Origin of the sequence: Jannaschia sp. R86511, from assembly GCF_042466345.1 — a bacterium.
Lineage (GTDB): Bacteria > Actinomycetota > Actinomycetes > Actinomycetales > JBBAYJ01 > Aquipuribacter.
Window position 1 is genome coordinate 1074386 of sequence record NZ_JAXHCD010000001.1, and the last position, 112881, is coordinate 1187266.

The following is a 112881-nucleotide window of genomic DNA, read 5'->3' on the forward strand; positions in this document are numbered from 1 at the left end:
CTCGACCTGTCCGGCTCGCCCACCACGGTGACGTTCGCCGACCCGGCCAAGAACACCTACGTCGCCGTGCAGGGCACCGCCCGGGTGATGGACGACCGGCACCGCATCGCCGAGCTGTGGAACCCCGGCGCCGCCGCCTACTTCGACGGGGCGGACGACCCGCAGGTGCGCCTGCTCGAGGTGTCGGTGGCCCACGGCGAGTACTGGGACGGCCCGCACGGCCGGGTCGGCGCGCTGCTCCAGCTGGCCGCCAAGGCGCTGGGCAAGGAGACGGGCGACCAGGGCGACGTCGTCGTCTGACAGGCCTCCACCCGCGCCGGGCCCTGGTCCGGTGCGGGAGGCTCAGCGCGGGTTGTACAGCAGCGCGAGGGTGGTGCCTGCGGCGAGCACCAGCAGCAGCACCCCGAGCCGGCCCGGCCGGGCCGGGCGGTGGCGCAGCGCGGCCGGGACCACCGACAGCCACAGCCCCAGCGGCACCAGCCACCAGCCCCAGAACCCGTGCTCCTCCCAGGGCCAGTGCGAGACCTCGCCGGTCTCGACCACCTGCGGCAGCAGCGCGAGGACGGACCCGACGGGCACGACCACGGCGAGCAGGACGACCCACGCGACCAGCAGGCGTCGTCGACCCGCCCCGACGGGGCCGGGGGACGGCTGTGCCGTCGTGCCTCGACGCTGGGTCACGCGGGCATCATCCCCCAGGTCGGGGGCTGGCACACTGTTCCGGCCGGGCTCCCCGGTACGGCTGGCGTGGCGCAATTGGTAGCGCACCCGACTTGTAATCGGGCGGTTGCGGGTTCGAGTCCCGCCGCCAGCTCCCCTCTGACCTGCAGGTTTGTCCCCGGCGGCCGCCGGCCCGCTCCGGGTGAGAGCACAAATTGACGGCAACGGTCCCTCGTCCGGGGCATGATCCCGCTCGTGTCCAGCAGCAGTGGGGCCTCGAGCTGGCGGCAGGACTTCGCCTTCGAACCCACGCAGGAGCCGCTGCACCCGCATGACGGCACCGTGGTCTGCCAGGCCATCCTGAACCGCCTGCGACCGCACCTGGTTCGAGCCGAGGTGGACGCGTACAGCGACTACACGCGAGACGCTCCGCCCGAGGTCCTCGACGTCGAGACGTGGCTCACCGACCTCGGCCGCACACAGACTCGGGGACGTCAGGACCCGGGGATGGCTGTGGTGCTCGACCTCCTGGACGTCGAGCACTGGCAGGCGCTCCTCGTCTACGGTGCCTGGTCGATCAACGCCGAGCTCTGGGGCCCCGACTCCCGCGACTTCGGCACGTTCCACGACGGCTCGGACTCGATCGTCGTGGCCCTCACCGACGCAGACGTCCGTGCCCTCGCCGAACCGCTGCAGACCCACGGCAGCTTCATCAGCATGAAGGAGCTCGACGCCAAGAGGCTCGTCGACAAGCAGGCACGACGCGCCAGCCGTAGAGCCCGAAGGGCGGCCATCGTGCGCGCCATGTTCCGCCGCCCCCGGGCCTAGCGGGCCCAGCGCCGTCCCGCACGTCGTCCAGGGAATCGTCCAGATGCCGGTGCGGCGTAGGCCTCTTCGAGCACCATGGCTTCCATGCGGTCGAGGCCACCTGTGGACGACACGGCGGGACACACCCGCGGGCCAGAGGCGGCGGCGCTCAGCGCAGCCTCACGGTCTACGGGTCCCCGCCCCTGCCTGGCTGCCCGGGATGGTGACGGTGCACCCTGACGACCCGGGAGCCGACCTCCGTCCTCAGCGGACGAGTCGGTACGTCCGTCCGTCACCGTCCCCGGCGCAGGTCCGGCGGCGCGATGCCTTCGCCACGGTCGTCATGGTCGGTGGTCTGCTGACGGGCCTGTTGGGCCTGGCATCCATCCCTCTGTTCTTCATGATGGCCAACTCGATGAGCAGCCCGGAGACAGGTTCTGTCATCGGGCTGACCGTCGATGAGGAGGGCCGGGTGACCGCTGCGGTGGCGGTGTGCGAAGGCGAAGCCGACATGCTCGATCTGGCGGAATGGTCGGAGAGCCAGAAGGTCGGCGACCGGACGGGCGAGTGGCCCATCAGTGCCGACGGAGGCCTGCGGCTGGTCCAGCTGTCGGAGGACGGGTCCGTCGGCCGAGCAGAGCAGCTCGGCATCGGCCTGGACCAGGGGGCCATCTTGAGCTCCTACTCGTCGACCCGGTGGGGGAGTGACGCCCTGGTCTTCTTCGGGGCCGACCTGCAGGCTCTCCGCGAGGGCCAGGTGTGGTTGAGGGGGACGCCTGGAAGTGAGCAGCAGAGGGAGGAGGAGCTGATCCCGGTCGACAGCTTCCGCATGGTCGCCTGCGAGCTGGGCGCGCCCTGACCGGAGACCCCGGCCGGGGGCGACAGAGAAGCTCCGCGGCCCAGGCTGCGTCGGTCGAGCTGGGGTGATGTCGAACCGCCCGGCTGAATGTGATGATCACGGGGCCACGGCTGCTGCTTCGCTGCCACGCTGGCTGGATGTCCTCAACCGGTGTCGACAGACGTCGTCGCCTCGCCGTGGGGACCGTGGCGGGCCCGCTCGATGGTCGTAGGACGGGGGCTGTTCATGCTGCGCCTGATCGCGGACTGACGAGGCTCCGGCCCCGGATGGCGTAGGAGGTCTCACGACGGCTCCTGGTCCTTGTCCCGGTAGTGGCACGGCCTGCTACCAACCCGTCCTGGTCCTAGTACGACCGGAGCACGAGTCCGTCGATGTGCGCGGGACGGTCCGACGCAGAGCGCACCGCGAACGTGCCGCTGCGGTGCGCGCGGCCAAGCGGGACGCGCACGACCTGCTGCGCCCGGGTCGAGGGTGAGCGCAGGTCGACGCGGGCCAGCACCACGCCGTCGTTCATGACCTCCACGACACCGCACGTGGGGCACCGCGTCGCCACGAGCCACACCGCGTCCGTACGGTTCGCCGACAGGCGGACATGACTGCCACGGCGGTCCAGGCGGGTCACCGTGCGCATCATGGCCGTCGAGGGCGTCTGACGAGCGTGGGTGCCGGCGGCGACGAGGTGCCGGTCGTCGACGGCTCGGGTCGTACAGCGCTCGACCGACCACGCCGAGCGGTTGCCGTCGAGGTCCTTCACCCGGACCTGGACGCACCGGGTCTCACCCTCGGCCAGCGCCACCGTGACGCCGGTGGCGGTGTGCGGCAGAGCGGCCCAGGGCGTCGGGTAGGTCCAGGCCCCCAGCGGCTGGCGTGCCCGCGCGCTGCGGACGCGCACCTGGAACCCCTCGAACCTCCAGCGGTCGTCGGCCCCGGTGAACGCGTAGCGCACCGACGTGCCGGTTGCTGCCGCCGGTAGGGACGTGCCGGTGACGCGGGGCGGGACCAGGTCCGGTCCCGGCAGCCGGGTCGTGGACGTGGGGGTGGATTCGGCCCAGTCGCCGAGCCGGGCGACGACCCGGACCCTGTACTGCCCCGCCGTGGGTGTGCTGATGGTGGTGATGTGCGAGGTGCGGTCGCTCCGGGTGTCGTAGACGGTGCTGGAGTAGGGGTACGTGGCTACGAGCTCGTCGTCGACCCACACCTCGTGGGCGGTCGGGGTCGGGCGCTCACCGGTCGCCTGGGTCCACAGGACCTGCGTGGTCCGGCCCGCCAGGCCCGGCCAGTCGACGTGGAAGTCGCTCGGTGGAGCCGGTCGGACGAGACGCGGCCGGACGGACGCGGTGGCCGCAGGTGCGCGTCCCGCAGGGCCCGCCGGCTCGACCTCGACCGTGTACTCGTCGAGGTGCACCCGGTCGACCCGCAGTGACCGAGCGTCCGGCGGCAGGAGCCTCAGGGGGCCGTACGTGGTCCCGTTCCGCGATCGCAGCCTGACGAAGTGGCCGAGGAGTCCCGTCGCGCCGGGGTGCTCCCACGTGACGGTCACCGCGCCGTCGTCGGGGTAGGACACTGCGACGTCGGTCGCGGGCGGGGGTGCCGTCGACGGCCCGGTCGGTGGAGTGGGATCGACGGCGGTGGCGGGCAGTGCCGCGTGGTGGACACGCCCCTCCGGGGTGATCCAGGCCGCGGCGACGTCCGGACCCCAGGAGGACACGGCCACCGTCTGCCACGCGACCTCACCCTCTCGCGTGGTGCGTACCGGGCCGAGGTCCTGCCACGACTCGGCGCCGGCGCCCAGCGCTCGCCACTGCAGCACCCGGCCCTCCTGGGACTCCACGGTCCGCAGCAACGCGCCGTTGCCCAGGCGGAAGTCGTCGTTCCACTCCACCGGCTGCGGTGGCACCTCGCCCATCACGTCGAGCACCTCGGCTCCCTGGCGGCAGGGCACGAGCAACCAGCGACCGGCCGCTTGCATGGCTCGTTGCCTCTCCACCTGACACCCCGCCGACGGCCTGAGCGTGCGTGTCGCGCCGTCGTCGAGGCTCCTGCCGACGAGCAGCCCGGGCAGCAGCTCCGGGTAGACGAAACGGCCCGCCAGCAGCTCGTCGGCGCGCCGCCAGAGGACTCCGTCGTGCAAGGCGGCCTCCGGGGCGGTCCGCAGGCCCGTTCCCGTGGCGAGGTCGTCCAGGTACCCGCCCGGGATGAGGATCCGGTCACCCGACAGGGTGCCGGTCGGTACGGGCACCCCCGCGATGCCTCCGGGGGCGGCGTGACCCGGCAGCGCCGCCGTCAACGACGACCCGAACCTGTCGCCGGAGACCAGCGCGCCGCCCCGGTGCACCCGTAGGTCGGTGCCGGCGGTGTCCGCGAGCACCCCGGACGGGGTCGGAGCCGGGGCCTCGAGGGCGTCGGGGTCCCACCACCGCACGTCGGCCGCCGCGACGAGGAGCCGTGCGCCGTCGAGGGCGACCGCCTGCGGCGCCAGCTGGTCGTGCGGTGCGGACCACACCGGCACCGAGTCGGCGCCCGGGTCCTGCGTCGTCGCCGGCAGGGCGACGACGTGGGCGCCGTCAGAGGTCAGCAAGCCCCCGGTCGGGCCCGCGAGGACGGGCTGCGTCTCGGCGACCGGCTCCACCGCCCCGTCGTCCGTCACCCTCTGGAGGGTGACGGGTGGCCGCAGCTGTAGCGTCCCCTTGGATCGCTCGGGCACGTAGGCCGACCCGCTGAGCAGGACCTCCCCGTCCGCCAGGACGATGGCCGGAAGGGCGTAGCCGTCGCGCGGGAACGCTTCGGAGTAGCGGATCTCACCCGGCACGCCGTCGGTGAGCGTGGTCACGCTGACGTGGAAGGTGTCGTCATCAGGTGCCTGCCAGCGGCCGTCGTCGTGCGACCACCACGCGAGCTGGTCCCCGTCCTGCACGACGCTGGTGGTGAGAACGCGCAGGTCGGTGTCGATCGTCACGGCGTGCGCCGTTCTCGTGTCGAGCAGGTGATATCGCCGGACACCTGCCGCGCGGTCCCACGACGAGGCGACGACCACGTCGTCGTGCGTCGGTCTTCCGCCCAGGTAGTCCACCCCGTACGAGAGGCCGGTGGCGGGCACGACACTGCCATCCGGACGCACGACCGACACCTCGACGCCGTCCGTGTGCTCGGAGCGTGAGCTGACGACGACGCCTGCCGTGCCGACGCTCACCCACTGCGTCCCCTCGGGCATGGTCCTGACCTCGGTCTCGCCCGTGAGGAGGTCGTGGGTCCGCAGGGTGTCTCCCTCGGACCCCATGACGAGCTTCGTCCCCAGCAGGTCGGTGCCGCCCACATGCGTCCATACAGGTTCACCGTCGGTCGGCAGCCACGCGAAGGGGCGCGCGGCAGGGTCGCGCGACTCGCGGACGACGAGCACCCCGGCCTCGCTGCTGGCCACGACTGCCACCCCCGACGGGGCGGCACGCGGCGGCACGGGGACGTCTGTCACGACCACCGACGCCGTACCTGCCGACGCGTGCACCGGCGTGAGGACAGCCAGCAGAAGGGCGGCGACGAGACCGAACGCCCCCGCGGAGAACCCTCCGACCGGTCGCCGTCCCTGTGGAGGGGGCTGCACGTCCGTCATCCTCGACGCCGGGCCCGACGGCGTCCACCGGTTCGGCGGAACTCAGCCCGAGTGGTGCAGGCCGACGCAGACCACCGCGCCCGCCCCTCACGCCCCCGGTCGACGGGGCCCGTCGTGCACCGCGGCGGTCGACCCGGCGGGCACCAGCACGTGCAGAGCGTTGCGGTCCACCTCGAAGGAGGTCGGGGTCAGGCCGACCACCTCGCCGTCCAGGTTGAGCGGGGTGGGTGGGGAGGTCACCAGGTGCAGCCGGCGCGTGGTGACGTGCTCCACGGCCGGGTGGGCCACGAACGAGCCGTCCTTCAGGGCCCGGGCGATCGCCAGGTGCTCGCGGACCCCGGCCACCCGGATCGCGTAGACGTCGAGCAGGTCGTCGTCGATGCTCGCGGTGGGCGAGACGGCGTTGCCGCCCCCGTGGTGCCGGCCGTTGCCGACGGCCACCTGCAGCAGGCCCTCCCAGCGCAGCGGGGCCCGGTCGCCGTCCGGGAACGCCAGGGTCGCCGCGAAGGGCTGGTGCCGTCGGTAGGCGCGCAGCAGCGCCACGGGGTAGGCGCCGCTGCCGAGCCGGCGCTTGAGGGCCGGGTCCAGGTGCTCGGTCACCCCGACCGAGAGCCCGGCGGAGGCCACGTTGACGAACGCCCGGCCGTCGGCCCGGCCCAGGTCCACGTCGACCACGTCGCCGTGGGCGACCACCTCGCAGGCCGCGTCCAGGCGACGGGGCAGGCCGAGGGTGCGGCTCAGGTCGTTGGCCGTGCCCAGCGGCAGCAGCCCCATGACGACGTCGGAGTGCGCGAGCAGGCCCGCGGCGTGAGCGGCCCGCACCGGGACCCCGCGCACCTCCAGCTCCCGCACCGCCCGCTCCAGCGCCCGGGCCCCCCGTCGTGCCCCCTCGTTGACGACGACCGCGACCGAGGACGCCCTGCTCGCCGACTGCACGCCGGGAGCATGCGGCACCAGGCTGGGCGTCCGCTGGGAGACCCCCGGGCCGGGCCCGTCCGTGCGACACCCGGTCGGCGTCCTGGCGCCGGGGCCCCTGACCGGTCAGACTCCCCGGGACGGAGGAGGTACCGGGTGGCGACGACGCAGCCGGTGAGCACGGACGGCGGGCCGCCGACCGGGACGCCGAGGGCACCGCGCACGCAGCGGGCGCTGCGGCGGCCGGCGGTGGCGGTCGTGGCCGTGCTCGGGCTGCTGGCGGGGGCGGGCTGGTGGCTGTCGCCCGACGCGTTCGAGCCCTGGCGTGGCGGGGAGTCGATGTCCCTGACCGCGCCCCTGACCTACGAGGACAGCGTGCTGCTGCCGCTGCCGCAGGTGCGGCGCCCGATCCACGTGCTGCAGGCCGAGGCGCGCGTCGTGGCCGACGGCGGCACCCGGGTCGAGGTCGTGGTCTGCGACGGGGGCAGCCCGTTCGCCGGCGTCACCAGGACCCGGGCTGGCCGCGTCGTCGAGGGGTGCGTGCGCGCCCGGCCCGCCGCGGGCGAGCTGGTCGAACCGCCGGACCAGCTGGCCGTGCTCGTCAACCACGGGGGCGCCGACGAGGTCCGGGTCGACGGTCTCGACGTGCTCTACCGGGACGGCGTCCGGCTGGGCTACCAGCACACCGGCGACGTGTTCCGTGCCTACTGGACCGGGACCGGCTGACCCGCTGACCGGCTGACCCGGGCTCCCTCAGCCGCCGCGGGACGCCGCCCCCGGGGCGGGGACGTCGGCGGCGGGCGGGCGGGTCCTCGTCGCGGTCCGCAGCTCCCAGTGCCACCGCCGCCACGGCCGCACACCACGGTGCCGGCGCCAGGCGGTGAACGAGCGCTGCAGCTCGGCGTCCGTCGCACGCCCGGCGTGGACCGGGCGCAGCGCACCCAGCAGGGTGGCGACGCCGTCGGTGCGCTCCCGCCCCTGCCCGTCGGGGTCGGGCCCCGCCCCGACGTGGGCGGCCACCCACGCGGCGAGCTCCTCCCGCCCCCGGACCAGCAGCTGCTCGCCCTGGGCCGCGGTCAGGCCCAGCGCGTCGAGCACCTCACGCCACGACCAGCCCTCGACGTCGCGCAGCCACAGCACCTCGCGGACCGCCAGCGGCTGGCTCGACATCACGCCCTCGAGCAGCCGCCAGTCGTCGTCGGCCCACAGCCCGGACCAGCCGAGGCTGCCCCAGGGCACCTCGACGTCCGTGCCGGGGTCGTCGCCCCGCGGCGCCGGCGGCGGAGCGGGCGCGACTGCCGGGACGGCGTCGGGCGCCGCCGTGCGCCAGGCCCGGCCGTAGGTGACGAAGATGCCGCTCACCCAGGCGCGCAGCGTCGTGTGCCAGGTGAACATGTCCAGCCCGGGCAGCGCCGTCGACCAGGTCTGGCGCACCAGCGGGCCGACCTGCTCCTCGGGCACGTAGAGCCGAGCGAGGCGCCGCATGGGCGGGTCGTACTCGTCGAGCAGCAGCGCGAAGGCCTGGGCGCTGCCGAGCCGCAGCCCCTCGAACAGGACCCCCTCGTCGGCCATCCGACCACGCTAGCCCCGGGCGGGCCCGTCGGTGGGGTCCTCCGCGGCGGAACCCGGGCGGGCGCCCTGCGGCTCGGACGGCACCGCCCCGGCCCGGTAGGTGTAGGCCGCCTCGCGGACGGCCTCGTCGCTCTCGAGCCCGGCCCCCAGCGCCCCCGCGACGGTGGACAGGATGGTGGTGAACCACGCGAGCCGGACCAGGTCGAGCGGTCCGACGTCGTGGCCGACGGCGTCGGCGAGCACGTCGGGGACCACCAGGGCGAACGCCCCCACCAGCGAGACCACGAGCAGGGCCAGGTGCAGGGCCGTGACCCCGATCAGCACCGTCAGGCTGGTGGCCAGGTTGAACAGCGCGACCTGGCGGCGCGAGCCGCGCCCGCCGTGCCGCTCCCACAGCCCGGCCCCCGCCACCAGCGCCACGGCGGTCACCACGACGGAGGCGACGGCCAGCAGCGCCAGCCGCACCGGGCCGTAGGCGTCGGCCAGCAGCCAGACGTCGGGGGTGATCAGCGCGAGCACCCCGGCCGCGGCCGCGGCCGACAGCGTCCGCGACAGCCGCAGCGCCAGCCGCCACGGCCGGTTGGCCCGCACCATGCCCAGCAGCAGGCGCAGGTTGCCGACGAGCACGCGGGCGGCCAGCGCCACCGTCCCGCCGGAGCGGGCCACGTCGTCGTCGCCCTGCAGCTCCCGTACCCGCTCGGCCAGGTCCTCGCGGTCGTCGTCCCCGCCCAGCAGGGCCTCGACCAGCCCCACCACGGCGTCCTGCGTCCGCCGGGCGACCTGGACGGCCCCCAGGGCGGGCACGCTCAGCAGCCCGACGCCGTGCAGCGGGCTCGCGTGGGCGGTGACCGGGCGACGGTCCAGGCGCAGCGGCAGGTCCGTGAGCACGACGGCCAGGTCCCAGTCGTGCTCCAGCAGCCGGGTCCGGCCCAGGTCGACCAGCGCCCGGGCGTCCGGGGCGGGGGAGACGGGCGGCTCGCGGACGACCGACACGTCCCAGCCGGTCACCCCGAAGCGGGCGGCGAGCACGTCCGGCAGCCGGTCGGCGAGCCGGGCCGCCCGCTCGGGGGCCAGGTCGTGGGCCAGCAGCAGCCCCAGCCGCAGCCGCCCCCCGTCCGTCACGGTCGGGCAGCCTAACCGCGTCGGCGTTTCGTCGCGGTCGGGCCCGGGTACCGCCGGGGCGATGACAGTCATCGGCCTCCACGCCTCCCACGAGCAGGTCCACCCCTCCGACCTGCTGCGCGCCGTGCAGCTCGCCGAGGAGGTGGGCTTCACCGGCGGCATGTCCAGCGACCACTTCTCGCCCTGGAGCGTGCGGCAGGGCCACTCCGGCTTCGCCTGGTCCTGGCTGGGCGCCGCGATGGCCAGCACGAGCCTGCCGTTCGGCGTCGTCAACGCCCCCGGGCAGCGCTACCACCCGGCGATCGTCGCCCAGGCGATGGCCACCCTGTCGGCCATGTTCCCGCAGCGGCTGTGGGTGGCGCTCGGCTCGGGGGAGAACTCCAACGAGCACATCACCGGCGACCGCTGGCCGGCCAAGAGCGTCCGCAACCAGCGGCTGCTGGAGTGCGTGCAGGTCATCCGCGCGCTGCTGGCCGGTGAGGAGGTCAGCCACGACGGGCTCGTCACCGTCGACCGGGCCCGGCTGTGGACCCGGCCCGAGGTGCCGCCCGCGCTCATCGGCCCCGCCGTGACGCCGGAGACCGCCGCCTGGGTCGCGTCGTGGGCCGACGGGCTGGTCACCACCAACGCCCCGCACGAGAAGCTCCGGACGATGGTCGACGCGTACCGCTCCCACGACGGCCCGGGCCCGCTGCGGCTGCAGGTCCACGTGTCGTGGGCGCCCACCGACGACGAGGCCATGGCGCTGGCGCACGACCAGTGGCGCGGCAACGTGTTCGCCCCGCCCGTGTGCTGGGACCTGGAGACCGTCGAGCACTTCGACGAGGTCGGCGACCAGGTCACGCCCGAGCAGGTGCGCGAGGTCGTCCTGGTCTCCAGCGACCTGGCCCAGCACGCGGCCTGGCTGGCCGGCTTCGCCGAGCTCGGCTTCGACGAGATCGCGGTGCACCACGTCGGCCGCGAGCAGGAGGCGTTCGTCCACGCCTACGGCGAGCACGTCCTGCCCCAGCTGGACGTGACCCGGGCCGAGCCGGTCACCCCCGCGCGCACCTCGGCCGGGACGGCCACCACCGACTCCCGGGAGCTGCTGACGTGAGCACCGCCGCCCGCGCCGACATGTGGTGGAAGAGCGCCGTCGTCTACTGCCTGGACGTCGAGACCTTCGCCGACTCCGACGGCGACGGCACGGGGGACTTCCACGGCCTCACCCGACGGCTGGACCACCTGGCCGACCTGGGCGTCACCTGCCTGTGGCTGATGCCGTTCTACCCGACGGCCGAGCGCGACGACGGCTACGACATCACCGACTTCTACGGCGTCGACCCGCGGCTGGGCAGCCTCGGCGACGTCGTGCCGCTGGTGCGCCTGGCCCGCGACCGGGGGATGCGCGTCATCGTCGACCTGGTCGTCAACCACACCTCGGCCGACCACCCGTGGTTCCGGTCGGCGCTGGCGGGCAAGGACTCGCCGTTCCGCGACTACTACGTCTGGCGCGACACCGAGCCGGAGGACACCTCGGCCGAGGTGGTGTTCCCGGACGAGGAGGGCGGCATCTGGACCCTCGACGAGCCCAGCGGCGAGTGGTACCTGCACCGGTTCTACGCCCACCAGCCCGACCTCAACGTGGCCAACCCCGCCGTCCGCGACGAGATCACCAAGATCATGGGGTTTCTGGCTCGAGCTCGGGATCAGCGGCTTCCGGGTCGACGCGGTGCCGTACCTGATCGAGACGGAGGGGATGGGCCCGGACGACGCCGAGGACTTCCCGGAGCCGCACGACTTCCTGCGCGACCTGCGGGAGTTCCTGGCCCTGCGCGACAGCGAGGCGATCATGCTGGGCGAGGTCAACCTGCCACGCTCGCAGCAGCTGGAGTTCTTCGGCGGCGCCGACGGCGACGAGCTCGACATGCAGTTCGACTTCGTCACGATGCAGCAGATGTACCTGTCCCTGGCCCGCTCCGACGCGCGGCCCCTGGCCCGCTCGCTGGCCGAGCGGCCGGCCACGGCGGTGCGCTCGCAGTGGGCGACGTTCGTCCGCAACCACGACGAGCTGACCCTCGACAAGCTGGACACCAACGAGCGGCAGGAGGTCTTCGACGCCTTCGGCCCGGAGCCCGAGCACCAGCTGTTCGGCCGCGGCCTGCGCCGCCGGCTGCCGCCGATGCTGGGCGAGGAGCCGGACGGCGACCAGCGCCGGACCCGCATGGTCTACAGCCTGCTGTTCAGCCTGCCCGGGACGCCGGTGCTGTTCTACGGCGAGGAGATCGGCATGGGCGAGAACCTCGCCGCCGACGACCGCCAGGCCGTGCGCACCCCCATGCAGTGGACCAGCGGTGGCAACGGCGGCTTCTCCACCGCGGACGCCGACGCCCTGCCCAACCCCGTGGTGACCGGGCCCTGGTCCCCGGAGCACGTCAACGTGGCCGACCAGGTCGACGACCCCGGGTCCCTGCTGACGTTCGTGTCCCACCTGGCCCGGCGCTACCGGCAGAGCCCGGAGCTCGGCTGGGGCGAGCTGGAGGTTCTCGACCAGCCCCACGCGCACGTGCTGGCCCACGTGGTCCGGTACCGCGGCGCGGTGCTGCTGGCGCTGCACTCCTTCGACGACGTCGAGGTCCAGGTCGAGGTGTCCTTCGCCGCCGACCGTCACGACGGCTCGATGGTGGACCTGCTGGGTGGTGGCGAGGTGGCGGTCGCCGACGACGGTTCGGCGACGGTGCCGCTGGCCGGGTACGGCTACCGCTGGCTGCGGCTGCGGACCCTCGAGGACGACCGGCTGCGCTGACCGGGGTCCACGCAGGGACGTGACCAGGCGCCCGACGCCGCTTATGGTCCGTCGGGGTCCTGCCGATGAGGGCGGAGACCTGAACTCCCTCATCACAGAGAGACCCTTCATGCTGACACCACAGCGACCGGCCGTCCCGCAGGCACGCGGGACCGGCTCCCGGGGGGATCGCGCCCGCCGTCCCGCGGTCATGGACGCGACGATCGGCTCGCTGCTGACCGTCGTGCTGGCGGCCTCGTTCCTGCTGCTGACCGGCTCCCCGGCCAGCGCCGCCCAGCCCGTGCCGCGACCGCCCAAGACGTTCACCACCGCCCCCGAGTCGCCCTCGCCGTACCTGGGCCAGGTCTCCTGCGACCCGGTCGAGAAGCCGGGCGCCACGGCGATGCGCAGCCTGCTCAAGGCGACCTACGGAAAGGCGAACTCCGGCGGCACCGCGCGCTCCTGCTCGGTCGGCGGCCGGAGCGAGCACAAGGAGGGACGCGCGTACGACTGGGCGCTGAACGCCTACAACTCCGCCGACAAGGCCAAGGGCGACGCGTTCGTCAACTGGGCGTCGGGCAAGGACGCCAAGGGCGTCGCGGGCGGCAACGCGCACCGGCTCGGCATCCAGTACCTGATCTGGAACAAGCGGATCTGGAACGCGGGCAGCGGCTGGAAGGCCTACACCGGTGCGAGCCCGCACACCGACCACGTGCACATCTCGCTGTCCTGGGACGGGGCGTTCAAGCGCACGTCCTGGTGGACCGGCAAGGCCGTCACCAAGCGCGACTACGGCCCGTGCCCGATGTTCGTCGGTGACCCGGCGCCCAAGTACACGTCACCGACCTACACCCCCTGCCGGCCGGTGGAGCGCCCCGACGGGGTCGTGACCGGGGACTTCGACGGCGACGGCAAGAGCGACCTGGGCATCTACTCCGACGGCCGGTTCACCATCCGGGTCAACGGCCGGGTCTCGTCGTTCGCGTTCGGCCAGGCGGGCGACCGCCCCGTCGCGGGCGACTGGGACGGCGACGGGGTCGACGGCATCGGCGTGTTCCGCGCCGGGCGCTTCTACCTGCGCCAGACGGCCACGGCCGGCGGGACCCAGCGCGCCGTGGGCTGGGGGGCCAGCGGGGACCGTCCCGTGGCCGGTGACTGGGACGGCGACGGGGTCGACGGCGTCGGCGTCTACCGGCGCGGCACCTGGTACCTGCGCGCCCACACCACCGCGGGATCGAGCAACCAGAAGATCGTCTGGGGCCGCTCGACCGACCTGCCCACCTCCGGCGACTGGGACGGCGACGGGCGGGACAGCGTCGGGCTGCTGCGCGGCCGGACCTGGTACCTCAAGTCGATGACCAAGCCGGGCTCCTCCGGCACCCTCACCTTCGGCCACCCGTCGGGCACGCCCGCGGTGGGTGACTGGTACGCCGACGGCCGCACGACGCTCGGCACTGTGTGGGGCCGCGAGTTCTGGTGGACCAACGACCCGCAGGCCCGCGACACCAAGAAGTCGCTGGCCCCTCCCTACTGACCGGGCGCGCCGCCCGGGTCACCCGGGGGCGCCTCGGCGCCGGCCAGCAGGTCGGCGACCGCACGGACCGACGCCGGGCTCGCCCCGCGGGTGCGCACGAGCGCACCCCGGGGCGGGACCGGCGTCGTCAGTGACGGCCACCCCAGGTCCACCAGCACGGTGTCGGGCCGCTCGGCGACGACCCGCTGCAGCCACGCCCGGACCGCGGGTGAGCGGTGGGTGTCGCGAGCGAGCACCACGAGGGCGCGGCCACCGGCTCGGGCCAGCACCGCCCCCGGGTCGGTCCCGGGGTCCGCGTCCACCCCCGTGGCCCCGGGCAGCGCGTCCGGGACGAGCTCCAGCAGGCCCCACGGGACCTCGCCCACCGCGGCGTTGGCCCGGTCGAGCAGGCGGACCACGACGGCCCCGGACACCGCGGGCACCCGGCCGCTCACCGACGTGGCCTCCCAGGCGGCCCGGGTCACCCGGGCCGCCGCGGCCGCTTGGGCCTGCGGGGTCACGGTGACCACGTGGGCCCGGCGCCGCCGCGCCGCGTCCCCGAGCCGGGCCACCCGGCTCGCGGCCTCGGCCAGGCGGGCCTGCGGCAGCGTCCCGTCACCGACCGCGGCCAGCACCGCCGCGAGCACGGCGTGGACCCGGTCCCGCGACCAGTCCGCGCCCAGGCAGAGCAGGTCGGCGCCCGCGACCAGGGCCGCCACGGCCGCGGCCTCGACCGAGCCGTGGGCCGCGGGACCGCTCACCCCCGCCATGTCGAGCGCGTCGGTGACGACGACCCCCTGGAAGCCGAGCTCCTCACGCAGCAGCCGGGTGAGCACCGCGCTGGTCGAGGCCGGCCGGTCGGGGTCCAGCGCCGGGACGCGGACGTGGGCCGTCATCACCGCCTCCGCCCCGGCCTCGACCGCGGCCCGGAACGGCAGCAGCTCCCGCTCGTGCAGCAGCCCGGCCGACGCGGTGACCACCGGGGCCGCCACGTGGGAGTCCGCGCTGGTGTCCCCGTGGCCGGGGAAGTGCTTGACGCAGGCGGCGAGGCCCGCGTCGGCGAGCCCGCGGACGGCGGCGGTGCCGTGCCGGGCCACGTGACGGGCGTCGGCCCCGAAGCTGCGGCTGCCGATGACGGGGTTGTCGGGGCTGCTGCTGACGTCCAGGACGGGGGCCAGGTCCAGGTCCACCCCCACGGCGGCCAGCCGCGCCCCCAGGTCGGCGTGGACCTGCCGGGTCAGGCTGACGTCGTCGGCCTCGCCCAGCACGGCCGCCCCCACGGTCCGGCTGCCGCGGTGCTGGTCCAGTCGCGTGACGTCGCCGCCCTCCTCGTCCAGGGCGACCAGGCAGCCCGGGGCCAGCTCGTGCACCCGCCGGACCAGACGGGTCGCCTGCGCGTCGTCACCGGTGAGGTTCGAGCCGAACAGGCACAGCGACCCCAGCCCGTCACGCAGGTCCTGCTCGACCCAGCCCGGCAGCGAGGGGCCCTCGAAGCAGCCCATCAGCACACCGAGCGCGAGACGTCGCACGGCCGCCCCGGCCTCGGGTCCACCGGGCACCTGGGCGTGAGCGTCGTCGTCCACGGGACCAGGATGCTACGTCCGAGGACTGTCGGGGGTCGGTGCCACCCTGCCGGTCGTGGCGCACCCGCGGATGTACGACGAGGACGACCCGTTGCTGGCCCGGGCCAGGCAGGTGTGCCTGGCGCTGCCCGAGGCGCAGGAGCGCGAGTCGCACGGGCGCCCCACCTTCTTCGCGGGCAGCCGCGTGTTCGCCCAGTTCGGCGTCGCGGGACCCGACGACACGCGGTTGCTGGTGCGTCCCGACGACAACGACCGCGAGGCGCTGCTGCACCACCCGCGGGCCACGGTGCCGCCCTACTACGGACCGAGCGGCTGGCTCGCCTTCGAGTGCCGGGACCTGCCGGGCGAGCCCGAGGTGGACTGGACCGAGCTGGCCGAGCTCGTCGAGGACTCCTACCGTCGGGTGGCCCTGGTGCGGATGCGGCGCGCCCTGGACGCCCGCGGCTGACGCCGGTCGCCCGCGGCTGACCCGGTACCCGTCGGGACAGCCGGACAACGCGGACCACCCGGACCACCCGGACCACCCGGACAACCGGACGCCGCGGCCGTCCGGCGGGCACGATGGGGCCGTGTCCGCCCTGCGCTCGCTCGCCGCCCTGCTCGCCGTCGTCGCCGTGCTGGTCGGGCTGGTCGCCGCGGCCGAGTGGTTCGCCCGCGGCCAGGTCGAGGCCGTGGTGGGCGACGTCGTCAGCCGTGAGCTGGGCCAGGTGGCCGACCCGGGCGAGGAGCTGCAGGACGTGACCGCCTCGGTGCGGGGCTCGGTCCTGCTGGGGCTGGCGCGGGGACGCTTCGAGGGCCTGGACGTGACGACGGGCGCCGGTCAGGTGCAGGGCGTGCCGGTGCGGGCGCTCGAGGTGAGGGCCGACGGGGTGGCCACCGACGGCTCGACCGCCGGCTCGCTGACGGCGACCGTGCGGGCGGAGGCGGGCGCGGCGCTGAGCACACAGCTGCAGGGCGAGGACCAGGCCGAGCTGGCGCAGGCCGTGCTGACGGGCACCACGGCCCTGCCGCCGGACCGGCTGCAGGTGCAGGCGCCGTTCGAGGTGCCCGTGCTGGGCTCGGTCCCGGTCGAGGTCGTGCTCCAGCTGCGGGTCGAGGAGGGGCGGCTGCTGGTGGAGCCGGTGGAGGCCCGGGCCGCGGGGCTCGACCTGGACCTGGACCGCACCGACACGCTGCGCGCGTTCGGGGTCGACGACGAGCTGCCGGACGGGGTGGACGTCTCGGCCGTGTCGGTCGTCGACGAGGGCGGCACGGCCGTGGTGGTCGCAGAGCTGGTCTGCGACGACGGCTGCCCGTTCGGGCGCTGAGCCCGGTCGGCGGCGAGGGTCCGGGGCCTCAGGTGCGGGCCGTCACCGAGGTCGACGGGGGGACCGGCGGCGGGCTGGTGTGCTCGGCGGCCTCGCTCAGGGTCGCGACCACGCGGCGGACCAGCCGCTCGCTGAAGCCGGAGATCACGGCCAGCACGGGCAGCCAGTCGGTCATACCCGGCAGCAGCTCGACCTCGGCCGCCATCACCGTGACCACGGCGGCGGCCGACCCGACCAGCACCCGGGCCACGGCCGTGGCCAGGAGCGGGGTGGACAGCTCGTAGACGCGCGGGGCCGACCCGTGGTCCATCGCCGTGATGGCGGCGCTGAGCATGGCCCCCAGCGCCCCCAGCAGGCAGACCTGGGCGTACCAGCCGGGCTCGCCCAGCACCCCGCGGTCGAGGAACACCGGCCGGTCCGGGCCCGGGCCGCCCCAGCCCGTGAGCACCAGCGCGGTCAGCACCGCCAGCACCAGCGCCAGCAGCGTCGTCGCCGTGGCCACCCGGCGGCCCAGCAGGCGCAGCCGCAGGTAGGTGTTCTGCGCGTCGTCGTCGAGCAGCTCACGCGCCGCGGCGACGCGGGGCAGCAGCGCCGCCCGGGTGTCGTCGGCCCCGTCCAGGCTGGTCACCGCGGCCGCCGCGCGCCAGCCGGTCAGCTTGGCCGCGCACTCCAGCCGCAGGCTCCCGGCCAGCACCCGCAGGTCGTCGTCGTCGAGGCGGGCCAGGCTGACCCGGTCGGCCGCGTTCAGGTACGCCCAGCCGTCGTCGACCCGGCCGTCGTCCGCGCACTCCTGGGCCAGGCCGATCAGCAGCCCCGCCCGGGCCCGGCGGCAGCGCAGGTCGTCGGTCGCCGGGGCCCAGTCCTGCACCTCGGGGCGCAGCCGGCCGATCGCGGTGACGAGCCGACCGAGCCGGGGCACCTCGCGCGCCCGGGCGCCGGGGCGCCCCGGGTCCGGGCGCCGGTCCGCGGCCGCCGTCGGGACCGGCGTGGGGGTGCCCGTCCCGGGGGCCGTCGTCGTGGTCACGGCAGCAGGAGGCGCGGGCCCGGGTCCTGATGCACCCGGGCCCGCGCCGGTTCGGGCCCGCCGGCCGGCTCAGGCTCCGACCCGCCGGGGCGGGCTCAGGCCAGGGCGGCCCGGACGGCCTGCTCCAGCGTCGCCGGCGTACGGCCCAGCAGCCGCGCCAGGTCGCCGGTGCGCGCGAGCAGGGCGTCGTCGCGGATGGCCAGGTCCATCCCGGCCAGCATTGTGGCCACGGGCTCGGGCAGACCGGCCTGCTGCAGCACCCCGGCCAGCTCGTCCACCGGCAGGTCCCGGTAGCCGACGGGGGTGCCGGACACCCGGGTCACGGTCTCGGCCAGCTCCGTCATCGTGAACGGCGTGTCCGCGCCCAGCTCGTACGTGGCGCCCTCGTGCCCGTCTTCGAGCAGGACGACCGCGGCGGCCTCGGCCAGCTCCGCCCGCAGCGCGCCGCTGACCCGGCCGTCGCCGGCTGCGCCCAGGACCGCGCCGGTCTGCAGGTACACCGGCAGCTGGGCGGTGTAGTTCTCGTAGTACCAGCCGTTGCGCAGGAACGTCGGGGCCACGTCCAGGTCGACGACGAACCGCTCGGTGGCCAGGTGCTCCGGGGCCAGGGACAGCGGGGAGACGTCCGCGTGCAGGACGCTGGTGTAGACCAGCCGGGACGCACCGGCCGTCGCGGCCGCTCGCGCCAGCGCCTCGTGCTGCGGCACCCGCCGGCCGACCTCCGGGCCCGACACGAGCAGGACGGTCCGGGCGCCCTCGAGCGGCCCGGGCATCGACTCCGGGTCGTCGAAGTCCAGCCGGGCGGTGCGGACGCCCCGCTCGGCCAGGTCGGCCAGGGTCTCGACGCGGCGCCCGGTGGCGAGCAGGTCGCCCGGCTCGGCGCCCCGGTCGAGCAGGCTGGTGACGACGTGCCGGCCGAACGGCCCGGTGGCGCCGGTGACGACGATGCTCATGCGGTCTCCTGTGGGTCGGGGCGCCCGCCGTGGGCGTCCGTCGACCGTGGGCAACCACGCCGGGCCCGGGCTGCTTCCTGCGCCTGCTCCGGGCCCGGCCGGTGCTCACATGGCCGGCACCGTGGCCAGCGCGTCGCGGAACCGCTCCGGGCTGACCTCCTCGTCGGTCATCCGCCCCGACAGGTAGCTGTCGTAGGCGGCCAGGTCGAAGTGCCCGTGCCCGCACAGCGCGGTGAGGATCACCTTCTCCTGCCCGGACTCCTTGCACTCCAGCGCCTCGCGGATGCACGCGGCCAGCGCGTGGGTCGGCTCGGGCGCGGGCAGGATGCCCTCGCTGCGGGCGAACTGCAGGCCCGCGGCGAACGCCTCGGTCTGCTGGACGCTGATCGCCTCCATCAGCCCGAGCTCGTACACGTGGCTGATCAGCGGGGCCATGCCGTGGTAGCGGAGCCCGCCGGAGTGGATCGGGTCCGGCACGAAGTCGTGGCCCAGGGTGTGCATCTTCATCAGCGGGGTCAGCCCGGCCGTGTCGCCGAAGTCGTAGGCGTACACGCCGCGGGTGAGCGACGGGCACGACGACGGCTCGACGGCCCGGATGACGGCGTCGTTGCGCCCGGCCAGCTTCTCGCGCAGGAACGGGAACGCCAGCCCGGCGAAGTTCGACCCGCCGCCGGTGCAGCCGACGATGACGTCCGGGGTGTCCCCGACCTTCGCGAGCTGCAGCAGCGCCTCCTCGCCGATGATCGTCTGGTGCAGCAGCACGTGGTTGAGCACGCTGCCCAGGGCGTAGCGGACCTCGGGGTCCGGGGCGGCGACCTCGACGGCCTCGCTGATCGCGATGCCGAGCGAGCCCGGGTGGTCGGGCCGGTCCGCGAGGATCGCGCGGCCGGCCTCGGTGAGCGCGCTGGGGGAGCGGTGCACGACGGCGCCGAACGCCTCGATCATCATCCGCCGGTACGGCTTCTGGTCGTAGCTCGCGCCGACCTGCCACACCTCGCACGTCAGGTCGAACAGCGCGCACGCGAACGCCAGCGCTGTGCCCCACTGCCCGGCGCCGGTCTCGGTGGTCAGCTTCTTCACGCCGGCCTGGGCGTTGTAGTACGCCTGCGGCACGGCCGTGTTGGGCTTGTGCGAGCCGGCCGGGCTGACGCCCTCGTACTTGTAGTAGATCTTCGCCGGGGTGCCGAGCGCCTTCTCCAGGTTGTGCGCCCGGTACAGCGGGCTCGGCCGCCAGAGCCTGTAGACGTCCAGGACGGCCTCGGGGATGTCGACCCAGCGCTCGGTCGTCACCTCCTGCTCGATGAGGGCCATCGGGAACAGCGCCTCGAACGCCTCCGGGCCGACCGGCTCGTGCGTGCCGGGGTGCAGCGGGGGCGGCGGGGGCGACGGGAGGTCGGCGACGAGGTTGTACCAGCGCGTCGGCATCTCGGACTCGTCGAGAAGGATCTTGTGCTGAGGCATGGCGGACGTTAACCCGGCGGCGCCGTGGCGGGAAGAGCGGGTGCGGGTCGTCACGACCTCGGGTCTCCACGGGATCTCCACGTCGCACCCGGGCGGTCCCCGCACGCCCGCCGATAGCGTCGTGGCCATGCAGAGCGGTGGGGCGACGGCACGTCGCGTGCTGGTGGTCGAGGACGACCCGGCGATCGCGGACGCCGTGCGACGGCGGCTGGTCAGCGAGGGGTACCAGGTCGAGGTCGTGCACGACGGGCGGGCCGCCGTGGCGGCGGCCGAGGCCGGCCCGCCCGACGTGGTGGTGCTCGACGTCATGCTGCCCGGCCTGGACGGGATCGAGGTGTGCGGGCGCATCCAGGCCCGACGCCCGGTGCCGGTGCTCATGCTCACCGCCCGCGCCGAGGAGACGGACCGCCTGATCGGCCTGGCGGTCGGCGCCGACGACTACCTGACCAAGCCGTTCAGCCCGCGGGAGCTGGTCGCCCGCGTGGCCGCCCTGCTGCGCCGGGTCGAGCGGGCGGCCGTCCTGGCCGCCGAGCAGCGGGCGCCGGCGGCGGCCCTGGAGGTCGGCGGGCTGCGGCTGGACCCCGCCAGCCGCCGCGTCACCGTCGACGGGGCCGCGGTGCACCTGACCCGCACGGAGTTCGACCTGGTGCTGGCCCTGGCCCGCCGGCCCGGCACCGTGGTCGAGCGGGAGCGGCTGCTGGTGGAGGTGTGGGACTGGCCGGACGACCGGTCCGGGGCCCGGGCCGGGGCGGCCCGCGCGGTCGACAGCCACGTCAAGGCGCTGCGTCGCAAGCTGGGCACCGACCGGTTCCGCACCGTCACCGGGGTCGGCTACGCGCTGGAGGTCGTCGCGTGAGGGGCGAGCTGGCCCACGCGGTCGACCTGCGCCCGCTCGACCCGGTCCGCTCCATCAAGGTCAAGCTCGGCCTGGTGGTGGCGGCCAGCCTGGCCGTGGGCCTGCTGGTGGCGCAGCTGGGGCAGCGGTCGCTGGGGGTGCCGGTGCTGTGGACGCTGGCCCTGGCCATGGCCGTCGCGCTGCTGCTGACCCACGTGCTGGCCCACGGGATGACGTCGCCGCTGCGGCAGATGACGGCCGCCGCTCGCGAGATGGCCGCCGGTCGGCCGGCGACGGAGGTGGCCACCAGCAGCCGGGACGAGGTGGGCGAGCTGGCCCGGGCGTTCACGGCGATGGCCCGCCAGATCGCGGAGGCCGACGCCCAGCGGCAGGCGCTGCTGGCCAACGTCGCCCACGAGCTGCGCACCCCGGTCGCGGCGCTGCGCGCGGAGCTGGAGAACCTGGTCGACGGGGTGCGCCCGGCCGACGACGAGGCCCTGCGGGACACCCTCGCCCAGGTCGAGCGGATGGGTCTGCTGCTGGACGACCTGCTCGACCTGGCCCGCACCGAGGGCGGGACGGGGCAGCTGGTCGCCGCCGACGTGGACCTGGCGGTGCTGGTCGGCGACGTGGCCGGCCAGGTGAGCAGCGCCCACCGAGGCCGCCCGGTCGACCTCGACGTGCCCCCGGGCACCCGGGCCTGGGCGGACGAGCAACGGCTGCGGCAGGTGCTCACCAACCTGCTCGACAACGCCTGCCGGCACGGTGGGACCGACGGTGCCGTGCGCGTGCTGGCCCGACCCGGGCCCGCGTCCGGAGCGGTCGTGATCGAGGTGCAGGACGACGGGCCGGGGGTGCCGGAGGCGATGCGCGCGGAGGTCTTCGAGCGGTTCCGCCGCGGCGGGGCCGGCCTGCCCGGGGACGGCGGGACGGGTCTGGGCCTGGCCATCGCCCGGTGGGCGGTGGCGCTGCACGGCGGCCGGATCGCCGTGGTGCCCAGCGAGGTCGGCTGCCGGGTGCGGGTCGAGCTGCCGGGGCAGGTGCAGCCGTGAGCGGGACGGTCGGGGCTGCGGCGGGCGGTGCGCCGGGTGCTGTGCCGGGTGCTGTGCCGGGCGGCCTGTCTGGCGCCGGGCCGGGCGGTTCGCCGACGACGTGGTGGCCGGCGCCGCAGCGCGCTGCCCCCCGGTCGCTGCTGCTGGCCTGCGCCGCCGGCGCGGCGGTCGCGGCCACCGCGCTGCTCGACCAGCGGGCCGGGCTGCCGCTGACGCTCCTGCTGCTGCTGGCGGTGGCCGTCGTCGTCGGGCTGCGGCGCGGTCGGACCCGGCTGCCGGGGGACACCGCGGCCCTGCTGCTGGCCGGGCTGCTGGCCCTGGTCCCGACCCTGCGGGCGGAGGGCCTGCTGGTCGCGCTGTGCACGCTGGCGAGCCTGGGCCTGCTCGTCGTGGTGTCGCTGGAACGCCGGCGCTGGCTCGGCCTGGCCCTGGCCCCCGTGCTGGCGGCCGCCGCGGCCCTGCGGGCGCCGGCGTGGCTGGCCCGACGGCCCCCGGTGCGCCTGGCCTCACCCGCCGACCCTGGGCGTGGGCCCGGGGCGTGGGGGCCGGTGCGGTGCTCGTCGTGGTCCTCGTGCAGCTGCTCGCCGCCGCCGACCCCGCCTTCGCCCGGCTGGTGGTCTGGCAGGTCCCCGACGGCCTCGCGCCGCGCCTGGTCCTCGCCGTGCTGGCCGCCCTCGTGCTCCTGGGCCTGGGCGTGGCGTCGCTCGCGCCGCCCCCGCCCGAGCAGGGCGTCGCGCGTCCCAGCCCCTCGCCCGCGGAGTGGGCCGTGCCCCTGCTGCTGGCCGACGCCGTGCTGCTGGTGTTCCTGCTGGTGCAGGGGGCCGTGCTGTTCGACCCGGCCACCGCGCTCGCCGGTACCGGTGTCACCCCGTCGCAGTGGGCCCGTGAGGGATTCGGCCAGCTGGTCGCGGTCACGGTCCTGCTGCTGCTCACGCTGGGCTGGGCCGTGCGCCGCGTCGACCGCGCCGAGGCCCGGCAGGCGCGGCTGCTGCTGGGCGGCGGCGGGGTGATGTCGCTGCTGGCCCTGGCCGTCGTGGCGAGCGCGCTGTCCCGGATGGCGTTCTACACCGACCAGTTCGGGGCCACGTCGCTGCGGCTGTACGTGGTGGTGTTCGAGGTCTGGCTGGCGGTCGTGGTGCTGCTGGTCGCCCTGACCTGGCTGCGCCGACGGGTGGCGCTGCTGCCGCGGGCCGTGGTGGTGACGGCCGGGGCGGCCGTCCTGCTGCTGGCCGCCGTCGGCCCCGACGGCGGCCGCGGCGTCCTGGAACGTCCAGCACCCCGCGCGCGGGCAGCTCGACCTGGCCTACCTGCAGACGCTGTCGGCCGACGCGGTGCCCGCCGTGTCCCGGCTGACGGAGCCCGACCGGTCGTGCGTGCTGGCAGGCATGGCCGCCGGTCAGGAGCCGGACGCCTGGTACGCGGTCAACCTGTCGCGGCTGCGGGCCGGGCCGGTGCTGGCCGACGCGGGGCCCGCCCCGGGGGCCGGCTGCGGCACGCGCTGAGCCGCGTGGGGTGGTCGGCCCGCCCGCCGGGGACCAGGCTGGGGCGCCGTCGAACGAGAGGCCCGCCGATGCCCGTCACCACCCGGCCCCTGCACGACGGCTGGACCCTGCGCCCGGCTGCCGGCCCCGTCCCCGACCACGTCCGGGCGGCAGGTGCGGTCCCGGCGGTCGTGCCGGGCACCGTCCACACGGACCTGCTCGCGGCCGGGCTGGTCCCGGACCCGTACCTGGACGACAACGAGGCGCTGCTGGCCTGGGTCGGGCTGACCGACTGGGTCTACTCCTGCGCGTTCGAGTGGCGGCCGGGTGCCGGGGACCGGCGCTCGCTGGTCTGGCACGGCCTCGACACCGTCGCGACGGTCGAGCTGAACGGCGTGCGGCTGCTCGAGGCCGCGAACCAGCACCGCACCCACGTGGCCGACGTCACCGACCGGCTCGTGGTGGGGGCCAACACCCTGACCGTGCGCTTCGCGAGCGCGGTCCGGTACGTCGACGCGCAGTCCCTGGCCATCGGCAGTCGCCCGCACGTCAACCACCACCCGTACAACGCCGTCCGCAAGACGGCCTGCAACTTCGGCTGGGACTGGGGCCCGGACCTGGTGACGGCCGGCATCTGGCGACCGGTCGAGCTGGTGGAGTGGTCGACGGTCCGGCTGGTCGGGGTGCGGCCGACGACGTCGCTCACGGCCGACGGCGGCCGGGTGGCCGTGGCGGTGGACCTGGAACGCGCGCCCGGCGACGAGGCGGAGCTGTCGGTCCGGGTGTCGGTGACCGGAGAAGGTGCGACCGCGACCGACCAGGTACCCGTCCCCGCCGGGGCCGGCACCGTGCACCTCGACCTCGACGTGCCCGGCGCGCAGCCCTGGTGGCCGCGCAGCCACGGCGCCCAGCCGTTGTCGGACCTCGTGGTCGAGGTCGTCGACGGCCGGGACGAGGTGCTCGCCGACCGGCACGTCCGGGTCGGGTTCCGCGACGTGGAGTGGCGCAGCACCCCCGACGAGGCCGGCACGGCGTTCACCCTGCTGGTCAACGGCGAGGCCGTCTTCGTGCGCGGCGTCAACTGGATCCCCGACGACGCGTTCCCGCACCGGGTCGACCGGGCCCGCTACGCGCGCCGCCTCGCCCAGGCCGTGGACGCGGGGGTCAACCTGGTCCGGGTGTGGGGCGGCGGCACCTACGAGGCCGACGCGTTCTACGACGAGTGCGACGAGCGCGGTCTGCTGGTGTGGCAGGACTTCCTGTTCGCCTGCGCCTGCTACGCCGAGGAGGAGCCGCTGCGCGGCGAGGTCGTGGCCGAGGTCCGCGACAACGTCACCCGGCTGGCACCGCACCCGAGCTTGGTGCTGCTCAACGGCGGCAACGAGAACCTGTGGGGGTTCGTGGACTGGGAGTGGGAGGTCCGCCTCGACGGCAGGACCTGGGGCGAGGGCTACTACCACCGGCTCCTGCCGGAGCTGCTGGCGGAGCTGGACCCGGGCCGGCCGTACGTGCCGGGAAGCCCGTTCTCGCCGGACGGCCCGGACGGCGAGGTGCGCCACCCCAACGACGACGCCCACGGCCTCACGCACGTCTGGGACGTGTGGAACCAGCGCGACCACGTGGACTACCGGGCGCACCGGCCGCGGTTCGCGAGCGAGTTCGGCTGGCAGGGCCCACCCACCTGGTCGACGCTGCGCCGCTCGGTGTCCGACGAGCCGCTGACGCCGGAGTCGCCCGGCATGCTCGTGCACCAGAAGGCCGTGGAGGGCCAGCGCAAGCTCGAGCGGGGCCTGGTCCGCCACCTGCCCGTCCCGGACGACATGCGCGACTGGCACTGGGCCATGTCGCTCAACCAGGCCTGGGCGGTGCGGACCGCGGTGGAGCACCTGCGGTCCCTGTCGCCCCACTGCTCGGGCAGCATCGTCTGGCAGCTCAACGACTGCTGGCCGGTGACGTCATGGTCGTGCGTCGACGGCGACGGCCGGGCCAAGCCGACCCTGTTCGCGCTGCGCCACGCCCACGCCGACCGGCTGCTCACCGTGCAGCCCCGCGGCGGCGGTCTGGCCGTGGTCGTGGTCAACGACCACCCCGAGGCGCTGGCGGCGGACCTGGTCGTGCGCCGTCTCGCGCTCGACGGCCGGCCGCTCGCCACGGTCACCGTCCCCGCGGGCACGCCGGCCCGTTCCACCCGCGAGGTGCCGCTCCCGGCCGAGGTGTCGACCCCCGCCGACCCGCACGGCGAGGTGCTGGTGGCCACGCTCCAGGACGCGGGGACGGACGACGCGACCGCCGTGCGCGGGCTGTGGTTCTTCGTCGAGGACCGCGACCTCGACCTGGTCGGCGACGCCGTGCGGGCCACGGTCGAGCGCACCGACGACGGCCACCGCGTCCACGTCGAGGCGACGGCGCTGGTCAAGGACCTCGCCCTGCTCGTCGACGGCCTCGACCCGGACGCCACCGTCGACGACATGCTGCTGACCCTGCTGCCGGGGGAGCGGGCGACGTTCACGGTCAGGGGAGCCGCGCGCACCGAGCCCCGGGCCCTGCTCGGTGCGCACGTGCTGCGGTCGGCCAACCAGCTCGTCAGCGGCGCGCCCCGAAGACGTCCTTCGGGATGTAGCCGGTGACGACCTGCGTCCGGTCCACCACCTCGGCGTTGTGGTAGTTCACCGCGATCGAGGCGAAGGAGTAGGCCTTGGGGACGGTCAGCCCCTGGGTGGTGACGAGGAAGTCGACGGTCTTCTCCACGGCCATCCGCATCGCCCGGTCCAGGTCCCAGTGGATCCCCATCATGATCCAGTGGGTGTCGTTCTCGGCCCACGGCAGCTCGGTCTCGGCGTCCTTGATCAGGGTGATGCGGAAGTTGCCGACCAGGGAGTGCTCCACGGCGGTGCCGCTGACCTCGCCGTCGCCCTGGCAGCTGTGGGGGTCGCCGATGAACACCTGGCCGCCGGGCTGGAAGACCGGCAGGTACAGCGTCGACCCGGAGCACAGGTCCCGGACGTCCATGTTCCCGCCGAACGTCCACGGCGGGGTCGAGCTCTGCACCCCGGTGGGCGGGGGCGGGGCGTCCTCGGTGTTGCCGATGAACACGCCGCTCTCCGGGGCCACCGCGACGATGCCCGGGAAGGGCTGGGCCGGGATCGTGAGGCCGTCGGCGAAGAAGACGACGTCCTGGCCGCGGCTCTTGCCGACCCGGTACATGTGGGTGCGCACGTCGGGCCACACCCCGGCCGGCTTGTCCGGCGGGATGTCGGCCGGGATGTCGAGGCCCTCGTCGCCGTCGCGCCACCCCGGGTAGAACGTCGCCATCACCCCGCTGGTCGGCGAGGTGTTGTTGAAGCCGAAGGGGGCCCGGGTCTGCACGTCCATGATGTCGATCGCGAGGGTGTCGCCCGGCTCGGCCCCCTCGACGTAGATCGGGCCCGTGAGCACGTGGCCGCCGTAGCGCCGACCCGTGGCCTCGCGCTCGGCCCGGGTCTCCCAGAAACCCGACCGCGTCGGGCAGCACCGCCTCGGGACCGGCGCCGAAGGCCGCGAAGTAGTCCACGGGATGGGTCGCCTGCGTGGCGCCCTGGTGGGAGAGCATGTCGACGCGGACGGTGCGGCCGGAGGCCATGACCAGGGCCGGGTCCATGTCGATCGGGAAGCCGCCCCAGTGCAGGTTCTCCGGCGTCGCCCGGACCTGGTGGTGCCACCGCCCCCGGGCCCGGCGGTCGACGTCCCGGCCACGGCCTCCCGGGGCCTGGGCCTGCGCCGGGGCGGCGAGACCCGCCGCGAGCGGTGCGGCCAGGGCCGCGGTCAGCACGCTGCGACGGCTGGCCGAGCTCCAGTGGTTGCTCGTCATGTCGACTCCTCGGTCTGGGGGCGGGGGTGTCCCGGGGCGGGAGGTCGCCGGTGGTGCGCCGCGACCGGTGACGGTCCTGACCCTTGCGGCGGGGTGTTTCGCCGGTGTCACAGCGGTGGAACCAGTCGGTCAACGCTCGTCATGGCGCGGGTGGACGCGCCCGGTCGCCCGGCGCCGCCGAGCGCCGGGCCCCGTCGGACGGCCCGGTCTGCGCGGGCGTCCCCGCTGGTGGACCCGCCGGGTCGGTCCTGACGCCTCGGGCGATACTGGGCCGTCCCGGACCGCCCGGCCCGGGGGAGCGCTGGAGGCCTGCCGTGACCGTTGTGGAGCCGAGCACGGCTGCGCGCACCCGTGACGCCGCCGGGGTCGTCGCCGAGCTGCGTCGCCGGCTCGGGGGCGTCGGTCCCGAGGTCGTCGACGACGGCGTCCGGGTCCGCGCCGAGTACTCCACCGACGCGTCCAACTACCGGGTCGTGCCCGCGGCCGTCGTCGTCGCCCGCGACGTCGACGACGTCCTGGCCGTCGCTGAGGTCTGCCGCGAGACCGGCACCCCGCTGACCATGCGCGGCGGCGGCACCTCGGTGGCCGGCAACGCCGTCGGCCCCGGCGTCGTGCTCGACGTGAGCCGCCACCTCACCCGGATCCACGAGATCGACCCCGAGGCCCGCACCGCCACGGTCGACCCCGGCGTCGTCCTCACCTCGCTGCAGGCGGCGGCCCGTCCGCACGGCCTGCGCTTCGGGCCCGACCCGTCGACCCAGGCCCGCTGCACCCTCGGCGGCATGATCGGCAACAACGCCTGCGGCCCGCACGCGGTGGCCTACGGCCGCACCGCCGACAACGTCGTGGCCCTGGACGTGCTGGACGGCACCGGTCGCCGGTTCACCGCCGGGCGCGGCGACGAGCCGGTGCCGGGCGTCCATGACCTGGTCGACGCCCACCTCGGCCTGGTCCGCACCGAGCTCGGCCGCTTCGGCCGGCAGGTGTCCGGCTACTCCCTGGAGCACCTGCTGCCCGAGAACGGCCGCGACCTGGCCAAGGCCCTGGTCGGCACCGAGGGCACCTGCGGCGTCGTGCTCGGCGCGACCGTCCGCCTGGTCGACCTGGCCCCGGCCACCGCGCTCGCCGTGCTCGGCTACCCCGACATGGCCGCGGCCGCCGACGCCGTCCCGGCCCTGCTGCCCCACGCCCCGCTGGCCGTCGAGGGCATCGACGCACGCCTGGTCGACGTCGTCCGCCGGCACAAGGGCGACGCCGCCGTGCCCGCGCTGCCCGACGGCGGCGGCTGGCTGTTCGTCGAGGTCGGCGGGGCCGACGAGGCCGAGGCGTTCGCCGCCGCCCGCCGGCTGTCCGCCGACGCCGGCACCAGCGCGGTCCGCGTCGTCCCGCCGGGGCCCGAGGCCCTGGCGCTGTGGCGGATCCGCGAGGACGGCGCCGGCCTGGCCGGTCGCACCGCCACCGGGGCGCAGGCCTGGCCCGGGTGGGAAGACGCCGCGGTCCCGCCCGAGCGCCTCGGCGACTACCTGCGCGGCTTCGAGCAGCTGATGAAGGCCCACGACGTCGACGGCCTGGCCTACGGGCACTTCGGCGACGGCTGCGTCCACGTCCGCATCGACCTGCCCCTGGCCGAGGCGCCGCAGCGGCTGCGGCCGTTCCTCGAGCAGGCCACCGACCTGGTCGTGTCCCACGGCGGCTCGCTGTCCGGGGAGCACGGCGACGGCCGGGCGCGCAGCGAGCTGCTCTCGCGGATGTACTCCGCCGAGGCGCTGCAGCTGTTCGCCGGGTTCAAGCACCTGTTCGACCCGGAGGACGTGCTCAACCCCGGGGTCCTGGTCCGTCCCGACGCCGTCGACGCCCACCTGCGCCGGCCGCAGGCGCACCCGACGATGCCGGCCGGCGGGTTCTCGCTGCTGCACGACTCCGGCGACCTGACCCGGGCCGTGCACCGCTGCGTCGGGGTGGGCAAGTGCCGCGCGGACACCGGCGCCGCGGGCGGGTTCATGTGCCCGTCGTTCCTGGCCACCGGGCAGGAGAAGGACTCCACCCGCGCCCGCGCCCGGGTCCTGCAGGAGGTCACCAACGGCACCCTGGTCGGCGGGGTCGAGCACCCGGCCGTGGCGGAGTCCCTGGACCTGTGCCTGTCGTGCAAGGCGTGCGCCAGCGACTGCCCGGCCGGGGTCGACATGGCGACCTACAAGTCCGAGGTGCTGCACCGGACCTGGAAGGGCCGGCTGCGCCCGGTCGCGCACTACTCCCTCGGCTGGCTGCCGCGGTGGTCGTCCCTGGTCGCCTCGGTGCCTGGGCTCGCGGCCGTGCTCAACGTCGTGCTGTCGGTGGGGCCGCTGCGCCGGCTGGTGCTGCGCCTCGGCGGGATGGACCCCCGGCGGTCGGTGCCGCGGTTCGCGACCCGGACGCTGCGGCAGCGGTGGGCGGCGGACCGGGAGGGCGGCCGGGGCCGTGGCACGGGCGCCGCGTCACCGCGCGAGGACGCCCCGGACGAGACCGCCGTGCGCGACCGCGTCGTGCTGTGGGCGGACTCGTTCACCGACGGGTTCAGCCCCGACGTCGGCGGCGCGGCCCGCCGGGTGCTGACCGACGCCGGCTACGACGTCGTGCTCGCCGGGCCGGGCGCCTGCTGCGGCCTGACCTGGATCTCGACCGGTCAGCTGGACGGCGCCCGGACCCGGCTGCGCGGCACCCTGGACGTGCTCAGCCCCTTCGTCGACGCCGGGCTGCCGGTCGTCGGGCTCGAGCCGTCCTGCACCGCCGCGCTGCGGGGCGACCTGCCCGAGCTGCTGCCCGACGACCCCCGCGCCGCCCGCGTCTCCGCCGCGGTCCGCACCCTGGCCGAGCTGCTCACCGACCGCGTCGCCGACGGCTGGAGCCCGCCCGACCTGACCGGCCTCGACGTCCTGGCCCAGCCGCACTGCCACCAGCACGCCGAGATGGGCTACCGCGCCGACCTGGCCCTGCTGCGCGGCGCCGGGGCCCAGGTCCGTGCGCTCGCCGGCTGCTGCGGCCTGGCCGGCAACTTCGGCATGGAGGCCGGGCACTACGACGTGTCGGCCGCGGTGGCCGAGCACGCCCTGCTGCCCGCCCTGCGCGAGGCCGCCCCCGGCACCGTGCTGCTGGCCGACGGCTTCAGCTGCCGCACCCAGGCCGACGACCTCGCCGGGGTCCGGGGCCGCCACCTGGCCCAGGTCCTGGCCGACCGCCTTCCCCGCTGAGCCACGCCGCCGCCGGGCGCCGGCCCGGCGCCCGCGCTGGATCCGGCGCCAGCGCTGCAGCCGCCGCCAGCTTGGCGTGGCACACGGTGTGGTCGTGATCGGGGCCGTCGGGGGCCGTCTGCACGACCACTGCGCGTGCCACCCGGCTCGGTCTGCTGCGGTCCCGCCCGGTCCAGGCCCGGCGCCCACCCGGAGCCCACCCGGAGCCCACCCGGCGCCGACCCGGCGCCGACCCGGCGCCCACCCGGCGCCCACCCGGCGCCGACCCGGCGCCGACCCGGCGCCGACCTGGCACCCGCCCTGTGACCGGGCCCGGCCTGGCCCCAGCCCGGGCGTCCGACCCTGGGGTGGCACACGGTGTGGTCGTGATCGGGGCTGTCTGGGGCCGTCTGCACGACCACTGCGCGTGCCACCCGGCTCGGTCTGCTGCGGTCCCCACCCGGTACCGGCCGGCTCCCGCCCTGTGACCAGGCCCGGCCCCCGCGTCCGACCCTGGGGTGGCACACGGTGTGTTGTGATCGGGGTCGTCGAGGGCCGTCCGCACGACCAATGCGCGTGCCACCCGGCTCGGGCTGCGGCGGCGCCCGCTCGGCGCCCGCTCGGCGCCCGCTCGGCGCCCGCTCGGCGCCCGCTCGGCGCCCGCTCGGCACCCGCCCGGGCGCGGCCGGCCCGGGCCCGTCCGGGCCCTCCGGGTCAGCGGTCGCGGAGCGCCTCGACCAGCTCGGCCTTGGTCATGGTGGAGCGACCCTCGACGTCCAGCTCGGCGGCGCGGTGACGGAGGTCGTCGACGGTCCACTCCTCGTACGGCGGCGCGTGACCACCCTTCGCGCCGACCTCGTCGCGGCCGCGGGCCGCGGCGGCGTTGGCGATGCGGGCGGCCTTCGGCTTGGACGCGCCGTCCTCGCGCAGGGCCTCGTAGGTCTCCCGGTCCTTGATGGGGTCAGCCACGTGCTCCTCCTCCTGGCCCCGGGCGGGGCCTCATGGGTGTCGTTCCTCGGTCAGCGCGCCGTCGTCGTCGACCGGCAGGTCGGCGCGGCCCTCGCCGCCCCGACCGCCGTGGACGCCCTGGTCCACGTCGTCGCCCTCGGCGGGGGTGGTGGACGAGGCGTGGTCGGCGTCCGTGCCCTGGGCCGCGGACGGCTGCTCGGGGGAGGGCGCCGGCCCGCCACCCGCGGGCGACGCCGCCGGCCCGCGCGGACCGGTCCGCTTGATCACCGTCCGCGCGATGATCTGCTGCTGGGTGACCGCGCGCTCCGAGCGGCCCCGGCCCAGGAACGTGATGGTCCACTTGAGCAGCGTGGTGACCCGGTTCTTGAAGCCGACCAGGTACAGCAGGTGCACCGCCAGCCACAGCACCCACGCGACGAACCCGGACAGGTTGACCCGGCCCACGCTGGCCACGGCGTGGAAGCGCGAGATGGTGGCCATCGAGCCCTTGTCCTTGTAGCGGAACGGCTCGCCGGTCGGCTCGCCCGCCACGGACCGGCGGATCTCGCGGGCGGTGTGCTGCCCGCCCTGGATGGCGACCTGCGCCACCCCGGGCAGCCGGTCCAGCGACGCCATGTCGCCCAGCACGTGCACCTCGGGGTGCCCGGGCAGGGTCAGGTCGGGCTCGACGCAGACCCGCCCGGCCCGGTCGAGCTCGGCGCCCGACTGCTCGGCCAGGGTGCGCCCCAGCTCGCTGCCCTGGACGCCCGCGGCCCACACCTTGCAGCGGGAGTCGATCCGCCGACGCGTGCCGTCACCGTCCTCGACGTCGATGCCGAACCGGTCGACCCCGACCACCTTGGAGCCGAGCTGGACCTCGACGCCCATCTTCTCCAGCCGGGCCCGGGCGCGTTCACCGAGGGTCTCGCCGAACCCGCCGGGCAGCACCCGCGGGGCGGCGTCCAGCAGGACCACGCGGGCCGACGTCGGGTCGATCCGGCGGAAGTCGCGGCGCAGGGTCTGGCTCGACAGCTCGGCGATCTGACCGGCCATCTCGACCCCGGTCGGTCCGGCCCCGACGACCACGAAGGTCAGGAGCTTCTCGACCTCGGCCTCGTCCCAGGCCAGCTCGGCCAGCTCGAAGGCGCCGAAGATGCGGCCACGCAGCTCGAGCGCGTCGTCGATGGACTTCATGCCCGGGGCGAACTCGGCGAACTCGTCGTTGCCGAAGTACGACTGCCCCGCCCCCGCGGCCACGACCAGGTGGTCGTAGCTGGTGACCGTGACCCCGTCGAGCACCTGCGAGGTCACGGTCCGGGCCGTCAGGTCGATGCCGGTCACGTCGCCCAGCAGGACCGTGGCGTTGGGCTGGCCGTTGAGCACCTCGCGGGTGGACGGGGCGATGTCGCCCTCGGACAGGATCCCGGTCGCCACCTGGTAGAGCAGCGGCTGGAACAGGTGGTGCGACGTCCGCGACACCAGCGTGATGTCGACGTCGGCCCGGCGCAGGCCCTGCGCGGCGAACAGCCCGCCGAAGCCTGAGCCGACCACCACCACGTGCGGTCGGCCGGTGCTGCGGACGGGGGCGACCCGGGTGGGCCTGGTCTGGCTCATGCTGTGTCCTCCGGACAGGTGGCTCGCTGGCGCGCGGACGCCCCCCAGCCTCGCAGCCGCCCGCGTCTCCGGCACCTGGGTGCCCCCGGCCGGCGACGAGCCGGTGAGCGACCCGGTCCGCACCACCTGCTGAGCCGGTGCCGCCCGGTGCGGCCCCGTGCCCCACCCTGTCCCGGTGACCCGCACCCCGCACCCGCCCGCCGTCACCGACCGCGACCTGCCGCTGCTGCTGGCCGTGTACGGGACGCTGCGACGCGGCTGCCGCAACCACCACGTCCTGGCCGGCAGCGAGCACGTCACGGACGGCGCGGTGTCCGGGGTGCTGCACGAGATGGTCGCCTCCCAGCGCCTGGACTACACCTACCCGCTGCTGGTCGTCCCGCCGCAGCCGTCCGTCGTGGGGCCACGGGTGGTGGTCGAGGTGTACCGGGTGAGCGACCCCCGGGTGCTGGCGCGGCTGGACGCGCTGGAGGACTTTGACCCGACGGACCCGGGCGGCTCGGAGTACGTGAGGACGAAGGTGCCCCTGCTGGGCTCCGGACCGGCCGCGGGGCCCGCGCCGACCGGGCCGGGGCGGCCCACGCCGAGCGAGGTGCAGGTCTACGCCTACGCCGGTTCGGTGGCCGTGGCCGAGCAGGGCCCCGTCCTGCCTGGTGGCGACTGGTGCACGCACAAGGGTGCCCTCGGGTAGACAATGCCAGCATGAGCGCAACTGCTGACGTCGGAGTTGTCGGGCTGGCCGTGATGGGCAGCAACCTCGCGAGGAACCTGGCTCGCAACGGCCACACGGTGGCGGTCTACAACCGCACCACGGCGCGGACCGACGAGCTCGTCGCGCAGCACGCGGCGGACGGGAACTTCGTCCCCAGCGCCGAGCTCGCCGACTTCGTCGCGTCGCTGACGACGCCGCGCTGCGTCATCGTCATGGTGCAGGCCGGTCGCGGCACCGACGCCGTGGTCGACGCCGTGGCGGAGCTGATGGAGCCGGGCGACATGGTCGTCGACGGTGGCAACGCCCTGTTCGGCGACACCATCCGCCGCACCGAGGCCCTGGCCGCCCGCGGTCTGCACTTCGTCGGCGCCGGCATCTCCGGTGGCGAGGAGGGCGCTCTCAACGGCCCGTCGATCATGGTCGGCGGCTCCGACGAGGCCTACGAGACCCTCGGCCCGATCGTCGAGAGCATCGCCGCGGTCGTGGACGGCACGCCCTGCGCGGCCCACCTCGGCACCGACGGCGCCGGGCACTTCGTCAAGATGGTCCACAACGGCATCGAGTACGCCGACATGCAGCTGATCGGCGAGGCCTACGACCTGCTGCGCAACGTGGCCGGCCTGGAGCCCGCCGCCATCGCCGACGTGTTCCGCGACTGGAACACCGGCGAGCTCGACAGCTTCCTCATCGAGATCACCGCCGAGGTCCTCGGTCACGTCGACGGCGCCACCGGCGCACCGTTCGTCGACGTCGTCCTCGACCAGGCCGGCATGAAGGGCACGGGCACCTGGACGGTGCAGAACGCGCTCAGCCTGGGCACCCCGGTCAGCGGCATCGCCGAGGCCGTGTTCGCCCGCGCGCTGTCCAGCCACCGCGAGACCCGCGACGCCGTCCAGGCCGCCTACGGCACCTCGTCCGGCTCGACCGTGCCGACCCCGGACGACGTTCCGGCGTTCGTCGAGGCGGTCCGCCGGGCGCTGTACGCGTCCAAGATCGTCAGCTACGCGCAGGGCTTCGACATGCTCGCGGCCGGCGCGGAGGAGCACGGCTGGGACCTGGACATGGGGACCATCGCGACCATCTGGCGCGGCGGCTGCATCATCCGCGCGCGCTTCCTGGACCGGATCACCGAGGCCTACGCCGAGACCCCCGGCCTGGTGAGCCTGCTGGCGGCGCCGGTGTTCGTCGAGGCGCTGACCGGCGCCGGCGAGGCGTGGCGCGAGGTCGTCGCCACCGCCGCACGCTCCGGCGTGCCCGCCCCCGGGTTCTCCGCCGCGCTGGCCGCCTTCGACGGCGCCCGCCGCGACCGGCTGCCCGCCGCGGTGATCCAGGGCCAGCGCGACCTGTTCGGCGCGCACACCTACCGCCGGGTGGACCGTGACGGCTCGTTCCACGTCATGTGGGGAGAGGACCGCCGCGAGGTGCCCGCCTGATGGCCCGCAACCTCGACCCCAAGTCCCGCGAGGCCAAGCTCGAGGCGATCCGGCGCCAGAACGCGGCCGACGCCAAGCGCGCCCGCACCCTGTCGATCGTGGCGGCGTTGGTCGTCGCCGTCCTGGTCCTCGTCGTCGTGGTGGTCATCGTGCTGACCTCGCGGGACGGGGGCGAGGACGAGGCGCTCGAGGTCGTCCCGCCCGAGGGGACGCGGCTGACGGTCGCCGAGGACGAGAACAGCGGCGGCTTCGTCATCGGCGAGGAGGGTCCCGTCGAGCTCGTCGTGTTCGAGGACTTCCAGTGCCCGGCCTGCAAGGTCTTCGAGGAGACCTCGGGGGAGCACCTCGCCGAGCTCGCCGCCGGCGGTGACGTGACGGTCGTCAAGCGCCCGATCAGCATCCTCGACCGGGTGAGCGACACGCAGTACTCCACCCGGGCCGCGGCCGCCGCGGCCTGCGTGGGCAGCACCGGGGACGACGAGGCGTACGAGGCCTTCGCGGCCACGCTGTTCGCCGAGCAGCCGGCCGAGGCCGACGCGGGCGCCGGGCTCAGCGACGAGCGGCTGACCGAGATCGCGGCCGACGCGGGCGCCGACGTCGGCGACTGCATCACCGCGGGCACCCACCTGGGCTGGGTGGGCGCCACGACGGAGTCCGCGAACGAGCAGCTCGAGCGGCTCAGCACGCCCACGGTCCTGGTCGACGGCGAGGTCGTCACCGGCGCCGACGGCCCGCCCGGGCCGGACGACCTGCAGGCCGCGGTCGACGCGGCCGGGCGCTGACGTGGCCACCGCGGGGTTCAGCGGGCCGCCGGTCGGCCAGGGCCGGGACGTGGCCCTGGTCGGGGGCCGGGTCGTGCCGGTCGAGGGAGCGGTGCTCGAGCGCGGCACCGTGCTGGTGCGCGACGGCCGCCTCGCCGCGGTGGGCCGGGTGGACGACGTGCCGGTGCCCGACGACGTGCCCGTGCACGACGTCACGGGCCGCTGGGTGCTGCCGGGCTTCGTCGAGGCCCACGGCCACCTGGGCATCTTCGAGGACGGCGAGGACTGGCCCGGCCGGGACCACAACGAGATGACCGACCCCGTCACGGCGCGGCTGCGGGCCATGGACGCGGTCAACCCCGCCGACATCGCGTTCGTCGACGCGCTGGGCGGTGGCGTGACGTCGGTCGTCGTCAAGCCGGGCTCGGGCAACGTCGTCGGCGGGCGGACGGTGGCGCTCAAGGCCTGGGGCCGGACCGTGGACGACATGTGCTTCCGGGAGCCCGCCAGCCTCAAGAGCGCGCTGGGCGAGAACCCCAAGCGGGTCCACGGCGACAAGGGGCGTCTGCCCAGCACCCGGATGGGTGTGGCCGCGGTCGTGCGGGACGCCCTGGACCGGGCGCTGTACCACCGCACGCAGAAGCTGCAGGCCGCCGAGCGCGGCGAGATCGGCCCGCCGCCGGACCCGACCAGCGACACCCTGCTGCTGGCCCTGGACGGCGAGGTGCCCTGGTGCCAGCACGCGCACCGGGCCGACGACATCGCCACGGCCCTGCGGCTGGCCCGGGAGTACGGCTACCGCCTGGTGCTCAACCACGCCACCGAGGGCCAGCTGCTGGCCGCCGAGCTCGCCGCCGCCGACATCCCCTGCCTGGTCGGGCCCACCCTGGGCTCACGGTCCAAGGTCGAGCTGCGCCACCGCACCCTGCGGACGCCGGCCCTGCTGCACGCCGCGGGCGTCCGGGTCGGCCTGAGCACCGACCACCCGGTGGTGCCCATCGCGTTCCTCGTCCACCAGGCGACGTTCGCCGTCAAGGAGGGGCTTCCGGCCGAGGAGGCGCTGCGGGCCATCACGGTCAACCCCGCCCGCTTCCTGGGCCTGGACGACCGTGTCGGCTCGCTGACCCCCGGCCTGGACGGTGACGTCGTGGTCTGGGACGGCGACCCGCTCGACGTCATGAGCCGGGCGCTGACCACCTACGTCGAGGGCCGCCGCGTCTACGACTTCGACGTGGCCGAGATGGTGGGCCGCGCCGCCGACCCGTGGGCCTGACGCCCGAGCCGCCCGTGCCGTCCGCGCCGCCCCAGGCGCGCGGGGCACGCGCGTGAGCGGGGCCGCGCCGGTGGCGGACGGCCCGCGACCGGGCCGGACCCTGCTGGCCGTCGCGGCGGGCGGCGCGCTCGGCGGCGCGGCCCGGGTGGCGGCGGGCGCGTCGTCCGCGGCGCTGGCCCCGGCGCTGCCGGCCTGGGCCGTGCTGGTCGCGGTCAACGTGCTGGGGTGCTTCGTCATGGGGCTGGTGGTGGCGCGCGGGCGCGGCCGGGTGGACCCGCTGGTCACGACCGGGGTGCTGGGCGGGTTCACGTCGTTCTCGGGCTGGGTGCTGGACGTCGTCCGGCTGGCCGAGCCCGCACCTGCACTCGCCCTGCTGCTCCTGCTGGCCGTGCCGCTCGCGTCGGTCGCGGCCTGCCTGGTCGGTCTCCTCGCCGGGGGTGAGCGGCCGTGAGCGACGCCGACCCGACCACCGGCCTGCTCCTGGCCGCAGCGCTGCTGGTCGTGCTGGTCCTGGGCGCCGGGGCCGGCACCGGGCTGCGGGCGGCCGCGCTGGCCCGGGTCGCGGCCTCGCGGTCGCCCCGGGTGCGGGCGCTGGGCTCGGCCTGGGTCAACCTGCCCGCCTCGGCGGTGGCCGGGCTGGCGCTGGTGCTCCAGCTGCGCCTGGACCTGGGGCCGGGACCCGGGACCCCGGGCAGCGACCTGGCCGGCACCGTGGCGGCCGTGGCCGTGCTCGCCGTGCTCGGGGTCTGCGGCGGCCTGTCGACGTGGTCGACGCTGGCCCTGGAGCTGTCCCGGTCGCTGCTGGCCGGTCGCCGCCGAGACCTGGCGCTGCAGCTGGGCGGGGTCGGCGCGGGGGTCGTGGCCGGGCTGTTCGGTGCCGGTCTCGGCACGGTCGTGCTCGCGCTGACCGGCTGAGCTCAGGCCTCCCCGGCCAGCCGCCAGTCCAGCGGGGCGCCGCCGAGCTCGACCAGGGCCGCGTCCACCCGGCTGAACGGCCGCGAGCCGAAGAAGCCGCGGTCGGCCGACATCGGGCTCGGGTGCGCGCTCTCGATCCGCGGGACGTCACCCAGCAACGGGGCGAGCGAGCGCGCGTCCCGGCCCCACAGCACGGCCACCAGGGGGCCGCCGCGCTCGACCAGGGCGCGGATGGCCGCCTCGGTGACCTGCTCCCAGCCCTTGCCGCGGTGGGAGCCGGGGTCGCCCGCCCGCACCGTCAGCACGCGGTTGAGCAGCATCACCCCCTGCTCGGCCCAGGGCGTCAGGTCGCCCGAGCGCGGAACGGGCAGGCCGAGGTCCGCCTCGCGCTCGACGAAGATGTTGCGCAGGCTGCGGGGCAGCGGTCTGACGTCGGGCGCCACCGAGAACGACAGGCCCACGGCGTGACCAGGGGTGGGGTACGGGTCCTGGCCCACCACCAGCACCCGGACCTGCTCCAGCGGGCGCTCGAAGACGCGCAGGACCGCCGGGCCCGGGGGCAGGTACCGGTGGCCCGCGGCGGCCTCCTCGCGCAGCAGCTCGCCCAGGGCGGCGACCGTCGCCTCGAGGGGTTGCAGGGCGGGCAGCCAGGACGGGTGGACGAGCTCGGACAGCGGACGGGCGCTCACGGACCCGATCCTGCACGATCACCCCATGGCGACGCTCGAGCAGGTCCGCTCCGACCTCACCCGGACCCTGGTGGGGTGGTCGCTCGCATCCGTGGCCGGCGGGGCGGCCCTGGGCGCCCGACAGCTCGGCCCGCGCGCGTCCGGGTTCGCGCGGCAGGCCGTGGCCTGGGGGGCGGTCGACCTGGCCATCGCCGCGGCCGGTGCGGTCGGGGGCCGCAAGCCGGTGCGCGACCGGTCGGGCGAGACCGCCTCGCTGCGGCGCCTGCTGCTGCTGAACGCCGCTCTGGACGTGGGCTACGTGGCTGCGGGGGCCGCCCTGGTGCGGGCCGGCACGGTGCGGGGCCGGGACAGCGTCGGTGACGGGGCCGGGGTCGTCGTGCAGGGGCTGTTCCTGCTGGTCCTGGACCTGGGCACGGCCGCCCGGCTGCGAACCACACGCGTGTAGTTCGTTGCTAGTCTGGCGGGCGCAGCGGTCCGCGCGCGTCGGGCCGGAGCGGGTGAGGTGGCAGGTGAGCCAGGACGTCGACACCCCGCGACCGCCCGAGGGGCTGAGCGAGCGGGACCTGGAGCTGCTCGACTTCGAGCGGCAGTGGTGGAAGCAGCCCGGGGCCAAGGAGCAGGCGGTCCGGGAGCGCTTCGGGGTCAGCTCGACCCGGTACTACCAGCTCGTCAACGCCCTCCTCGAGCGGGAGCCCGCGCTGCGCCACGACCCCGTGCTGGTCAAGCGGCTGCGGCGGGCTCGGGCCGCCCGGCTGCGCCCCCGGGGTGCGCGTCGCCTGGACGCAGGGTCCTGAGGTCACCGGACGGGGCGGTAGCCTCCGACCCGATGGACGACCTCGCCGCGCCGCAGCACCACCGTTCCGGCGCCCACCGTGCCCGTCGGCACCCGCTGCTCGTCGCCCTGCTGACCCTGGGGGCGGTCGCGATCGCCTCCGCCGTGCTGCTCTGGGGTCTGCTGACCTTCGACGTGCTGGGCGTCGGGGACGACCTGCGCCAGGCGGGCGGGGCGTCGTCCGTGGCACCGCCGGCGGCCACGACTCAGCCCTCGGACGAGGCGTCGGCCCCGGCGTCCGCCGTCGACCCGACCGGTGAGCCGACGGGCGACCCGACCGGTGAGCCGACCCAGGACCCGAGCGAGGAGCCGAGCGAGGACGCCGAGCCCGTCGTCGACCGCTCGCTGCCGGTGGACGTGCTCAACAGCACCTCCACCCCCGGGCTGGCGGCCGGCGCCGGGGAGTCGCTGGAGGACCTGGGCTGGACCGTCGGCGAGGTCGGCAACTTCGACGGCGACGAGATCCCCACGACGGTCCTGTACCCCGAGGAGGACCAGCAGGCCACGGCCGAGGCCGTCGCCGAGGACCTCGGGGTCGGTGCCACCGAGCTGTCGCAAGACGTCGACGTCATCACCCTCGTGCTCGGCCCCGACTACAGCGGCTGAGCGCCCCGGCCGCCGCGTCGCCGGACGCGTCGGCCGAGCCGTCGTGCGAGGCCCCGCCCCGGGAGCCCGCGCAGGGGACGGACCCGGTAGCCGCCGTCGGCCAGGCCCGCGGCCTGCTCGAACGCGTTGGCCGAGTGCGGGTCGCCGGTGCGCAGCCAGGACCACGCCGAGGCCAGCAGGTAGGCGGGCAGGAACCCGACGGGTCCGCCCCAGCGGGCCCACTGGTCCGCATGGCGGGACTCGTGGTCCAGCAGCAGCGGCTGCCGGTCCATCACGTCCACCCCGCCGCCGGTCGGGGCGCCGCGGCGCAGCAGGACGACGTCGCCCACGCAGACGGCGCCCGCGTGGGGGGCCGGGAAGCGGCGCGGGTACCCCGGTGCCAGCCACAGGCCGTGGGGTCCCGGGCGCAGCCGGACGCCGTGCCGGCGGGCCAGCCAGAGGCCGGCGGCCGTCGACCCGTTGAGCAGGTTGGCGCGGCGACGGCGGGCCCGTCGCCGCGCGAGCCGGTCGTCCGGGACACCCACCACGAGGACATGGTGCTCCAGCGGGCCCCGAGGCACTACGCTGGTACCTGGTTGAGCACGACGGCCCCTCCGGGGGCTCGAGGAATGAAGCACCGCTCCGGTAGCTGAAGACCGTTCGCGTGAGACCCGGTGTCCCGATCCCGGGACGCCGACGACCCGGGATCTCCGGGGCCGCGCAGCGGCACCATCAGCAACAGGAGCAACATGGCTCAGGGCACTGTCAAGTGGTTCAACGCCGAGAAGGGCTTCGGCTTCATCACGGTTGACGGCGGCGGCGCCGACGTCTTCGTCCACTGGTCCGCGATCCAGGCGCAGGGCTACAAGTCCCTCGACGAGGGTCAGCGCGTGGAGTTCGAGATCGGTCAGGGCCAGAAGGGCCCGCAGGCCGAGGCTGTCAACCCGATCTGATCCCGCCTCCGGCCCTGCGGGCCGGTCGCTCAGACAGGTACAGCACGCCGAAGGGCGGCACCCGCGAGGGTGCCGCCCTTTGTGCTGTGCGGCCGGTGCTGGTGGCGCCGACGGTGGGTCGTGCTGCCGGCTGTGCCCCCGGGCGGCCCGCGTCGTCCGGTACGCGGGCCGCGCCGGGTGGTCTCAGTCGGAGGTGGCGCTCGGCAGCGCCGCGACGAGCTCGCGGCAGAAGGCCGGCAGGTCGTCGGGGTTGCGGCTGGTGACCAGCGTCCCGGCCCCGAGCCGGTCGACGACGACCTCCTCGTCCACCCACTCCGCCCCGGCGTTGGCCAGGTCGGTCCGCAGGCTCGGCCACGACGTCAGGCGCCGGCCGGGCAGCAGACCCGTCTCGACCAGCGTCCACGGGGCGTGGCAGATCGCGGCCACGGGCCGCGAGGAGCGAAGGAACGCGGCGACGAACGCGACGGCGTCGGCGTCGGTCCGCAGCGCGTCGGGGTTGGCGACCCCGCCCGGCAGCACCAGACCGACGTAGTCGTCGGCGTCCGCCTCGCCCACCACGACGTCGACGGCGAAGGTGTCGCCCTTGTCCAGGTGCTCGAACGCCTGCACCTCGCCGGCCTCCGGGCTGAGCAGCACCGGCTGCAGGCCTGCGGCCGCCACGGCCTGCCACGGCTCCGTCAGCTCGACCTGCTCGATGCCCTCCCCGGCGACCAGGAAGGCGACCTTCGCTCCGGCGGCGCTCACAGCGCGGCCGTCCGGGCCGTCGCGGCGGCGCTGTCGCCACGGTGCCGGGCCGGGGCCCGCAGCAGGCTCTCCTCCAGCCGGGCCATGCCGAGCACGAGGCCGAGGGCGGTGGTCGGGACGACGATCAGGAGCAGGGTCGTGAGCATGCGGTGGGTCTCCGTGGGTCGGGCGAACGAGTGCGACGGCCACGCGGTACCCGCCCGGCCGCGCCGTGAAACCCCCCCGGGTCGTCCCGGGGCGGTCGGCGACCGGCGGGACCGGGCCCCGTGGTTTGCACTCTCGGTACCCGAGTGCCAATAATGGCGCTGGCACTCTCATGCCGGGAGTGACAACAGACCTAGGGTCCTGCACGGGCCCCGGGACCGGCCGTCGAGGCCAGCGGCAAGGCGGGACGTGACCGTCGGCCGCTGTCCGTCCGTCGCGGGCGACACCGGTCCATGCCACCCACCGTGTGCGGAGGGATCACCACCAGATGGCCAAGATCATCGCTTTCGACGAGGAAGCCCGGCGCGGCCTCGAGCGGGGAATGAACCAGCTCGCGGACGCCGTCAAGGTCACGCTCGGCCCCAAGGGCCGCAACGTCGTCCTGGAGAAGAAGTGGGGCGCCCCCACGATCACGAACGACGGCGTCTCCATCGCCAAGGAGATCGAGCTCGAGGACCCGTACGAGAAGATCGGGGCCGAGCTCGTCAAGGAGGTCGCCAAGAAGACGGACGACGTCGCCGGTGACGGCACCACCACCGCGACCGTCCTCGCCCAGGCGCTCGTCCGCGAGGGCCTGCGCAACGTGGCGGCCGGCGCCAACCCGATGGCCCTCAAGCGCGGCATCGAGAAGGCCGTCCAGGCCGTCTCCGCCCGCCTGCTCGAGACCGCCAAGGACGTCGAGACCAAGGAGCAGATCGCTTCGACCGCCTCGATCTCCGCCGCTGACACCCAGATCGGCGAGATGATCGCCGAGGCCATGGACAAGGTCGGCAAGGAAGGCGTCATCACCGTCGAGGAGTCGCAGACCTTCGGCCTGGAGCTCGAGCTCACCGAGGGCATGCGCTTCGACAAGGGCTACATCAGCCCCTACTTCGCCACCGACACCGAGCGCATGGAGGCCGTCCTGGAGGACGCCTACGTGCTCGTGGTCAACTCCAAGATCTCGACCGTCAAGGACCTGCTCCCGCTGCTGGAGAAGGTCATGCAGTCGGGCAAGCCGCTGTTCGTGATCTCCGAGGACGTCGAGGGCGAGGCCCTGGCCACGCTCGTCGTCAACAAGATCCGCGGCACCTTCAAGTCCGCGGCCGTCAAGGCCCCGGGCTTCGGCGACCGTCGCAAGGCCATGCTGCAGGACATCGCGATCCTGACCGGTGGCCAGGTCATCTCCGAGGAGGTCGGCCTCAAGCTCGAGTCCGCCTCCCTCGACCTGCTCGGCCACGCGCGCAAGGTCGTCATCACCAAGGACGAGACCACGATCGTCGAGGGCGGCGGCGACGCCGACGCCATCGCCGGCCGGGTCAACCAGATCCGCGCGGAGATCGAGAACAGCGACTCCGACTACGACCGCGAGAAGCTCCAGGAGCGCCTCGCCAAGCTCGCCGGCGGCGTGGCCGTCATCAAGGCGGGCGCGGCCACCGAGGTCGAGCTCAAGGAGCGCAAGCACCGCATCGAGGACGCCGTCCGCAACGCCAAGGCGGCCGTCGAGGAGGGCATCGTCCCCGGCGGCGGTGTCGCCCTGGTCAACGCGCTCCCCGCGCTGGACGACCTCGGCCTCACCGGTGACGAGGCGACCGGGGCAAACATCGTCCGCGTCGCGCTCGAGGCCCCCCTCAAGCAGATCGCCGTCAACGCCGGCCTCGAGGGTGGCGTCGTCGCGGAGAAGGTCAAGAACCTGCCCCTGGGCGAGGGCCTGAACGCCGCGACCGGCGAGTACGTCGACATGATGGCCACGGGCATCGTCGAGCCGGCCAAGGTGACGCGCTCCGCGCTGGAGAACGCCGCCAGCATCGCGGCGCTGTTCCTCACCACCGAGGCCGTCGTGGCCGACAAGCCGGAGAAGGCCCCGGCCGGCGGCGGGGGCGACCCCACGGGCGGCATGGGCGGCATGGACTTCTGAGTCCAGGCCCCACCAGCTCCACCTGAACCGCACGGCGAAGACCCCCGGGACCTCCCGGGGGTCTTCGTCGTAGGGGGGCGTCCGGCGCCTGCGTGTGGTCGGATGGTCACCATGAGCACCGACCCGCTGGCAGGACCCATCGAGCCGTTCCCCGAGGACTCCCTCGCGGCGACCCGCGACGACCACCACGACCACGTGGCGCACGCCGACCCGATCCACGAGGAGGTCGAGACCCACGTGGACCCGGCCGTGGCCGAGGCCGTCCACCAGGTGCGCGACCGGTTCGGCGCGCGCGGTCTGCGGGACCTGATCACCCTGGCCAGCTACGAGCTCGACGTGGCCGAGCAGGCCTTCGCCTCGCTCAACGCCCCGGCCTCGCCGGACGAGGCCCGGCTGGACGAGGCCTTCGCGGGTTACGTCCAGGCCGGTGGCGACGACGCGGGGCCGGTCGACGACGGGGAGCCCGGCCCGCGCCCCTGAGCCCCGGGCGGGCTGGGGGCCACGTGGTGGATGCCGCCCTGCGCGGTGCCCGCCCCGGCCGCGCGGGTGCGATGCTTCAGCCGTGAACGACACCGACGTCGCCCCGCATGCCCCGGGCCGAGGGCCCGGAGGCGGCCGTGCGTGAGGTCCTGACCGACCTGCTGCGCTGGTGGCGCGCGGGGGAGCCGGTCGGGGTCGCGACCGTGGTGGGCACCTGGCGCTCGGCCCCCCGGCAGCCCGGCGCCCTGATGCTCGTCGGGCCGGGCGGGCAGGTGGTGGGCAGCGTGTCCGGCGGCTGCGTCGAGGGGGCGGTGTACGAGCTGGCCGCCGAGGTGCTCGTCACCGGGGAGCCGGTGCTGCAGCGCTACGGCGTGAGCGACGACGACGCCTTCGCGGTGGGGCTGTCCTGCGGCGGCATCCTCGACGTCTTCGTCGAGCGGGTCGACCCGGCGGGCTTCCCGGAGCTGGACGACGTGGCGGCCGACGTGGCCGCGGGGCGACCGGTGGCCGTCTGCACCGTGGTCGCGCACCCGGACCGGTCCCGGGTGGGACGTCGGCTCGTGGTACGGCCCACCTCGACGGAGGGCTCCCTCGGCTCGACCCGGGCCGACGACGCCGTCGCCGCGGACGTGCGCGGCCTGCTGGCCGGGGGGCGCTCCGACGGGCTCACCTACGGTCCCGACGGCGAGCGGCGGGGCGAGGGCATGCGGGTGTTCGTCGCCGCGCACGCCCCCCGCCCCCGCATGGTCGTGTTCGGTGCCATCGACTTCGCGTCGGCGCTGGCCCGGATGGGGGCTTTCCTCGGCTTCCGGGTCACGGTGTGCGACGCGCGCGCCGTGTTCGCCACGGCCACCCGCTTCCCCGACGCGGACGAGGTGGTCGTCGAGTGGCCCCACCGCTACCTGGCGGCCGAGCGCGACGCCGGCCGCCTCGACGAGCGGACCGTGCTGGCGGTCCTGACCCACGACCCCAAGTTCGACGTGCCGGTCCTCGAGGTCGCCCTGCGCCTGCCCCAGGTGGGCTACGTGGGCGCGATGGGCAGCCGGCGCACCCACTCCGACCGGCTGCGGCGGCTGCGCGAGGCGGGTCTGGGCGAGGTGGAGCTGGCCCGGTTGTCCTCGCCCATCGGGCTGGACCTGGGCGCGCGCACGCCCGAGGAGACCGCGGTGTCGATCGCGGCCGAGGTGCTGCAGCTGCAGTGGGGCGGCACGGGGGCCCGGTTGGGTGACGTCGACGGACCCGTGCACCGCGGTCTGGTCCGGGAGGAGCCCGCGTCGCGCGCGACGAGTCCTTGACGCCTCGGCGTCGCGTGGTGACACACTCCGCCATGCGACCGACCTCGACGACGACGTCCAGGCACCCCCGACCCTCCGTGGCGCCCCTGCGCTCCGGCCACCCCGTCCGGAAGGGCTGACCCCATGGAGCTCCAGCACCGTTTCCACGTGCCGATCGGCATCGAGGAGGCGTGGACCACGTTCAACGACCTCGAGCGGATCGCCCCCTGCCTGCCCGGCGCCCAGCTGACCAGCCTCGACGGGGACGACTTCACCGGCAAGGCCAAGGTCAAGGTGGGCCCGGTCTCGATGCAGTTCGCCGGGTCGGGGCGGTTCCTCGAGCGCGACCGGGACGGCTACCGGGCGGTGCTGGAGGCCACGGGCAAGGACAGCCGGGGCAACGGCACCGCCGCCGCGACGGTGACGGCGCGGCTGGAGGCCGCCGGCGAGGGCACCGACGTCGTCGTGGACACCGACCTGAAGGTGTCGGGCAAGGTCGCGCAGTTCGGCAAGAGCATGATCAGCGAGATCGGCGGCAAGCTGCTCGACCAGTTCGCCTCCTGCCTGGCCGAGACCCTGGCCGCCGGTGACGCCGGCGCGGGCGAGGCCGCCCCGACGACCACCCCGGCCGACGTCGCCGCCTCGGCCGGCACCACCGCCTCGCAGGCCGGGGCCGGGGCGGGGGCCAGCGTGCAGGACGTCGCCCCGGCCGACCTGCGTCCGGCCGGGTCCGGACCGGTCGGTGCGCCCGACGCGGCCGTGCCGTCCGCCACGCCGCAGACCGGGCCGAGCGCCAGCACGACCGGCACGACCACGCCGATCCGGCCCCGGGGGGAGTTCACCCCCCAGCCGGAGCCCGAGGCGCTAGACCTCGGCTCGGTGCTCCTGCCCACGCTGCTGCGCCGCTTCGGCCCGCTCGTCGCGGCTGGTCTGACCGCCGGCCTGGTCGGCTGGTGGCTGGGGCGGCGCTCCGCCCGGGACTGACACCCGGCCCGGCCGTAGGCTCGCGGCCATGAGCACCCCGGGCTGCGCCGTCCTCCTCGCCGGCATCAGCGACGCGCCCATCGGCGTCGCGCACCTGCACGAGCTGGTCGCCGGGCCCGCGCACGGCGCCGTCGTCACCTTCGACGGGGTCGTGCGCGACCACGACACCCCGGGCCGGGGGGCCGTCACGCTGCTGGACTACGAGGCCCACCCCGACGCGGCCGCGGTCGTGCAGCGGGTCGCCGAGGAGGTCGCGGCGACCTCGGCGGCGGCGGCGCTGGCCGTGCTGCACCGGGTCGGCCCGCTCCGGGTGGGCGACTGCGCGCTGGCGGTGGCGGTGGCCGCGGCGCACCGCGGTGACGCGTTCGCCACGGCGGCCGCGCTGGTGGACGCGGTCAAGGAGCGGCTGCCGGTCTGGAAGCACCAGCACTTCGCCGACGGCAGCGACGAGTGGGTCGGGCTGGGGGAGCTCAGCCCCCGCTGAACGGCGGCAGCACGTCGAGCTCGGCCGCACCGGCCAGCGGCGCGTCGGAGCGGGCCGAGACCCCGTCCAGCAGGAACGAGCAGGCCGCCACGACCCGGACCAGCTCGGGACGGGCCTCGCCCAGCCGGCCCAGCACGTCAGCCACCCGGTCGCCGGCCAGCACCTCGACCGTGGTCTCGCGCTCGCCCGCCGCGGCCCGGGCCCCGGCGAAGAAGCGGACCCGCACCCGCCCTTCAGCCACCGATCGCGCTCATCGGCCGGTCCGGGCGGACGAAGCCCTCGTCGTCGGTGCCGTGGCCGGCCTTCTTGGCCCAGGCGTTGCCGCGCCACGCCACGGCCAGGGTCTCGTCGTCGGCCCCGGAGCGCATCAGACCCCGCAGGTCGGTCCCGCTGGTCGAGAACAGGCAGCTGCGGACCTGGCCGTCGGCGGTGAGCCGCATCCGGTCGCAGTCGCCGCAGAACGGCCGGGTGACCGAGGCGATGACGCCGACCGTGCCGAGGCGGACGCCGCCCTCGAGCACCTCCCAGCGCTCGGCGGGGGCGCTGCCCCGCTGCGCCATCGGCACCAGCTCGAACGCCGTCGACAGGGTGGCGAGCACCTCGGCCGCGGTGACCATGCTCGAGCGCTCCCAGCTCTCGTGGGCGTCCAGCGGCATGTGCTCGATGATCCGGAGCTCGACCCCGGTCGCGCAGGCCCAGCGGACCAGGTCGACCGGCTCGTCCTCGTTGACGCCCCGCACGACCAGTGTGTTGATCTTGAGCGGGGTGAGCCCCGCAGCCAACGCCGCGTCCACCCCGAGCAGCACGTCGTGGAGCCGGTCGCGCTGGGTGATGGCCTGGTAGCGGTCACGCTGCAGGGTGTCCAGGCTGATCGTCACCCGGTCCAGGCCCGCCGCGGCCAGGTCGCCCGCGCGGCGGTCCAGGCCGATGCCGTTCGTGGTGAGGGCGGTCTTCACGCGCCGCCCGTCCGGGGTGGTCAGCGACGCCGCGGCCTCGACCAGCGCGGGCAGGTCCTTGCGCAGCAGCGGCTCGCCGCCGGTGAAGCGGACCTCGTCGATGCCGAGGTCGCGCACCGCCAGCTCGACCAGACGGGTGATCTCGGCCGAGCTCAGCAGCTCCGGGCCGGGCAGCCACGGCAGCCCCTCGGGCGGCATGCAGTACGAGCAGCGCAGGTTGCAGCGGTCGGTCAACGACACCCGCAGGTCCCGGGCCCGGCGGCCGTAGGTGTCCAGCAGCCCCGTCTCGCCCGCCGGGCGGGGCGTGGTGGCCGTCACGGGGAGGGAGGGCATCCCCAGGCCGACGCTCGTCATCACACGAGGGTAAGCGCGACGGCGGACGGCCTGTTCCGACCGGGGGTACGAACCGGCTAAGGATTCACTTAGGTGGCTGTTGACAGACCAGGTGCCCGGGCGGGGATAGTCAGGCACCCGTCACCGACACCGACGTCTGGGGTCCACATGCAGGTTCCCGCACCGTTCGAGTACGAGAGAGCCACGAGCGTCGACCACGCCATCGGGCTGCTGGAGCGCTACGGCGACACGGCCCGGCTCATCGCGGGCGGGCACAGCCTGCTGCCGATGATGAAGCTGCGCCTGGCCAACCTCGAGTACGTCATCGACATCAACGGCCTGCACGAGGAGCTCGGCTACGTGCACGTCGGGGACGACGAGGTCCGGATCGGGGCGATGACCCGGCACCGCGAGCTGCTGGAGCACGACGGGCTGGCCGGGCTGTTCCCGATCATCCGCGACGCCGAGAAGGTCATCGCCGACCCCGTCGTCCGCAACCGCGGCACGCTCGGCGGCTCGCTGTGCCAGGCCGACCCGTCGGAGGACCTGTCGGCGGTCTGCACCACGCTGGACGCCAGCTGCGTCATCCGCAACGGCTCGGGCGAGCGGGTCGTCAGCATGGAGGACTTCCACCGCGGGCCCTACGAGACCGCCGTCGGCGACGCCGAGATGCTGGTCGAGGTCCGCATCCCGATCCGCCCCGGGGGCTCCAGCGCCTACGAGAAGGTCGAGCGCCGCGCCGGCGACTGGGCCGTGACGTCGGTCGGGGCCGCGGTCTGGCTGGCCGACGGGGCCATCACCGACGCCCGGGTGGGCATGGCCGCGGTCGGCCCGAACACCACCGGCATCCCCGCGGTCTCCGCGGCGCTGCGGGGCAAGGTCCCCAGCGAGGAGCTGTTCGCCGAGGCCGGCGCCATCGCGTCGGCCGCCTGCGAGCCCAGCACCGACAGCCGCGGCACCGAGGCGTACAAGCGCCACCTCGCCGACGAGCTCACCCGGCGCGCCCTGCGCCGGTCCGTCGCCCGCCTGATGAGCACCACGGGAGCCTCCGAATGATCGTCACCATGACCGTCAACGGCACCGAGGTCAGCGAGGAGATCGAGGCGCGCATGCTCCTCGTGCACTTCCTGCGCGACACCCTCGGGCTCACCGGCACCCACTGGGGCTGCGACACCAGCAACTGCGGTACCTGCGTGGTGTGGCTGGACGACGAGCCGGTCAAGGCGTGCTCGGTGCTGGCCGCGATGGCCGACGGGCACACCGTCCGCACGGTCGAGGGGCTGGAGACCGAGGCGGGCCTCGACCCGGTGCAGCAGGGCTTCATGCAGTGCCACGGCCTGCAGTGCGGCTTCTGCACGCCCGGCATGATGATGACCGCCCGCGCCCTGCTCGACCGGCAGCCCGACCCGGACGAGCACACCATCCGCGAGGCCATCTCCGGCCAGATCTGCCGGTGCACCGGCTACGCGACGATCGTCCGCTCCATCCAGTGGGCCGCGAAGCACGAGGCCGACGCGCGCGAGGCCGAGGCCACCCCGGTCGCCGCCACCGCGACCGAGGGGAGCAACGCATGACCACCGTCGAGGACCGTCCCGGCACCGCCGGCAGCACCACCACCGACCGCGCCGACGCCGGGGCCACCGACCCGCACGCCAGCAACGACCACAAGCCGGTCGGCTACGGCCGGATGCTGCGCAAGGAGGACCCGCGCTTCGTGCGCGGCATGGGCCGCTACGTCGACGACGTCGTGCTGCCCGGCATGCTGCACATGGCCATCCTGCGCTCACCCGTCGCCCACGCCCGGATCGTGTCGATCGACACCTCCGCCGCCAAGGCCCACCCGAAGGTCAAGGCCGTGCTCACGGGCGAGGACTTCGCCGGGCTCAAGCTGGCCTGGATGCCGACGCTGTCCAACGACGTGCAGGCGGTGCTCGCCACCGACAAGGTGCGGTTCCAGGGCCAGGAGGTCGCCGTCGTCGTCGCCGAGGACCGGTACGCGGCCCGCGACGCGCTCGAGCTCATCGACGTCGAGTACGACATCCTCGACCCGGTCGTCGACGTCCGGAAGGCGCTCGAGCCCGGTGCCCCCGTGATCCGCACCGACCTCGAGGGCAAGACCGACAACCACTGCTTCGACTGGGAGACCGGCGACAAGGACGCCACCGAGGTTGTCTTCGCCGACGCCGAGGTGCACGTCACCGAGGACATCGTCTACCCGCGCGTGCACCCGGCGCCCATGGAGACCTGCGGCTCGGTCGCGCACTTCGAGAAGGTCGAGGGCCGGCTCACGCTGTACTCGACCACCCAGGCCCCGCACGCCCACCGCACCGTCTACGCGCTGGTCGCAGGCCTGCCCGAGCACAAGATCCGGGTCATCAGCCCCGACATCGGCGGCGGCTTCGGCGGCAAGGTGCCGATCTACCCCGGCTACGTCTGCTCGATCGTCGCCTCCATCGTCACGGGCAAGCCCGTGAAGTGGATGGAGGACCGCTCGGAGAACCTGATGAGCACCGGGTTCGCCCGGGACTACATCATGCGCGGCGAGATCGCGGCGACGAAGGACGGCCGCATCCGCGCCATCCGCACCCACGTGCTGGCCGACCACGGCGCGTTCAACGGCGTGGCCAGCCCGGTCAAGTACCCGGCCGGCTTCTTCGGCGTCTTCACCGGCTCCTACGACATCGAGGCCGCGTACTGCTCGATGACCGCGGTGTTCACCAACAAGGCCCCGGGCGGCGTCGCCTACGCCTGCTCGTTCCGGATCACCGAGGCGGTGTACCTGGTCGAGCGGCTGGTGGACTGCCTGGCCTACGAGCTCGGCATGGACCCGGCGGAGCTGCGGCTCAAGAACTTCATCCGGCCCGAGCAGTTCCCGTACGAGTCCAAGACCGGCTGGACGTACGACTCCGGCGACTACGAGCCGACCATGCGCCTGGCCATGGACATGGTCGGCTACGACGACCTGCGCCGGGAGCAGGAGGAGAAGCGGTCCCGCGGCGAGCTGATGGGCATCGGCATCTCGTTCTTCACCGAGGCCGTCGGCGCCGGTCCCCGCAAGGACATGGACATCCTCGGCCTGGGCATGGCCGACGGCTGCGAGCTGCGGATCCACCCGACCGGCAAGGCCGTCGTGCGGCTGTCGGTGCAGTCGCAGGGCCAGGGCCACGAGACGACGTTCGCCCAGATCGTCGCCGAGGAGCTGGGCATCGCCCCGGACGACATCGACGTGGTCCACGGCGACACCGACAACACCCCGTTCGGCCTGGGCACCTACGGCAGCCGGTCCACCCCGGTGTCCGGCGCCGCGGCCGCTCTGGTGGCCCGCAAGGTCCGCGACAAGGCGCGCATCATCGCCTCCGGCATGCTCGAGGTGAACGTCACCGACCTGGAGTGGGACAAGGGCCGCTTCCACGTGGCCGGCGACGACTCCGCGTCGGTCACCATCCAGGAGATCGCCTTCCGCGCCCACGGCGCCGGCGACCTGCCCGAGGGGATCGAGGGTGGCCTCGAGGCGCAGATCTGCTACAACCCGTCGAACCTGACCTACCCGTTCGGCGCGTACATCTGCGTGGTCGACGTGGACCCCGGCACCGCGGTGGTCAAGGTTCGCCGGTTCGTCGCGGTCGACGACTGCGGCACCCGGATCAACCCGATGATCATCGAGGGCCAGGTGCACGGCGGCCTCACCGACGGCGTCGGGATGGCGCTGATGGAGATGATCGCGTTCGACGAGGACGGCAACTGCCTCGGCGGCTCGCTGATGGACTACCTGATCCCGACCGCCATGGAGGTGCCGGACTGGGAGACCGGCCACACCGTGACCCCCTCGCCGCACCACCCGATCGGGGCCAAGGGCGTGGGCGAGTCCGCCACGGTCGGCTCGCCGCCGGCCATCGTCAACGCCGTGGTCGACGCGCTCAAGCCGTTCGGCATCCGGCACGCCGACATGCCGCTGACGCCCTCACGGGTCTGGGACGCCATGCGCGGCACCCCGACCCCGCCGATCTGACGTGCCGACGCAGAGGCTGGACGGGCGGATCGCGGACCTGCTGGCGCAGCGGGTGCCGTTCGTCCAGGCGACCGTGGTGCGGGCGGAGCGACCGACGTCGGCCTCACCCGGCGACACCGCGGTCGTCCTGGCCGACGGCAGCATCGACGGGTTCGTCGGCGGCGACTGCGCCCGCACGTCCGTGCGCACGGCGTCGCTGCAGGCCCTGGCCAGCGGCGAGTCGGTGCTGCTGCGGGTCCTGCCGGACACGACCGAGCAGTTCCCCGAGGTCCCGGGCGCCCAGGTCGCGGTCAACTCCTGCCTGTCCGGCGGCGCGCTGGAGATCTTCCTGCACGCCCGGGTGCCGGCGGCGCTGGTCCACGTGGTCGGCGACACCGAGAACGCCCGCGCCATCGCGGCGGTGGCCGAGGCCGCCGGGCTCGCGGTGGTCACCGGGGCCGTGCGCGACCTCGCGCCCGGCACGGTGGCGGTCGTCGAGGCGAGCCACGGCGAGGGCGAGGTCGACTCGATCCGGGCCGCCCTGGCCGCCGGGGTCGGGTTCGTCGGCCTGATCGCCAGCGAGAAGCGGGGCGCCGCCGTGCTGGCCGGGATGGGGCTGAGCGACGACGAGCGCGCCCGGGTGCACAGCCCGGTCGGGCTGCCGATCGGCTCGGTCACCCCCGGCGAGATCGCGCTGTCGGTGGTGGCGCAGGTGGTCAGGGCCGTGCGCACCGAGGGCCTGGTGGCGCCGCAGGGTGCACCGGGCGCCGCACCGGTGGTGCGCGTCGAGGTCGACCCGGTCTGCGGCATGGACGTCGTCGTGGACGCCGACGCGCTGCGTGGCACCCGGGACGGCCGGGAGTGGTTCTTCTGCGGCCGGGGCTGCCAGGAGTCGTACCTGGCCGGGGCCGGCTGAGGTGCGGGTCACGGGACTGGTCCTGGCCGCCGGCGGGTCCGCCCGGCTGGGACGGCCCAAGCAGCTGCTGCCCTACCGGGGCACGACGCTGCTGGGGGCCACGCTGGCCCGGGCGGCCGGGTTCGGCTTCGACCAGCTGCTCGTCGCCCTGGGCGGTGCGGCGGACGAGGTCCTGGACCGGGTGGACCTGGCCGGGGCCGAGGTGGTCCGCAACCGGGCCTTCACGACCGGCTGCAGCTCGTCGGTGGCCGTGGCCGTCGACCGGGTGGCGGCGGACTCCGCCGGGGTCGTCCTGCTGCTCGGCGACCAGCCGGAGGTGCCGCCGGCCGCGGTCGAGGACCTGCTCGCCGCGGTCGCGGCCGCGCCGGCCGGGGCCGCCGCGGTGATGGGGGCCTGCCGGTACACCGACGGGACGGGTCACCCGTTCTGGCTCGGCCGGGACGGGTTCGACGAGCTGCGCACGCTGCACGGCGACAAGGGGGTGTGGCGGCTGCTGGACGCCCGGGCGGACGCGGTGCTCGTCGACGTGGCCGGGCCCGTGCCCCGTGACGTCGACACGGTCGAGGAGTACGCGGCCCTGCTGGCGGCCGCGGGGGAGGGCTCGTGAGCGACGCCGGCCCCTCAGCCGGTGCGCCCGCGGTGCTGGATCCGGCCGACCTCGCCGACCGGCTCGACCGGGCCGGCTACCTGGTGGACGACGGCGCGGCCATGGCGCTGTTCCTGTCGCTGCGCCTGGGCCAGCCCCTGCTGCTGGAGGGCGAGCCCGGGGTCGGCAAGACGTCGGCCGCCAAGGCCCTGGCCACCGCCCTGGGCGCGCCGCTGATCCGGCTGCAGTGCTACGAGGGGCTGAGCGCGGGCGAGGCGCTGTACGAGTGGAACTACCAGCGCCAGCTGCTGGCCATCCGGCTGGCCGAGTCGCGCCACGAGCGCCTGGCCGACGCCGACCTGTTCACCGAGGAGTTCCTGCAGGAACGGCCCATCCTGGCCGCCGTCCGCAACCGCGGGCCGGTCGCCCCGGTGCTGCTCATCGACGAGGTCGACCGCGCCGACGACGAGTTCGAGGCGCTGCTGCTGGAGTTCCTGGGCGAGGCCGCGGTCACCGTGCCCGAGATCGGCACGTTCACCGCCGTGCGCCGCCCCGTGGTCGTGCTCACGTCCAACCGCAGCCGCGAGCTGCACGACGCGCTGCGGCGCCGCTGCCTCTACCACTGGCTGGAGTACCCGGACCGCGAGCGGGCCGTGGCGGTGCTGCGCCGCGCGGTCCCCGACGCGTCCGAGGACCTGCTGCGCAGCACCTCGGACCTGGTCGGTCGGGTCCGCGGTCTGGACCTGGACAAGCAGCCCGGCCTGGCCGAGGCGATCGACTGGGTGTCCGCGCTGGCGGTGCTCGGGGTGGCCGAGCTGTCGCGCGAGGACCTGCTGCACACCGTGGGCTGCCTGACCAAGACCGTCGACGACCGCGACGCCGTGGTCGGGGCCCTGGCCGGGCTCGGCTACCCGGAGCGGCTCGGGTGAGCGCACCGGCCGCGGTGCTCCGCGGGGTCGACCGGGCCTCGTTCGCCGTGGCCCTGGCCGGCCGGCTGCGCGACAGCGACGTGCCGGTGAGCCTGTCCTCGGTCGCGGCCCTGGTCGAGGGCTGGGGCGTGCTGCCGCCGCGCGGGCGGACCGCGCTGTACTGGCTGTGCCGGGTGAGCCTGGTTCGCCGCGTGGAGCACCTGCCCACCTTCGACGCGGTGTTCGAGGCGGTGTTCGCGGACTCCGTCCTGGCGCTGGACCCCGTCGCCCGGGGGGCCGACCCGGCCGGGCCCGCCCCGGCCGACGACGCCCTGGTGCGGCTGCCGTCCGGGGCCGACCACGACGGCGCGGGCAGCGAGTCGGGGCTGCCCTGGGCCACGGCCGCCGCGGTCGTCGCGGTGGGCGGCGACGGGGGCGACAGCCGGGTGCCGGAGCTGGTCCCCAGCGGCCTCGACGCGGCGGCGGACACCCCGTTCGAGCGCCTGGACCCCGCGCTGCTGGCCGACCTCGAGCAGTGGCTGGCCGACGCCATGCCCCGCTGGCCCACGCGCCGCAGCCGGCGGCTGCGCACCCACCGCGCCGGGCGCACGGTCGTGCTGCGGGCGACCCTGGCCCGGGCGCGTCGGACGGGTTTCGAGACCGTCGAGATCGCCCGCGGCCGGGCCGTGCTGCGCCCGCGCCCGCTCGTGGTGGTGTGCGACGTCAGCGAGTCCATGCGCGGGCACGCCTCGGCCTACCTGCACCTGATGCGCGCGGCGGCCCGGGTCACCGACGCCGAGGCGTTCGGGTTCTCGACCCGGCTCACCCGGCTGACCCCGCAGGTCCGGCTGCACTCGCCGGAGGCCGCGGTCCGGCTGGCCGAGCAGGCCTGCGGCGACCGGTTCGGCGGCACCCGGATCGCCACCAGCCTGCACGGCCTGCTGCACTCCCACCACGCCCAGCTGCTGCGCGGGGCCGTGGTCGTCATCGCCTCCGACGGCTGGGACTCCGACGCCCCGGCCGACCTGGCCACCGCGATGGCCCGGGTGCACCGGCTGGCGCACCGGGTGGTCTGGCTCAACCCCCGCGCGGCCGCACCGGGGTTCCGGCCCCGCACGGGCGGCATGGCCGCCGCCCTGCCGTGGTGCGACGAGCTGCTGCCCGCCCACACCCCGGCCGCGATGCGCGAGGTGCTGCGGGTGATCACCGCCAGAGGGTGACGTGCACCGAGGGCCGGAAGTGCCCGATAGTCACCCCGGCGCCGTGGATCATGGCCTGGGTCGCCCGCGGCGTGGTCACGAACCGGGCCAGCTCGGCCGCCGCGGCCAGGCCCACCGGCTCCGGCAGCGTCATGACGTGCCAGCGGCCGTCACCGGGGGCCGCCGGCAGCGGCACCCGGACCAGTCGGCCCGCCGCCAGGTCGTCGGCCACGACGAACGACGGCACGGGGGTGACGCCGTGCCCGCGGCGGGCCTCCTCCAGGGCCGCGGCCGTGCTCTGGAAGATGCGCTGCTCGGTCTCGGGGACGTCGAGCCGGCGCAGCAGGCCGGCCACCGCGCTGCCCGCGCTGTTGGCCGAGGGCCCCAGCAGCCAGCCCGCGGGCCGGGCCGCGCCGACCGCCGCCTGGTGCGCGGGGCTGGCCACCACCACCAGCTGGTAGGAGAAGAACGGCGTGCAGGTGACGGTCCCGGGCAGCCCGGACGGCCGGGGTCCGATCGCGACGTCGACCTCCCGGTTGGCCAGCAGCGACGCGAACTCCCGGGGCTCGCGCACGCTGAGCTCGACCTCGAGGTCCTTGGCCCGGCTGGTGAACAGGGCGATGAGCCCGGGGGCCGCGTGCTCGGCGAACAGCGCCGAGGCGGCCACGTGCATCAGCCGGCGCCCGCGGCCCGCGTGCCCGACCTCGCGGATGGTCTGCTCCTGCAGGCCCAGCAGCTCGGTGGCCCGCCGGGCCAGCCGCAGCCCGCCGGGCGTGAACGCGATGCCCGAGCCGGTGCGTACGAACAGCTCGTCGGCGAGCTCCTTGCGCAGGTGGGCGACGTGCAGCGACACCGCGGCCTCGCTCACCCCGAGCTCGGCGGCGGCGGCCTTGACCGAGCCCAGCCGGACGACGGCCGCGAACGCGCGCAGCCTCGTCGGGGTCATGGGCCCAGCATGACGCCACCGGCGTCCGACCGACGGGCCGCGGCGGGCTGGGAACGATCCCACCGATAGGGTGAGCGGCATGGTCACGCTGCCGACGACGTTCACCTGGGGGGCGGCCACCGCCGCGTTCCAGATCGAGGGAGACCGCGCGGGACGGGGTGAGACCACCTGGGACGCGTTCTGCCGGGTGCCGGGCGCGGTGCAGGACGGCACCGACGGCGACGTCACCTGCGACCACGTCAACCGCTACCGCGAGGACGTCCGGATCATGCGCGACCTGGGGGTGGGCGCCTACCGGTTCTCCGTGGCGTGGGCGCGCGTCCAGCCGACCGGCCGCGGCGACTTCTCGGCCGAGGGCCTCGGCTTCTACGACCGGCTCGTGGACGAGCTGCTCGGCGCCGGCATCGAGCCGTGGCTGACCCTGTACCACTGGGACCTGCCCGTGGAGCTGCAGCTGCAGGGCGGCTGGGCCTCGCGCCGGGTCGTGGACCCGTTCGTGGAGTACGCGCTCGGCGTGCAGGAGGCCCTCGGTGACCGCGTCAAGCGGTGGGCCACCCACAACGAGCCCTGGTGCGCGGCCTGGCTGGGCTACGGCGGCGGCATCCACGCCCCCGGCATCCGCGACCACGCCCTGGCCACCCGCGCCACGCACCACCTGCTGCTGTCGCACGGGCGCGCCGTGGCCGCCATGCGCGAGCAGGACGCGGACGCGGCCTACGGCATCGTGCTCAACCTGGACAACGTGCGGGCCACGGACGACGAGGCCGTCACCCGCGCCGCGCTGCCGGCCTACGACGCCGTCCGCAACCGGGTCTGGCTGGACGCCCTGGCCGGGCGCGGCTACCCGGCCGACGCGCTCGACCTGCTCGCGCCCCACCTGGACGGCGCCACCGTGGTCGGCGACATGGAGCAGATCGCCACCCCGGTCGACTTCCTCGGGCTCAACTACTACAACGACGAGCGGCTCGAGGCCGCCGACGGGCAGGTCCCCGTCGGCGACACCGTGCAGCCGGGCATGGAGCGGGTCCGCACCGCCGACCCCGGGGCCGGCGCCACCGCGATGGACTGGCCGGTGACGCCCGAGGGCTTCACCGACGTGCTGCGGCGCCTGCAGGCGGAGTACGCCGAGCTCGGCCCGGTCTACGTGACCGAGAACGGCTCCGCCTGGGACGACGACCCCACCCCGTCGGCGGACGGCGTGATCGAGGACCCGGACCGCGTGGCCTACCTGCAGGACCACCTGCGGGCCCTGGAGCAGGCCCGCGCGGAGGGCGTCGACGTCCGCGGTTACTTCGCCTGGTCGCTGCTGGACAACTTCGAGTGGGCGCTCGGCCTGAGCAAGCGCTTCGGGCTGGTCCGGGTCGACTTCGAGACCCAGGAGCGCACCGTCAAGCGCAGCTGGCACGCCTACCGCGAGCACATCGCCGCGTCGGGGACCGCCCGGGCGGCCGAGCCGGAGGCGGCCGCGGGCGCCTAGGCCTGGAACATCCGGGCGGTCGCCGCCTCGGTCTCGGCGTACTGCCGACCGGCCTGGGCGAGGGCGACCCGGATGCTGTCCAGGGTGTCCCGCACCTGCACCTGCGTCGCCCGCCACTGCGCCGTCAGGTTGGCGAACCCGGTGGCGGCCTGGCCGCGCCAGACCCCCTGCAGGTCCTCCAGGTGCCGCATCATGGCGTCCACCTCGGCGGTGATGGACTCCGACGTCGCCCCGACCCGTGCGCTGGCCGCGTCCACCCGCGCGCTGTCGACCTCGAACCTGGTCATGCCGTGCTCCCCTCGCCGTGCGCGACCCCCTGCCGCGTCCACCGCCAGGGTGCCTGGTCGAGGCCCGGTCCCGCGGGCGTCGTCCACAGGCCCCGGCGCGGGGGCGGGCCTACGCTCGGCCGGTGACCGTGCTCATCGACCCGCCGCTGTGGCCCGCGCACGGCCGGCTCTGGTCGCACCTGGTCAGTGACGCCTCGCTGGCCGAGCTGCACGCCTTCGCCCGGGCCAACGGCGTGCCCGCCCGGGGCTTCGACCTCGACCACTACGACGTGCCCGAGGACGTCCACGCGGCGCTGGTCGCCGCCGGCGCGGTGCCGGTCGGGGCGGGGGAGCTGCTGCGGCGGCTGCGCGCGGGTGGCCTGCGCGTCACCGCGGCCCAGCGACGAGAGCGTCGAGCTCGCGGCTGAGGTTCGCCCGGGCGGCCGTCTCCCACGCGGTCGCCGTGGGGGTGCGGAACAGGTGCCGGTGCGACAGCAGCCGACGCAGCACGCCCGCCCGGCCGGCCCGGAACAGCTCGTCGGGCACGTGGCCGTACTCCTGGCGCACGTCCGCGGCGTAGCCGTCGTAGCGCGCCCGGTCCGCGGCCAGGATGCCGAGGTCCGCGTCGCAGAGCACGGCCGCATCGGGGTCGGCCGGTTCCCCGGGGTCGTGCTGGATGGTCACCAGGACGAGCTCGACCACCCGGTCGGCGTGCCGCCGGGCCACCCCGAGCGACCCCAGCTGCTCGTGGGCCAGCGCCGCGCTGGCCCGCTCGTCGTCCCCGGCCCGGCCGTCGTGGACCGCGTCGTGCCACCAGGCGGCGCAGCGCACCAGGTCGGCGTGCTCGGCGTGGCCGGCCAGCTGCTCGACCCGGTCGAGCACCTCGGCCAGGTGGCGGCGGTCGTGGTAGCGCCGGTGGGGCTCGGACCAGCGGCCGAGCAGGTCCTGCTGCACCTGCTCGGCCTGCGGGGCGCCGGCCCCGAGCCGGACCAGCACCGGGACCAGCGCCGGGACGGGCCCCGGGACGGGCCCCGTGACAGGCACCTGGTCGGGCGCGGGGTCGTGGCCGGTCTCGTGCGGGTCGGGTCCGGCTGAAGGGCTCACGGCCCCAGCCTGCCAGCCGGGCTCACGCCTCGGCGGTCTCCACCGTCACCGGGACCTCCACACCCTGCTCGTCGCGCGCGACGAGCAGGGTGACGGCGTCGCCGGGCTGCGTGACGCGCACCAGCGCCGTCAGCGACTCCGCCCCGGTCGCGGCGCGGCCGTCGACCGCCACCACGACGTCACCGGGCTGCAGGCCCGCGGTGTCCGCCGCGGAGCCGGGCTCGACGTCGACCACCTCGGCCCCCAGCCGGGTGCCGGCCCACTCGCCCTCGGCGATGGTGGCCGTGGTGTCGTCCAGGTACACCCCCAGCCGGGCGTGCTCGGCCGTGCCGTCCTCGATCAGCTGCTCGGCGACCGCGGCCGCGGCATCCACCGGGATGGCGAAGCCCAGGCCGATGGACCCGGACCCGCCGCTCAGGCCGGCGATCGAGGAGTTGATCCCCACGACCCGGCCCTGCGCGTCCACCAGCGGGCCGCCCGAGTTGCCGGGGTTGACGGCGGCGTCGGTCTGCACGGCCGCCGTCACCACGGGCTCGCCCGACGCGACGCCGACCGACTGCGTGGTGACGGGCCGGTCGAGCGCGCTGACGATGCCCGTGGTCACCGTCCCGGACAGCCCCAGCGGGTTGCCGATGGCCATCACGGGATCACCCACCTGCACGTCCTCGGAGCGGCCGAGCTCGGCGACCGTCAGGTCGTCGGGGGCGTCGGCCAGCTGGAGCACGGCCAGGTCGGTCGAGGGGTCCAGGCCGACGATCTCGGCGGCCAGGACGCGGCCGTCGGACAGCGTCACCCGCACCTGCCCGCCGCCCGCCGCGGTCGCCACCACGTGGTTGTTGGTCAGCACGTGGCCCTGCTCGTCGATGACCACCCCGCTGCCCTCCCCGCCCGAGCCGTCGGCGCCGGCGACCTGGATGGCCACGACCCCGGGCTGGACCGCGGTGGCCACGGCGCCCCAGTCGACCCCGTCGACCGGCCCGCTCGCCGCCCCGTCCGCCGTCGCGTCGGTCACCGTCCCGTCCGCTGCCGTGTCGGCGGTGTCGTCCGCGGCGACGGCGGCGGCCACCGGGGCGTCCCGCAGCGCGGCCAGGACGTCGTCGGCGTTGGACACCACGACGGCGCCCGCACCGACCCCGGCCGCCGCCATGACCACCGTGGCCCCGACCGCGGTCGCGACCAGGGGTAGCCGGCGGCGCCGGTGGGGCCGGGGGGCGGGCCCCGCGGTGGGCGGGGTCCAGGGCTGGGGCTGCGGCTGCGGGCGGGTGGCGGTCTCGGTCATGGCAGCCATGTCACCCCACGCGGCTGCCGCTCGGCCGTGAGCAGCCTGGACGTCACCTGTGAACCCGTGGCGCAGCGGGTTCCGCCCCTGGGTGAACCGTGCGGGTGCGGGCCCCGGGGTGGGTGAGACTGGCCGGGTGAGCGACTCCGCACGGGCCGAGCCCGTCCCGGACCCGAGCGGCCGGCGCGCCGACCTCGCCGTGCTCCTGCGGCTGCTGCGGCCCCACACCACCGCGCTGGCCGTGGCCGGTGGGCTGGGCCTGGCCAACGCCGCGGCCGCCCTGGCCCAGCCGCTGCTCGTCCGCGAGGTCATCGGGGCCATCGAGGACGCGGCCTCGGTGGTCACCCCCGCGGTCTGGCTCGTGGTCGCCCTCGTCCTGGCCGCGGCCCTGTCCGGGGTGCAGGCGTACGTGCTGCAGCGCACCGGCGAGGCCGTGGTGCTGCGCACCCGGACCCGGCTGGTCGGCCGGCTGCTGCGCCTGCCGGTGGCCGAGCTCGACCGCCGCAGCAGCGGCGACCTGATCTCGCGGGTCGGGGCGGACACCACCCTGCTGCGCACCGTGGTCACCAGCGGCCTGGTGGACCTGGCCTCCGGCGTCGTCATCATCGTCGGCGCCCTGGTGGCCATGGCCGTGGTGGACCCGCTGCTGCTTGGGGTCACCGTGACCGCGGTGGCGGTGGGCATGGCCGGGGCCCTGCTGGTGGTGCGCCGGGTGCGGGCCGCGTCGCTGGCCGCGCAGACCGCGGTCGGGGTGATGACCGCCGGGGTCGACCGCTCGCTGGGCGGCGTGCGGACCATCCGGGCCGCGGGCGCGGAGGACCGGGAGGCCGTCACCGTCGGCCGCTCCGCCACCGGCGCCTTCGTCGCCGGCCTGCGGCTGGCCCGGCTCCAGGCGGTGCTCGGCCCGGTGGCCTCGATCGCCGTGCAGGGGGCGTTCCTGGCCGTGCTGGGCGTGGGCGGGGCGCGCGTCGCCTCGGGCGAGGTGTCCGTCGGTGACCTGGTGGCCTTCGTGCTGCTGCTGTTCCTGCTGGTGCAGCCCCTGGCCCAGGGCATCTCCGCCTTCGCGGCGATCCAGACCGGGCTGGGGGCGCTGGCCCGGATCGAGGAGGTGCTCGACCTGCCCGAGGAGACCGCCGGCGACGTCGTCACGGTGCGCGGGGTGCTGTCGCACGCCCCGGTGTCGGTCGACCTGCAGGACGTGTCGTTCGCCTACCCGGACCCGGAGGCGGCCGACGGGCGGGGCGAGCCCGTCCTGCGCGGGGCCACGTTCACGGCCCCGGCCGGTCGCCGGACGGCGCTGGTGGGTCCCTCGGGGGCGGGCAAGTCCACCGTGCTGGCGCTGGTGGAGCGCTTCTACGACGTCGACGACGGCACGGTCCGGGTCGGTGGGCACGACGTCCGCGACCTCGATCGCGCCGAGCTGCGCGCCTCGACCGCCTACGTCGAGCAGGACGCCCCGGCCCTGGCCGGCACCATCCGCGACAACCTGCTGCTGGGTCGGCCGACCGCCGACGACGACGAGCTGCGGGCCGTGCTCGCGCAGGTCAACCTCACCGACCTGCTGGCCCGCGGCGACCGCGGCCTGGACACCCAGGTCGGCGACGACGGCATCCTGCTGTCCGGCGGGCAGCGGCAGCGCCTGGCCATCGCCCGGGCCCTGCTGGCCCGCCCGGCGCTGCTGCTGCTCGACGAGCCGACCTCGAGCCTGGACGCCCGCAACGAGCAGGCCCTGGCCGAGGCGGTGCAGGCCATCGGGCCCGGAACGACCGTGCTCGTCATCGCGCACCGGCTGTCGACGGTGGTCGACGCCGACCGCATCGTCGTCATGGACGACGGACGCGTGGTGGCCGAGGGCACCCACACCGAGCTGGTCGCGGCCTCGCCGCTGTACCGCGACCTGGCCGCGCGGCAGCTGCTGGTCTGAGCGGGCCGCCCCCTCCGGTCAGGGGCCGATGAGGTCCTCCGCCCGCTCCGCCGGCGCGTCGGACGGGGCCGGCAGCACGATCCGGAACGTGGCCCCGCCACCGGGGGTGTCCAGCACGCTGACCTCGCCGCCGTGCCCGTGCACCACCGCGGCCACGATCGACAGGCCCAGGCCCGCGCCGCCCGTGTCGCGGGTGCGCGAGGCGTCGAGGCGGGCGAACCGGTCGAAGACCCGGGCCTTGTCGGCGTCGGGCACGCCCTGGCCGTGGTCGCGCACCTCGAGCACGACCGCCGCCCCGTCACCCACCTGGACCCGGCCGACCGCCAGGTCCACCGGCGTGCCGGCCGCGGTGTGGCGGATGGCGTTGCCGACCAGGTTGGTCAGCACCTGCCGCAGCCGGTCGGGGTCGCCCTCGACCGCCACGGGCGTCACCGGCCGGCCGTCCAGCGCGGCCACGCGCACCGGCCGGGTCGGGTCCAGGGCGCGCACGTCGCCCCCGGCGTCGAGCACCAGCGCGGCGAGGTCCACCGGCACCCGGCGCAGCGGTCGCTGCTCGTCCAGGCGGGCCAGCAGCAGCAGGTCCTCCACCAGCACCCCCAGCCGGCGCGCCTCGCCCTCGATCCGGGTGAACGTCGCCGGCACCTGCTCCGCCGGCACCGCGCCCTGGCGGTGCAGCTCGGCGAAGCCCCGGATGCTGGCCAGCGGCGTGCGCAGCTCGTGCGAGGCGTCCGCCACGAACCGGCGCATCCGGTCCTGCGAGGCGTCGCGCTGCCGGATGCTGTCCTCGATCCGGGTCAGCATGCCGTTCAGGGCCGTGGTGAGCCGGCCGACCTCGGTGTCCTGGCCGCCCTCGGGGACGCGGGCGGTCAGGTCGCCGCGGGCGATGGCGACGGCCGTCTGCTCGACGTCGGCGAGCGGGCGCAACGACCGGCGCACGGCCACCACGCCGAGCAGGGCTGCGCTGATCACGACCGAGGTGCCGATCAGCAGCGTGACCAGCGCCAGCCGCTTGGTCGAGCCGTCGGCGTCCAGCGGGAGCGCCACCGACACCGACGCGTTGCGGTCGGCGGCGGGCAGCGACAGCACCTGCCAGCGGCCGCCGCCGTCCCGGGCCCCGACGGTGAACGGCTCCCGGTTCAGCGCGGCCGCCCGGTCACCGGTGATCACCGGGATGTCCGGCGTGCCCTGCTGGCTGCGGAACTGGGGCTGGAACTCCACGGTGGACTCGAACGCCTCGACGTAGACCACCACGACGTACTCGCTGGGCAGCGCCGCCACGTACGACGTCGACCGACCGGGGGGCAGCGGGGCCTGGATGTTCTCGGCCGTGGCCTGGGCCAGGCCGGGCCCGGTGCGCAGCAGCTGCGAGTTGACCTGGTCGAGCAGCTGCTGGCGCTGCACGAGCACCAGCGCCGCGCCGACCACCGTGGTCGCCACCGCGACGGCCAGGACGATGATGCCGACCAGGCGCAGCTCCAGGCTGACCCCGCTGCCCGGACGGGTCGGCCGGGTGTCCAGGGGGCCGGGCGCCGCCGGCTCCGTCCGGAACGGGCGGACCAGGACCGGGCGGCTCTGCTTCGGGGGAGGCTGCTCAGGCATCCGGCGGCAGGCGCAGCACGTAGCCGACGCCGCGCTTCGTGTGGATGAGCGGCGTCGAGCCGGAGTCGACCTTGCGGCGCAGGTACGAGATGTACGACTCGACGATGGCGCCGTCGCCGCCGAAGTCGTAGTCCCACACGTGGTCGAGGATCTGCGCCTTGGACAGCACCCGGTTGGGGTTGAGCATCAGGTAGCGCAGCAGCTTGAACTCCGTCGGCGACAGGTCGACCACCGCACCCGCCCGTCGCACCTCGTGGGCGTCCTCGTCCAGCTCCAGGTCGTGGAAGGTCAGCAGGTTGCCCAGCTCCTCGGCCACGACCCCGGTGCGCCGCAGCACGGCCCGGATCCGGGCGACCACCTCCTCCAGGCTGAACGGCTTGGTGACGTAGTCGTCCCCGCCCACCGTCAGCCCGGTGACCTTGTCCTCCACCTCGTCGCGGGCGGTCAGGAACAGCACGGGCATGTCGCGGCCGCGCTCGCGCAGCTTGCGGGTCACCTCGAAGCCGTCCATGTCGGGCATCATCACGTCGAGCACCACCAGGTCGGGACGGTGCTTCTCGGCCTGGGTCAGCGCGCTCGACCCGTTCTCGGCCGTCACCACGTCGTAGCCGGCGAAGCGCAGCGACGCGCTCAGCAGGTCGCGGATCGAGGGCTCGTCGTCCACGACGAGGAGCCGGGGCGCGGGCACGGCGGGGGCGGTCACACCTGCACAATGCCCGCCGGCCCTGGGAAGTTCCTGGGAGCGGGTGGGGCTGGGCGCCGTTGTCCACAGGGGTCGCACACGGTCGGCGTGTTGCGCGGCACCCTGCCGGGGTGGAGCTGGAGGCGCTGGCGTCGGCGCAGGACGGGGTCGTGACGACCGCGCAGCTGCGTGGCTGCGGCGTCTCACGCGCGGTCGAGCGGCGGCGCCTCAACGAGGGTGCCTGGCTCCGGTTGCACCGGGGCGTCCTGCTGGTGCAGCCCGAGCGTGCGACCGGGAACGCTGCCTGGGTGGCAGCACGTGGGGCGCACCTGGCGTGCCCTGGGGCGGTCCTAGCCGGGCGCACCGCCGCTCGGTTGTACGAGCTGGCGGGGATCACCGACGGGCCGGAGGAGGTGCTGGTCGAGCCCCACCGGGCGGTCAGGGCCCGTCCCCGGTTGCTCGCGCACCGCGGACACCTGGGCCAGGACGAGGTCACGACGGTGCGCGGGATGCCGGTCACGACACCGGGTCGGACGCTGACCGACCTGTCGCTGGGGTCCGACCGGCTCGTGGCTGTGGCTCTCACGGACTCGGCGCTGCGCCGTGGGGCAGTCACCGCGAGGGACCTGTCGGGGCTCGCGGACCGTGCGTCGGGGCGTCCCGGCAGCGGAGGGCTCGTCGACCTCTGGAACCTGGCCGACTCCCGATCGGAGTCGGTGCTCGAGAGCCGGGTCAGGCTCCGCTGCGTCGACGATGGGCTCCCGCCCGACGCGCTCCAGCTCGTCGTGCGGGATGCCCACGGCGCGGTGGTGGGACGGGCCGACCTGGCCTTCCGGCGTCCCGGTCGCCGCGGCTGGCTGCTGGTCGAGGCGGACGGGGCCGGGGTGCACGGCTCGCCCGACGCGTTGTTCCGGGACCGGGCCAGGGCCAACGCGCTCACGGCGCTGGGTCACCTGCTGCTGCGGTTCACCTGGCGCGACACGCTGGACCCGTTCACGATCCCCCGATCGGTCCGCGCGGCTCTGCGCGCTGCGTGAGACCGCTACGAACCACAACACCTTCGACCGTGTCGTTGTGGTGGTCGGACGAGGGGTCCGGTGGGCGTAGCGGTTCTGACCGTGTCGTTGTGGTGGTTGGTCGCACTCGCGCGCGGTCAGGGGGCGGTGAGCCAGGCGACGGCGAGCAGGGCGACGGCGAGGGCGACGCGGGCGCGGTCGGCGCGGGCCAGGCGGCGGTGCAGCGCCGCACGCCGGGCGGGGTCGGGCTCGGCCACGATCGCCTCGTGGGCGGGGACGGCCACGAACCCGGTGACGGCGAAGGTGACGAGCACGAGCCCCACGCAGGCCAGGGCCGGCAGGGTGGGGGAGACCACGGCCCGGCCGAGGCCGGCGACGACCAGCAGCCCGTAGACCGGGGCGACGGCCACCGACATCCGGCGCATGTGCCGCTCGTGGGCCTTGCGGTAGGCGGCCCCGGAGCCCGCGGAGTCGTCGGCCAGCGCCGGGTAGACCACGAGGTGGACGACCAGCTCCAGGCCGACGTGGAGCGCGGCGGCCACCAGCAGCAGCTGGCCCCAGGCCGCGTCGCTCACCCGGTCATCGTGCCCGCTCGGGGAGTGCTGCGCCCACCGTCATGACCAGACGCCGACCCCGACCGTCCGCGCCGGCGGTCCGCACCGACCGTCCCCCGGTGCGGAGTCGGCCGGCGGTCAGTCCAGCGCGGCGGCGATGTCGGACGGCCCGCCGGTCAGGTCGTCGGCGTCCACGATCCGGTAGGCGTAGCCCTGCTCGGCCAGGAACCGCTGCCGGTGCTGGGCGAACTCCTGGTCCTGGGTGTCGCGGCTGACCACGGCGTAGAACCGGGCGGTGCGCCCGTCGGCCTTGGGACGCAGCACCCGGCCGAGCCGCTGGGCCTCCTCCTGCCGCGAGCCGAACGCGCCGGAGACCTGGATGGCGACGGCGGCCTCGGGCAGGTCGATGGAGAAGTTGGCGACCTTGCTGACCACCAGCGTGGTGATCTCGCCGGTGCGGAAGGCGTCGAACAGCCGCTGGCGCTCCTTCACGGTCGTGTCGCCCTTGATGAGCGGCGCGTCGATCCGGGCGGAGATGTCGTCGAGCTGGTCGATGAACTGGCCGATGACCAGCATGGGCTCGCCCCGGTGCCGGGCGACGAGCTGCTCGACGACCTTGGTCTTCTGCTCGCTGGTCGCGCACAGCCGGTACCGCTCGTCCGGCTCGGCCACGGCGTAGACCAGCCGCTCGTCCTCCGGCAGCGTGACCCGGACCTCGACGCAGTCCGCGGGGGCGATGTAGCCCTGGTTCTCGATGTCCTTCCAGGGTGCGTCGAACCGCTTGGGCCCGATGAGCGAGAACACGTCGCCCTCCCGGCCGTCCTCACGCACCAGCGTCGCCGTCAGCCCCAGCCGACGACGCGCCTGCAGGTCGGCGGTCATCCGGAAGATCGGCGCCGGCAGCAGGTGCACCTCGTCGTAGATCACCAGGCCCCAGTCGCGGGCGTCGAACAGCTCCAGGTGCGGGTAGACGCCCTTCCGGCGGGTCGTCATGACCTGGTAGGTGGCGATGGTGACCGGGCGGATCTCCTTGCGCTGGCCGGAGTACTCACCGATCTCGTCCTCGGTCAGCGACGTCCGCCGCAGCAGCTCGTCCTTCCACTGCCGCGCCGAGACCGTGTTGGTGACGAGGATGAGCGTGGTGGCCCGGGCGCGCGCCATGGCGCCGGCCCCGACCAGGGTCTTGCCCGCCCCGCAGGGCAGGACCACGACCCCGGAGCCGCCGTGCCAGAACCCGTCGACGGCCTCGGCCTGGTACGGGCGCAGGTCCCAGGCGACGCCGCCGTCGGCGTCGTGGCGGTCCAGGTCGATCGGGTGCGCCTCCCCGTCCACGTAGCCGGCCTGGTCCTCGGCGGGCCAGCCCAGCTTGAGCAGCACCTGCTTGATGTTGCCGCGCTCGCTCGGGTGCACCGCGACGGTGTCCTGCGCCACCCGCGCGCCCACCAGCGGGATGACCTTCTTCGAGCGGAGGACCTCCTCCAGCACCGGCAGGTCGATGGCGGTGAGGACCAGGCCGTGCTCGTCGGACTTGGACAGCGTCAGCCGGCCGTAGCGCGACATGGTCTCGGCCACGTCGACCAGCAGGGCGTTCGGCACCGGGTAGCGCGAGTGCGTGAGCAGGGCGTCGACCACCTGCTCGGCGTCGACGCCGGCCGCCCGGGCGTTCCACAGCCCCAGCGGGGTGAGCCGGTAGGTGTGGACGTGCTCGGGCGCCCGCTCGAGCTCGGCGAACGGCGCGATCGCCCGCCGGCACGCCGCCGCGTCGGGGTGGTCGACCTCGAGCAGCAGGGTCCGGTCGGACTGGACGATCAGGGGGCCATCGGTCACCTAGGTCAGAACCCGCTGTTCATGCCGGCTGTTCCGATCACGCCGATGACGAACACGATGTAGCCGATGAGCAGCAGCAGGCCCAGGGCGAACCCGATGGCGAACAGGATCCAGGACCACTTGACCAGGTTGCGCGCGCCCTGCACGTCGTCGCGGGCCTTGCCGATGCCGATGGCCGCGCAGATGACGCCGCCGATCGCGAAGACGTTGAAGCACACGAAGATCGAGATGCCGTTGAGGACCGTCCACAGGATGGCCGACGAGCGGACCTTCTCGGCCTCGGGCGACAGCGGGGGCGGGCCGTAGGCGTAGGGCTGCGGCGTCGACGTGTAGGGCGCGCTCTGCCCGTAGCCGCCGGCGTAGGGGGCCGGCTGCTGGCCGTACGGCTGGCCGTAGGCCTGGCCCGCGGCGGCGTAGCCCTCACCACCCTGACCGGGCTGGCCCGCCTGGCCGGTCGGCCCGTAGGCGCCCTGGCCGTAGGGGTCCTGCTGGGCGCCGGCCGGCGGGTACGGGGCGGCCGGGGGGTACTGCGCGGGGGCCTCCGGGGTCGCGCCGTACGGCGTGCCGTAGGACGGCTCGTCCGAGCTCGGCGGGGTGTCGGAGGCCTGCGCAGTGCCGTAGGCCGGTGCGTCCGCGGCCGGTGCGTCGGGCGCCGGCTGGTCGGACCCGGCCGGCTGCTCCGGGCGGGTCGGGGCGGCCCCCGACGGGTCGTCCCACGAGAAACCGGTCAGGACGGACTCCGGCGCGGCGTCGTCGCGGTCGGTCCGGGCCGGCTCGGGCGCGGTGGCCTCGGGCGTGGTGGCCTCGGGCTCGTCGGCGTGGTCCGGGCGGTCGCTGTTCTCGGTCATGCCTGTTCCTCCTGCACTGGCGCGGGTCCCGTCGACCGCCCCGGCGTCCTGGACGGCGTCGTCAGTCTTCCACCTCCGGGACCAGGGCGACGCCGGTCACCCGGTGCACCGAGTAGGTCCGGGTCCCGGGCCGACCCGCCTCCACGGCGGTCAGCCGCCCGCCGGACAGGGTCAGCGGCTCCAGCAGGCGCCGGGTGGTGCGGCCGGTCTCGTCGACGTAGCCCACCCACACCGGCTGGCCCGCCGTGACGGCGTCGCGGAGCAGCTCGAGGCTGACGCGGGGCTCCAGGTGGGGCAGGTCGACGCTGCCCGGACGGGGTCCCTGCTCGGCCAGCCGCCAGCGTCGGACGGCCTCGTCGAGCTCGTCGCCCGAGGGCAGGCGGGCCGACGCGGGCGTGGCCGGTCGGCGGCGGGCCGGCGCCCGGCGCGCCGTGCGCCCCGGCACCAGCAGCGTGCCGTCGGCGGCCTCCGCCGCCGGCGCCGTCCCGATCCGCCGCAGCGCCTCCAGCACCACGGGCCCCTCGGCCTCGGCGGCCAGCACCGTGGGCGCCAGCCGACGCAGCCCGAGCCCGACCAGCCGGCGGTCCACGAGCAGCTCCTCCAGCGCGGCCGGGTCCTCGGCCCGCAGGAACGACGACGCGCGGCCGACCCGGACCAGGCCGTGGCGACGGGCGACGTCACGCACGAGGTACGCCAGGGGCTGCGGCACGCCGTTGGGGCTGGCCTGCTCCAGGGCGGCCAGCAGCTCGTCCGCCGTCCGCCCGGCGTCCAGCGACCGGCGCACCGAGTCCGGCCCGAACCGGTACACCGTCGCGGTGCCGCGCGACTCCACGTCGGCCGCCTGCTCCACCACCGCCGCCAGCTCCGCGGTCAGCGGTCCGGGGGCGATGGCGGTCAGGTCGGCCTGCAGCAGCAGGTGGTCGACGGACTCCGGCAGCAGGGTGCCCAGGGCCGCCACGGCCGCGTCCTCGTCCCCGTCGAGCAGGGCCCGGGCCGGCTCGGACAGCACGCCCTGACCGGTCAGGCCCAGCCAGGCCGCCTCCTGCAGCAGGCGGGCCACCAGGTCGTCGCGGCCGGGGCCCGCACGTCGCGGCGAGCGGTGGTCCAGCCGGGCCAGCAGCTCCTCGCGGGTGGCGGCGCGGCCGGGGTCCACGGCCCCGAGCTCGACGAGCAGGTCGCGGCGCAGCGCGGTGGAGCTCGGCCGCCGGACGTCGTCGGTCAGGGCGGCCCGGACGCCGCCGCTGCGGTCGCGGGTGCCCACCAGGGAGGCGACGACGTCGCTGCCCAGCCAGGCCCGGGCCAGGGTCGTCCAGCGCACCGGCACGGGTTCGTCGGCCCAGTCGTCCACGGCGTGCGTGGGGACCCAGGCGGGTTGCTCCTCCCCGTCCGGGGCGAGCAGCCCGGCGGCGCCGGCCAACTCCACCGCCAGCGCGGCGACCGGTTCCTCGACGCCGAGCGCCACCGCGACCCGCCGCAGCTCGCGCACCCCCAGGCCACCCGCGCGGCGCACGCCCAGGGTGGTCCGCTCGGCCACGCCCAGCAGCTCGCCGACCAGCCGGACGGCCTCGGCCGCCGAGCCGGAGGCCGCGTGCTCGGTCAGCCCGGCCCGGACGGGCTCGCCGACGACGGGCGGCAGGGCCGCTGCGGGGGCGCGGTGGGTGCGACCGCCGCGCAGGCTGAGGGCGACCTCGCGCGGCAGCACCACCCGGCCCGGACCGGCCACGGCGAGCAGGCCGTGGCGCAGCAGCCAGCCGACCGGACCGTCGTCGTCGGTGCCCGGGTGCTCGCCCACGGGTGAGCCCCACAGCAACCTCTCGAGCACCTCCCGTGCCCCGGCCGGGGCCGTGGCCAGCAGGTCGGCCAGGGCGACGGGGTCGGCGAAGCGGGCCGCCACCTCGGCGGCCGCGCGCACCGGGTCCCCGATCTCGCCCAGGCCCAGGTACTCGGCCAGGGCGGCCACGCGGGCGGGGCTACGGCGTTCCAACGTGGCCGCGAGCGGTGGCCCGAGTCCGGCGGGGTGCTCGCCCAGCACCTCGCGCGCCACCCGCACCAGGCGCAGCGCCCGCGGCGTGCCCCACACCAGCGCGAGCCGCCGCAGCCGGTCCAGGTGCGGGCGGGCGTCGGCCCCCCAGGCCCGGCTGACCGCGGCCGGCGTGACAGGCTCCGGCAGCACCGCCAGCGCCTCGACCACCTGCAGGCCGGGTGCGTCCAGCAGGTCGAGCGCCCGCTGGACGCTGGCGCGGGTGGTCGCCCGCACGGCCAGCGAGCCCAGGTCGGTGGGGACCGGGACGGCGAGGTCGCTGCGGGCCTGCAGCAGCGCGACCAGGTCGGCGTCGTCCCGGGCCCGCAGGTCGTCGGCGAGGCTGCGCGGGGCCTCACGGCGCACGCGCGGCCGCGCCGGTGCAGGGCTGGTCGACATCCGCTCCACGGTACGCCGCGCCGCCAGGGTGCGCGTCCGGCCACGGGGCCGCCGGTGCGGGTGGGCGCCGGCCGCGACCGCGGCGACGAGGCGCCCGGACGGCGCGTACCGTGCCGCGGGTGGACATCGCCCCGGTACCGCGCGACGCCGACGCCCTCGCCGAGGCGCTGCTGGCCGCCTTCGACCCGGCGACCTCGGTGCTGGTCGCGTTCTCCGGCGGCGCGGACTCCGCCCTCGTCCTGGCCGGCGCGGTCCGTGCCCTGGGGGCGACGCGGGTGGCGGCGGCCACGGCGGTCTCCGACGCGGTCCCCGGGGCCGAGGTCGTGGCGGCCCGGGACCTGGCCGGGCGGCTCGGGGTCGGCTGGCACGAGCCGCGCACGGACGAGCTGTCCCGGGAGGGCTACCGGGCCAACGGCGGCGACCGCTGCTACTTCTGCAAGGCCGAGCTGATGTCGGTCCTGGTGCCGCTGGCCCGCGACCTGGGGTTGGACCGGGTCGCGACCGGGACCAACGCCGACGACCTGCGGGCGGGGTTCCGGCCGGGCATCCGGGCCGCGGCCGAGGTGGGGGCGCTCACCCCGCTGGCCGACGCGGGCCTCACCAAGGCCGAGGTCCGCGTGCTGTCGGCGCACTGGGACCTGCCCACCTGGGACAAGCCGGCCGCCGCCTGCCTGTCGAGCCGGATCGCCTACGGCATCCCCATCACCCCGGCCCTCCTGCACCGGGTCGGCACGGCCGAGCGGCAGCTCAAGGACCTGCTGGGCGACCGGGTGCGGGACCTGCGGGTGCGGGACCTGGGGGAGGAGGGGGCCCGGGTGGAGCTCGACCGGGCCTGCCTCGACGGCCTGGGCGAGCCGGACCTGGAGCGCGTCCGGGACGTGGTGCGGCGGCTCGGCCACGACGAGGTGCAGGTGCGCGCCTTCCGGTCGGGGTCGATGAACGACCTGCTCGCGAGCCCCTCGCCGCAGCGCTGAGGTCCGTCGCGAGGCGGCGGGACGGGACCTGCGCGATACCCTGGGCCGCTGCTGCCCGCCCAGCCGCCCGTCCGACACCAAGTACGCGCTCCCGCAGCCGTACGCGATCCTGGTTCTGAGGTAAACGTGCCCACAGGCAAGGTCAAGTTCTTCGACGCCGAGAAGGGGTTCGGCTTCGTCGCGTCCGACGACGGCGGGGAGGTGTTCGTCCACGCCAACGCGCTCCCGGCGGGCACGACCGCGCTCAAGCCCGGCTCCCGCGTGGAGTTCGGCGTGGCCGACGGCCGCAAGGGTCCCTCCGCGCTGAGCGTGCGGGTGCTCGACGCCCCGGCGTCGGTGCGGGCCAACCAGCGCAAGCCCGCCGACGACATGGCCGTCATCGTCGAGGACCTGATCAAGCTCCTCGACGGGGTCTCCTCGCAGCTCAACCGGGGTCGCTACCCGGAGCGGGCCATGGCCGGCAAGGTCGCCCAGGTGCTGCGCGCCGTCGCCGACGACCTGGACGCCTGAGCATGGCCACGACACCGGACCCCGAGCGCAGCGCACGGGCCAAGAAGGCCGCCGCCACCCGTGCGGCCAAGAAGGCCGCCGCGGCCCAGCAGTCCGCGGCCGCGGCTGCCGAGGAGCAGGCCGGCACCGGGGCCGACGCGCCCGCCGGGACGCTGGAGGCCGTCGTCGACGGCGCCGAGGCGGTCGTCGAGGTCGCGGTCGTGGACGAGCCCGCGTCCCCGGACTCGGTCGACGTCGCTGCGGTCGGCGTCCCGTCCGAGGTCCCCGCCGAGGTCACGGCAGTGGCCGATGCGCCCGCCGAGGTGCCGGTCAAGCGGGCCCCCCGGGCCCGGGCCGCCCGCGCGAGGAAGGCCACCGCTCCCACCGCTCCCACCGCGGCCGAGACGCCGGCCGAGGTGCCGATCGAGGCGCCGGACGAGACCCCGGCCGCAGACGTCGACGCGGTCGAGCCGACGGCCGAGCCCGCCGAGGCAGGCACCGTCGAGGCGGGCACCACCGAGGCAGACACGACCGAGGCGGGCACCGCCGAGGCCGCGCCCGCGCGCACCGCCGCCCGGCGGGCCCCCGCCCGCGTCGGGCCGCCCAAGCTCGACCCCATGGGGGCCAAGGCCGTCGAGGAGGCCCGGGCCGCCGCCGTCGAGGTGGCCGGACCCGGTGAGGTGGGAGAGCACCTCGGCGTGTCCGCCGAGGCCGACCGGGTGACCGTGCACCGGTTCGCCACCACCCACCCCGGCTACCGGGGCTGGGCCTGGACCGTCGTGCTGGCCCGCATCCCGCGCGCCCGCGCGGTCACGGTCAGCGAGGTCGTGCTGCTGCCCGGCGAGCAGGCGCTGCTGGCCCCGTCGTGGGTGCCGTGGGCCGACCGCGTCGAGCCCGGTGACCTGGGCGAGACCGACGTGCTGCCCTACCGCGACCAGGACCCGCTGCTCGACGAGGGCCTGGAGCAGGTCCCCGACGGCTTCGACCTGGCCTTCTCCGGCGACGAGGTCGCGCTGACCTGGGAGCTCGGGCTCGGCCGTCGGCGCGTGCTCAACCGCGAGGGCCGGATCGAGGCGGCCACCCGCTGGTACCGCAGCGACAACGGCCCCGACAACGCCGAGACCCGGGCCGCGGACGCCCCCTGCTCGACGTGCGGGTACCTGGTCGGCATGACCGGCACGTTCCGGCAGTCGTTCGGGGTCTGCGCCAACGCCTGGTCACCCGACGACGGCCGGGTCGTCAGCATGGACCACGGCTGCGGGGCCCACTCCGAGACGGGTCAGACGGCCGAGGAGCCCGACGATCTGCCGGAGCCCCTGATCGACGACCTGCGTCAGGAGCTCGACACGGACCCGCTGCCCGGTGAGGCCGCCGAACCGGTCTCCTCCGAGGGCGTCCGTCCCGGCTGACGCCGCGCCCGCCGGGCCGCGACGACGCCGAGCAGGCCCATCGCGACCCCGGCGGCGGCCGCCCACGCCCACCAGCGCTGCTCCGGGCCCAGGTCGGCCAGCAGCAGGACGACCAGGGCGACCGACCAGGCGACCGTGCCCAGCGCCACGGGACGCGACGGGTCCATCGCCAGCGGCTCGGTGATCCGGACGAGCTGACGGCGACCCACACCGGCAGCCTAGGAGACTCGTGGCAGGCTGGGCGCATGCCTGCCAGCACGGACGCCGCCCGTCGCGGTACGGCCCTGGTCACCGGGGCGAGCTCGGGGATCGGTGCGGCCAGCGCCCGCGCCCTCGCCGCGGCCGGGTTCCACGTCGTCTGCGCCGCCCGTCGGCTCGAGCGCTGCGAGGAGCTCGCGGCCGAGATCGGCGGCCGGGCCGTCCGGCTCGACGTCACCGACGACGCCTCGGTCGCCGCGCTCGACGAGGCGCTGGCCGACCTGCCGTCCGTGGAGCTGGTGCTGCACTGCGCCGGCGGGGCGCTGGGCCTGGAGCCGGTCGTCGAGGCCGACCTCGACGCCTGGCGCTGGATGTACGAGTGCAACGTGCTGGGCGTGGTCCGTGTGACCCGGGCCCTGATGCCCCGGCTGCGGGCCGGCGGGGCCGGCCACGTGGTGGTCATGGGCTCCATCGCCGGCTCCGAGGTGTACCCGGGCGGGGCGGGCTACGTGGCCTCCAAGCACGCCCTGCGCGCCGTCGCCGAGACGCTGCGCTGGGAGCTGCACGCCGAGGGCATCCGGGTCAGCGAGGTCGCCCCCGGCATGGTCGAGACCGACGAGTTCTCGCTGGTGCGCTTCGGCGGGGACGCCGAGCGGGCCGCCGCGGTGTACGCCGGGACCCAGCCGATCCACGCCGAGGACGTCGCGGAGGTCGTCGCGTTCGTCGCGACCCGGCCCGCCCACGTCGACGTGGACCGGGTCGTGGTCAAGCCGGTGTTCCAGGCCAACGGCCACGTCGTGCACCGGCCGGGCCGCTGAACCGGACGGTCACGTACCCAAGGTAATTACCTTGGGTAATCAGTTCCTGGTAGCCTCCACCCCGATGACAGCCACCGAGCAGGACCACGGCCCCCGGGGTCGCAGCGACGCCCCCGGTGCCCTGTCCGCGGACCTGCGGGTGTCCCTGATGCGGATCGTGCGCCGGCTGCGGGCGGAGAAGTCGGACGCCGACATCTCCGACACCCAGTACGCGGTGCTCGGTCTGCTGTCGCGCCACGGCGCCCTGACCGCCGCCGTGCTGGCGGACAAGGAGCGGGTCCGCCCGCCGTCGATGACGCGCATCGTAGGCAGCCTGCTCGAGGCGGGTCTGGTCGAGCGGGCCGCGCACCCGGTCGACGGCCGCGCGCAGCTGGTCACCCTCACCGCGGCCGGCGCCGCCGCGGTGGACGAGACCCGCCGCCGGCGCGACGAGTGGCTGTGCCACCAGCTGTCCGCCCTGCCCGCGGAGGACCGTCGGGTGCTGGCCCGGGCGGCGGTCCTGCTCAGCGAGCTCACCGACTCGTGAGCCGCACCCTCCACGACACCTTCCGCTCCCTGGCCCACCGCGACTACCGGCTGTGGGTCGGCGCCGCCATCGTATCCAACACCGGCACCTGGATGCAGCGGGTGGCCCAGGACTGGCTGGTCCTGGTCGACCTGACCGCCGACTCCGCGCTCGCGGTGGGCATCGTCACCGGGCTGCAGTTCCTGCCGATGGTGCTGCTGGCACCCTGGGCCGGGCTGATCGCCGACCGGTTCGAGAAGCGCCGGATCCTGCAGGTCAGCCAGTCGCTGCAGGGCCTGCTGGCGCTCGGCCTGGGCGTGCTGGTCATCGCGGGGGCCGCGCAGGTGTGGCACGTGTACGGCTTCGCCCTCGCCCTCGGCGTGGTCACGGCCTTCGACGCCCCGGCCCGGCAGACCTACGTCACGTCGCTCGTGCCGCCGGAGGACCTGCCCAACGCCATCGGCCTCAACGCGGCCACGTTCCACCTGGGCCGGCTGCTGGGCCCGGCGTCGGCCGGCCTGCTGATCGCCTGGGTGGGCACCGGGCCGGTGTTCGTCATCAACGCGGTGTCGTTCGGGTTCACGGTCGTCGTGCTGGCGCTGACCCGCTCGCGCAGCCCCGGGCAGGGCACGCAGGGCCTGTCGGGGCTGGAGCGGATGCGCCAGGCGGTGGTCTACGTGCGGACCCGCGCCGACATCATGCTGGTGCTCGTGCTGGTGTTCGTCGTGGGCACGTTCGGGCTGAACTTCCAGCTGACCACCGCGGTGATGGCCCGCATCGAGTTCGACCGCGGCCCGGAGTCCTACGGCCTGCTCGGCTCGTTCCTGGCCGTCGGGTCGCTGACCGGCGCCCTGGTGGCCGCGGGACGCCGGCGGGCCCGGCTGCGCCTGGTGGTGGGCGCGGTGACCGCGTTCGGCCTCGCCTCCTGCGTGGCCGCGCTGATGCCGACCTACTGGACCTTCGCCGCGGCCCTGGTGCCGGTGGGCCTGGCCGCGCTGACCCTGATGACCGCGGCCAACGCGACGGTCCAGCTGTCCACCCCGCCCGAGCTGCGCGGCCGGGTGATGGCGCTGTACTTCGCGGTGTTCATCGGGGCCACCCCGGTCGGGGGGCCGCTGATCGGCTGGGTGGCGGAGGCGTTCGGGGCCCGCTGGACCATCGCCGTGGGCGGCATCACCGCCCTGCTGGCCGCCGCCGGCGCCGTGGCGTTCCTGGCGCGCCGCTCCACCATCGAGGTGCGCTTCCGCACCGACACCCGCCCGCACGTGGTGATGGTCACCGCGCCCAAGACCGACCCCGACGAGGACCGCGTGCACCCCCACGACGAGCGGGTGGCCTGATGCCCGAGCCCCTGGAAGCCGCCCTGGCCGAGGTCCGCGCGCTGCTGCTGTCCGACGCCCTGGTCCGGGCCGTGGCCGCGGGACGTCGCCGCGGTGCGGTCCCGAGCGCGCCCCGGGTGGAGCTGCGGCCGGTGACGGTCTCGGCCGGGCGCCGCGTGGTGCTGACCGAGCGCCACGACCGGGCCCCAGTCACCCGCACCCTGGACCCGGACGCCCTGGTCGCGGCCGTCGACGAGCTGCTGGGCGAGCCGTTCGGCAACTGGCACGTCGACCACGCCGGCGGCACGCTCCAGCTGCGGGTGACCAAGAAGGGCGAGGCGCAGGTCCACCGCGCCGGCGCCGGGGCGACGGCCGCGACCGGGGCCGCCACCGGCCACGACCGGGTCAAGCAGCACCGGCTCGCCCCGGACGACCCGCTGTTCGACGCCGTCGGTGCGGGCGCGGCCAAGCGCCGGCAGGTCGACGCGTTCCTGGGCCGGCTCGACGACGTCGTCCCCGACCAGCCGGCCGACCGGCCGCTGCGGGTCGTCGACCTGGGCTGCGGCAACGCCTACCTGACGCTGGCCGCGCACCGGTGGCTGTCACGGCGCGGCCCGGTGACGACCGTCGGCGTGGACGTCCGCGACGACGTGATCGCCCGCAACACCGAGCTGGTGGCCCGCATCGGCGAGACCGGGGTCTCCTTCGTGGTCGACTCGGCCGGCACCTGGCAGCCCGAGGACGTCCCCGACGTCGTGCTGGCGCTGCACGCCTGCGACACCGCGACCGACGAGGCGCTGGCCCAGGCCGTGGGCTGGGGCGCCCGGGCGGTGCTGGCCGCACCGTGCTGCCACAAGGACCTGCGCCGCCAGGTCGACGCCCGTGGTGCGTCGGCGGAGGACGGGGCAGTGGCGGGGGCCGCGCCGGACCTGCGCCCGATGCTGCGCGACGGCATCCTGCGCTCGAGGCTGCTGGACACCGTCACCGACGCCCTGCGCGCGGACCTGCTGCGCCTGCACGGCTACCGCACCGACGCCGTCGAGCTCGTCGACCCCGAGCACACCCCGCGCAACACCCTGCTGCGGGCCGTGCGCACCGGCGCCGCCCCGCCGGCCGGCCTGGTCGAGGAGGTCGAGGCCACCTGCGCCGCCCTCGGCGTCCGCCCCGCCCTCGCCGCCCTGCTGCCCCCCGTCTCGACGCAACGGCACTCGGCGTCGGTCTAGCCGACGCGACGGCACCCTGCGTCGGTGGTCGGTGGGGGCGGGGATCAAGGTGTTGTCGATCGGGTGGGGTCGGTGGTTGGTCGGTGGGGGCGGGGATCAAGGTGTTGTCGATCGGGTGGGGTCGGTGGTTGGTCGGTGGGGGCGGGGATCAAGGTGTTGTCGATCGGGTGGGGTCGGTGGTTGGTCGGTGGGGGCGGGGATCAAGGTGTTGTCGATTGAATGGGGGACCGGGGCGACCCGGTCGGGTGCGGCGGTTCAGTCGTGCACGGCGCGCGAGCGCAGCACCGCCAGGCCGAGGGTGACGGCGGCCAGGCCGAACGGGACGAACAGCAGCGCCAGGTGGATCCCCACGGCGTCGGCCACCACGCCGACCCCGAACGGCACGATGCCTGCCGCCAGGCCGACCCCGACCGACACCCGCGCCATGCCGCGCTCGGCCTGCCCGGCGGAGCTGCGGACCAGCCAGGCCGACCCGATGGGGAAGAACGCCCCGGCGCCCGCCCCGCTCAGCGCCAGCCCGACGACGGCCAGGCTCACCCAGCTGGTCGAGGCCAGGGTGGCCAGCCACATCAGGGTCCAGCCGAGGGCCAGCACGCCCAGCGCCACCCGCAGCAGGTGGCTGCTGGTCCAGCGCTGCGCCAGCGGGACCGCGACGAAGCGGCCCAGGGCCATGCCGAGGGCGAACGCGGCCACAGCGGCGCTGGCGCCCGCGGCGTCCAGCACCGTGCGCTCGCGCAGCAGCTCCGCCGACCAGGTGTTGAGGCTGACCTCCATGCCGACGCCGCTCATGGTCACGGCCAGGATCACCCAGACCCGGCGGGGCAGCGGGTACCGCCGGCCGGTGGCGTCGGTGGCCGGGGCCGGCACGGCCCGCAGCGGGGAGGCGTCGAGGCGACCCTGGTGGTCCAGGTCCAGCACCCGGCGCAGCAGCAGCAGGGCGGCGCAGGCGACCACCAGCATCGCCAGCAGGGCGGGGCGCCAGGTCAGCCCGAGGCCGACGCTGGCCCCGACCAGCAGAGGGGCCAGCACACCCAGGCCGGAGCCCAGCCCGTTGGCCTCGCTGACGGCCGCGTTGGAGGCACGGCCGTGGTGCTCGTCCATCACGGCCGACGACGTGGCGATCAGCATGGTGCCGCCGAAGCCGGCTGTCACCATGCCTGCCAGGGTCATGGCCAGCCCCCAGCCGGGGAACAGCGAGCCGACAGACAGCAGGACCGCGGCCAGGCTGACCAGGCCGCAGCCCAGCGCCATCGCCCCCCAGCGGCGGACCCGCCGCACGATGGGCACCAGCAGCGGGGCCGAGGCCACGCTGCCCACCGACAGGAACGTCGCGTGCAGGCCCACCAGCGTCTTGGACAGGCCCATGTCGAGCCCGATGAGCGGCAGGACCGGACCGGACGCGAACACGAACCAGCCCCACGTGATGACCGCGCTATAGGCGGCGGCGGTGATGGGGGAGCGGCGCAGCGGCGGAGCCAGCGGCGTGCTCGCGCTCACGCCGTCAACCGCTCCACGACGTGGTCGACGCAGGCCAGCAGCGCGCGCACGTCGTCGGGCTCGACCGAGGGGAACGTACCGACGCGCAGCTGGTTGCGGCCCAGCTTGCGGTACGGGTCCACGTCGACGACGCCGTTGTCCCGCAGCACCCGGGCGACCTCGCCGCCGTCCACCCCGGTCAGGTCGACCGTGACCACGACCGGGCTGCGCAGCGCCGGGTCGGCGACGAACGGTGCGGCGAAGTCCCGGGCCTCGGCCCACGCGTACACCAGGCCCGAGGACTCGCGGCAGCGGTCCGCCGACCAGTCCAGGCCGCCCTGCGCGAGCAGCCACTCCACCTGCTCGGCCAGCAGCAGCAGCGTCGCGACGGCGGGCGTGTTGACGGTCTCGTCGCGGCGGGACGCGGCGACGGCCGCCGGCAGCGACAGGAAGTCCGGCACCCACCGGTCGGAGGCCCCGAGCCGCTCGGCCCGCGCCAGGGCCGCGGGGGACAGCACCGCCAGCCACAGCCCGCCGTCGGAGCCGAGGGCCTTCTGCGGGGCGAAGTAGTAGGCGTCGGTGCGGGACACGTCCACCGCGACGCCGCCCGCGGCCGAGGTGGCGTCCACCAGCACGAGCGCGTCGTCGTCGGCCCCCGGCACCCGGTCCACCGGCGCGAGCACGCCGGTCGAGGTCTCGTTGTGCGCCCAGGCGTAGGTGTCCACCCCGGCGACGGCGTGCGCCCGGGCCGCCGAGCCCGGCTCGGCCCGGACGTGGTCGGAGGCGGTCACGAAGGGGGCCCGCGCGGTGCAGGCGGCGAACTTGGCCCCGAACTCGCCGTGGACCAGGTGCTGCACCCGCGCGCCGACCAGGCCGCCCGTGGCCACGTCCCAGAACGCCGTGGAGCCGCCGTTGCCCAGCACGACCTCGTAGCCGTCGGGCAGCCCGAGCAGCGCCGCGACGCCCTGACGGACCCGGCGGACCAGGGCCCGGACCGGTTCCTGCCGGTGAGAGGTCCCCAGCACGTCGGGGCCGGCGGCGAGCAGCGCCTGCAGCTGGGCCGGCCGGATGCGGCTGGGGCCGGAACCGAACCGGCCGTCGGCCGGCAGCAGGTCGGCGGGGATCCTCACGGCCGCCATGGTCGCAGGTGTCAGAGGCTGCGCGGCCCCTTGCCCGCATAGCGTGCCGACGGCCGGATCAGGCGCCCGGTCTGCTTCTGCTCCAGCACGTGCGCCGCCCAGCCGGCGGTGCGCGCGCAGGTGAACATGGGGGTGAACATCGCGGGAGGCACCTCGGCGAAGTCGAGCACCACCGCGGCCCAGAACTCGACGTTGGTGGCGAGCACCCGGTCGGGCTTGCGGGCCTGCAGCTCGGCCAGGGCGGCCTGCTCCAGCGCGGCCGCGGCCTCGAACCGGGGGGCGCCGAGGCGTTCGGCCGTGGCGCGCAGCACCCGGGCCCGCGGGTCCTCGGCGCGGTAGACCCGGTGCCCGAAGCCCATCAGCCGCTCGCCGGTGTCCAGGGCCGAGCGGACGTAGGCCAGCGCGTCGCCGCGCTTCTCGACCCCGTCCAGCATGTGCAGGACCCGGCTGGGGGCGCCGCCGTGCAGCGGGCCGCTCATGGCCCCGACGGCCGCGGCCACCGCGGCGGCCACGTCGGCCCCGGTCGAGGTGACGACCCGGGCGGTGAACGTGGAGGCGTTCATGCCGTGCTCGGCGGCACTGACCCAGTAGGCGTCGACGGCCGCGACGTGGCGCGGGTCCGGCTCGCCGCGCCAGCGCACCATGAACCGCTCGGCGGCGGTGCCCGCCTGCGCCACGCGCTCGACGGGTACGGCGGGCTGCTCGCCGCGCGCGGACTGGGCGGTGAACGACAGCACCGCGTCGCTGACCCGGGCCAGGTCGTCGCGCACCGTGGCGGCGTCCACGTCGAGCACGGGCTGCAGCCCCCAGGTCGCGGCCAGGGTGGGCAGCGAGGCCTGGACGTCGACGCGCACGTCGCCGGTGGACACCGGCAGCGGCAGCGGGTCGCCGGGGACCAGGCCCGGCTGCGGGGCGTCGTCGACGAGCAGGCCCCACACCTGCTCGAACGGGACGACGCCGGCCAGCTCGGTGATGTCGACGCCGCGGTAGCGCAGCGCGCCGCCGTCGCGGTCGGGCTCGGCGATGGTCGTCTCGAAGGCGACGACCCCCTCGAGACCGTGGGCGACCGGCTGGTCGGTGGTGGTCATGCGCGCTCCCCGTCGAGTCGTGCGGCTGTGCGGTCGGTGGTGCCGGCTCGTGGTGCCCGTGATCACGGACGACACTACCGACGTGGCCCCCGACGAGTTCGCCGACCTCCGCCTGAGCTACGAGGCGGGCTCGCTGCACGAGTCCGACCTGGCGGCCACGCCCGCCGAGCAGTTCCGCACCTGGTTCGACGAGCTCGCGCAGGTGCCGGCGGTCGTCGAGCCCAACGCCATGGTGCTGGGCACGGTGGACGAGGCCGGGGCGCCGTCCGCACGCACGGTCCTGCTCAAGGGGCTGGCCGACGACGGCTTCCGGTTCTTCACCAACCTGGGCTCCCGCAAGGGCCGCGAGCTGGCGGACAACCCGGCCGCGTCGCTGCTGTTCGGCTGGTACCCCGTGCAGCGGCAGGTCGCCGTGCGGGGCCGGGTGCACCCGCTGGAGCGGGCGGAGGTGGCGGCCTACTTCGCCAGCCGGCCCTACGGCTCGCGCATCGGGGCCTGGGCGTCACGGCAGTCGGCGCCCGTCGCGGACCGCGGCACGGTCGAGGCGCGCGAGGCCGCCCTGCGCGAGCGCTGGCCCGACACCGGCGCCGCGGACGACGTGCCGCTGCCCGAGCACTGGGGCGGCTTCCGGCTGGTGCCGGCCGAGGTCGAGTTTCTGGCAGGGCCGGCCCTCGCGGCTGCACGACCGGCTGGCGTTCGTCGCCCTCGACGGGGCGGGCGGGCTGGCGACCGCGGCGGACTGGCGCGTCGAGCGCCGCTGGCCCTGACGCGCCCGTAGGCAGGGAACAGCCCCCGGGGCGCTGGTCGGGATCCGACCGGCGGTCGCGTGGACGAGGTGCGACACCCGGGGGCTGCGGTGGCTGCCGGGGATTTCGCCGACAGTCAGGTCCTGGCGGGCCGCGTCAGCGGACAGCCACCTCACAAGACCGAGAAGACTTCATGCTTTCGGATCACCTCCCTTCCGTGTGCGACAACGGTAGGTCGGCGGCGGCCCGTGCGCCAGGGGTTATGCGCCCCGGGTCGACCGGCGCCGAGTCACCCTGGCCGTCCGGCACGTGACACGCTGCCGTGATGCGCTTCCAGGACAGCCACCTCGGCCGGCTGCGCTCGCTGCTCGGTCCGGTGCCCCTGCTCGTGCCGGGGGCGCTGGTCGTGGTGGAGGACCGGTCCGGCCGGCTGCTGCTGCAGCAGCGGGTCGACGACCACGAGTGGGAGATCCCCGCGGGCTCGTGCGAGCCGGGGCAGTCGTTCGCCGCGACCGCCGTCACCGAGCTGCGGGAGGAGACGGGGCTGGAGGCGGCCGAGCGGGACCTGGTCCCCTTCGCGTGCCTGTCCGACCCGGCCGAGCACACCATCGTCTACCCCAACGGGGACGTGGTGCTGGCCTACGCCATGTGCTTCCTGCTGACGGGCGTGGACGCCGCCGCCGTGGAACCGCGCCCCGACGGCGTCGAGACCCGCTCGGTCGGCTGGTACCCGGCCCACGGGCTGCCGGCCCCCGTGCGGTCCGGCACCCGGTCGGTGCTGGACCTGTTGGGGCGCTTCCACGCCACGGGGACGTTCCAGGCCCGCTGAGGCCCCGGCCGGACCGTCACGCAGCCGCAGCGCGACCTGCGTCACGACCCGCGCAACGCGGGCTGAGCGCGTGCTGCGTCAGCGCTCGGCCGGTGCCGGGGCGCCGGCCCCCGCCCGCTGGCCGGGCACGGCTTCGAGGTCCGGCCCGAGGTCCGGCTGCCGGTCCTGCGCCTGGTCGCGGTCGGCCAGCCACGCGTCCATCGCCGCGGCGGTCATCGGCCGGGCGAACAGGTACCCCTGGACGACGTCGACGGACTCCTGGTGCAGGGCCGCCAGCGTGTCGTCGTCCTCGACGCCCTCGGCCACGACGGCCAGGCCCAGCCGGTGGCCGAGCTCGACGGCGCTGCGGACGATGACCGCGTCGTCGGTGGAGCTGGTCATGCCCAGGGTGAACGAGCGGTCGACCTTGAGCTCGTCGACCGGCAGCTCGCGCAGGTGGGTGAGCGAGGAGTAGCCCGTCCCGAAGTCGTCGATCGACAGGCCCACGCCCTGGGCGGACAGCGCCAGCATGGTCTGCAGCACCGCGGCCGGGTCGGTCATCAGGGACGACTCGGTGACCTCGATGCGCAGCGCGGACGCCGGCAGGTCCCGCCGGCGCAGCAGCCCGGCCACCCGGTCGGGGAACTCGGGGTCCAGCAGGCAGCGGGGCGGCACGTTGACCGCGACCTGGATCGGCCGGCCCTCGTCGCGCCAGCGCCGCACCTGCGCCATGGCCAGGTCGAGCACGAGGTCGGTGAACGGCAGCGCCAGCCCGGTGGACTCGACGTCGGCGACGAAGTCCGCGGGCATCAGCAGGCCGCGCTCGGGGTGGTGCCAGCGGACCAGCGCCTCGGCGCCGGACACCCGACCGGAGGACATGTCGAGCTTGGGCTGGAAGTGCAGCACCAGCTGCCGCTCGGCGATCGCGCGGCGCAGGTCGGACAGCAGGGCCAGCCGGGAACGGCTGTGGTCGTCCTCGCGCGAGGAGTAGGCCAGCGCGCCGCTGCCGGAGCGCTTGGCCGCGTACATCGCGACGTCGGCCCGGCGCAGCAGGTCGTCCAGGCACGGCCGCGCCGGTCCGGAGGACCGCTCCGCCGCACCGGCCGACGGCTCCGCCGCACCGGCCGACGGCGTCGCCGGGGCGGCGACCGCCTCCAGCCGCGGGTCGAAGGTGGCCACGCCGACGCTGGCGTCGACGTCCAGGTCGATGCCGTCCACGACGAACCCGGCCCGCAGCCGCTCGCGCAGCCGCTCGGCGACGTCCATGGCCTGCTCGGCGACCAGACCCGGCAGCAGGGCGGCGAACTCGTCCCCGCCGAGCCGGGCCAGCACGTCGCCCTCGCGCAGGCCGCCGCCGAGCCGGGGTCCGACCTCCCGCAGCAGCGCGTCGCCCCAGGCGTGGCCCAGGGTGTCGTTGATCAGCTTGAACCGGTCGAGGTCGACCATGAGCACCGTCAGCGGGCGGCCGTCGCGCACGGCGCGCTCGATCAGGCGCTCGGCGTGCTCGTGCAGCGCCGCCCGGTTGGGCAGGCCGGTCAGCTCGTCGACCCGCGCCTGCTGGGCCAGGTCACCGTGCAGCTGCTGCTCGACGCTGCGGGCACCCTCGTGCAGCCGCCAGTTGACGATCGAGCCCAGGCAGGCGAAGCCGAACAGCGCCGCGTGGACCCCCGCCCAGAGCCAGGGGTCCTGCCGGGCCCCGTCGTGGTTGTAGACCGCGTCGCTGAACAGCGTCCCGATCACGCCGTGGTGGGCGAGCACGAAGGCCACGGCCAGCCCGAACGGCCACCACGACTCGTACAGGGCGACCACGCCGATCATGACGAAGAAGTGGAAGTGCGCCTCGATGACGCCCCCGGACACCTGGACGACCACGGCCGACACGACCACCAGACCCAGCCCGGCCACGGCCGCCTGCACCTGCCGGGGCAGCCGGGGCAGCCGGGCGACGCCCGTCATGAGCAGCGGGACCAGCGACGACAGCAGCACCGCGGGGTCGGGCCCGGCCAGGACGAGGGCCGCCAGGGGCAGCAGCGCCGCCTGCCCGCCCAGCACCCACAGCACCGAGCGGTGCCGCCGCCGCCAGTCCTCGGCCGGCAGCGACGTGCCGCGCGGCAGCCAGGCGAGCCCTCGACGCGGCTCGGGCTCGACGGCGGGCTCGACGGAAGGGTCGACGGAAGGGTCGACGCCGCGCTCGACGGCGGTGTCGGTGCTGGCCTCGGAACTCATCACACGGTGTGATCGGTGCAGGTGCCTGACGCCTTGACGGTGCTCACCCGACCGGGCCAGCCTCACCCGGTCGGGGTGGGCGGCGTCCCGGTGCGGGTCGGGGCGACGGGGCGCCAGGGCTCAGCGCGACCGGGCGCCAGGGCTCAGCGCGTCACCTCGGACAGCCGCTCGAGGGCCTCCGCGCGCTCGGCCTTGTGGTCCACGACCCGCTCGGGGTAGCCGTGCGCGTACCCGTCCTCGGCGTCCCAGGGCGTGTGCACCGCCTTGCCCCGCAGGTGGGCCAGCTCGGGGACGTAGCGGCGGACGTACTCCCCGGTCGGGTCGAACTTCTCGCCCTGCGTGACCGGGTTGAAGACCCGGAAGTACGGCGCGGCGTCCGTGCCGGACCCGGCCGCCCACTGCCAGCCGTGGTTGTTGCTGGCCAGGTCCCCGTCGCGCAGCCAGCGCAGGAAGTGCCGTGCGCCCAGCTGCCACTCCAGGTGCAGGTCCTTCACCAGGAAGCTGGCCACCACCATGCGGATCCGGTTGTGCATCCAGCCCTCGGCGCGCAGCTGCCGCATCCCCGCGTCCACCACGGGGTAACCGGTGCGGCCTTCCTGCCAGGCCCGCAGCCGGTCCTGGCCCGGCTGCGACGTGGGGGAGTCGTAGCGCATGCCCGCGTACTGCTCGCGGTGGTACTCCCGGGCGGTGCGCGGGTGGTGCCACAGCACGTCGGCGTAGAACTCCCGCCAGGCAAGCTCGCTGCGGTAGGTGTCGACCGAGTCGTGGGAGTCCTTGGCGAGCCGGCCGTCGCCGGCCAGCCGGGACAGGTCGGCGAGCATGGTGCGCGGGTGGATCTCGCCGTACTTCAGGTGGGCGCTCATGGCCGAGGTCCCCGCCTCGGCGGGCAGGTCGCGCCGGGCGGCGTAGTCCAGCAGGTCCTCGTCGCGGAACTCCTCCCAGCGGGCCAGCGCGGCGGCCTCGCCGACCTCGGGCAGCACCAGGTCGCCCAGGTCGGGCTCGTCGGGGAAGTCCCGCCCCGGCACCCGGTGCCAGTCGACGTCGTCACCGGGGCCGGCGGGGGCGGGCCAGCCCAGTCGCTGCCAGGCCCGGTAGAACGGGGTGAACACCTTGTACGGCTCGTCGGAGCCGTTCAGCACGCTGCCGGGCCCCACGGCGTAGGCCGTGCCGGTCCGCACCAGCGGGACGTCCCCGCCCAGGGCCTCCTCGACCGCGGCGTCGCGCCGACGGCCGTAGGGCCCGTTGTCGGCGGTGACGTGCACGGCGGTGGCCCCCGCGTCCCGGACCACGGCCGGCACGACGTCGACCGGGTCCCCGGTGCGCACGACCAGGTGCCCGGCCATGGCGTCGTCGAGCGCCCGCAGCGACCGGACCAGCCAGGCCCGACGAGGGTCGCCGGCCGGGCCCCACAGCGCGGGGTCGACGACGAACAGCGGCACCACGGGGGTGTCGCCGGGGCCGACCGCCCCGTCGGAGCCGCTGGCCGCGAGCAGGGCCGGGTGGTCGAGGAGCCGCAGGTCGCGGCGGAACCACATGACGGTCGGGGACGTGCCGGAGGACGAGGAGCTGGCCACCTCGCGAACCTACGACGGCGCCCTGTCCCTCGCGACACGGGACGGTGGGCGGGAAAAGACCTGCCGGAGCCGTGCTCCGGCGGGTTAGGCTCGGGTCGTGCACGGTCCACACCGCACGGTGGGGGCCCGAGGCCGAGGGCTCGTCCCCGCCGGGCCCCGTGCGGGCCTGCGCCCGGGCCGAGCGGCCGGTGGCCACGTCTTCGTCCGCCGCCATGTGCACAGCCACCCGGGCAGTCGGAGCTGCCGTGCCGTCGAGGCGTCGTCCCGTCCGGGGCGGCGCCTCTTCTTTTGCCCCAGGAGGCGCTGATGCGGACCCTCGTGCTGAACGCCGGCTACGAGCCGTTGGCGGTCGTGTCGTTCAGACGCGCCGTCGTCCTGGTCCTGACCGGCAAGGCGACCGTGCTGGCGGCGCACGCCGACGAGGTGGTGTCGACGTCGAGCCGGTTCACCCGGCCCTCGGTCATCATCCTGCGGCGCTACATCCGCGCGCCGTACGCCACCCACGTGCCGGTGAGCCGGCGCGGCGTGCTGCGTCGGGACGGGCACCGCTGCGTGTACTGCGGCGGCGGGGCGACCACGGTCGACCACGTCATGCCGCGCAGCCGGGGCGGGGCCGACACCTGGGCCAACCTGGTGGGCTGCTGCGTGCGGTGCAACAACGTCAAGGGCAGCCGCACGCCGGAGGAGATGGGCTGGACCATGCGCTCGCGGCCGTACACGCCGCGCGGCTCCGCGTGGGTGGTCAAGGGGGCCGAGCAGCGCGACCCCGCCTGGGACGCGTTCCTCAGCCCGGTCGCCGCCTGAGCGGGCCCACGGCACCATCGGGCGGGTGACGACGACCCGACCCGAGCTCACCGGCACCTTCGGCATGGTCTCCAGCACGCACTGGCTGGCCACGGCGGTGGGGCAGTCGGTGCTGGAGCGCGGCGGCAACGCGTTCGACGCGGCCGCCGCCACGGGGTTCGCGCTGCAGGTGGTCGAGCCCCACCTGAACGGCCCCGCGGGCGAGGTACCCATGGTGCTCAAGCCGGCCGGGGAGCCGGTGCAGGTGCTGTGCGGCCAGGGGGTGGCGCCGGCGGCGGCCACCCCCGAGGCGTTCACGGCGCTGGGCCTGGACCACGTGCCCGGCACGGGTCTGCTGGCCGCGACCGTGCCGGGCTCGTTCGGGGCGTGGGCGCTGCTGGTGGCGCGCTGGGGCACCTGGTCGGTGGCCGACGTGCTCGCCCCGGCGATCGCGCTGGCCGCCGACGGGGCCCCGGTGCTGGACCGGGTCTCGGCCACCGTGGCCCGGACGGCGGCCCACTTCCGGGAGCACTGGCAGCCCTCGGCCGAGGTCTACCTGGTGGGCGACGGTCCCGACGGGGTCCCGGTCCCCGGGTCCCGGCTGCGGCTGCCGGGCCTGGCGCGGACCTACCGGCGCGTGGTCGCCGAGGCCGGCACCGGGGGGCACGAGGAGCAGTGGGAGCGGGCCCACCAGGCCTGGTACCAGGGCTTCGTCGCCGAGGCCGTCGACGCGTTCTGCCGCGGGACGGCGTGGCTGGACACCAGCGGCCGCCGCCACGGCGGGCTGCTGCGCGGGGCGGACATGGCCGGTTGGCGCCCGGGCGTGGAGGCCCCCGCCACGCTGGACTACCGGGGCGTCACGGTGTGCAAGACCTCCTCGTGGGGCCAGGGCCCCGTCATGCTGCAGACGCTGGGCGTGCTCGAGGCGCTGGGGGTGGGGGCCGGCCCGCTCAGCGACGCCGAGGGCCGGGAGGACCCGGCCTGGCTGCACGCCTGGGCCGAGGCCACCAAGCTGGCCATGGCCGACCGCGAGGCCTGGTACGGCGACTCCGCGGCCGACCCCGTCCCCGTGGCGGACCTGCTCGACCGGGGCTACCTCGCCGACCGGGCCGGCTCGGTGGGCGGGCGCGCGGACCGCGACCTGCGCCCCGGCTCGCCCGGGGGCCGGACGCCCCGGCTGGCCGCCGTGGTCCGCGACCCGGCGTCCGCGGCGTCGGCCGACGGCTCGGGTGCGGTCGGCGTGGGCGAGCCCACGGTGCAGCGCGACGGGGCCACCCGGGGCGACACGGTCCACCTGGACGTCGTCGACCGGTGGGGCAACGTGGTCTCGGCCACCCCGAGCGGGGCGTGGCTGCAGTCCAGCCCCGTCGTGCCCGAGCTCGGCTTCCCGCTCGGCACGCGGGGACAGATGTTCCGGGTGGAGCCGGGCCTGCCCGCGTCCCTGCGGCCGGGGCGCCGGCCCCGCACGACCCTGTCGCCGACGCTGGTGCTGCGCGACGGCGAGCCCTGGCTCGCGCTCGGCACCCCCGGCGGGGACCAGCAGGACCAGTGGACGACGGTGTTCCTGGTGCGGGCCGTGGCCGCCGCGCAGCACGGTCGGCGGGCCGGTGCCGCCCCGACCCTGCTCACCCCGCTGCAGTCCCTGCTGGACGAGCCCATGCTGCACAGCGACCACGCCCCCAGCTCGTTCCACCCCCGCCTGGCCGAGCCCAACGTGCTCGTGGTGGAGGACCGGATGCCGGACCACGTCGTGCAGGACCTGCTGGACCGCGGCCACGACGTCCGCACCACCGACGGCTGGCAGCTGGGACGGACCTGCGTGGTGGGGGTCGAGGCCGGGTTCCTGCGGGCCGCGGCCAACGCCCGGGGGGCCCAGGGCTACGCCGCCGGCCGGTGACCGACAGGCCGCCTCGGGGTCCGGGGGCCGGGTCGGGAGGTCTGCGAGACTCGCCGGCATGCGCCCCCCGGACCCCTGCCCGCCGCCCGCGCGGCGGGCCCCGCGGCGGGTCCGGCGCGCGACGGTGACGGTCCTGGGGGCCGTCCTCCTGGCCGGTGCGGCGGCGGGCTGCTCGCAGGCGGAGCAGGCGGCCCGGTCGGCGGCGGAGGACCTGGCCCGCGACAGGGTGGCCGAGGCCACCGCCGCGGCGGACGAGGCCGCGTCGCAGGCCGCGCGGGCCCAGGCGCAGCAGGCGCTGGACACCACGCTGGACCAGCTGTCGGGCTCCTGCGCGGACGTGCTCGCCCTGCCCGCCGGCGTCCGCGACGACCAGGCGCACGCGCTGCTGCGGGCGTTCTGGCTGACCGAGCTCACCGCCGAGGAGCCGCCCGCCGCGACGGCCGAGGCGTTCGCCGAGGCCGTGGTCGACCGCTGCGACGACTCGCGGGAGACCGACGCCGCCACCGTCCTGCGCGAGGTGTGGGAGACCGGCTCCTACCGCCCCTGACGGTCCTGACCGCACTGACCGTCCTGACCGCACCGGCTGTCCGGTCCGGGGCGCGCGGGCCCGGTCACAGGCGCGAGACGGACACCTCGTCCTCGAGCAGGGCCCGGTCGACGTCGCCCTCGCCGTCGGACTCGTCCGGCACCCAGGCGCGGAACGTGTAGTCACCGGCGGGCAGCTGCACCGGCACCCAGAAGGTGTCGAACTCGCCGTTCACGCCCGTCGCCGCGGTGCCCGAGGCCCGGGTCACCCCGTCCTCGGTCACCTCCCACAGCAGGGTGCCCTCGGGGGCGGTCGCGACCCCGCGGAAGACGGCGGGGCCGGTGGCGGCCGCGGCCACCTCCGGGGTCCGGATCTCGACCTGCGCCCCGCCCTCGGGCGGCTGGACCGGCTCGGGGCCCCGGCCGTCGCGGTGCACCACCAGGGTGGCGCCGGTCTCGTCCTGCGACTCCACCGCGATGCGGGTCGTCCCCGACGCGGTGGTCAGGCTGGTGCCGGGCGCCAGGGCCGAGCGCCAGTCCTCCTCGCGCGGGCCGGCGCTGAGCGAGCCGTCGAGCAGCAGCGCCTTGCGCGCGTCCTTCGGGTCACGTCGGTGGACGATGACCCCGGCGTCGAGGCCCTTGTAGTTGTCGGACAGCCAGGCGTCCCAGCCCGCGGCGGGCCGGTACTCCACGTAGTAGACCCCGTCCGGGTCGTCGACGCGCAGCACCCGCAGACCGTCGCCGCTGGCCGGGGCCAGGTGCACCCGCACCGGTTCGGCGGTGACCAGCTGCTCGGTGGAGCGCAGCAGCCCGAGGGCGTCGGCGTGGGGGGCCGCGAGCGAGCCGAGGTTGCTCCACGACACGCCCATGACGTCGTAGTAGTCGCGGTAGCCCAAGCCGGCGCAGCCGCTCTGCCACGCATTGCCGGTCCAGGTGCCGTCGCTGCTGCCGGTGCACAGCAGCCCGTCGGAGTGGCCCAGGCCGAAGTTGTGGCCGAGCTCGTGGGCGATGATCGACACGGAGTTGATCGACACCCACGACCGGCCACCGCTGTCCGGCCCGGCGCCGACGGTACCCAGCCCGGCGCCGCAGCCGGCGTCCGAGGGCAGGTAGACCAGCAGGTGCTTGCGGGCGCCGCCCGTCCAGCCGACCTTGGCCGCGACCTCGTCCCACAGCTTGAACGCGTCCGAGCAGTCGTTGCCCAGCGTCTGCCAGCCGTGCTTCGCGACCACGCGCACGCTGCGCTGGGAGCGGCTCTGCCGGGTCCAGTAGGTGTTGACGCCGCCGGTCACGCTGGCCGCGACCTGGTCCGGGGTGGCGGAGTCCGCCTGGGCGCCGCGCGGGACGGCCAGGACGACGGTCACGTCGTGGACCACGGCCGCGGAGGCGATGCCGAAGACGTCGGTGCTGCCCTCGCCGAACGTCACCGCCCCCTCGACCTGCTGGGCCGCGGCGACCTCGAGCAGCCTGCGCACGGGGTGGGGGGCGCCGGTGGCCGGCGGTGCGGCCAGGTCGACGGTCACGGTGCTGCCGTCCGCCACCCCGACCACGTCGGTGGGCGGGACCGGGTAGGCGGTCCCGGGGGTCTCGACCCAGCTCTGCAGCCGGGCGCCGGCCTCGTCCGGGCCGGTGCCCCGGCCGTCGTCGGCGGCGTGGACGGCCGTGCCGCCCGGCTCCACGTGCTGCTCCGCCCAGACCCGGACCAGCGTGCCGGTGACGACGCCCGGGGCGGTGGGGCGGGTGCGGTCACCCGCGGGCGCCTCGGCCTCACCGGTGCCGCCGGCGGCCGGGTCGGGGGCGGTGTCGTCGCTCCGGAGCGGCTGCGTGGTCGTGGCGGGGGCGTCGACGTGGCCGGGGCGGGTGCCGTCGGGGTCGTCGGCGTCGCGGTCGGTGCCGGCCGGCGAGGCCTCCCGGGGGGCCGGGGCCGGGCCGGCCGGAGCGGCGGTCCCGGTGGCGGCGGCGCCGGTCGCGCCGGTCGCCCCGGTCGCCTGCGCGCGCCTGTCGTCGGCGGTCGTCGCCGGGGACGCGTCGGCGGCCGGGGCGGGCAGGGACAGCGTGAGACCGGGGGCGGCCGCGACGTCGGGGTCGGACGCCGGCGCCGAGGCCACCGGCAGCAGGACGGACGCGCCGACCAGGGCGGCCGCGAGCCCGGCCACGGCCGTGCGCGGGCGCAGCCGACGTCCTCGGGTGCCGGGCGTGGGTCGTGTCCGCACCTGTGGTCGTCCTCTCGCCGCTCGTGGGGCGCCCGCGGGCCTGCTGCCCGGGACCGCTGGGTGCATCGGCGCGCGGAGCGCTCCCGTGGAGGCCCGGCCGGCGGTCTCACCCGGACGGGGGCCCGGGCTCACGCAGCGTCCACCGCAGGACTCCGGGCGCCGGTCGTGATGAGGTAGGGCCATGACACGCAGCGACGCCCTCGTCCTGTTCGGCGCCACGGGGGACCTGGCGTTCAAGAAGCTCTTCCCCGCGCTGTACGAGCTGGAGACCAAGGGCCGGCTCGGCATCCCGGTCATCGGGGTCGCGCTGAGCGAGGGTGACGACGACACCCTGCGCGCCCGCGCCCACGAGTCGGTGACCAGCCACGTCAAGGGCGGGGTGCGGCCCGAGGTCCTCGACACGCTGTGCGCCCGGCTGCAGTACGTCCGGGGCGACTACCTCGTCGACGACACGTACTCCCGGCTCGCCGAGGTCCTGGGGGACGCCCAGCACCCGGCGCACTACCTGGCCATCCCGCCGTCGCTGTTCCCGACCGTCATCTCCGAGCTGCGGGAGCACGACCTCACCGACGGGGCCCGCGTCATCGTCGAGAAGCCGTTCGGGCGGGACCTGACCAGCGCCTGCGAGCTGAACGCCACCATCGGCCAGGTGTTCGCCGAGGACCAGGTGTTCCGGATCGACCACTTCCTGGGCAAGGAGACGGTCGAGAACCTGCTGACCTTCCGGTTCGCGAACTCGCTGTTCGAGCCGGTGTGGAACCGCGACAAGGTCGCCAGCGTGCAGATCACCATGGCCGAGGACTTCGGCGTCGCCGGGCGGGGGTCGTTCTACGACTCCGTCGGGGCGGTGCGGGACGTGGTGCAGAACCACCTGCTCCAGATCGTCTGCGTGCTGGCGATGGAGCCGCCGGCCGGGGGTGGGGCCGAGGCGCTGCGCGACGAGAAGGTCAAGGTGCTGCGCGCCACCCGGAGCATCACCCCGGACGACGTCGTCTACGGGCAGTTCGACGGCTACCTCGACGAGCCGGGGGTGGCCGGTGACTCGCAGGTGGAGACCTACGCCGCGCTGCGCCTGGAGATCGACTCCTGGCGCTGGTCGGGCGTGCCGTGGTTCATCCGCACCGGCAAGCTGCTGGGCACCACGGCCCTGGAGGCCGTCATCGAGCTCAAGCCCACGCCCACGCTGCTGTTCGCGGGCGAGGCCGCGCCCCGGCCGCACCCCAACCTGATCCGGTTCCGCCTGGGGGGCGACGGCGGGGTGTCGGTGTCGGTGGAGGCCAAGCGGCCGGGCCGGACCTTCGCGACCAAGCCCATCTCGCTCGACGTCGACTTCGAGCACAGCCTCGGGGAGTCCGACGACGCCTACGAGCGGCTGCTGGACGACATCCTCGACGGCAACCAGCGTCGCTTCGCCCGGCAGGACACCGTCGAGGAGGCCTGGCGCGTCGTCGAGCCGCTGCTGGGGGCCAGCATCCCGGTCTACCCGTACCGGGCCGGGTCCATGGGACCCAACGAGGCCTCGCGGCTGCTGTCGACCGGGCTGCACTGGTACGACCCCGAAGCGCACTGACCGGCCGGGGGCGAGGTCCGCGGGTCCCGGGGAGCCGAGCGCCCTCGACCCGCTGAGCCCCGTGCGCGGCCGGTCCGGGACGTGGACCGCGTGTCCACGCCCCGGACCCGCCCGTACCATCGGCGCATGCCCGTCGACCCCTGGGGATTCACCAAGACGCCCCGGCAGGACATCCCCAAGCGTCCTGTCGAGCTGCGCCTGCGCGACTTCGACCCCGTCTACGCCCGCCAGCAGGAGGACGTCGTCCGCCAGCAGGCCTCGCGCTGCATGGCCTGCGGCGTGCCGTTCTGCCACCAGGGGTGCCCGCTGGGCAACCTGATCCCGGAGTGGAACGAGCTGGTGCTGGACGCGGACTGGCGCCGCGCCATCGACCGCCTGCACGCGACCAACAACTTCCCGGAGTTCACCGGCTGGCTGTGCCCCGCCCCGTGCGAGGCCGCCTGCGTGCTGGCCATCAGCGACGACCCGGTGTCGATCAAGCAGGTCGAGCTGTCGATCATCGACAAGGCCTGGGACTCCGGCTGGGTCGTGCCGCAGCCGCCGGAGCGCATGACCTCGCACACCGCCGCCGTGGTCGGGTCCGGCCCGGCCGGGCTGGCCGCCGCGCAGCAGCTGACCCGGGTCGGCTGGACCGTCGTGGTCTACGAGCGCTCCGACGAGGTCGGCGGCCTGCTGCGCTACGGCATCCCCGACTTCAAGATGCCGAAGCGCGTCATCGACCGCCGCATCGAGCAGATGCGCGCCGAGGGCACCCGGTTCGTCACCGGGGTCGAGGTCGGCTCCGAGGCCATGCCGGTGGACCGGCTGCGCCGCAAGTTCGACGCCGTCGTGCTGGCCGTCGGGGCGCTCGAGCCGCGCGACCTGACGGTCGAGGGCCGCGAGCTGACCGGGGTGATGCAGGCGATGGACTACCTGCCCGAGGTCAACCGGTACGTGGCCGGCAAGGACGAGGACGAGCACCTGGTGTCCGCGAAGGACAAGCACGTGGTCGTCATCGGCGGTGGCGACACGGCCGCCGACTGCCTCGGCACGGCCAACCGCCAGGGCGCGCTGTCGGTCACGGTGCTGGACCACAACCCCACCCCACCGGTCGTGCGCGACGAGGTGTCCAACCCCTGGCCCCAGTGGACCCGGGTGCACCGCAAGAGCCCGGCCCACGAGGAGGGCGTCGTCGAGTCCTGGGCGACCCAGACCGTCCGGTTCGTGGGCGACGACTCCGGCCGCGTCACCCACGTGCGGGTGCGGACGGTGGAGCGGACCTACGACGAGGACGGGCTGCGCTCGTTCACCCCGGTCGAGGGCTCCGAGCGCGACCTGCCCGCCGACCTGGTGCTGCTGGCGACCGGCTTCGTCGGCACCGGCGCGGACGACCTGCTCGGGGCCGCGGGCATCGACGTGGCCGGCGAGCGGGGCACGGTCGGGGTCGACGACCGCTGGCGCACCGGCGCCGACGACGTCTTCGCCTGCGGCGACGCGACCCGCGGCGCGAGCCTGGTGGTGTGGGCCATCGCCGACGGCCGGGCCTGCGCGGCGGCGGTCGACGCCGCCGTCCGTGGCAGCACCCGGCTGCCCGCCCCCGTCGGGCCGCGCGACCGCGCCCTGTGAGCCCGGCCCGGTCCACCGGTCCCGGCCGGTCCGTGGCGGCCGCGTTCGACGTCACGCCCACCGCCCCGGCCGCGGGGCCCGGGGAGCACCGGGCGCTCGCCGCCGTGCTGCTGGGCTCCGGCGTGATGCACCTGGTCCGGCCCCGGGTGTTCGACTCGATCGTGCCGCGCTGGCTGCCGCCGTCGCGCCGGTTCTGGACCGTGGCCAGCGGCCTGGCCGAGATCGGCGTCGGCCTGGCCGTGGCCCGCCCGGGCAGCCGCCGGGTGGGCGGGTACGCGGCGGCCGGCCTGTTCGTGGCGGTGTTCCCGGCCAACCTGTGGATGGCCTGGCTGTGGCGCCACCGGCCGCTCGCCCAGCGGGTCGGCGTGCTGGCCCGGCTCCCGCTGCAGGTCCCGCTGGTGGCCTGGGGGCTACGCGTCGCCCGCTCGGCCGCCCCAGGCGGCTGACGGCCGCGCGGTCAGCAGCACCACGACCGCCACGGCGGGGGCGACCGAGGCCAGCGCCAGGGCGCCCGGCAGCGTCAGCAGGTCACCGAGCCCGCCCACCACGGCCGAGCCCAGGCCCGAACCGGTGAAGAAGACCAGCGTGAACAGGCCCAAGGCCGCGCCCCGGACCTCGCCCGGGACGGCTGCGGCGACGGAGCCGACCAGCGACGGCTGGGCCAGGGCGTAGCCGGTCGACAGCCCCACGAAGCCCACCCCGGCCAGCCACGGCGAGAAGCCCACGCAGGCCGCGACCAGGGCGCCGACCGTGGACAGCACCAGCCCCAGCACGGCGGTGCCGCGCCGCCCGACGCGCGCGACCACCCGGGCGCCGTTGAACGACACGACCGCGCCCAGCAGCGCGCCCGGCAGCAGCAGCAGGCCGTTCTGCATCGGGTCCCAGCCCCGCCCCGCCAGCACCAGCGGGACCGCGACCAGCCCGGCGAAGTAGACGACCGGCATCGCCGCTGCGGCGACCCCGGCCCGGATGACCACGTCCTCGCGGACGACCTGCAGCGGCACGAAGCCGTGCGGGTGGCTCCGCACCCGCAGGGCCACGAGGGCGAGAAGCGGCAGCGACAGCGCGGCCGCGGCCACGGTCAGCGGCCCCGGCTGGCCGACGGTCTGCACCGTCACGAGCACGGCCGCCGCGGCCGAGGCCACCAGCCCGGCCCCCAGGGCGTCCACCCGGGCCCCGGTGCCGCGGGACGGGGCCAGCCGGTACGCCACCGGCAGCAGGGCCAGGGCCAGCACGGGCAGCAGCACCGAGCCCCGCCAGCCCACCAGCACCCCGATGGTGCCGCCCAGCAGCGGCCCCAGGCTGGTGAGCACCAGCACGACGGAGTTGGTCCGCCCCAGCGCGACCGAGCGGTCCGCCCCGGCGTAGCGCGCGGACAGGGTGGTCGTGGTCAGCACGGGGATCGCGCCGGCGCCCAGGCCCTGCAGCAGCCGACCGAGCACCAGCAGCTCGAAGGACGGCGCCAACGACGACAGCCCGGCCCCGACGGCCAGCATCACGCCGCCCAGGAGGAACGGCGTCCGGGTGCCGACCGAGTCCGCCACCCGGCCCCACACGGCGGTGGAGGACGCCAGCGCCAGCGCGAACGCGGTCAGCACCCACGCGCTGCCCGACGTCGACAGCGACAGGTCCTGCGACAGCGGCCCGAGCACGACGCTGGTGGCCGACGTCCCCATCCCGGCCAGGCCCCACAGCACGCCCAGGCCGACCGCGGCCCGGGTGGGCGACCAGCCGGGGCCCGGGTCGGTGTCGCGGCGAGGGGCCGAGGTGCCGGGCTGCGTCATGTGCACGATCCCATCGTGGGTCCTAGGTCCTGGGCCGGCCCGCCGGGTTGGGGCATGCTCGGAGGGTGCAACCCGGTCAGAGCCAGGAACAGTCCCCCCGGCCGTCCCTCGACGGCCCGCCCCCGCCGGACGGTGCGCGCCCCGTGGTCTGCGTCGTGGGCGCGGGTCCCGGCCTGGGGCTCGCCTCGGCCCGCGCGTTCGCGGCCGCCGGGTACGACGTCGCCCTGCTCGGGCGCCGCGAGGCGGCCCTGACGGAGCTGGCCGCCCGGGTCGACGCCGACGGCCACGGCGTCGACGTCGGCTGGGCCGCGGTCGACGTCGGGGACGAGGCGGCCCTGGCGGCCGCGGTCGGCCGGATCGTCGAGCACACCGGCCGCCTGGACGTGCTGCACCACAACGTCAGCCTGTTCCGGTCCGGCGGGATCCTGGCCACGTCCACGGCGGACCTGCTGGGCGACCTGGCCGTGGGGACGGCCAGCCTGCTGGGGGCGGTCCGGGCCGCGCTGCCTGCGCTCACGGCCGCCGGGGGCAGCGTGGTGGTCACGGGCGGGGGAGCCGCGGACCGGCCGATGCCGGGTGCCCTCACCCTGGGCGTGCAGAAGGCCGCCGTCCGCAACCTGCTGCTGGCCATGGCCGGCGAGCTGGCCGAGGCGGGGGTGCACGCGGCCACGCTGACCGTGCGTGGAACCCTGGCGCCGGGCACGCCGTTCGACCCCCGGGCGGTCGCGGCCCGGCTGCTGGCGCTGGCCGAGCAGCGTCACCGACCTCGCGAGGAGTGGACCGTGCTGCACGAGCTCACCGGCCACGAGCCGGACGACACCCGCACCGGCGACGCCGTCGTCGAGGGCGGCCTGGGGCAGCCCTCGTGACCGCGCAGCTGCAGCAGGACGACCTCGAGCGGCCCGTCGGGCCGGCACCCGCGTTCGGCCGCGCGCTGGGCTGGCTGCTGGCCGTCGGCGGCGGGATCGGCCTGTTCGCCGCGCTCGACCTGTCCTACGAGCGGCTCCAGCTGGCCCTGGACCCGGACTACGTGCCCACCTGCTCGATCAACCCGCTGCTGGACTGCGGCACCGTGGCCAGCTCCGACCAGGCCAGCCTGCTGGGCGACTTCCCCAACACCCTGCTGGGGGTGGCGGCCTTCTCGGTCGTCACCACCCTGGGGGTGCTGGTGCTGCTGGGGGTCACCCTGCCCCGCCCGGTGCGCTGGGGCCTGCAGGGCGGCGTGCTGCTCGGGGCGGTGTTCGTGCACTGGCTGGTGGACGTCAGCGTGTTCCAGCTGGGGGTGCTGTGCCCGTACTGCATGGTCGTCTGGTCGGTGACGATCCCGATCGCCTGGTACGTCACGCTGGCCAACGCCGCCGACGGGCTGTTCGGCGAGCGGGTGGCCGGCAGCACCGCGGTGCGCACCCTGCGGCTGGTCCACCTCGCGCCGGTGCTGCTCTGGTACGTGGCCGTGGCCACCCTGATCGGGGTGGTCTTCGCCGAGCAGTGGGCGGCGATGCTCTGAACGGTCCTCACCGGACCGCTCGCGCCTCCTCCGTCTCGCCCACCGGCTCGGGGGCGCGTCGTCGTGCGGCCACCCCCAGGACGCCCCAGGTCGCGAGCAGGAGGGTGATCAGCACCCGCTGCAGGACCCCGGCGTAGCCGCTGCCGTCCCCCGCGGTGTACGGGTCGAAGACGACCATGAACCAGACGAACAGGGCCAACGAGACCGGGCCGGCGCCGAGCAGGACCCGAGCGAGCCCGGGGGACGTCGGCAGCAGGGCGGCCCCGAGCACGACGAAGCCGACCCCCGCCGCGGGGATGGCGAGCAGGAACCCGACGAGGTGGATCAGGACCGACTCGAGGGTGAACAGACCGTCGACCACCATGCCCAGGCCGGTGAGTGCGCTCAGCGCGAGACCGGCGCTCACCGCGCGCCCGCGGGGCAGCGCCCGCCGGACCCCCACCGCGCCGGCGAGGACGAGCAGTCCCCCGACGACGAAGGCGGTGTTCATCCAGACGCCGGTGACGCCCAGCCCGAGACCGCTGACGGGCTGGCTGACGGAGGAGTAGGGCTCCACCACGAGGTCGAACAGCTGGTAGCCCGGGCTGACGGCGCCGAGGACCAGCCAGGCGACGGTGAACAGCGCGCCCCCGAGGGGGGCCAGGAGCGGTAGACGCGACATGGCAGCAGGTATCCTCGACCTAGCGAGACTCACTGAATAAGAGTCTCTCGATATTAGAGAGAGTAATGACCGACGCCGTCGAACGCAATGCCGCCGCCATGCGGGAGTTCCAGGCTCGCGCGGTGCTCTTCCAGGACGCCGTCGCCCGGTCCGCCGGGCTCAACAGCACCGACCTCCAGGCGGTGGGTCTGCTCATGTCCGAAGGGCCGGCGACCCCGGGTGAGCTCGCGGCGCGCACGGGGCTCACCGCAGGTGGCTCGATCACTGCGTTGATCGACCGCCTCGAGCGCGCCGGGTACGTCGTCCGTCGCCGCGATGGGGCGGACCGCAGGCGCGTCCTGGTCAGCGTGGTCACCGAGCGGGTGCTGGCCGACGTGGGCCCGGTCTACGGGCGCATCGCCGGCCGTTGGGCGGACTACCTGGCCACCCTGACCACGGAGCAGGTCGAGCTCGCGACCGAGGTCCTGACCCGTGCGGCCGAGATCAACCGCGAGGAGGTCGAGCGGATGCGGTCACGCTGAGGTCACTGACCCCGGCTCCCGGCTCCCGGCTCCCGGCTCCCGGTGCGCCTCGCGGCCTACGGCCCGGTGACCTCGTGCCGCAGCCGCGCGCGCCGTCGGCGACCGCGGACGACCACGACCACCACGGCGACCAGCAGCAGCAGCACCAGCACGGGCAGCAGCAGCGCGGCCAGGCTGAGCCCGACCGCGAGCGCGTCCTCGGCCGTCGAGGCGACCGGCGCGCCCAGGCCCGCCGTCGTGGCGTTGACCACGGTCCGACCGCCCGCCTTGAGCAGGTGCACGGCCAGGGCGATACCCGCTCCGACCAGCACGGGCACCCAGTCCCCGGACGAGACCCACTCCGAGGGGTCCTGCAGCAGCGACGCCTGGTCGGTGCCGGCCCCCACCACGAGTCCGCCCGACACCGGGCGCACCGCGGTCTGCAGCAGGTCGTTGACGTGGTCGACGCCCGGGACCTTGTCCGCCGTGACCTCGACCAGCAGCAGCACGCCCAGCACGCCGAGCGCCCACGGGTCCTGCAGCCAGGCCCACGCCGACGGCAGCTGCACCAGGTCGGTCCAGCGCGCGAGCAGGCCCAGAGCCAGCAGCGGGACGTAGGCGTTCAGCCCCGCGGCCGACGCCAGCCCCAGCCCGGTCAGCAGCTCCATCCGCCCAGGCTACGACCGCGACGCCGCACGGTGCCCGCCCCCGTCCACACCCCACCCCCCTCACACCCGCACCCCCTCACACCCCGCGCCCTCCCCGTACCCCCCCCGCACCCCCCACGCCCCGCCCCGCCGAGAAGGCCGGATCGACCCGGCGAGTGCTGCCGACCGCGCTGATCCGGCCCCCTCGGCGTGGTCTGGGCGACGGTGGGCCGGTGCGGTCAGCCGTTGCCGACGACGAGGCGGCGTGGGGGTACACCGGGCATACCCCCATGGCAGTGGTCCCGTTCCGAGCCCGGCGCGGCCCTCAGCCCGGGTCGGGCCCGCCCTACTGAGGCCCCGCTGCCCGCCCCGCTGCCCGCCCCGGTGCCCGCCCCGGTGCCGGCACCCGCCGGGGGTGGCACACGGTGTGGTCGTGATCAGGGCCGTCTGGGCCCGTCTTCACGACCACTGCGCGTGCCACCCGGGTCGGTACGTGGCTCGGTGCCTGGCTCGGGCTGAGGCGGTGGCCGGCCCGGCACCCGCCCGGCACCCGCCCGGCACCCGCCCGGCACCCGCCCGGCACCCGCCGGTCGTGGCACACGGTGTGGTCGTGATCGGGGCCGTGGCGGGCCGTCTTCACGACCACTGCGTGTGCCACCCGGCCCGGGCTGATGCGGCACCCGCCCGGCACCCGCCCGGCACCCGGCCCGGCACCCGCCCGGCACCCGCCGGTCGTGGCACACGGTGTGGTCGTGATCGGGGCCGTGGCGGGCCGTCCGCACGACCACTGCGTGTGCCACCCGGCCCGGGCTTATGCGGCACCCGCCCGGCACCCGCCCGGCCCGGCACCCGGGCCGGTCTCAGAGGCGGCCGGCGTCGATGACGCGGCGGAGGAACTGCTGGGTGCGGGGCTGGGTGGGCTCGGCCAGGACCTGCTCGGGCGGGCCCTCCTCGCACAGCCGACCGGCGTCGAGGAAGCAGACGTGGTCGGCCACGCGGCGGGCGAAGCCCATCTCGTGGGTGGCCATGAGGATGGTCGCCCCGCCCTCGGCCAGCTCGCGGACCAGGGCCAGCACCTCGCCCACCAGCTCGGGGTCCAGAGCCGACGTCACCTCGTCGAGCAGCAGCACCCGCGGCTCCACGGCGACGGCCCGGGCGATGGCGGCGCGCTGCTGCTGCCCGCCGGACAACCGGTCGGGGTAGGCGTCGGCCTTGTCGAGCAGGCCGACGCGGGCCAGCAGCTCGGTGGCGCGGGCGTCGGCCTCGGCCGCGCTCGCGCCGTGCACGACCCGCGGGGCGAGCGTGATGTTCTGCCGCACCGTCATGTGCGGGAACAGGTTGAAGCCCTGGAACACCACCCCGAACCGGCTGCGGACGGTGTCGGCGTCCACCCCCGGGTCGCTGACGTCCTCGCCGTCCAGCAGCACCTGCCCGTCGGTGATGGGCTCGAGCAGGGCCGCGCACCGCAGCAGGGTCGACTTGCCCGACCCGGACGACCCGATCAGGGCGACGACCTCGTGCTCGCCGACCGTGACGTCGACCCCGTGCAGCACCGGGGTGTCGTCGTAGTGCTTGACCAGGCCCCGGACGTCGAGGACGACGTCGCGGCCGCGGGTCGCGCCCTGCGGCAGGGACAGGTCGCTCACAGCACGCCTCCCGCCTGCTCGCGCCGCGCGGCGCGAGCCGTCACCCAGTCCGCCAGCCGGGCCGTGGGCACCGACAGCGCGACGAACAGCAGCGCGGCCACGACGTACGGGGTGAAGTTGAACGACTCCAGCGCCCCGATCTGCGCCGCGCGCACCGCGTCCACCGCCCCCAGCAGCGAGATCAGGCCGACGTCCTTCTGCATGGCGACGAAGTCGTTGAGCAGCGGCGGCGTGACCCGGCGCACCGCCTGCGGCAGCACGACCAGGCGCATCGACTGGGCGTAGGACAGGCCCAGCGAGCGGGCGCCGAGGCGCTGGCTCGGGTGGACGGTGTCGATACCGGCCCGGAACACCTCGGACACGTAGGCGGAGTAGGTCAGCACGATGGCGGCCGTGCCCAGCGCGACCGCGCTGACCCGGCCCTCGGTGAACCTCAGCGCCGGCACGCCGAAGCCCACCAGGTACAGCAGCACGATGAGCGGCACGCCGCGGAAGAAGTCGACGTAGACCGTGGCCACCAGGCGCAGCGGCAGCCACACGGGCCCGCGCAGGGTCCGGACCACGGCCAGAACCAGGGCCAGCAGCACGGTCAGCACCGCGGCCACCGCCAGCACCCGCACGTTGAGCCACAGCCCGCGCAGGATGTCCGGCAGGTACTCCCGCGCCACGTCGACGTCGAAGAACGACGCCTGGACCCGGGGCCAGCCGGGCGCGTTGGTGACGACCAGGTACGCGACCGCGGCGAAGGCCAGCGTGCTGGCCAGCGCGGTCAGGGTGGAGCGGCGCGAGCGGCGCGCGCGGACCCCGCGCCGCTGCTGCTCCAGCGGGGTCGGCCGGTAGGCACCGGCCGACCCCGTCAGCGACGTGCTCACCCGAGCTCGGGGGCCCCGGCCACGTCGGCCAGCCACTCGTCCTGCAGCGCGTCCAGCGTGCCGTCGGCCTCCAGGGCGGCCACGGCCTGCGTGACGCAGTCGGTCAGCGGGCTGCCCAGGTCGAGGACCAGGCCCAGCTGCTCGGGCTCGGCGCCGGTCTCGGGCAGCTGGCCGAGGATGATGCCGTCGTCCAGCTGGGCCGCGACGGCGAAGAACGCCGACGGCAGGTCCAGGACGATGGCGTCGACCTGGCCGTTGGCCAGCGCGGTGACGGCGTCCTCGTTGCTGTTGAACACGGCCGGCTGCAGGGTCGGGCCGACCGTCTCGATGAGGATGTCCAGGCTGGTGGTGCCCACCTGGGCACCGAACAGCAGCTCGCCCATCTGGTCCAGCTGCGACGTCTCGGCGGCCACGCTGCCCTCGACGGTGACGACGGCCTGGCGCACGTCGTAGTACGAGGACGAGAAGTCGACGGCCTGACGGCGCTCGTCGGTGATCGAGAACTGGTTGATCGCGACGTCGAAGTCCTTGGGGCCCGGGGCGATGGCGGCCTCGAACGGCACGCGCACCCACTCCACCGACGCCTGGTCGTAGCCCAGGGTCTCCGCCACGGCGTAGGACACGGCCGACTCGTAGCCCTGGCCGTTGGTGGGGTCGTTGTCGACCATCCACGGCTCGAAGGCCGGCTCGGACGTGGCCATGGTCAGCACCCCGTCGGTGAGGGTCTCCAGCGAGGCGGGGTCGCAGCCCGGCAGGGCGCCGCCCGCGGCCTCGGTGGGCTCCTCGGAGCCGGGGTCGACCGGTTCGTCGGAGGCCGGGACGTCGTCCTCGAAGGTCGCGACGGGCGTCTCGGAGGGGGCGCCGGGCTCGTCGGCCCCGCCGTCGCCGCAGGCGGCCAGGGCGAGGGCGGCGGTGGCGAGGACGGCCAGGGGGATGCGGGAACGGCTCACGGTGGTGTCCTTGTCGTGCGCAGGGGCCGTCGGCGCCGGTTGCGCCGAGCGGGGGACATCATCGCAGGCCAGGGCCGGAGTTCGTCCTCGTCCGGGTCGTCGGCACGAGCGGCGGTAGGCTGAAGCACCGCTAGATCAGGGCAGGGCGTCGACGACGACGCACTCGACGGAGGTGAGACAGCGGTGGCGCACTACCGCTCGATGGGGGACTTTCCGCCCAAACGGCACACGCAGCACCGGGACCCCTCGGGGGCGCTGTACCGCGAGGAGCTCATGGGCGAGGAGGGGTTCAGCTCCGACTCGTCGCTGCTCTACCACGTGGGCGTGCCGTCGGCCCTGGTCGACGCCCGCGAGTGGGTCCTGCCGGACCAGCGCACGACCCCCAACCACCCGCTGGTGCCGAGGCACCTGCGCCTGCACGACCTGTTCGGCTCCGAGGCGTCCCAGGTGGCCGACGTGGACGTCGTCACCGGCCGTCGGCTGGTCCTGGGCAACGCCGACGTCCGGATCAGCTACGTCGTCGCCGCCGCCGACTCGCCGCTGTACCGCAACGCCGTCGGCGACGAGTGCGTCTACGTGGAGCGCGGCGCCGCCCGGGTCGAGACGGTGTTCGGCCACCTGGACGCGCGGGAGGGCGACTACGTGGTCCTGCCGCGCGGCACCACGCACCGCTGGCTGCCGGTCGACGTCGCCACCGTGGGGCCGCTGCGGGCGTACTGCGTGGAGGCGAACAGCCACGTCGCCCCGCCCAAGAAGTACCTGTCCCGCTACGGGCAGCTGCTCGAGCACGCCCCGTACTGCGAGCGGGACCTGCGGGGACCGACCGCGCCCGAGGTCCGCGACGACGTCGACGTCGAGGTGTACGTCAAGCACCGCGGGCCCGGTCCCGGCGGGCTGGCCGGCACCGTCCACGTCACGCCGCGGCACCCGTTCGACGTGGTCGGCTGGGACGGCTGCCTGTACCCCTACGCGTTCAGCGTCCACGACTTCGAGCCGATCACCGGTCGGGTCCACCAGCCGCCGCCCGTGCACCAGGTCTTCGAGGGATGGAACTTCGTCATCTGCAACTTCGTGCCCCGCAAGGTCGACTACCACCCCCTCGCGGTCCCCGTGCCCTACTACCACGCCAACGTCGACAGCGACGAGATCATGTTCTACGTCGACGGCGACTACGAGGCGCGCAAGGGCTCGGGCATCGCGAAGGGGTCCGTCACGGTGCACCCGGGCGGGCACAGCCACGGCCCGCAGCCGGCCGCGATCGAGGCGTCGCTGGGCGCCGAGCGGTTCGACGAGCTGGCCGTGATGGTCGACACCTTCCGCCCGCTGGAGCTGGGGGAGGCCGGCACCGCCAGCGACGACGGCGCGTACGCCTGGACCTGGTCCGGTCGGGGGCCCGGCCGGTGAGCGACGACGCCCCCCGCTCGCCCCTGGCCGCCGGCGTGCTGCTGCGGGCGCTGGTGGACGACGCCGCCACGTTCCCGCCCGGCAACGCGCCGATGGCCGACGCGGTGGAGTCGCGGGCGATGTACGAGGACAGCTGGTTCGCCGGGGTGCTCGGGGCCGTCGTGCTGCGCTCGGACCGGGCGGGTGAGCTGCTGGCCGCGCTGCGGGCCACCGGCCTGCACGCCAGGACGTCGCGGGAGCCGCTGCCGGTCACGGTCGTGGCCCCCGGCGGGCCGGGGACGGTGGCCGAGGCCCTGGCCGAGGTGCGCGACCCGGGGCTGAGGGTCGTGTCGGTGGAGGTACCCCTGGGGCCGGGCCGTCCCGACGCGACCGCGCTGCGCGCCACCCGGGCGCTGCTGCCCGCGGGCGCGGACCTGTACGTCGAGCCGTCCACCGGGCTGGACCCGGCCGAGGTGATGCCCGTGCTGGCGCAGGCCGGCGTGCGGGGAAAGATCCGCACCGGGGGGACCACGTCCGCCGCGTTCCCCGACGAGGCGACGGTGGCCCGGTTCGTCCACGAGGCCGTCGCGGCCGGGGTGCCGTTCAAGGCCACCGCCGGGCTGCACAACGCGCTGCGGCACCGGGACGAGGACACCGGCTTCGAGCACCACGGCTTCGTCAACCTGCTGGCCGCCACCGCCGCCGCGCGGCTGCACGGGGCGAGCGAGCACCAGGTCCACGTGCTGCTCCGGGCCCGCGACGCCGAACCGCTGCTGGACCTGCTGGGCGTGCTGGACGTCTCGCAGGCCGCGCAGGTCCGCGAGGCGTTCGTGTCCTTCGGCAGCTGCTCCACCGTCGAGCCGGTGGAGGACCTGGCCGGGCTCGGCCTGCTGGTGCGACCGGCGGTCGGGGTGGGGGCGTGAGCGCGGACTTCGGCCCGCAGACCCAGGCCCACGGCGTGTACTCCGTCGCCGGGGAGCAGCCCCGGGTGGGGGTCAGGCTGCAGGACGAGGCGGGGGACGTCGTCGTGGACGTGTCGGCGCTCGCCGACCGGGCCGGCCTGCCCTGGGCCGAGGCGCTCTCGGCGCCGTCGCTGAACCCGTTCATGGCCGCGGGGCCGCGGGTGTGGGCCGAGCACCGGCGTTGGCTGGACGGCCTGCTGGGCCTCGACGGCCCGGTGCCCGACGCGGTCCGCGACGCCTCGCACGCCCTGGACGACGGTTCGCGCGCGGTCCGGCTGCACCTGCCGTTCGAGGTGGCCGACTACGTCGACTTCTACTCCAGCCGCGACCACGCCGAGAACCTGGGCGCCATGTTCCGTCCCGGTCAGCCGCCGCTGACCCCCGCCTGGACCCACGTGCCCATCGGCTACCACGGCCGGGCCGGCACGGTGGTCGTGTCCGGCACCGGCGTCCGCCGGCCCGTCGGGCAGGTGCGGGCGCCCGGGGCCGAGCACCCCGAGGTGGTGGCCTCGCGCCGGCTCGACATCGAGGCCGAGGTCGGCTTCGTCGTCGGGGTCGGGTCGGCGCTGGGCGACAGCGTCCCGCTCGAGCGCTTCGCCGACCACGTGTTCGGGGTCTGCCTGGTCGACGACTGGTCCGCGCGCGACCTGCAGGCCTGGGAGTACGTGCCGCTCGGACCGTTCCTGGGCAAGTCGTTCGCCACCTCCGTGTCGGCGTGGGTCACCCCGCTGTCGTCGCTGGAGCACGCCCGGCTGCCGGCCCCGGCGCGCGAGCACCCGGTGCAGGACTACCTCGACGACAGCGCCCAGCCCTGGGGCCTGGACCTGCACCTGGAGGTCCGGCTCAACGGCCACGTGGTGTCCCGTCCGCCGTTCGCCCGGATGTACTGGACCGCTGCCCAGCAGCTGGCCCACCTGACGGTCAACGGCGCGTCGCTGCGCACCGGGGACCTGTTCGCCTCCGGCACCGTCAGCGGGGCGCAGCGGGACGAGCGCGGCTCGCTCATCGAGCTGTCCTGGAACGGCGAGCAGCCGCTCGAGCTGCCCGACGGCACCACGCGGACGTTCCTGTCCGACGGCGACGAGGTCGTCATCACGGCCTGGGCGCCCGGCCCCGGTGGCACCCGGGTGGGGCTGGGCGAGGTGGCCGGTCGGGTCGAGCCCGCCCGCTGACGGCGGGCGGGCCGGATGCTCGGGCCGCCCGCCCGGACGATCAGGCGGCCGAGCCGCCCCCCATCACGGCGAAGGTCGCCCCCCACGGGTCGGTCAGCGTGGCCATCCGGCCGAACTCGGTGTCGAACGGGCCCGCCTCGACGCTGGCGCCGCGCTGCCGGGCGGCGGCGACCGTGGTGTCGGTGTCGGCGACGGCGAAGTACGTCAGCCAGTGTGGCGGGACCCCCTCGGCGGGCGGGCCGCCCAGCCCGCCCAGGGCGCGTTCGCCGTCGGTGCTGAAGGTCACGTAGTCCTCGCCCGCGCCGGCCACGTGGTCGTACCGGTAGCCGAACACCTGGCCGTAGAACCGGCGGCCGGCCGCCGGGTCGGGCAGGGCGGCCTCGTTCCAGGTCAGCGCGCCCGGCTCGTTGACGACCGACGAGCCGATGTGGCCGAGGGCCTGCCAGAGGCCGAACACCGCGCCCTGCGGGTCCGCCACGACCGCCATCCGGCCCAGGCCCATCACCTCGAACGGCTCGGCCAGCACCATGCCCCCCGCCTCGGTCACGGCGGCGGCGGTCGCGTCGGCGTCGGTGGTGGCGAGGTACGTGACCCAGGCGGGCGGGACACCGGGGGTGGTGCCCGGCCCGATGCCGGCGGCGTCGTGCCCGCGGACCTGGCACATGACGTACCCGCCGAACTCGGGGCCGGCGGTCTGCGGGGTCCAGCCGAGGACCTCGCGGTAGAAGCTGACGGCGGCGTCGACGTCGCCGGCGCCGTAGTCGACCCAGCAGGGCGTCCCCGCGGGCCACGGTTCGGACCGGGTGCTCATGCCCCGAGCCTGGCACCGACCCGCGCCGGGGGGAAGAGCCGCGCTGCGGGTGCGAGCGGTTGCGGGCCGGGCGCCGCGGACCGAGATTGGACCGGTGCTGACGCCTGCGAACGTGGTCCCGCTGTCCGACACCGGCTGGGCCGCGGTGGCCGTGGTGACGGCGCTGCTGGCGGTGGCCTGGGTGGTCGCCGTGGTCGTGGTGACCCGGGTGCAGCTGTCCCGTGGCGACAACCACCACCTGGCCGACGCGCAGGCCCCCCACGAGGGCACGGTGGCCAAGCGCGTGTCCGCACGCACCGTGCTGGTCGTGGCGGTCGTCGTCGCCGCGCTCGCCGTCGTCGTCTTCCTGGTCGGACGCATCGGCGACCTGGTCGCCTGACCGGCCCGCTCAGGAGCCGTCGCGCAGGTCCGTCAGGCGCTCCCGGTCGAACCGGACGTCGTCGAAGCGGACGGTGCACCCCGGGCCCGTCGGGGACTGCGCCTCGAAGCCCACCCGGTGCCCGCCCACGTCGGGCCCCAGACCGAACACCCGCACGAGCGTCCACCGGTCCCCGTCGGTCGAGGCGTGGAAGGCGTAGACGTGGTCCACCCGGGACACCCGCAGCCACACCGGGTCGTCGGGCGCGACGAACGCGTTGGCGTCGTCCGACTCGCCGCGCGTGACCACGGACACGACCATCGCCTCGCCCGCGGGGGACCGCTCGAGGCAGAGCTTGGCCCAGGTCCGCTCGTCCCGCCACAGCAGCAGGACGCCGGCGTCGAAGGTCGAGCGCAGGTCGACCGACACCCGTGCTCCCAGCCGGAAGTCGCCGTCCGGGGGCAGCCCCACCAGCCGCGGGGCGTCGGGCAGGGACGCGGCGGGGGCGGCCCCGTCCGACGTCGCGCCGGTGACGCCGACCGGGTCCACGTACAGGTCGGTGCCGCCCGGGGCGTCGGCGACCACCGTGCCGCCGTCGCGCCGCCAGACGTCCGGCTGCGAGGCGGTCACGACGAAGGGCAGACCGGGGACCTCGACCGTGCTCGTCACCCGCCGACGGTAGTACCGGTCGGGCCGGCCGCCTCAGACGTCGGCCACCCGGGGGGCGACCTCGGTGCCGAGCAGCTCGATGCCGCGCAGCAGGTCGCCGTGCGACATGCGGGGGTTGGTCATCTGGATGGACACGCGGTCGACCCCGCCGAGCTGGTCGGAGACCCGGGCCAGCTTGGCCGCCACGGTGTCGGGGTCGCCCATGACGAAGGCGCCGTCGGGACCGCTGGTGGCGTCGAACTGGGCCCGGTTCGGCGGTCGGAAGCCACGCTCGCGCGACACGGTCGTGAACATCTCGTGCCAGCCCGGGTAGACGATGTCGGAGGCGCTGCGCACGTCCTCGCCCACGTAGCCGAACATGTGCAGGCCGACCTTGAGGTCGGCCGGGTCGTGCCCCGCCTCGACCCCCGCCCGGCGGTACAGCTGCACCAGGGGCGCGAACTGGCGCGGCTCGCCGCCGATGATGGCGATCATCAGCGGCAGGCCGAGGACGCCGGTGCGCAGGAACGACTCGGGGGTGCCGCCCACGCCGACCCAGATGGGCAGCGGGTCCTGCACCGGGCGGGGGTAGACGCCCTGGCCCGTCAGCGGGGGACGGTGCCGACCGGACCAGGTGACGTGGGTGGACGCCCGCAGCCGCAGCAGCAGGTCGAGCTTCTCGACGAAGAGCTCGTCGTAGTCGGCGAGGTCCAGGCCGAACAGCGGGAAGGCCTCGGTGAACGACCCCCGGCCGACGACCAGGTCGATCCGGCCCTTCGACAGCAGGTCGAGCGTGGCGAACTGCTGGAACACCCGCACCGGGTCGTTGGCGCTGAGCACCGCGACGGCGCTGCCGAGGCGGATGCGCTCGGTCCGGGCGGCGGCCGCGGCCAGGATCACGGGCGGCGCGGAGTCGTAGTACTCCTCGCGGTGGTGCTCGCCGATGCCGAAGGAGTGCAGCCCGACGCGGTCGGCGAGCTCGATCTCCTCCAGCAGGTGCGACAACCGTTCGACCGGGCCCACGACGTGGCCGGTGGAGGGGTCGGTGACCTGGGAGACGAAGCTGTCCACTCCGACGTGCATGGCGGGCTCCTGCCGGTTGGGCGGGTACGGACGGGCGTCCCGAGCGTAGGTGGCGTCGCGGCGCGTCGGCGGGCGGGCCCCGGGGCGCTGGTCGCGAGGTCGGTCAGGCGGTCGGCCCCACCAGGGTGAGGTGGCGGTGGGAGGGGGCCGGGATCTGTGGTCCGTCTCCTCGGGTCGTCGGCCGGTCGGCGGCCCGTCCGCACCGGACGCAGCGGGCCGTGGGCAGCAGTGCAGACCGTGCCCCGAGGGCAGGGGCAGGCCCAGGACGCGCGTTGACCGTGCCCCCGGGGCATGGTGTGGGCTGCCACGGACACGGCCCGACACCACCCGACCCGGGAGCAGGCATGAACCAGCTGCTGACCACGCCGATCACCCCTGACCTGCTGCGCGGCTGCCTGGACACCGAGCGCACGTCGACGGGTCTGCTGCCGCACCGGTTGCCCGCCTGGGTCCGCGCCCGCAGCACCGACGCTCAGCTCGCCATGGTGGAGGCCCAGCCGTCCGGGGTCCGGCTGGCCTTCCGCACCCGGGCGACCCGGGTCGAGCTGGACGCGCGGCCGACGCGACGGTCCTACCCGGGGCTGCCCGACCGTCCCACCGGCGTCTACGAGCTCCTGGTCGACGGCCGGCCGGCCGGGCGGGCGTCGGTGACCGGGGGCACGGTCGTGACGGTCGACCTGGCGACCGGGTCCGCGCAGGTGGTGGACGGCCCGCCCGGCACAATCACGTTCGAGGGCCTGGGTCCCGGGGGCAAGGACGTCGAGCTTCTGGCTGCCGCACAACGAGCAGACCGAGCTCGTGGCCCTGCGCACCGACGCCCCGGTCGAGCCCGCCGCACCGGCCGCAGGGCGGACCTGGCTGCACCACGGCAGCTCCATCAGCCAGGGGTCGAACGCCACCACCCCGACCGGCACCTGGCCCGCCGTGGCGGCCGCGCTGGCCGGGGTGGAGCTGGTCAACCTGGGCTTCGGGGGCGGTGCGCTGCTGGACCCGTTCGTGGGGCGCGTCGTCCGGGACGCCCCGGCCGACCTGATCAGCGTCAAGCTGGGCATCAACCTGGTCAACAGCGACCTGATGCGGCTGCGGGCCCTGGGCCCCGCCGTGCACGGCCTGCTGGACACCATCCGCGACGGCC

The 112881-nt window shown here is 75.6% G+C and carries 105 protein-coding genes, 1 tRNA gene and 3 pseudogenes (2 of these 109 only partly in view); 65 read left to right on the forward strand and 44 right to left on the reverse strand.

Translation table 11 applies throughout. The annotated features are described in order from the left end of the window. A protein-coding gene (locus SJY06_RS05285) for a pyridoxamine 5'-phosphate oxidase family protein (RefSeq protein ID WP_380165354.1) crosses the window boundary here: on the forward strand, window positions 1-300 show its 3' portion. It extends 174 nt beyond the left edge of the window; the window shows 300 of its 474 coding nt (coding positions 175-474); the start codon falls outside the window, past its left edge; the stop codon is at window positions 298-300. Between the two features lie 42 nt (window positions 301-342). On the opposite strand, the gene SJY06_RS05290 is transcribed toward SJY06_RS05285, so the two are convergent. Beyond that, entirely contained in the window at window positions 343-681 is a 339-nt protein-coding gene (locus tag SJY06_RS05290; protein WP_380165356.1) for a hypothetical protein, read from the reverse strand. 60 nt (window positions 682-741) lie between these two features. Between SJY06_RS05290 and SJY06_RS05295 the strand changes: the two genes are divergently transcribed. The 3 genes from SJY06_RS05295 to SJY06_RS05305 all read left to right on the forward strand — a co-directional run bounded on the left by SJY06_RS05295 (window position 742) and on the right by SJY06_RS05305 (window position 2326). Continuing rightward, a tRNA-Thr gene (locus SJY06_RS05295) sits at window positions 742-814 on the forward strand. 101 nt (window positions 815-915) lie between these two features. Then, window positions 916-1488 (forward strand): hypothetical protein, encoded by a 573-nt coding sequence (locus SJY06_RS05300; RefSeq protein ID WP_380165358.1) that lies wholly within the window; start codon window positions 916-918, stop codon window positions 1486-1488. 322 nt (window positions 1489-1810) lie between these two features. After that, on the forward strand, window positions 1811-2326 hold the full coding sequence (locus SJY06_RS05305) for a hypothetical protein (RefSeq protein ID WP_380165360.1): 516 nt from the start codon (window positions 1811-1813) through the stop codon (window positions 2324-2326). Between the two features lie 343 nt (window positions 2327-2669). Here SJY06_RS05305 and SJY06_RS05310 read toward each other — a convergent pair whose 3' ends face one another. Next, window positions 2670-5795 (reverse strand): hypothetical protein, encoded by a 3126-nt coding sequence (locus SJY06_RS05310; RefSeq protein ID WP_380165362.1) that lies wholly within the window; start codon window positions 5793-5795, stop codon window positions 2670-2672. Window positions 5796-6020: 225 nt separating this feature from the next. Then, window positions 6021-6869, reverse strand: coding sequence for a diacylglycerol kinase family protein (locus SJY06_RS05315; RefSeq protein ID WP_380165364.1), 849 nt, complete (start codon window positions 6867-6869; stop codon window positions 6021-6023). 135 nt (window positions 6870-7004) lie between these two features. Between SJY06_RS05315 and SJY06_RS05320 the strand changes: the two genes are divergently transcribed. Then, window positions 7005-7574, forward strand: a complete 570-nt coding sequence (locus tag SJY06_RS05320) for a hypothetical protein (protein WP_380165366.1) — start codon at window positions 7005-7007, stop codon at window positions 7572-7574. A 27-nt stretch (window positions 7575-7601) separates the two neighbouring features. Here SJY06_RS05320 and SJY06_RS05325 read toward each other — a convergent pair whose 3' ends face one another. Beyond that, a complete protein-coding gene (locus tag SJY06_RS05325) occupies window positions 7602-8420 on the reverse strand; it encodes an RNA polymerase sigma factor (protein ID WP_380165368.1) in 819 nt (272 codons plus the stop codon). Window positions 8421-8429: 9 nt separating this feature from the next. Beyond that, the gene (locus SJY06_RS05330) at window positions 8430-9542 is read right to left on the reverse strand and encodes a hypothetical protein (protein ID WP_380165370.1); all 1113 of its coding nucleotides are present in this window, start codon (window positions 9540-9542) and stop codon (window positions 8430-8432) included. A 61-nt stretch (window positions 9543-9603) separates the two neighbouring features. Here SJY06_RS05330 and SJY06_RS05335 point away from each other — a divergent pair, with 61 nt between their 5' ends. The 4 genes and pseudogenes from SJY06_RS05335 (at window position 9604) to SJY06_RS05350 (ending at window position 13840) form a co-directional block, all read left to right on the forward strand. Continuing rightward, window positions 9604-10638, forward strand: a complete 1035-nt coding sequence (locus SJY06_RS05335) for a TIGR03885 family FMN-dependent LLM class oxidoreductase (protein WP_380165372.1) — start codon at window positions 9604-9606, stop codon at window positions 10636-10638. A gap of 20 nt (window positions 10639-10658) precedes the next feature. Further along, window positions 10659-11144: pseudogene (locus SJY06_RS05340) on the forward strand (alpha-amylase family glycosyl hydrolase); the annotation flags it as partial. Between the two features lie 109 nt (window positions 11145-11253). Continuing rightward, entirely contained in the window at window positions 11254-12327 is a 1074-nt protein-coding gene (locus tag SJY06_RS05345) for a hypothetical protein (protein WP_380165374.1), read from the forward strand. A gap of 190 nt (window positions 12328-12517) precedes the next feature. Further along, window positions 12518-13840, forward strand: a complete 1323-nt coding sequence (locus SJY06_RS05350) for a hypothetical protein (RefSeq protein WP_380165376.1) — start codon at window positions 12518-12520, stop codon at window positions 13838-13840. Here SJY06_RS05350 and SJY06_RS05355 read toward each other — a convergent pair. Then, window positions 13834-15402 carry a glycoside hydrolase family 3 N-terminal domain-containing protein gene (locus SJY06_RS05355; RefSeq protein WP_380165378.1) on the reverse strand — a complete coding sequence of 523 codons (1569 nt, stop codon included), beginning with the start codon at window positions 15400-15402 and terminating at the stop codon, window positions 13834-13836. The two genes, SJY06_RS05350 and SJY06_RS05355, sit on opposite strands and share 7 nt — an antisense overlap. A gap of 55 nt (window positions 15403-15457) precedes the next feature. On the opposite strand from SJY06_RS05355, the gene SJY06_RS05360 reads away from it, so the two are divergent. Next, window positions 15458-15850, forward strand: coding sequence for an MmcQ/YjbR family DNA-binding protein (locus tag SJY06_RS05360; protein WP_380165380.1), 393 nt, complete (start codon window positions 15458-15460; stop codon window positions 15848-15850). Between the two features lie 121 nt (window positions 15851-15971). Further along, window positions 15972-16709: a hypothetical protein gene (locus SJY06_RS05365; protein WP_380165382.1), complete on the forward strand. Its 738-nt coding sequence runs from the start codon at window positions 15972-15974 to the stop codon at window positions 16707-16709. Window positions 16710-16737: 28 nt separating this feature from the next. Here SJY06_RS05365 and SJY06_RS05370 read toward each other — a convergent pair whose 3' ends face one another. The 3 genes from SJY06_RS05370 to SJY06_RS05380 form a co-directional block, all read right to left on the reverse strand. After that, window positions 16738-17733, reverse strand: a complete 996-nt coding sequence (locus tag SJY06_RS05370; RefSeq protein ID WP_380165384.1) for a hypothetical protein — start codon at window positions 17731-17733, stop codon at window positions 16738-16740. Window positions 17734-17828: 95 nt separating this feature from the next. Next, on the reverse strand, window positions 17829-18686 hold the full coding sequence (locus tag SJY06_RS05375) for an NmrA family NAD(P)-binding protein (RefSeq protein WP_380165386.1): 858 nt from the start codon (window positions 18684-18686) through the stop codon (window positions 17829-17831). 105 nt (window positions 18687-18791) lie between these two features. Further along, window positions 18792-20147: a TrpB-like pyridoxal phosphate-dependent enzyme gene (locus SJY06_RS05380; protein WP_380165388.1), complete on the reverse strand. Its 1356-nt coding sequence runs from the start codon at window positions 20145-20147 to the stop codon at window positions 18792-18794. Window positions 20148-20274: 127 nt separating this feature from the next. Between SJY06_RS05380 and SJY06_RS05385 the strand changes: the two genes are divergently transcribed. The 3 genes from SJY06_RS05385 (at window position 20275) to SJY06_RS05395 (ending at window position 26142) form a co-directional block, all read left to right on the forward strand. Continuing rightward, a complete protein-coding gene (locus SJY06_RS05385; protein WP_380165390.1) occupies window positions 20275-21003 on the forward strand; it encodes a response regulator transcription factor in 729 nt (242 codons plus the stop codon). Further along, window positions 21000-22034, forward strand: a complete 1035-nt coding sequence (locus tag SJY06_RS05390) for an ATP-binding protein (RefSeq protein WP_380165392.1) — start codon at window positions 21000-21002, stop codon at window positions 22032-22034. Before SJY06_RS05385 ends, SJY06_RS05390 begins: the two co-directional genes overlap by 4 nt. A 472-nt stretch (window positions 22035-22506) precedes the next feature. Beyond that, a complete protein-coding gene (locus SJY06_RS05395) occupies window positions 22507-26142 on the forward strand; it encodes a DUF4153 domain-containing protein (protein ID WP_380165394.1) in 3636 nt (1211 codons plus the stop codon). Here SJY06_RS05395 and SJY06_RS05400 read toward each other — a convergent pair. After that, window positions 26099-26950 (reverse strand): acetamidase/formamidase family protein, encoded by an 852-nt coding sequence (locus SJY06_RS05400; RefSeq protein WP_380165396.1) that lies wholly within the window; start codon window positions 26948-26950, stop codon window positions 26099-26101. The genes SJY06_RS05395 and SJY06_RS05400 overlap by 44 nt on opposite strands. Window positions 26951-27676: 726 nt before the next feature. On the opposite strand from SJY06_RS05400, the gene SJY06_RS05405 reads away from it, so the two are divergent. Then, the gene (locus SJY06_RS05405; protein ID WP_380165398.1) at window positions 27677-30589 is read left to right on the forward strand and encodes an FAD-binding and (Fe-S)-binding domain-containing protein; all 2913 of its coding nucleotides are present in this window, start codon (window positions 27677-27679) and stop codon (window positions 30587-30589) included. A gap of 693 nt (window positions 30590-31282) precedes the next feature. On the opposite strand, the gene SJY06_RS05410 is transcribed toward SJY06_RS05405, so the two are convergent. Continuing rightward, window positions 31283-31537: a Rho termination factor N-terminal domain-containing protein gene (locus SJY06_RS05410; protein ID WP_380165400.1), complete on the reverse strand. Its 255-nt coding sequence runs from the start codon at window positions 31535-31537 to the stop codon at window positions 31283-31285. Between the two features lie 30 nt (window positions 31538-31567). Beyond that, on the reverse strand, window positions 31568-33130 hold the full coding sequence (locus tag SJY06_RS05415; RefSeq protein WP_380165402.1) for an NAD(P)/FAD-dependent oxidoreductase: 1563 nt from the start codon (window positions 33128-33130) through the stop codon (window positions 31568-31570). A gap of 175 nt (window positions 33131-33305) precedes the next feature. Between SJY06_RS05415 and SJY06_RS05420 the strand changes: the two genes are divergently transcribed. Genes SJY06_RS05420 through SJY06_RS05445 form a run of 6 tightly spaced genes read left to right on the forward strand, consistent with a single transcriptional unit; the run spans window position 33306 to window position 38224 of the window. Further along, window positions 33306-33821: a gamma-glutamylcyclotransferase gene (locus SJY06_RS05420; RefSeq protein ID WP_380165404.1), complete on the forward strand. Its 516-nt coding sequence runs from the start codon at window positions 33306-33308 to the stop codon at window positions 33819-33821. A gap of 11 nt (window positions 33822-33832) precedes the next feature. After that, complete coding sequence (gndA, locus tag SJY06_RS05425) at window positions 33833-35275, forward strand: NADP-dependent phosphogluconate dehydrogenase (protein ID WP_380165406.1); 1443 nt, start codon at window positions 33833-33835, stop codon at window positions 35273-35275. Further along, complete coding sequence (locus tag SJY06_RS05430; protein WP_380165408.1) at window positions 35275-36057, forward strand: DsbA family protein; 783 nt, start codon at window positions 35275-35277, stop codon at window positions 36055-36057. The genes gndA and SJY06_RS05430 overlap by 1 nt, the downstream gene beginning before the upstream one ends. A 1-nt stretch (window position 36058) precedes the next feature. Further along, window positions 36059-37309 carry an amidohydrolase family protein gene (locus SJY06_RS05435; RefSeq protein ID WP_380165410.1) on the forward strand — a complete coding sequence of 417 codons (1251 nt, stop codon included), beginning with the start codon at window positions 36059-36061 and terminating at the stop codon, window positions 37307-37309. A 52-nt stretch (window positions 37310-37361) separates the two neighbouring features. Then, on the forward strand, window positions 37362-37760 hold the full coding sequence (locus SJY06_RS05440) for a CrcB family protein (protein WP_380165412.1): 399 nt from the start codon (window positions 37362-37364) through the stop codon (window positions 37758-37760). Continuing rightward, window positions 37757-38224, forward strand: a complete 468-nt coding sequence (locus SJY06_RS05445; RefSeq protein ID WP_380165414.1) for a CrcB family protein — start codon at window positions 37757-37759, stop codon at window positions 38222-38224. Before SJY06_RS05440 ends, SJY06_RS05445 begins: the two co-directional genes overlap by 4 nt. 2 nt (window positions 38225-38226) lie before the next feature. Here SJY06_RS05445 and SJY06_RS05450 read toward each other — a convergent pair whose 3' ends face one another. After that, complete coding sequence (locus SJY06_RS05450; protein ID WP_380165416.1) at window positions 38227-38913, reverse strand: uracil-DNA glycosylase; 687 nt, start codon at window positions 38911-38913, stop codon at window positions 38227-38229. Window positions 38914-38938: 25 nt separating this feature from the next. Between SJY06_RS05450 and SJY06_RS05455 the strand changes: the two genes are divergently transcribed. From SJY06_RS05455 to SJY06_RS05465, 3 genes are all read left to right on the forward strand, one after another. Continuing rightward, complete coding sequence (locus SJY06_RS05455; RefSeq protein WP_380165418.1) at window positions 38939-39358, forward strand: DUF6992 family protein; 420 nt, start codon at window positions 38939-38941, stop codon at window positions 39356-39358. Between the two features lie 64 nt (window positions 39359-39422). Beyond that, entirely contained in the window at window positions 39423-39707 is a 285-nt protein-coding gene (locus tag SJY06_RS05460) for a DUF3263 domain-containing protein (protein ID WP_380165420.1), read from the forward strand. A 32-nt stretch (window positions 39708-39739) separates the two neighbouring features. Next, window positions 39740-40351 (forward strand): LytR C-terminal domain-containing protein, encoded by a 612-nt coding sequence (locus SJY06_RS05465; protein WP_380165422.1) that lies wholly within the window; start codon window positions 39740-39742, stop codon window positions 40349-40351. On the opposite strand, the gene SJY06_RS05470 is transcribed toward SJY06_RS05465, so the two are convergent. After that, window positions 40339-40878 (reverse strand): hypothetical protein, encoded by a 540-nt coding sequence (locus SJY06_RS05470; RefSeq protein ID WP_380165424.1) that lies wholly within the window; start codon window positions 40876-40878, stop codon window positions 40339-40341. The two genes, SJY06_RS05465 and SJY06_RS05470, sit on opposite strands and share 13 nt — an antisense overlap. Before the next feature lie 201 nt (window positions 40879-41079). Here SJY06_RS05470 and SJY06_RS05475 point away from each other — a divergent pair, with 201 nt between their 5' ends. Beyond that, a complete protein-coding gene (locus SJY06_RS05475; protein WP_380165426.1) occupies window positions 41080-41283 on the forward strand; it encodes a cold-shock protein in 204 nt (67 codons plus the stop codon). 183 nt (window positions 41284-41466) lie between these two features. On the opposite strand, the gene SJY06_RS05480 is transcribed toward SJY06_RS05475, so the two are convergent. Both SJY06_RS05480 and SJY06_RS05485 read right to left on the reverse strand, forming a co-directional pair. After that, window positions 41467-42027: a type 1 glutamine amidotransferase domain-containing protein gene (locus SJY06_RS05480; RefSeq protein ID WP_380165428.1), complete on the reverse strand. Its 561-nt coding sequence runs from the start codon at window positions 42025-42027 to the stop codon at window positions 41467-41469. Next, window positions 42024-42173 carry a hypothetical protein gene (locus tag SJY06_RS05485; RefSeq protein ID WP_380165430.1) on the reverse strand — a complete coding sequence of 50 codons (150 nt, stop codon included), beginning with the start codon at window positions 42171-42173 and terminating at the stop codon, window positions 42024-42026. Before SJY06_RS05485 ends, SJY06_RS05480 begins: the two co-directional genes overlap by 4 nt. Before the next feature lie 326 nt (window positions 42174-42499). On the opposite strand from SJY06_RS05485, the gene groL reads away from it, so the two are divergent. The 5 genes from groL to SJY06_RS05510 all read left to right on the forward strand — a co-directional run bounded on the left by groL (window position 42500) and on the right by SJY06_RS05510 (window position 47350). Beyond that, window positions 42500-44128, forward strand: coding sequence for a chaperonin GroEL (gene groL, locus SJY06_RS05490; protein ID WP_380165431.1), 1629 nt, complete (start codon window positions 42500-42502; stop codon window positions 44126-44128). Between the two features lie 111 nt (window positions 44129-44239). Beyond that, window positions 44240-44608 carry a hypothetical protein gene (locus tag SJY06_RS05495; protein WP_380165433.1) on the forward strand — a complete coding sequence of 123 codons (369 nt, stop codon included), beginning with the start codon at window positions 44240-44242 and terminating at the stop codon, window positions 44606-44608. A 107-nt stretch (window positions 44609-44715) separates the two neighbouring features. Then, complete coding sequence (locus SJY06_RS05500; protein WP_380165435.1) at window positions 44716-45903, forward strand: XdhC family protein; 1188 nt, start codon at window positions 44716-44718, stop codon at window positions 45901-45903. Between the two features lie 147 nt (window positions 45904-46050). Continuing rightward, entirely contained in the window at window positions 46051-46866 is an 816-nt protein-coding gene (locus SJY06_RS05505) for an SRPBCC domain-containing protein (RefSeq protein ID WP_380165437.1), read from the forward strand. Between the two features lie 28 nt (window positions 46867-46894). Continuing rightward, the gene (locus SJY06_RS05510; protein ID WP_380165439.1) at window positions 46895-47350 is read left to right on the forward strand and encodes a molybdenum cofactor biosynthesis protein MoaE; all 456 of its coding nucleotides are present in this window, start codon (window positions 46895-46897) and stop codon (window positions 47348-47350) included. Here the strand turns inward: SJY06_RS05510 and SJY06_RS05515 are convergent. Both SJY06_RS05515 and moaA read right to left on the reverse strand, forming a co-directional pair. Further along, entirely contained in the window at window positions 47337-47591 is a 255-nt protein-coding gene (locus tag SJY06_RS05515; protein ID WP_380165441.1) for a MoaD/ThiS family protein, read from the reverse strand. The two genes, SJY06_RS05510 and SJY06_RS05515, sit on opposite strands and share 14 nt — an antisense overlap. Further along, a complete protein-coding gene (gene moaA / locus SJY06_RS05520) occupies window positions 47584-48660 on the reverse strand; it encodes a GTP 3',8-cyclase MoaA (RefSeq protein ID WP_380165443.1) in 1077 nt (358 codons plus the stop codon). Before moaA ends, SJY06_RS05515 begins: the two co-directional genes overlap by 8 nt. Before the next feature lie 147 nt (window positions 48661-48807). Between moaA and SJY06_RS05525 the strand changes: the two genes are divergently transcribed. From SJY06_RS05525 to SJY06_RS05555, 7 genes are read left to right on the forward strand one after another with little or no spacing between them, the layout of a single operon-like run. Further along, window positions 48808-49695 (forward strand): FAD binding domain-containing protein, encoded by an 888-nt coding sequence (locus SJY06_RS05525; protein ID WP_380165445.1) that lies wholly within the window; start codon window positions 48808-48810, stop codon window positions 49693-49695. After that, the gene (locus SJY06_RS05530) at window positions 49692-50213 is read left to right on the forward strand and encodes a (2Fe-2S)-binding protein (protein ID WP_380165447.1); all 522 of its coding nucleotides are present in this window, start codon (window positions 49692-49694) and stop codon (window positions 50211-50213) included. Before SJY06_RS05525 ends, SJY06_RS05530 begins: the two co-directional genes overlap by 4 nt. Continuing rightward, entirely contained in the window at window positions 50210-52648 is a 2439-nt protein-coding gene (locus SJY06_RS05535; RefSeq protein WP_380165449.1) for an aerobic carbon-monoxide dehydrogenase large subunit, read from the forward strand. Before SJY06_RS05530 ends, SJY06_RS05535 begins: the two co-directional genes overlap by 4 nt. A gap of 1 nt (window position 52649) precedes the next feature. After that, complete coding sequence (locus tag SJY06_RS05540) at window positions 52650-53543, forward strand: XdhC family protein (protein WP_380165451.1); 894 nt, start codon at window positions 52650-52652, stop codon at window positions 53541-53543. 1 nt (window position 53544) lies between these two features. Continuing rightward, window positions 53545-54150: an NTP transferase domain-containing protein gene (locus SJY06_RS05545; RefSeq protein ID WP_380165453.1), complete on the forward strand. Its 606-nt coding sequence runs from the start codon at window positions 53545-53547 to the stop codon at window positions 54148-54150. Then, complete coding sequence (locus SJY06_RS05550; RefSeq protein WP_380165455.1) at window positions 54147-55058, forward strand: AAA family ATPase; 912 nt, start codon at window positions 54147-54149, stop codon at window positions 55056-55058. The genes SJY06_RS05545 and SJY06_RS05550 overlap by 4 nt, the downstream gene beginning before the upstream one ends. Further along, window positions 55055-56257, forward strand: a complete 1203-nt coding sequence (locus SJY06_RS05555) for a VWA domain-containing protein (RefSeq protein WP_380165457.1) — start codon at window positions 55055-55057, stop codon at window positions 56255-56257. The genes SJY06_RS05550 and SJY06_RS05555 overlap by 4 nt, the downstream gene beginning before the upstream one ends. Here SJY06_RS05555 and SJY06_RS05560 read toward each other — a convergent pair. Further along, complete coding sequence (locus SJY06_RS05560; protein WP_380165459.1) at window positions 56241-57182, reverse strand: LysR family transcriptional regulator; 942 nt, start codon at window positions 57180-57182, stop codon at window positions 56241-56243. The two genes, SJY06_RS05555 and SJY06_RS05560, sit on opposite strands and share 17 nt — an antisense overlap. A 79-nt stretch (window positions 57183-57261) precedes the next feature. Here SJY06_RS05560 and SJY06_RS05565 point away from each other — a divergent pair, with 79 nt between their 5' ends. Next, window positions 57262-58659, forward strand: coding sequence for a GH1 family beta-glucosidase (locus SJY06_RS05565; RefSeq protein ID WP_380165461.1), 1398 nt, complete (start codon window positions 57262-57264; stop codon window positions 58657-58659). Here the strand turns inward: SJY06_RS05565 and SJY06_RS05570 are convergent. Continuing rightward, a complete protein-coding gene (locus SJY06_RS05570) occupies window positions 58656-58946 on the reverse strand; it encodes a WXG100 family type VII secretion target (protein ID WP_380165463.1) in 291 nt (96 codons plus the stop codon). The two genes, SJY06_RS05565 and SJY06_RS05570, sit on opposite strands and share 4 nt — an antisense overlap. Before the next feature lie 122 nt (window positions 58947-59068). On the opposite strand from SJY06_RS05570, the gene SJY06_RS05575 reads away from it, so the two are divergent. Next, a complete protein-coding gene (locus SJY06_RS05575; protein ID WP_380165465.1) occupies window positions 59069-59353 on the forward strand; it encodes a DUF4031 domain-containing protein in 285 nt (94 codons plus the stop codon). Here SJY06_RS05575 and SJY06_RS05580 read toward each other — a convergent pair. Then, window positions 59313-60029, reverse strand: a complete 717-nt coding sequence (locus SJY06_RS05580) for a hypothetical protein (RefSeq protein ID WP_380165467.1) — start codon at window positions 60027-60029, stop codon at window positions 59313-59315. The two genes, SJY06_RS05575 and SJY06_RS05580, sit on opposite strands and share 41 nt — an antisense overlap. Before the next feature lie 22 nt (window positions 60030-60051). After that, entirely contained in the window at window positions 60052-61308 is a 1257-nt protein-coding gene (locus SJY06_RS05585; protein ID WP_380165469.1) for a S1C family serine protease, read from the reverse strand. Between the two features lie 136 nt (window positions 61309-61444). On the opposite strand from SJY06_RS05585, the gene SJY06_RS05590 reads away from it, so the two are divergent. Further along, the gene (locus SJY06_RS05590) at window positions 61445-63232 is read left to right on the forward strand and encodes an ABC transporter ATP-binding protein (protein WP_380165471.1); all 1788 of its coding nucleotides are present in this window, start codon (window positions 61445-61447) and stop codon (window positions 63230-63232) included. Between the two features lie 18 nt (window positions 63233-63250). On the opposite strand, the gene SJY06_RS05595 is transcribed toward SJY06_RS05590, so the two are convergent. Continuing rightward, window positions 63251-64831, reverse strand: coding sequence for an ATP-binding protein (locus SJY06_RS05595; RefSeq protein ID WP_380165473.1), 1581 nt, complete (start codon window positions 64829-64831; stop codon window positions 63251-63253). Then, the gene (locus SJY06_RS05600; RefSeq protein WP_380165475.1) at window positions 64824-65534 is read right to left on the reverse strand and encodes a response regulator transcription factor; all 711 of its coding nucleotides are present in this window, start codon (window positions 65532-65534) and stop codon (window positions 64824-64826) included. The genes SJY06_RS05595 and SJY06_RS05600 overlap by 8 nt, the downstream gene beginning before the upstream one ends. A 110-nt stretch (window positions 65535-65644) precedes the next feature. Between SJY06_RS05600 and SJY06_RS05605 the strand changes: the two genes are divergently transcribed. Further along, entirely contained in the window at window positions 65645-66550 is a 906-nt protein-coding gene (locus tag SJY06_RS05605) for a type IV toxin-antitoxin system AbiEi family antitoxin domain-containing protein (RefSeq protein WP_380165477.1), read from the forward strand. A gap of 116 nt (window positions 66551-66666) precedes the next feature. On the opposite strand, the gene SJY06_RS05610 is transcribed toward SJY06_RS05605, so the two are convergent. The 4 genes from SJY06_RS05610 to SJY06_RS05625 all read right to left on the reverse strand — a co-directional run bounded on the left by SJY06_RS05610 (window position 66667) and on the right by SJY06_RS05625 (window position 72177). Further along, window positions 66667-67104, reverse strand: a complete 438-nt coding sequence (locus tag SJY06_RS05610) for a hypothetical protein (protein WP_380165479.1) — start codon at window positions 67102-67104, stop codon at window positions 66667-66669. Between the two features lie 117 nt (window positions 67105-67221). Beyond that, the gene (locus SJY06_RS05615; RefSeq protein ID WP_380165481.1) at window positions 67222-68910 is read right to left on the reverse strand and encodes a DNA repair helicase XPB; all 1689 of its coding nucleotides are present in this window, start codon (window positions 68908-68910) and stop codon (window positions 67222-67224) included. 5 nt (window positions 68911-68915) lie between these two features. Beyond that, complete coding sequence (locus SJY06_RS05620; RefSeq protein WP_380165483.1) at window positions 68916-69758, reverse strand: hypothetical protein; 843 nt, start codon at window positions 69756-69758, stop codon at window positions 68916-68918. Window positions 69759-69819: 61 nt separating this feature from the next. Continuing rightward, window positions 69820-72177: a helicase-associated domain-containing protein gene (locus SJY06_RS05625; RefSeq protein WP_380165485.1), complete on the reverse strand. Its 2358-nt coding sequence runs from the start codon at window positions 72175-72177 to the stop codon at window positions 69820-69822. Window positions 72178-72296: 119 nt separating this feature from the next. Between SJY06_RS05625 and SJY06_RS05630 the strand changes: the two genes are divergently transcribed. The 3 genes and pseudogenes from SJY06_RS05630 (at window position 72297) to SJY06_RS05640 (ending at window position 75049) form a co-directional block, all read left to right on the forward strand. Further along, window positions 72297-73151, forward strand: coding sequence for a TIGR00268 family protein (locus tag SJY06_RS05630; RefSeq protein ID WP_380165487.1), 855 nt, complete (start codon window positions 72297-72299; stop codon window positions 73149-73151). Window positions 73152-73277: 126 nt separating this feature from the next. After that, window positions 73278-73472 (forward strand): annotated as a pseudogene (locus SJY06_RS05635) (cold-shock protein); the annotation flags it as partial. A 191-nt stretch (window positions 73473-73663) separates the two neighbouring features. Continuing rightward, on the forward strand, window positions 73664-75049 hold the full coding sequence (locus tag SJY06_RS05640) for a DUF3027 domain-containing protein (RefSeq protein ID WP_380165489.1): 1386 nt from the start codon (window positions 73664-73666) through the stop codon (window positions 75047-75049). On the opposite strand, the gene SJY06_RS05645 is transcribed toward SJY06_RS05640, so the two are convergent. After that, entirely contained in the window at window positions 74974-75258 is a 285-nt protein-coding gene (locus SJY06_RS05645; RefSeq protein ID WP_380165491.1) for a DUF2530 domain-containing protein, read from the reverse strand. The two genes, SJY06_RS05640 and SJY06_RS05645, sit on opposite strands and share 76 nt — an antisense overlap. A 36-nt stretch (window positions 75259-75294) precedes the next feature. Between SJY06_RS05645 and SJY06_RS05650 the strand changes: the two genes are divergently transcribed. From SJY06_RS05650 to SJY06_RS05665, 4 genes are all read left to right on the forward strand, one after another. Further along, a complete protein-coding gene (locus SJY06_RS05650) occupies window positions 75295-76065 on the forward strand; it encodes an SDR family NAD(P)-dependent oxidoreductase (RefSeq protein WP_380165492.1) in 771 nt (256 codons plus the stop codon). 64 nt (window positions 76066-76129) lie between these two features. Beyond that, entirely contained in the window at window positions 76130-76591 is a 462-nt protein-coding gene (locus tag SJY06_RS05655) for a MarR family winged helix-turn-helix transcriptional regulator (RefSeq protein WP_380165494.1), read from the forward strand. Beyond that, window positions 76588-77910 carry an MFS transporter gene (locus SJY06_RS05660; protein ID WP_380165496.1) on the forward strand — a complete coding sequence of 441 codons (1323 nt, stop codon included), beginning with the start codon at window positions 76588-76590 and terminating at the stop codon, window positions 77908-77910. Before SJY06_RS05655 ends, SJY06_RS05660 begins: the two co-directional genes overlap by 4 nt. Next, entirely contained in the window at window positions 77910-79112 is a 1203-nt protein-coding gene (locus SJY06_RS05665; RefSeq protein WP_380165498.1) for a class I SAM-dependent methyltransferase, read from the forward strand. Before SJY06_RS05660 ends, SJY06_RS05665 begins: the two co-directional genes overlap by 1 nt. A 255-nt stretch (window positions 79113-79367) precedes the next feature. Here the strand turns inward: SJY06_RS05665 and SJY06_RS05670 are convergent, their stop codons facing one another. The 3 genes from SJY06_RS05670 to SJY06_RS05680 are packed head-to-tail and all read right to left on the reverse strand — an operon-like array spanning window position 79368 to window position 82815. Further along, on the reverse strand, window positions 79368-80609 hold the full coding sequence (locus SJY06_RS05670; protein WP_380165500.1) for an MFS transporter: 1242 nt from the start codon (window positions 80607-80609) through the stop codon (window positions 79368-79370). Continuing rightward, complete coding sequence (gene serC, locus SJY06_RS05675) at window positions 80606-81727, reverse strand: phosphoserine transaminase (protein WP_380165502.1); 1122 nt, start codon at window positions 81725-81727, stop codon at window positions 80606-80608. The genes SJY06_RS05670 and serC overlap by 4 nt, the downstream gene beginning before the upstream one ends. An 11-nt stretch (window positions 81728-81738) precedes the next feature. After that, window positions 81739-82815 carry a citrate synthase 2 gene (locus SJY06_RS05680; RefSeq protein WP_380165504.1) on the reverse strand — a complete coding sequence of 359 codons (1077 nt, stop codon included), beginning with the start codon at window positions 82813-82815 and terminating at the stop codon, window positions 81739-81741. On the opposite strand from SJY06_RS05680, the pseudogene pdxH reads away from it, so the two are divergent. The 3 genes and pseudogenes from pdxH to SJY06_RS05695 form a co-directional block, all read left to right on the forward strand. Continuing rightward, a pseudogene (pdxH, locus tag SJY06_RS05685) lies at window positions 82814-83467 on the forward strand (pyridoxamine 5'-phosphate oxidase); the annotation flags it as partial. The gene SJY06_RS05680 and the pseudogene pdxH overlap by 2 nt on opposite strands. A 37-nt stretch (window positions 83468-83504) precedes the next feature. Further along, window positions 83505-83582 (forward strand): hypothetical protein, encoded by a 78-nt coding sequence (locus SJY06_RS05690; RefSeq protein WP_380169675.1) that lies wholly within the window; start codon window positions 83505-83507, stop codon window positions 83580-83582. A 304-nt stretch (window positions 83583-83886) separates the two neighbouring features. Next, window positions 83887-84390, forward strand: coding sequence for an NUDIX domain-containing protein (locus tag SJY06_RS05695; protein WP_380165506.1), 504 nt, complete (start codon window positions 83887-83889; stop codon window positions 84388-84390). 78 nt (window positions 84391-84468) lie between these two features. Here SJY06_RS05695 and SJY06_RS05700 read toward each other — a convergent pair whose 3' ends face one another. Both SJY06_RS05700 and SJY06_RS05705 read right to left on the reverse strand, forming a co-directional pair. After that, complete coding sequence (locus SJY06_RS05700) at window positions 84469-86595, reverse strand: putative bifunctional diguanylate cyclase/phosphodiesterase (protein ID WP_380165508.1); 2127 nt, start codon at window positions 86593-86595, stop codon at window positions 84469-84471. Between the two features lie 143 nt (window positions 86596-86738). Continuing rightward, window positions 86739-88169: a cryptochrome/photolyase family protein gene (locus SJY06_RS05705; protein ID WP_380165510.1), complete on the reverse strand. Its 1431-nt coding sequence runs from the start codon at window positions 88167-88169 to the stop codon at window positions 86739-86741. Between the two features lie 306 nt (window positions 88170-88475). Here SJY06_RS05705 and SJY06_RS05710 point away from each other — a divergent pair, with 306 nt between their 5' ends. The 3 genes from SJY06_RS05710 to SJY06_RS05720 are packed head-to-tail and all read left to right on the forward strand — an operon-like array spanning window position 88476 to window position 91396. After that, window positions 88476-88973 (forward strand): HNH endonuclease, encoded by a 498-nt coding sequence (locus tag SJY06_RS05710; protein ID WP_380165512.1) that lies wholly within the window; start codon window positions 88476-88478, stop codon window positions 88971-88973. A gap of 25 nt (window positions 88974-88998) precedes the next feature. Continuing rightward, window positions 88999-90849: a gamma-glutamyltransferase family protein gene (locus SJY06_RS05715; protein ID WP_380165515.1), complete on the forward strand. Its 1851-nt coding sequence runs from the start codon at window positions 88999-89001 to the stop codon at window positions 90847-90849. A gap of 58 nt (window positions 90850-90907) precedes the next feature. Beyond that, window positions 90908-91396 (forward strand): hypothetical protein, encoded by a 489-nt coding sequence (locus SJY06_RS05720; protein ID WP_380165517.1) that lies wholly within the window; start codon window positions 90908-90910, stop codon window positions 91394-91396. Between the two features lie 64 nt (window positions 91397-91460). Here the strand turns inward: SJY06_RS05720 and SJY06_RS05725 are convergent, their stop codons facing one another. Next, entirely contained in the window at window positions 91461-93587 is a 2127-nt protein-coding gene (locus tag SJY06_RS05725) for a Gmad2 immunoglobulin-like domain-containing protein (RefSeq protein WP_380165519.1), read from the reverse strand. A gap of 181 nt (window positions 93588-93768) precedes the next feature. On the opposite strand from SJY06_RS05725, the gene zwf reads away from it, so the two are divergent. From zwf to SJY06_RS05740, 3 genes are all read left to right on the forward strand, one after another. Next, complete coding sequence (gene zwf, locus SJY06_RS05730; RefSeq protein WP_380165521.1) at window positions 93769-95157, forward strand: glucose-6-phosphate dehydrogenase; 1389 nt, start codon at window positions 93769-93771, stop codon at window positions 95155-95157. Between the two features lie 126 nt (window positions 95158-95283). After that, entirely contained in the window at window positions 95284-96762 is a 1479-nt protein-coding gene (locus tag SJY06_RS05735) for a glutamate synthase subunit beta (RefSeq protein WP_380165523.1), read from the forward strand. Next, window positions 96759-97208: a hypothetical protein gene (locus SJY06_RS05740; RefSeq protein ID WP_380165525.1), complete on the forward strand. Its 450-nt coding sequence runs from the start codon at window positions 96759-96761 to the stop codon at window positions 97206-97208. Before SJY06_RS05735 ends, SJY06_RS05740 begins: the two co-directional genes overlap by 4 nt. Here SJY06_RS05740 and SJY06_RS05745 read toward each other — a convergent pair. After that, window positions 97173-98546, reverse strand: a complete 1374-nt coding sequence (locus SJY06_RS05745; protein ID WP_380169676.1) for an MFS transporter — start codon at window positions 98544-98546, stop codon at window positions 97173-97175. The genes SJY06_RS05740 and SJY06_RS05745 overlap by 36 nt on opposite strands. Window positions 98547-98689: 143 nt before the next feature. Between SJY06_RS05745 and SJY06_RS05750 the strand changes: the two genes are divergently transcribed. After that, window positions 98690-99415, forward strand: a complete 726-nt coding sequence (locus SJY06_RS05750; protein ID WP_380165527.1) for an SDR family oxidoreductase — start codon at window positions 98690-98692, stop codon at window positions 99413-99415. Then, window positions 99412-100053, forward strand: coding sequence for a vitamin K epoxide reductase family protein (locus tag SJY06_RS05755; protein ID WP_380165529.1), 642 nt, complete (start codon window positions 99412-99414; stop codon window positions 100051-100053). The genes SJY06_RS05750 and SJY06_RS05755 overlap by 4 nt, the downstream gene beginning before the upstream one ends. Before the next feature lie 7 nt (window positions 100054-100060). On the opposite strand, the gene SJY06_RS05760 is transcribed toward SJY06_RS05755, so the two are convergent. Continuing rightward, window positions 100061-100714, reverse strand: a complete 654-nt coding sequence (locus tag SJY06_RS05760) for a DUF998 domain-containing protein (protein WP_380165531.1) — start codon at window positions 100712-100714, stop codon at window positions 100061-100063. Window positions 100715-100779: 65 nt separating this feature from the next. Between SJY06_RS05760 and SJY06_RS05765 the strand changes: the two genes are divergently transcribed. After that, window positions 100780-101235, forward strand: coding sequence for a MarR family winged helix-turn-helix transcriptional regulator (locus SJY06_RS05765; RefSeq protein ID WP_380165533.1), 456 nt, complete (start codon window positions 100780-100782; stop codon window positions 101233-101235). Window positions 101236-101291: 56 nt separating this feature from the next. Here SJY06_RS05765 and SJY06_RS05770 read toward each other — a convergent pair whose 3' ends face one another. From SJY06_RS05770 to SJY06_RS05785, 4 genes are all read right to left on the reverse strand, one after another. After that, complete coding sequence (locus tag SJY06_RS05770) at window positions 101292-101882, reverse strand: DUF4126 domain-containing protein (protein WP_380165535.1); 591 nt, start codon at window positions 101880-101882, stop codon at window positions 101292-101294. 839 nt (window positions 101883-102721) lie between these two features. Beyond that, window positions 102722-103507, reverse strand: coding sequence for an amino acid ABC transporter ATP-binding protein (locus SJY06_RS05775; RefSeq protein WP_380165537.1), 786 nt, complete (start codon window positions 103505-103507; stop codon window positions 102722-102724). Next, complete coding sequence (locus SJY06_RS05780) at window positions 103504-104379, reverse strand: amino acid ABC transporter permease (RefSeq protein ID WP_380165539.1); 876 nt, start codon at window positions 104377-104379, stop codon at window positions 103504-103506. The genes SJY06_RS05775 and SJY06_RS05780 overlap by 4 nt, the downstream gene beginning before the upstream one ends. Beyond that, window positions 104376-105329, reverse strand: a complete 954-nt coding sequence (locus SJY06_RS05785) for an ABC transporter substrate-binding protein (RefSeq protein ID WP_380165541.1) — start codon at window positions 105327-105329, stop codon at window positions 104376-104378. The genes SJY06_RS05780 and SJY06_RS05785 overlap by 4 nt, the downstream gene beginning before the upstream one ends. Window positions 105330-105512: 183 nt before the next feature. Between SJY06_RS05785 and SJY06_RS05790 the strand changes: the two genes are divergently transcribed. From SJY06_RS05790 to fahA, 3 genes are read left to right on the forward strand one after another with little or no spacing between them, the layout of a single operon-like run. After that, window positions 105513-106733: a homogentisate 1,2-dioxygenase gene (locus SJY06_RS05790; RefSeq protein ID WP_380165543.1), complete on the forward strand. Its 1221-nt coding sequence runs from the start codon at window positions 105513-105515 to the stop codon at window positions 106731-106733. Next, complete coding sequence (locus tag SJY06_RS05795; protein WP_380165545.1) at window positions 106730-107635, forward strand: hypothetical protein; 906 nt, start codon at window positions 106730-106732, stop codon at window positions 107633-107635. Before SJY06_RS05790 ends, SJY06_RS05795 begins: the two co-directional genes overlap by 4 nt. Further along, window positions 107632-108846 carry a fumarylacetoacetase gene (gene fahA / locus SJY06_RS05800; RefSeq protein ID WP_380165547.1) on the forward strand — a complete coding sequence of 405 codons (1215 nt, stop codon included), beginning with the start codon at window positions 107632-107634 and terminating at the stop codon, window positions 108844-108846. The genes SJY06_RS05795 and fahA overlap by 4 nt, the downstream gene beginning before the upstream one ends. A gap of 40 nt (window positions 108847-108886) precedes the next feature. On the opposite strand, the gene SJY06_RS05805 is transcribed toward fahA, so the two are convergent. Further along, a complete protein-coding gene (locus SJY06_RS05805) occupies window positions 108887-109657 on the reverse strand; it encodes a VOC family protein (RefSeq protein ID WP_380165549.1) in 771 nt (256 codons plus the stop codon). Between the two features lie 94 nt (window positions 109658-109751). On the opposite strand from SJY06_RS05805, the gene SJY06_RS05810 reads away from it, so the two are divergent. Beyond that, window positions 109752-110036, forward strand: coding sequence for a hypothetical protein (locus tag SJY06_RS05810; RefSeq protein ID WP_380165551.1), 285 nt, complete (start codon window positions 109752-109754; stop codon window positions 110034-110036). 9 nt (window positions 110037-110045) lie between these two features. Here the strand turns inward: SJY06_RS05810 and SJY06_RS05815 are convergent, their stop codons facing one another. Further along, complete coding sequence (locus tag SJY06_RS05815) at window positions 110046-110684, reverse strand: DUF1349 domain-containing protein (RefSeq protein WP_380165553.1); 639 nt, start codon at window positions 110682-110684, stop codon at window positions 110046-110048. A 33-nt stretch (window positions 110685-110717) separates the two neighbouring features. Next, window positions 110718-111746, reverse strand: coding sequence for an LLM class flavin-dependent oxidoreductase (locus SJY06_RS05820; RefSeq protein ID WP_380165555.1), 1029 nt, complete (start codon window positions 111744-111746; stop codon window positions 110718-110720). A gap of 798 nt (window positions 111747-112544) precedes the next feature. Here SJY06_RS05820 and SJY06_RS05825 point away from each other — a divergent pair. Next, window positions 112545-112881 carry the 5' portion of a GDSL-type esterase/lipase family protein gene (locus tag SJY06_RS05825; RefSeq protein WP_380165557.1) on the forward strand. It continues 386 nt past the right edge of the window, so the window shows 337 of its 723 coding nt (coding positions 1-337); it begins with the start codon at window positions 112545-112547; its stop codon lies beyond the right edge, outside the window.

What these genes read in the sequence shown, in the direction of transcription:
- SJY06_RS05305 (WP_380165360.1), top strand. Translation starts at nt 1,811, where the DNA reads ATGGTCGGTGGTCTGCTGACGGGCCTGTTGGGCCTGGCATCCATCCCT.
- SJY06_RS05325 (WP_380165368.1), bottom strand. Translation starts at nt 8,420, where the DNA reads ATGGCCGACGAGGGGGTCCTGTTCGAGGGGCTGCGGCTCGGCAGCGCC.
- SJY06_RS05335 (WP_380165372.1), top strand. Translation starts at nt 9,604, where the DNA reads ATGACAGTCATCGGCCTCCACGCCTCCCACGAGCAGGTCCACCCCTCC.
- SJY06_RS05350 (WP_380165376.1), top strand. Translation starts at nt 12,518, where the DNA reads ATGGACGCGACGATCGGCTCGCTGCTGACCGTCGTGCTGGCGGCCTCG.
- SJY06_RS05375 (WP_380165386.1), bottom strand. Translation starts at nt 18,686, where the DNA reads ATGAGCATCGTCGTCACCGGCGCCACCGGGCCGTTCGGCCGGCACGTC.
- SJY06_RS05380 (WP_380165388.1), bottom strand. Translation starts at nt 20,147, where the DNA reads ATGCCTCAGCACAAGATCCTTCTCGACGAGTCCGAGATGCCGACGCGC.
- SJY06_RS05385 (WP_380165390.1), top strand. Translation starts at nt 20,275, where the DNA reads ATGCAGAGCGGTGGGGCGACGGCACGTCGCGTGCTGGTGGTCGAGGAC.
- SJY06_RS05415 (WP_380165402.1), bottom strand. Translation starts at nt 33,130, where the DNA reads ATGAGCCAGACCAGGCCCACCCGGGTCGCCCCCGTCCGCAGCACCGGC.
- gndA (WP_380165406.1), top strand. Translation starts at nt 33,833, where the DNA reads ATGAGCGCAACTGCTGACGTCGGAGTTGTCGGGCTGGCCGTGATGGGC.
- SJY06_RS05430 (WP_380165408.1), top strand. Translation starts at nt 35,275, where the DNA reads ATGGCCCGCAACCTCGACCCCAAGTCCCGCGAGGCCAAGCTCGAGGCG.
- SJY06_RS05455 (WP_380165418.1), top strand. Translation starts at nt 38,939, where the DNA reads ATGGCGACGCTCGAGCAGGTCCGCTCCGACCTCACCCGGACCCTGGTG.
- SJY06_RS05465 (WP_380165422.1), top strand. Translation starts at nt 39,740, where the DNA reads ATGGACGACCTCGCCGCGCCGCAGCACCACCGTTCCGGCGCCCACCGT.
- SJY06_RS05475 (WP_380165426.1), top strand. Translation starts at nt 41,080, where the DNA reads ATGGCTCAGGGCACTGTCAAGTGGTTCAACGCCGAGAAGGGCTTCGGC.
- SJY06_RS05485 (WP_380165430.1), bottom strand. Translation starts at nt 42,173, where the DNA reads ATGCTCACGACCCTGCTCCTGATCGTCGTCCCGACCACCGCCCTCGGC.
- groL (WP_380165431.1), top strand. Translation starts at nt 42,500, where the DNA reads ATGGCCAAGATCATCGCTTTCGACGAGGAAGCCCGGCGCGGCCTCGAG.
- SJY06_RS05495 (WP_380165433.1), top strand. Translation starts at nt 44,240, where the DNA reads ATGAGCACCGACCCGCTGGCAGGACCCATCGAGCCGTTCCCCGAGGAC.
- SJY06_RS05500 (WP_380165435.1), top strand. Translation starts at nt 44,716, where the DNA reads ATGCCCCGGGCCGAGGGCCCGGAGGCGGCCGTGCGTGAGGTCCTGACC.
- SJY06_RS05510 (WP_380165439.1), top strand. Translation starts at nt 46,895, where the DNA reads ATGAGCACCCCGGGCTGCGCCGTCCTCCTCGCCGGCATCAGCGACGCG.
- moaA (WP_380165443.1), bottom strand. Translation starts at nt 48,660, where the DNA reads ATGACGAGCGTCGGCCTGGGGATGCCCTCCCTCCCCGTGACGGCCACC.
- SJY06_RS05525 (WP_380165445.1), top strand. Translation starts at nt 48,808, where the DNA reads ATGCAGGTTCCCGCACCGTTCGAGTACGAGAGAGCCACGAGCGTCGAC.
- SJY06_RS05530 (WP_380165447.1), top strand. Translation starts at nt 49,692, where the DNA reads ATGATCGTCACCATGACCGTCAACGGCACCGAGGTCAGCGAGGAGATC.
- SJY06_RS05535 (WP_380165449.1), top strand. Translation starts at nt 50,210, where the DNA reads ATGACCACCGTCGAGGACCGTCCCGGCACCGCCGGCAGCACCACCACC.
- SJY06_RS05560 (WP_380165459.1), bottom strand. Translation starts at nt 57,182, where the DNA reads ATGACCCCGACGAGGCTGCGCGCGTTCGCGGCCGTCGTCCGGCTGGGC.
- SJY06_RS05565 (WP_380165461.1), top strand. Translation starts at nt 57,262, where the DNA reads ATGGTCACGCTGCCGACGACGTTCACCTGGGGGGCGGCCACCGCCGCG.
- SJY06_RS05570 (WP_380165463.1), bottom strand. Translation starts at nt 58,946, where the DNA reads ATGACCAGGTTCGAGGTCGACAGCGCGCGGGTGGACGCGGCCAGCGCA.
- SJY06_RS05585 (WP_380165469.1), bottom strand. Translation starts at nt 61,308, where the DNA reads ATGACCGAGACCGCCACCCGCCCGCAGCCGCAGCCCCAGCCCTGGACC.
- SJY06_RS05595 (WP_380165473.1), bottom strand. Translation starts at nt 64,831, where the DNA reads ATGCCTGAGCAGCCTCCCCCGAAGCAGAGCCGCCCGGTCCTGGTCCGC.
- SJY06_RS05620 (WP_380165483.1), bottom strand. Translation starts at nt 69,758, where the DNA reads ATGACCGAGAACAGCGACCGCCCGGACCACGCCGACGAGCCCGAGGCC.
- SJY06_RS05625 (WP_380165485.1), bottom strand. Translation starts at nt 72,177, where the DNA reads ATGTCGACCAGCCCTGCACCGGCGCGGCCGCGCGTGCGCCGTGAGGCC.
- SJY06_RS05640 (WP_380165489.1), top strand. Translation starts at nt 73,664, where the DNA reads ATGGCCACGACACCGGACCCCGAGCGCAGCGCACGGGCCAAGAAGGCC.
- SJY06_RS05650 (WP_380165492.1), top strand. Translation starts at nt 75,295, where the DNA reads ATGCCTGCCAGCACGGACGCCGCCCGTCGCGGTACGGCCCTGGTCACC.
- SJY06_RS05655 (WP_380165494.1), top strand. Translation starts at nt 76,130, where the DNA reads ATGACAGCCACCGAGCAGGACCACGGCCCCCGGGGTCGCAGCGACGCC.
- SJY06_RS05665 (WP_380165498.1), top strand. Translation starts at nt 77,910, where the DNA reads ATGCCCGAGCCCCTGGAAGCCGCCCTGGCCGAGGTCCGCGCGCTGCTG.
- serC (WP_380165502.1), bottom strand. Translation starts at nt 81,727, where the DNA reads ATGGCGGCCGTGAGGATCCCCGCCGACCTGCTGCCGGCCGACGGCCGG.
- SJY06_RS05680 (WP_380165504.1), bottom strand. Translation starts at nt 82,815, where the DNA reads ATGACCACCACCGACCAGCCGGTCGCCCACGGTCTCGAGGGGGTCGTC.
- SJY06_RS05695 (WP_380165506.1), top strand. Translation starts at nt 83,887, where the DNA reads ATGCGCTTCCAGGACAGCCACCTCGGCCGGCTGCGCTCGCTGCTCGGT.
- SJY06_RS05700 (WP_380165508.1), bottom strand. Translation starts at nt 86,595, where the DNA reads ATGAGTTCCGAGGCCAGCACCGACACCGCCGTCGAGCGCGGCGTCGAC.
- SJY06_RS05710 (WP_380165512.1), top strand. Translation starts at nt 88,476, where the DNA reads ATGCGGACCCTCGTGCTGAACGCCGGCTACGAGCCGTTGGCGGTCGTG.
- SJY06_RS05720 (WP_380165517.1), top strand. Translation starts at nt 90,908, where the DNA reads ATGCGCCCCCCGGACCCCTGCCCGCCGCCCGCGCGGCGGGCCCCGCGG.
- zwf (WP_380165521.1), top strand. Translation starts at nt 93,769, where the DNA reads ATGACACGCAGCGACGCCCTCGTCCTGTTCGGCGCCACGGGGGACCTG.
- SJY06_RS05735 (WP_380165523.1), top strand. Translation starts at nt 95,284, where the DNA reads ATGCCCGTCGACCCCTGGGGATTCACCAAGACGCCCCGGCAGGACATC.
- SJY06_RS05745 (WP_380169676.1), bottom strand. Translation starts at nt 98,546, where the DNA reads ATGACGCAGCCCGGCACCTCGGCCCCTCGCCGCGACACCGACCCGGGC.
- SJY06_RS05760 (WP_380165531.1), bottom strand. Translation starts at nt 100,714, where the DNA reads ATGTCGCGTCTACCGCTCCTGGCCCCCCTCGGGGGCGCGCTGTTCACC.
- SJY06_RS05765 (WP_380165533.1), top strand. Translation starts at nt 100,780, where the DNA reads ATGACCGACGCCGTCGAACGCAATGCCGCCGCCATGCGGGAGTTCCAG.
- SJY06_RS05770 (WP_380165535.1), bottom strand. Translation starts at nt 101,882, where the DNA reads ATGGAGCTGCTGACCGGGCTGGGGCTGGCGTCGGCCGCGGGGCTGAAC.
- SJY06_RS05805 (WP_380165549.1), bottom strand. Translation starts at nt 109,657, where the DNA reads ATGAGCACCCGGTCCGAACCGTGGCCCGCGGGGACGCCCTGCTGGGTC.
- SJY06_RS05820 (WP_380165555.1), bottom strand. Translation starts at nt 111,746, where the DNA reads ATGCACGTCGGAGTGGACAGCTTCGTCTCCCAGGTCACCGACCCCTCC.